103 protein-coding genes, 1 pseudogene and 1 riboswitch are annotated in these 108195 nt (G+C 31.3%); of the genes and pseudogenes, 67 read left to right on the top strand and 37 right to left on the bottom strand.

Annotated elements, in window-relative coordinates:
* On the bottom strand, nucleotides 1-342 hold a 342-nt coding region (locus P8V03_RS12720), incomplete at its 3' end, for a Glu/Leu/Phe/Val dehydrogenase dimerization domain-containing protein (protein ID WP_318798378.1).
* A gap of 366 nt (nucleotides 343-708) precedes the next feature.
* Here P8V03_RS12720 and P8V03_RS12715 point away from each other — a divergent pair.
* Both P8V03_RS12715 and P8V03_RS12710 read left to right on the top strand, forming a co-directional pair.
* Nucleotides 709-1170, top strand: coding sequence for an Lrp/AsnC family transcriptional regulator (locus tag P8V03_RS12715; protein WP_261670305.1), 462 nt, complete (start codon nucleotides 709-711; stop codon nucleotides 1168-1170).
* A 213-nt stretch (nucleotides 1171-1383) separates the two neighbouring features.
* Nucleotides 1384-2424 carry an Ig-like domain-containing domain gene (locus tag P8V03_RS12710; RefSeq protein ID WP_318798377.1) on the top strand — a complete coding sequence of 347 codons (1041 nt, stop codon included), beginning with the start codon at nucleotides 1384-1386 and terminating at the stop codon, nucleotides 2422-2424.
* A gap of 51 nt (nucleotides 2425-2475) precedes the next feature.
* Here P8V03_RS12710 and P8V03_RS12705 read toward each other — a convergent pair whose 3' ends face one another.
* The 6 genes from P8V03_RS12705 to P8V03_RS12680 form a co-directional block, all read right to left on the bottom strand.
* A complete protein-coding gene (locus P8V03_RS12705) occupies nucleotides 2476-3171 on the bottom strand; it encodes a response regulator transcription factor (RefSeq protein ID WP_261670303.1) in 696 nt (231 codons plus the stop codon).
* Between the two features lie 67 nt (nucleotides 3172-3238).
* Complete coding sequence (locus tag P8V03_RS12700; protein ID WP_318798376.1) at nucleotides 3239-4681, bottom strand: sensor histidine kinase; 1443 nt, start codon at nucleotides 4679-4681, stop codon at nucleotides 3239-3241.
* A 73-nt stretch (nucleotides 4682-4754) separates the two neighbouring features.
* Complete coding sequence (locus tag P8V03_RS12695) at nucleotides 4755-5507, bottom strand: ABC transporter permease (RefSeq protein ID WP_261670301.1); 753 nt, start codon at nucleotides 5505-5507, stop codon at nucleotides 4755-4757.
* Nucleotides 5494-6219, bottom strand: coding sequence for an ABC transporter ATP-binding protein (locus P8V03_RS12690; RefSeq protein WP_318798375.1), 726 nt, complete (start codon nucleotides 6217-6219; stop codon nucleotides 5494-5496). The genes P8V03_RS12695 and P8V03_RS12690 overlap by 14 nt, the downstream gene beginning before the upstream one ends.
* Before the next feature lie 198 nt (nucleotides 6220-6417).
* Nucleotides 6418-7659, bottom strand: coding sequence for a hypothetical protein (locus P8V03_RS12685; protein WP_261670299.1), 1242 nt, complete (start codon nucleotides 7657-7659; stop codon nucleotides 6418-6420).
* A gap of 230 nt (nucleotides 7660-7889) precedes the next feature.
* Nucleotides 7890-8795, bottom strand: a complete 906-nt coding sequence (locus tag P8V03_RS12680; RefSeq protein WP_261670298.1) for a chemotaxis protein — start codon at nucleotides 8793-8795, stop codon at nucleotides 7890-7892.
* Between the two features lie 186 nt (nucleotides 8796-8981).
* Between P8V03_RS12680 and P8V03_RS12675 the strand changes: the two genes are divergently transcribed.
* Complete coding sequence (locus P8V03_RS12675) at nucleotides 8982-9125, top strand: hypothetical protein (protein WP_261670297.1); 144 nt, start codon at nucleotides 8982-8984, stop codon at nucleotides 9123-9125.
* Between the two features lie 71 nt (nucleotides 9126-9196).
* On the opposite strand, the gene P8V03_RS12670 is transcribed toward P8V03_RS12675, so the two are convergent.
* Complete coding sequence (locus P8V03_RS12670; RefSeq protein ID WP_261670296.1) at nucleotides 9197-9679, bottom strand: hypothetical protein; 483 nt, start codon at nucleotides 9677-9679, stop codon at nucleotides 9197-9199.
* Between the two features lie 298 nt (nucleotides 9680-9977).
* Between P8V03_RS12670 and P8V03_RS12665 the strand changes: the two genes are divergently transcribed.
* From P8V03_RS12665 to cutA, 3 genes are all read left to right on the top strand, one after another.
* Nucleotides 9978-11645, top strand: coding sequence for a ribonuclease J (locus P8V03_RS12665; RefSeq protein ID WP_396125082.1), 1668 nt, complete (start codon nucleotides 9978-9980; stop codon nucleotides 11643-11645).
* 212 nt (nucleotides 11646-11857) lie between these two features.
* Nucleotides 11858-14185 (top strand): DUF4901 domain-containing protein, encoded by a 2328-nt coding sequence (locus tag P8V03_RS12660; protein ID WP_261670294.1) that lies wholly within the window; start codon nucleotides 11858-11860, stop codon nucleotides 14183-14185.
* Between the two features lie 162 nt (nucleotides 14186-14347).
* A complete protein-coding gene (gene cutA / locus P8V03_RS12655) occupies nucleotides 14348-14695 on the top strand; it encodes a divalent cation tolerance protein CutA (protein ID WP_261670293.1) in 348 nt (115 codons plus the stop codon).
* Between the two features lie 39 nt (nucleotides 14696-14734).
* Here cutA and P8V03_RS12650 read toward each other — a convergent pair whose 3' ends face one another.
* The 3 genes from P8V03_RS12650 to mscL form a co-directional block, all read right to left on the bottom strand.
* Nucleotides 14735-15949, bottom strand: coding sequence for an MFS transporter (locus P8V03_RS12650; protein WP_318798374.1), 1215 nt, complete (start codon nucleotides 15947-15949; stop codon nucleotides 14735-14737).
* 158 nt (nucleotides 15950-16107) lie between these two features.
* Nucleotides 16108-16326: a hypothetical protein gene (locus tag P8V03_RS12645; RefSeq protein ID WP_318798373.1), complete on the bottom strand. Its 219-nt coding sequence runs from the start codon at nucleotides 16324-16326 to the stop codon at nucleotides 16108-16110.
* Nucleotides 16327-16647: 321 nt separating this feature from the next.
* Nucleotides 16648-17055, bottom strand: a complete 408-nt coding sequence (mscL, locus tag P8V03_RS12640; RefSeq protein ID WP_346432509.1) for a large-conductance mechanosensitive channel protein MscL — start codon at nucleotides 17053-17055, stop codon at nucleotides 16648-16650.
* A gap of 208 nt (nucleotides 17056-17263) precedes the next feature.
* Between mscL and deoC the strand changes: the two genes are divergently transcribed.
* The 4 genes from deoC (at nucleotide 17264) to P8V03_RS12620 (ending at nucleotide 21704) form a co-directional block, all read left to right on the top strand.
* Nucleotides 17264-17917, top strand: coding sequence for a deoxyribose-phosphate aldolase (gene deoC, locus P8V03_RS12635; protein WP_318798371.1), 654 nt, complete (start codon nucleotides 17264-17266; stop codon nucleotides 17915-17917).
* A gap of 211 nt (nucleotides 17918-18128) precedes the next feature.
* A riboswitch (SAM riboswitch) is annotated at nucleotides 18129-18237 on the top strand.
* Between the two features lie 135 nt (nucleotides 18238-18372).
* Nucleotides 18373-19701: a Na+/H+ antiporter NhaC family protein gene (locus tag P8V03_RS12630; protein ID WP_318798370.1), complete on the top strand. Its 1329-nt coding sequence runs from the start codon at nucleotides 18373-18375 to the stop codon at nucleotides 19699-19701.
* Between the two features lie 282 nt (nucleotides 19702-19983).
* Complete coding sequence (locus tag P8V03_RS12625) at nucleotides 19984-21099, top strand: aminopeptidase (protein ID WP_318798369.1); 1116 nt, start codon at nucleotides 19984-19986, stop codon at nucleotides 21097-21099.
* Between the two features lie 113 nt (nucleotides 21100-21212).
* Nucleotides 21213-21704, top strand: coding sequence for a prolyl-tRNA synthetase associated domain-containing protein (locus P8V03_RS12620; RefSeq protein ID WP_428978976.1), 492 nt, complete (start codon nucleotides 21213-21215; stop codon nucleotides 21702-21704).
* A gap of 52 nt (nucleotides 21705-21756) precedes the next feature.
* On the opposite strand, the gene adhE is transcribed toward P8V03_RS12620, so the two are convergent.
* Complete coding sequence (gene adhE, locus P8V03_RS12615) at nucleotides 21757-24384, bottom strand: bifunctional acetaldehyde-CoA/alcohol dehydrogenase (RefSeq protein WP_318798367.1); 2628 nt, start codon at nucleotides 24382-24384, stop codon at nucleotides 21757-21759.
* Between the two features lie 814 nt (nucleotides 24385-25198).
* Nucleotides 25199-26086 carry a DegV family protein gene (locus P8V03_RS12610; protein ID WP_318798366.1) on the bottom strand — a complete coding sequence of 296 codons (888 nt, stop codon included), beginning with the start codon at nucleotides 26084-26086 and terminating at the stop codon, nucleotides 25199-25201.
* Between the two features lie 320 nt (nucleotides 26087-26406).
* On the opposite strand from P8V03_RS12610, the gene P8V03_RS12605 reads away from it, so the two are divergent.
* Together P8V03_RS12605 and P8V03_RS12600 are read left to right on the top strand one after the other, a co-directional pair.
* Entirely contained in the window at nucleotides 26407-26754 is a 348-nt protein-coding gene (locus P8V03_RS12605; RefSeq protein ID WP_318798365.1) for a hypothetical protein, read from the top strand.
* 206 nt (nucleotides 26755-26960) lie between these two features.
* Nucleotides 26961-27269, top strand: coding sequence for a hypothetical protein (locus tag P8V03_RS12600; protein ID WP_261670282.1), 309 nt, complete (start codon nucleotides 26961-26963; stop codon nucleotides 27267-27269).
* Nucleotides 27270-27384: 115 nt separating this feature from the next.
* Here the strand turns inward: P8V03_RS12600 and P8V03_RS12595 are convergent, their stop codons facing one another.
* Nucleotides 27385-29985, bottom strand: a complete 2601-nt coding sequence (locus P8V03_RS12595) for a cation-translocating P-type ATPase (protein WP_318798364.1) — start codon at nucleotides 29983-29985, stop codon at nucleotides 27385-27387.
* 192 nt (nucleotides 29986-30177) lie between these two features.
* On the opposite strand from P8V03_RS12595, the gene P8V03_RS12590 reads away from it, so the two are divergent.
* Nucleotides 30178-31611: a transglutaminase domain-containing protein gene (locus tag P8V03_RS12590; RefSeq protein WP_318798363.1), complete on the top strand. Its 1434-nt coding sequence runs from the start codon at nucleotides 30178-30180 to the stop codon at nucleotides 31609-31611.
* 32 nt (nucleotides 31612-31643) lie between these two features.
* Here P8V03_RS12590 and P8V03_RS12585 read toward each other — a convergent pair whose 3' ends face one another.
* Nucleotides 31644-33071 carry a spore germination protein gene (locus P8V03_RS12585; protein ID WP_261670279.1) on the bottom strand — a complete coding sequence of 476 codons (1428 nt, stop codon included), beginning with the start codon at nucleotides 33069-33071 and terminating at the stop codon, nucleotides 31644-31646.
* Nucleotides 33072-33239: 168 nt separating this feature from the next.
* On the opposite strand from P8V03_RS12585, the gene P8V03_RS12580 reads away from it, so the two are divergent.
* From P8V03_RS12580 to P8V03_RS12565, 4 genes are all read left to right on the top strand, one after another.
* A complete protein-coding gene (locus P8V03_RS12580; protein WP_261670278.1) occupies nucleotides 33240-34193 on the top strand; it encodes an NAD(P)H-dependent oxidoreductase in 954 nt (317 codons plus the stop codon).
* A 183-nt stretch (nucleotides 34194-34376) separates the two neighbouring features.
* On the top strand, nucleotides 34377-35747 hold the full coding sequence (locus P8V03_RS12575; protein ID WP_318798362.1) for an MATE family efflux transporter: 1371 nt from the start codon (nucleotides 34377-34379) through the stop codon (nucleotides 35745-35747).
* 126 nt (nucleotides 35748-35873) lie between these two features.
* The gene (locus P8V03_RS12570; protein WP_261670276.1) at nucleotides 35874-36581 is read left to right on the top strand and encodes an MgtC/SapB family protein; all 708 of its coding nucleotides are present in this window, start codon (nucleotides 35874-35876) and stop codon (nucleotides 36579-36581) included.
* Between the two features lie 139 nt (nucleotides 36582-36720).
* Nucleotides 36721-37257 (top strand): peroxiredoxin, encoded by a 537-nt coding sequence (locus P8V03_RS12565; RefSeq protein WP_261670275.1) that lies wholly within the window; start codon nucleotides 36721-36723, stop codon nucleotides 37255-37257.
* A 164-nt stretch (nucleotides 37258-37421) separates the two neighbouring features.
* On the opposite strand, the gene P8V03_RS12560 is transcribed toward P8V03_RS12565, so the two are convergent.
* The gene (locus P8V03_RS12560) at nucleotides 37422-37877 is read right to left on the bottom strand and encodes a hypothetical protein (RefSeq protein ID WP_318798361.1); all 456 of its coding nucleotides are present in this window, start codon (nucleotides 37875-37877) and stop codon (nucleotides 37422-37424) included.
* A gap of 221 nt (nucleotides 37878-38098) precedes the next feature.
* On the opposite strand from P8V03_RS12560, the gene P8V03_RS12555 reads away from it, so the two are divergent.
* From P8V03_RS12555 to ppaX, 8 genes are all read left to right on the top strand, one after another.
* Complete coding sequence (locus P8V03_RS12555; protein WP_318798360.1) at nucleotides 38099-39637, top strand: spore germination protein; 1539 nt, start codon at nucleotides 38099-38101, stop codon at nucleotides 39635-39637.
* Nucleotides 39638-39666: 29 nt separating this feature from the next.
* Entirely contained in the window at nucleotides 39667-40857 is a 1191-nt protein-coding gene (locus P8V03_RS12550) for a Ger(x)C family spore germination protein (protein WP_318798359.1), read from the top strand.
* Nucleotides 40854-41954, top strand: a complete 1101-nt coding sequence (locus P8V03_RS12545) for a GerAB/ArcD/ProY family transporter (protein WP_318798358.1) — start codon at nucleotides 40854-40856, stop codon at nucleotides 41952-41954. Before P8V03_RS12550 ends, P8V03_RS12545 begins: the two co-directional genes overlap by 4 nt.
* A gap of 131 nt (nucleotides 41955-42085) precedes the next feature.
* Nucleotides 42086-43057: a methyl-accepting chemotaxis protein gene (locus P8V03_RS12540; RefSeq protein ID WP_315903155.1), complete on the top strand. Its 972-nt coding sequence runs from the start codon at nucleotides 42086-42088 to the stop codon at nucleotides 43055-43057.
* 128 nt (nucleotides 43058-43185) lie between these two features.
* Nucleotides 43186-43860, top strand: a complete 675-nt coding sequence (locus P8V03_RS12535) for a response regulator transcription factor (RefSeq protein ID WP_318798357.1) — start codon at nucleotides 43186-43188, stop codon at nucleotides 43858-43860.
* Entirely contained in the window at nucleotides 43857-45362 is a 1506-nt protein-coding gene (locus P8V03_RS12530) for a sensor histidine kinase (protein WP_318798356.1), read from the top strand. The genes P8V03_RS12535 and P8V03_RS12530 overlap by 4 nt, the downstream gene beginning before the upstream one ends.
* A 142-nt stretch (nucleotides 45363-45504) precedes the next feature.
* The gene (locus P8V03_RS12525) at nucleotides 45505-47400 is read left to right on the top strand and encodes an LTA synthase family protein (protein WP_318798355.1); all 1896 of its coding nucleotides are present in this window, start codon (nucleotides 45505-45507) and stop codon (nucleotides 47398-47400) included.
* Nucleotides 47401-47551: 151 nt separating this feature from the next.
* The gene (ppaX, locus tag P8V03_RS12520) at nucleotides 47552-48205 is read left to right on the top strand and encodes a pyrophosphatase PpaX (RefSeq protein ID WP_318798354.1); all 654 of its coding nucleotides are present in this window, start codon (nucleotides 47552-47554) and stop codon (nucleotides 48203-48205) included.
* An 85-nt stretch (nucleotides 48206-48290) separates the two neighbouring features.
* On the opposite strand, the gene P8V03_RS12515 is transcribed toward ppaX, so the two are convergent.
* Nucleotides 48291-48728 carry a hypothetical protein gene (locus P8V03_RS12515; protein WP_318798353.1) on the bottom strand — a complete coding sequence of 146 codons (438 nt, stop codon included), beginning with the start codon at nucleotides 48726-48728 and terminating at the stop codon, nucleotides 48291-48293.
* A gap of 250 nt (nucleotides 48729-48978) precedes the next feature.
* Here P8V03_RS12515 and P8V03_RS12510 point away from each other — a divergent pair, with 250 nt between their 5' ends.
* Nucleotides 48979-49407, top strand: coding sequence for a hypothetical protein (locus P8V03_RS12510; protein ID WP_261670265.1), 429 nt, complete (start codon nucleotides 48979-48981; stop codon nucleotides 49405-49407).
* Nucleotides 49408-49489: 82 nt separating this feature from the next.
* Nucleotides 49490-50410 carry a patatin-like phospholipase family protein gene (locus P8V03_RS12505; RefSeq protein WP_261670264.1) on the top strand — a complete coding sequence of 307 codons (921 nt, stop codon included), beginning with the start codon at nucleotides 49490-49492 and terminating at the stop codon, nucleotides 50408-50410.
* 106 nt (nucleotides 50411-50516) lie between these two features.
* Here the strand turns inward: P8V03_RS12505 and P8V03_RS19200 are convergent, their stop codons facing one another.
* Together P8V03_RS19200 and P8V03_RS19270 are read right to left on the bottom strand one after the other, a co-directional pair.
* Nucleotides 50517-50669: a hypothetical protein gene (locus P8V03_RS19200; RefSeq protein ID WP_428978975.1), complete on the bottom strand. Its 153-nt coding sequence runs from the start codon at nucleotides 50667-50669 to the stop codon at nucleotides 50517-50519.
* Nucleotides 50670-50738: 69 nt separating this feature from the next.
* Complete coding sequence (locus tag P8V03_RS19270) at nucleotides 50739-50849, bottom strand: iron-sulfur cluster assembly accessory protein (RefSeq protein WP_487286219.1); 111 nt, start codon at nucleotides 50847-50849, stop codon at nucleotides 50739-50741.
* An 887-nt stretch (nucleotides 50850-51736) separates the two neighbouring features.
* Between P8V03_RS19270 and P8V03_RS12495 the strand changes: the two genes are divergently transcribed.
* From P8V03_RS12495 to P8V03_RS12455, 9 genes are all read left to right on the top strand, one after another.
* Nucleotides 51737-52996 carry an FAD-dependent oxidoreductase gene (locus P8V03_RS12495; protein ID WP_318798352.1) on the top strand — a complete coding sequence of 420 codons (1260 nt, stop codon included), beginning with the start codon at nucleotides 51737-51739 and terminating at the stop codon, nucleotides 52994-52996.
* A complete protein-coding gene (preA, locus tag P8V03_RS12490; protein ID WP_261670261.1) occupies nucleotides 52996-54234 on the top strand; it encodes an NAD-dependent dihydropyrimidine dehydrogenase subunit PreA in 1239 nt (412 codons plus the stop codon). Before P8V03_RS12495 ends, preA begins: the two co-directional genes overlap by 1 nt.
* A 28-nt stretch (nucleotides 54235-54262) precedes the next feature.
* On the top strand, nucleotides 54263-54772 hold the full coding sequence (locus P8V03_RS12485) for a DUF1097 domain-containing protein (protein WP_261670260.1): 510 nt from the start codon (nucleotides 54263-54265) through the stop codon (nucleotides 54770-54772).
* A 144-nt stretch (nucleotides 54773-54916) separates the two neighbouring features.
* Complete coding sequence (gene hydA / locus P8V03_RS12480) at nucleotides 54917-56302, top strand: dihydropyrimidinase (RefSeq protein WP_261670259.1); 1386 nt, start codon at nucleotides 54917-54919, stop codon at nucleotides 56300-56302.
* A gap of 315 nt (nucleotides 56303-56617) precedes the next feature.
* The gene (locus P8V03_RS12475) at nucleotides 56618-57091 is read left to right on the top strand and encodes an NUDIX domain-containing protein (protein ID WP_318798351.1); all 474 of its coding nucleotides are present in this window, start codon (nucleotides 56618-56620) and stop codon (nucleotides 57089-57091) included.
* Between the two features lie 115 nt (nucleotides 57092-57206).
* A complete protein-coding gene (locus tag P8V03_RS12470) occupies nucleotides 57207-58094 on the top strand; it encodes a potassium channel family protein (RefSeq protein ID WP_318798350.1) in 888 nt (295 codons plus the stop codon).
* 70 nt (nucleotides 58095-58164) lie between these two features.
* A complete protein-coding gene (locus P8V03_RS12465) occupies nucleotides 58165-59352 on the top strand; it encodes an alanyl-tRNA editing protein (protein WP_318798349.1) in 1188 nt (395 codons plus the stop codon).
* Nucleotides 59353-59379: 27 nt separating this feature from the next.
* Nucleotides 59380-59970 carry a molybdenum cofactor guanylyltransferase gene (gene mobA / locus P8V03_RS12460; RefSeq protein WP_318798348.1) on the top strand — a complete coding sequence of 197 codons (591 nt, stop codon included), beginning with the start codon at nucleotides 59380-59382 and terminating at the stop codon, nucleotides 59968-59970.
* Between the two features lie 17 nt (nucleotides 59971-59987).
* Nucleotides 59988-60506: a DUF5673 domain-containing protein gene (locus tag P8V03_RS12455; protein WP_318798347.1), complete on the top strand. Its 519-nt coding sequence runs from the start codon at nucleotides 59988-59990 to the stop codon at nucleotides 60504-60506.
* A 43-nt stretch (nucleotides 60507-60549) separates the two neighbouring features.
* On the opposite strand, the gene P8V03_RS12450 is transcribed toward P8V03_RS12455, so the two are convergent.
* Nucleotides 60550-61305 carry a tRNA threonylcarbamoyladenosine dehydratase gene (locus P8V03_RS12450; RefSeq protein WP_261670253.1) on the bottom strand — a complete coding sequence of 252 codons (756 nt, stop codon included), beginning with the start codon at nucleotides 61303-61305 and terminating at the stop codon, nucleotides 60550-60552.
* A 190-nt stretch (nucleotides 61306-61495) separates the two neighbouring features.
* On the opposite strand from P8V03_RS12450, the gene P8V03_RS12445 reads away from it, so the two are divergent.
* The 3 genes from P8V03_RS12445 (at nucleotide 61496) to P8V03_RS12435 (ending at nucleotide 63716) form a co-directional block, all read left to right on the top strand.
* Nucleotides 61496-62326, top strand: a complete 831-nt coding sequence (locus P8V03_RS12445; RefSeq protein ID WP_318798346.1) for a carbon-nitrogen hydrolase family protein — start codon at nucleotides 61496-61498, stop codon at nucleotides 62324-62326.
* Between the two features lie 341 nt (nucleotides 62327-62667).
* Nucleotides 62668-63018, top strand: coding sequence for a CidA/LrgA family protein (locus tag P8V03_RS12440; protein WP_318798345.1), 351 nt, complete (start codon nucleotides 62668-62670; stop codon nucleotides 63016-63018).
* Nucleotides 63015-63716 (top strand): LrgB family protein, encoded by a 702-nt coding sequence (locus tag P8V03_RS12435; RefSeq protein WP_318798344.1) that lies wholly within the window; start codon nucleotides 63015-63017, stop codon nucleotides 63714-63716. Before P8V03_RS12440 ends, P8V03_RS12435 begins: the two co-directional genes overlap by 4 nt.
* Before the next feature lie 181 nt (nucleotides 63717-63897).
* Here P8V03_RS12435 and yedF read toward each other — a convergent pair whose 3' ends face one another.
* On the bottom strand, nucleotides 63898-64479 hold the full coding sequence (gene yedF, locus P8V03_RS12430; RefSeq protein ID WP_318798343.1) for a sulfurtransferase-like selenium metabolism protein YedF: 582 nt from the start codon (nucleotides 64477-64479) through the stop codon (nucleotides 63898-63900).
* A gap of 315 nt (nucleotides 64480-64794) precedes the next feature.
* Here yedF and P8V03_RS12425 point away from each other — a divergent pair, with 315 nt between their 5' ends.
* From P8V03_RS12425 to P8V03_RS12355, 15 genes are all read left to right on the top strand, one after another.
* Nucleotides 64795-66219 (top strand): glycosyltransferase family 2 protein, encoded by a 1425-nt coding sequence (locus P8V03_RS12425; RefSeq protein WP_261670249.1) that lies wholly within the window; start codon nucleotides 64795-64797, stop codon nucleotides 66217-66219.
* Between the two features lie 146 nt (nucleotides 66220-66365).
* A complete protein-coding gene (locus P8V03_RS12420) occupies nucleotides 66366-66626 on the top strand; it encodes a YkuS family protein (protein ID WP_318798342.1) in 261 nt (86 codons plus the stop codon).
* Nucleotides 66627-66826: 200 nt separating this feature from the next.
* Nucleotides 66827-66985 (top strand): hypothetical protein, encoded by a 159-nt coding sequence (locus tag P8V03_RS12415; protein ID WP_318798341.1) that lies wholly within the window; start codon nucleotides 66827-66829, stop codon nucleotides 66983-66985.
* 187 nt (nucleotides 66986-67172) lie between these two features.
* A complete protein-coding gene (locus tag P8V03_RS12410; protein ID WP_318798340.1) occupies nucleotides 67173-68006 on the top strand; it encodes an SEC-C motif-containing protein in 834 nt (277 codons plus the stop codon).
* 418 nt (nucleotides 68007-68424) lie between these two features.
* A complete protein-coding gene (locus tag P8V03_RS12405; protein ID WP_318798339.1) occupies nucleotides 68425-69135 on the top strand; it encodes a pseudouridine synthase in 711 nt (236 codons plus the stop codon).
* A gap of 96 nt (nucleotides 69136-69231) precedes the next feature.
* Nucleotides 69232-69774 (top strand): tRNA 5-(aminomethyl)-2-thiouridylate-methyltransferase MnmM, encoded by a 543-nt coding sequence (gene mnmM / locus P8V03_RS12400; protein ID WP_318798338.1) that lies wholly within the window; start codon nucleotides 69232-69234, stop codon nucleotides 69772-69774.
* Nucleotides 69775-69822: 48 nt separating this feature from the next.
* Complete coding sequence (locus P8V03_RS12395) at nucleotides 69823-69987, top strand: YpmA family protein (protein ID WP_261670242.1); 165 nt, start codon at nucleotides 69823-69825, stop codon at nucleotides 69985-69987.
* Nucleotides 69988-70085: 98 nt separating this feature from the next.
* On the top strand, nucleotides 70086-70964 hold the full coding sequence (locus P8V03_RS12390) for a MurR/RpiR family transcriptional regulator (protein WP_261670382.1): 879 nt from the start codon (nucleotides 70086-70088) through the stop codon (nucleotides 70962-70964).
* A gap of 168 nt (nucleotides 70965-71132) precedes the next feature.
* Entirely contained in the window at nucleotides 71133-72362 is a 1230-nt protein-coding gene (locus tag P8V03_RS12385; RefSeq protein WP_318798337.1) for a BaiN/RdsA family NAD(P)/FAD-dependent oxidoreductase, read from the top strand.
* Entirely contained in the window at nucleotides 72359-72727 is a 369-nt protein-coding gene (gene aroH / locus P8V03_RS12380; RefSeq protein ID WP_318798336.1) for a chorismate mutase, read from the top strand. The genes P8V03_RS12385 and aroH overlap by 4 nt, the downstream gene beginning before the upstream one ends.
* Nucleotides 72728-72813: 86 nt before the next feature.
* On the top strand, nucleotides 72814-73482 hold the full coding sequence (gene cmk, locus P8V03_RS12375; protein ID WP_318798335.1) for a (d)CMP kinase: 669 nt from the start codon (nucleotides 72814-72816) through the stop codon (nucleotides 73480-73482).
* A gap of 16 nt (nucleotides 73483-73498) precedes the next feature.
* Complete coding sequence (locus tag P8V03_RS12370; protein WP_318798334.1) at nucleotides 73499-75412, top strand: bifunctional 4-hydroxy-3-methylbut-2-enyl diphosphate reductase/30S ribosomal protein S1; 1914 nt, start codon at nucleotides 73499-73501, stop codon at nucleotides 75410-75412.
* A gap of 219 nt (nucleotides 75413-75631) precedes the next feature.
* Nucleotides 75632-76012: an adenosylmethionine decarboxylase gene (gene speD, locus P8V03_RS12365; protein WP_261670237.1), complete on the top strand. Its 381-nt coding sequence runs from the start codon at nucleotides 75632-75634 to the stop codon at nucleotides 76010-76012.
* Nucleotides 76013-76101: 89 nt separating this feature from the next.
* Nucleotides 76102-77154 (top strand): CotS family spore coat protein, encoded by a 1053-nt coding sequence (locus P8V03_RS12360; protein ID WP_318798333.1) that lies wholly within the window; start codon nucleotides 76102-76104, stop codon nucleotides 77152-77154.
* Between the two features lie 81 nt (nucleotides 77155-77235).
* On the top strand, nucleotides 77236-78114 hold the full coding sequence (locus P8V03_RS12355; RefSeq protein WP_318798332.1) for a GNAT family N-acetyltransferase: 879 nt from the start codon (nucleotides 77236-77238) through the stop codon (nucleotides 78112-78114).
* 177 nt (nucleotides 78115-78291) lie between these two features.
* Here P8V03_RS12355 and P8V03_RS12350 read toward each other — a convergent pair whose 3' ends face one another.
* Entirely contained in the window at nucleotides 78292-78450 is a 159-nt protein-coding gene (locus tag P8V03_RS12350) for a hypothetical protein (RefSeq protein WP_261670234.1), read from the bottom strand.
* A 69-nt stretch (nucleotides 78451-78519) separates the two neighbouring features.
* Nucleotides 78520-79704: an aminotransferase-like domain-containing protein gene (locus P8V03_RS12345; protein WP_261670233.1), complete on the bottom strand. Its 1185-nt coding sequence runs from the start codon at nucleotides 79702-79704 to the stop codon at nucleotides 78520-78522.
* 603 nt (nucleotides 79705-80307) lie between these two features.
* Between P8V03_RS12345 and miaB the strand changes: the two genes are divergently transcribed.
* The 6 genes and pseudogenes from miaB (at nucleotide 80308) to P8V03_RS12315 (ending at nucleotide 89312) form a co-directional block, all read left to right on the top strand.
* Entirely contained in the window at nucleotides 80308-81636 is a 1329-nt protein-coding gene (gene miaB / locus P8V03_RS12340) for a tRNA (N6-isopentenyl adenosine(37)-C2)-methylthiotransferase MiaB (protein WP_318798379.1), read from the top strand.
* Nucleotides 81637-81698: 62 nt separating this feature from the next.
* Nucleotides 81699-84170 (top strand): annotated as a pseudogene (gene mutS / locus P8V03_RS12335) (DNA mismatch repair protein MutS); the annotation flags it as partial.
* Nucleotides 84171-84602: 432 nt separating this feature from the next.
* Nucleotides 84603-86531, top strand: a complete 1929-nt coding sequence (gene mutL, locus P8V03_RS12330; protein WP_318798331.1) for a DNA mismatch repair endonuclease MutL — start codon at nucleotides 84603-84605, stop codon at nucleotides 86529-86531.
* Nucleotides 86532-86546: 15 nt separating this feature from the next.
* The gene (gene miaA / locus P8V03_RS12325; protein WP_261670163.1) at nucleotides 86547-87491 is read left to right on the top strand and encodes a tRNA (adenosine(37)-N6)-dimethylallyltransferase MiaA; all 945 of its coding nucleotides are present in this window, start codon (nucleotides 86547-86549) and stop codon (nucleotides 87489-87491) included.
* Nucleotides 87492-87646: 155 nt separating this feature from the next.
* Entirely contained in the window at nucleotides 87647-87889 is a 243-nt protein-coding gene (gene hfq / locus P8V03_RS12320) for an RNA chaperone Hfq (RefSeq protein WP_261670162.1), read from the top strand.
* A gap of 139 nt (nucleotides 87890-88028) precedes the next feature.
* A complete protein-coding gene (locus tag P8V03_RS12315) occupies nucleotides 88029-89312 on the top strand; it encodes a methionine gamma-lyase family protein (RefSeq protein WP_261670161.1) in 1284 nt (427 codons plus the stop codon).
* A gap of 163 nt (nucleotides 89313-89475) precedes the next feature.
* On the opposite strand, the gene lexA is transcribed toward P8V03_RS12315, so the two are convergent.
* Entirely contained in the window at nucleotides 89476-90084 is a 609-nt protein-coding gene (gene lexA / locus P8V03_RS12310; protein WP_318798330.1) for a transcriptional repressor LexA, read from the bottom strand.
* Between the two features lie 263 nt (nucleotides 90085-90347).
* On the opposite strand from lexA, the gene P8V03_RS12305 reads away from it, so the two are divergent.
* Nucleotides 90348-90860 carry a hypothetical protein gene (locus P8V03_RS12305; RefSeq protein ID WP_261670159.1) on the top strand — a complete coding sequence of 171 codons (513 nt, stop codon included), beginning with the start codon at nucleotides 90348-90350 and terminating at the stop codon, nucleotides 90858-90860.
* Nucleotides 90861-90910: 50 nt separating this feature from the next.
* Here the strand turns inward: P8V03_RS12305 and P8V03_RS12300 are convergent, their stop codons facing one another.
* On the bottom strand, nucleotides 90911-91903 hold the full coding sequence (locus P8V03_RS12300) for a tyrosine recombinase XerC (RefSeq protein WP_261670158.1): 993 nt from the start codon (nucleotides 91901-91903) through the stop codon (nucleotides 90911-90913).
* A gap of 4 nt (nucleotides 91904-91907) precedes the next feature.
* On the bottom strand, nucleotides 91908-92636 hold the full coding sequence (locus P8V03_RS12295) for a hypothetical protein (protein WP_318798329.1): 729 nt from the start codon (nucleotides 92634-92636) through the stop codon (nucleotides 91908-91910).
* A gap of 720 nt (nucleotides 92637-93356) precedes the next feature.
* Here P8V03_RS12295 and P8V03_RS12290 point away from each other — a divergent pair.
* From P8V03_RS12290 to P8V03_RS12280, 3 genes are read left to right on the top strand one after another with little or no spacing between them, the layout of a single operon-like run.
* Nucleotides 93357-94250, top strand: coding sequence for an acyl-CoA dehydratase activase-related protein (locus tag P8V03_RS12290; protein ID WP_318798328.1), 894 nt, complete (start codon nucleotides 93357-93359; stop codon nucleotides 94248-94250).
* A 1-nt stretch (nucleotide 94251) separates the two neighbouring features.
* The gene (locus P8V03_RS12285; RefSeq protein WP_318798327.1) at nucleotides 94252-95349 is read left to right on the top strand and encodes a 2-hydroxyglutaryl-CoA dehydratase; all 1098 of its coding nucleotides are present in this window, start codon (nucleotides 94252-94254) and stop codon (nucleotides 95347-95349) included.
* Nucleotides 95330-96289, top strand: a complete 960-nt coding sequence (locus P8V03_RS12280) for an acyl-CoA dehydratase activase (RefSeq protein ID WP_318798326.1) — start codon at nucleotides 95330-95332, stop codon at nucleotides 96287-96289. The genes P8V03_RS12285 and P8V03_RS12280 overlap by 20 nt, the downstream gene beginning before the upstream one ends.
* A gap of 206 nt (nucleotides 96290-96495) precedes the next feature.
* Here the strand turns inward: P8V03_RS12280 and P8V03_RS12275 are convergent, their stop codons facing one another.
* The gene (locus tag P8V03_RS12275; protein ID WP_318798325.1) at nucleotides 96496-97263 is read right to left on the bottom strand and encodes an epoxyqueuosine reductase; all 768 of its coding nucleotides are present in this window, start codon (nucleotides 97261-97263) and stop codon (nucleotides 96496-96498) included.
* A gap of 230 nt (nucleotides 97264-97493) precedes the next feature.
* Here P8V03_RS12275 and P8V03_RS12270 point away from each other — a divergent pair, with 230 nt between their 5' ends.
* Both P8V03_RS12270 and P8V03_RS12265 read left to right on the top strand, forming a co-directional pair.
* Nucleotides 97494-97697 (top strand): hypothetical protein, encoded by a 204-nt coding sequence (locus P8V03_RS12270; protein ID WP_261670152.1) that lies wholly within the window; start codon nucleotides 97494-97496, stop codon nucleotides 97695-97697.
* Nucleotides 97698-97833: 136 nt separating this feature from the next.
* On the top strand, nucleotides 97834-98361 hold the full coding sequence (locus P8V03_RS12265; RefSeq protein ID WP_318798324.1) for an amidase domain-containing protein: 528 nt from the start codon (nucleotides 97834-97836) through the stop codon (nucleotides 98359-98361).
* Between the two features lie 122 nt (nucleotides 98362-98483).
* Here the strand turns inward: P8V03_RS12265 and P8V03_RS12260 are convergent, their stop codons facing one another.
* The 3 genes from P8V03_RS12260 to P8V03_RS12250 form a co-directional block, all read right to left on the bottom strand.
* The gene (locus P8V03_RS12260) at nucleotides 98484-98642 is read right to left on the bottom strand and encodes a hypothetical protein (RefSeq protein ID WP_261670150.1); all 159 of its coding nucleotides are present in this window, start codon (nucleotides 98640-98642) and stop codon (nucleotides 98484-98486) included.
* 144 nt (nucleotides 98643-98786) lie between these two features.
* A complete protein-coding gene (rpsD, locus tag P8V03_RS12255; RefSeq protein WP_261670149.1) occupies nucleotides 98787-99365 on the bottom strand; it encodes a 30S ribosomal protein S4 in 579 nt (192 codons plus the stop codon).
* A gap of 116 nt (nucleotides 99366-99481) precedes the next feature.
* A complete protein-coding gene (locus P8V03_RS12250) occupies nucleotides 99482-100015 on the bottom strand; it encodes a hypothetical protein (protein ID WP_318798323.1) in 534 nt (177 codons plus the stop codon).
* A 273-nt stretch (nucleotides 100016-100288) separates the two neighbouring features.
* Here P8V03_RS12250 and P8V03_RS12245 point away from each other — a divergent pair, with 273 nt between their 5' ends.
* Nucleotides 100289-100600, top strand: coding sequence for a hypothetical protein (locus P8V03_RS12245; RefSeq protein WP_261670147.1), 312 nt, complete (start codon nucleotides 100289-100291; stop codon nucleotides 100598-100600).
* A 91-nt stretch (nucleotides 100601-100691) separates the two neighbouring features.
* Here the strand turns inward: P8V03_RS12245 and P8V03_RS12240 are convergent, their stop codons facing one another.
* The 7 genes from P8V03_RS12240 to uvsE all read right to left on the bottom strand — a co-directional run bounded on the left by P8V03_RS12240 (nucleotide 100692) and on the right by uvsE (nucleotide 108126).
* Nucleotides 100692-101141, bottom strand: coding sequence for a GNAT family N-acetyltransferase (locus P8V03_RS12240; RefSeq protein ID WP_318798322.1), 450 nt, complete (start codon nucleotides 101139-101141; stop codon nucleotides 100692-100694).
* A 90-nt stretch (nucleotides 101142-101231) separates the two neighbouring features.
* Nucleotides 101232-101699, bottom strand: coding sequence for a metallophosphoesterase family protein (locus P8V03_RS12235; protein ID WP_318798321.1), 468 nt, complete (start codon nucleotides 101697-101699; stop codon nucleotides 101232-101234).
* A gap of 12 nt (nucleotides 101700-101711) precedes the next feature.
* Complete coding sequence (locus tag P8V03_RS12230) at nucleotides 101712-102224, bottom strand: GNAT family N-acetyltransferase (protein WP_318798320.1); 513 nt, start codon at nucleotides 102222-102224, stop codon at nucleotides 101712-101714.
* Nucleotides 102225-102255: 31 nt separating this feature from the next.
* On the bottom strand, nucleotides 102256-102444 hold the full coding sequence (locus P8V03_RS12225) for a DUF4250 domain-containing protein (RefSeq protein ID WP_318798319.1): 189 nt from the start codon (nucleotides 102442-102444) through the stop codon (nucleotides 102256-102258).
* 92 nt (nucleotides 102445-102536) lie between these two features.
* Complete coding sequence (locus P8V03_RS12220) at nucleotides 102537-104813, bottom strand: ATP-dependent Clp protease ATP-binding subunit (RefSeq protein WP_261670141.1); 2277 nt, start codon at nucleotides 104811-104813, stop codon at nucleotides 102537-102539.
* Nucleotides 104814-104944: 131 nt separating this feature from the next.
* Nucleotides 104945-106906 carry an HD-GYP domain-containing protein gene (locus P8V03_RS12215; protein ID WP_318798318.1) on the bottom strand — a complete coding sequence of 654 codons (1962 nt, stop codon included), beginning with the start codon at nucleotides 106904-106906 and terminating at the stop codon, nucleotides 104945-104947.
* A 260-nt stretch (nucleotides 106907-107166) separates the two neighbouring features.
* A complete protein-coding gene (gene uvsE / locus P8V03_RS12210) occupies nucleotides 107167-108126 on the bottom strand; it encodes a UV DNA damage repair endonuclease UvsE (RefSeq protein ID WP_318798317.1) in 960 nt (319 codons plus the stop codon).
* Nucleotides 108127-108195 lie beyond the last annotated feature (69 nt).

The following is a 108195-nucleotide window of genomic DNA, read 5'->3' as shown; positions in this document are numbered from 1 at the left end:
GAAACCTAGGAATTTGATTATTCCTATATAAACTGTAGGATGGAATCTTAATCCTCCCTTGTAAGGTCCTATAGCTCCGTTAAATTGAACTCTGAAACCTCTGTTAACTTGTAACTTTCCAGCATCATCAACCCATGGAACTCTGAACATGATTTGTCTTTCTGGCTCGCAGAATCTCTCTAAAAGATTTTCTTCGATGTATTCTGGATGTTTTTCAAGTACTGGTCCTAATGAAGCTAAAACTTCTTCAACAGTTTGAAGGAATTCAGGTTCATTACCGTTTCTTTTCTTAACGTTTTCAATTACTCCATTAATGTAACTAGTTACTTTTTCATTAGTCATTGTTTTCAACCCCCAAATAATTAATCTATAATTTATTGAAAAAATATCTGTAATTTATTGCTCGCCTTTATAATACTACAATTTAAAATTAATTTAAACGTATACATTCAATTTCGATAATAATTAATGTTTTAGGTTAATTTTGCCTAAATTTATTGTGCCTGATAATGTTTACAGCCTTATGCGGATTATAAATTTAAGGTTGAAAAATGTTATTGACTAAATTTTTTAGGTGAAAAATAGATTATTGCCTATTAATCTGTTATAATCTTTTATGATAGGTTAAACTTTAAAGGTTTGATTGTTATTTATTAAACAAAGTTAAGAGTATTATCCTATTAATTAATTAGTTAGAGAGGTGTCAATATGGATAGTTTAGATATTAAAATACTAAAATTATTACAAAATAATGCCAGAATTACAGCGTCTGAAATAAGTAGTAGAGTTAACCTGTCTGTTCCAGCAGTAAGTGATAGGTTAAGAAAACTGGATGCCTCTGGAGTAATAGAAAAATATACAATAATCATCAATGGAAAAAAACTAAATAGAAATTTAGCAGTTATCATGTTTATTACTTTAGAATCTCCAAAATATACTACTAAGTTCTTAGAAGCAATTCAGAAAGAGGATGAAATAATAGAGTGTCATTATGTTGCTGGAGATTATGATTATGTATTAAAAATCATTACAGAAAATACAGAAACTCTTGAAGCAATTCTAAACAAAATTAAAGGTATGAGCGGAATTGCAAAAACAAAGACTACCGTTACTTTATCAACTATTAAAAATAATTATTCTATAATGCCAAAGGAAGAAGACTATTTATAAGTACATTAATTTATTTAAACCTCCTATGAAAATATAGATAATTTTCAGCTACAATAACTGGAACTTTTAGGAATGTTAATTTTTTTATTAACAAAATTTAAAAAAACATTAAAATTTAACGATTCAACTAGATAAAGTTCTAAAAGGGTTAGACGATAATAAACTATGAATTTATTGGATACATAGTTATATGTTCCTAAGGAGGGTGTTTAAATGAATAGGAAGAATATTAAGTTAATGATTTTAGCAGTTTTAGTAGCAACCACCTTTTCAACAGGTACTGTATTAGCGGCTAAACCGGATTTCAGTGATAAAAAAGGGGCTAAGGTCCAACAAAAAGAGGAGAAAGACAATAAAAAACAGGACAAAGCTAATAAAAAAGTTTCAAAGGAAGCACGTATAATTGATCAAAGGTTAGACCATATTGAAAAGACACTATATAAAATCAATGAAAAGATGGATAGTTATTTTAATAACATAGAGGAGCCTGCAGAAACAACTACTGGAAGCTCAATAGATGGAACTTTAGGACAAAATGATGAGGCTGCAGAAGCAGACAGCACAGAGAAATTAGAAGATACATCCAAGGAGGATGCAATTGTTGATTCAAATGATACAGAAAGTACAGATGAAGCAAGTGTATCAAATAGTGATGAGGATATAGAAAATTCTTCAGAAGTAGATGCTGATGAGCAGGATTTAAGTGATGATTTTGAAGAAGAGTATGAAAATGAAGACGAAGAAACTAATAATAGCTTTTACGGTAAGCTAAATGCTGTTATGAATAGACTTAATACTGTGAAGAGACAGCTTGGCAGAATATCTACTGTAGATAATCCTCAAATAGCTGAGTTAAACACTAGAACAGAAGCTTTAGTGAAGGAAGTTCAAGAGTCAATTAGCAAGCTAGGAACTATACAACAAAAAAAGGTTGATGCCTTAAAGAGCAAAACAAATAAAAAAGTAATGGAAGAAGAAAAAATTGATGCAGCTAAAAAGAGCTGGAAAATAAGATTTACTAAGCAGATAAATCCAGATACTATAAATTCAGAAAATATATCTGTTATAGATTCTAAAAACAATGTAATAGATGCAGAAGTATCCTATAGCTCAAATACTAATGAAGTTATTATTGAAGTTAAGGATGGATTTAAAAAAGGGGAGAGTTATTCTATTCTAATTGGAGATAACGTTAAATCTGCCGATGGTAAGAACCTTACAACCTCTGTGCAAAAAGACTTTAGTGTAAAGTAAAAGATATTCAAATATAAAAATGTCCTCTGGGAATATGTACCCAGAGGACATTTATATTCTAAGCTTATATCCAGCTCCCCAAACAGTTTCTATGTATTGAGGATTAGAAGGAGATGACTCTATTTTTTCCCTTATTCTTCCAATGTGTACTGTAACAGTGGAAGTATCTCCAAGGGCATCTAAACCCCAGATTTTTTCAAATAACTCATCTCTGCTGAACACTCTGTTAGGATTTTCAGCTAAATAAAGCAGTAAATCAAATTCCTTTTGAGCTAGGCTAATTTCCTTACCATTTACAAAGGCCTGCCTTGAGTCCTTAACTAATTCTAAGCCTCTTATGATTATTCTTTTAGTTTTAACCTTTGAGGCAAATTTACTCTTTATTCTCTCATAGTTTTGAATATGAGATTTAACTCTAGCTACCAGTTCGCCAGGGCTGAAGGGTTTGGTAATATAGTCGTCAGCACCTAGGGTAAGACCTTTAATTTTATCAATTTCTTCTTTTTTAGCTGAAACTAGCAGAACAGGAATGTCTTTAATATCCTGAATGCTTCGTAAAATACTAAAGCCGTCAACTTTAGGCAGCATAATATCAAGAATTAATAAGTCAAATTCATTTTCTTTTATAGCATTTAGACCTTGTACTCCGTCTGTGCATATAGTAACTTCAAAACCCTCCAGTTCTAAGTAGTCCTTTTGAAGTTCAGCTATACTTAGGTCATCTTCAACTACTAAAATTCTTTTCACACAATCATCCCCAGTTCAAAGTTATTTTTACCAGTAACACCTATATACTGGTATAGAACAAATATGATTAGAGGTCTTTTACCTTTGCTAATGATAGTATTATACTAGTCCCTTCACTACCATGACCTACAGCCCATATTTTCCCTTTATGTCCTTCTACGATTTGCTTTGCAATGGCAAGGCCCAATCCGCTTCCTGTTGTGCCGCTTCGTGCTAAATCAGCTCTATAAAATCTATTAAATATTTTGTTTGCGTCATCCTTATGGATTCCAACTCCGTTATCCTTTATTTCAACTATAATACTTAGATTGGTTTCTCTCAGCAAAATATCTATTTGCCCTTCAGCTTTATCCATGTATTTACGAGAGTTATCAATAATATTAACAATAACTCTTCTCATTCTTTCTCTATCTATCATAACATACTTTGAGTTTTGAAGAGCATTATGTAACTGTATGTGAATGTTGGATTTTTCCAGCTCTGGACCGCTTTCATGGATGCAATAGCTAAAGTATTCAACAATATCTGTCTTTTCATAGTTAAATGGAATTTGATTTAAATCCAGTTTGGAATATAAAAGCAAATCATCAATCATAATATCAATTTGTTCTGCTTTTGAATAGATAGTTTTTAAATAGCGGTCCTTTTTTTCAGGAGTATTTGCTACGCCGTCTAAAATACCTTCTACATACCCTTTTATAGAAGTTATAGGAGTTTTTAAATCGTGAGATATACTAGAAATTAACATTTTTCTATTGTCATCATATTTCATTTTCATACGGATAGAATCTTTAAGCTGTACTCTCATTTTTTCAAAATCTGCACACAATTCTTTAATCTCATTGTCACCGATCTCCATAATTTGAGAATTTAAATCACCTTTACTGATTTCAGCGGTAGCTTTTTTTAATTGACCTATAGGGCTTACTATTCTTTTTGAAAAGAGATAGGACATAAACAAGTTGGTGCCTATAAAGGAAATAAAAAAAATACCTAAAACTACTAGTATAAACCTCCCAAAGATATTCGGTTCCTTTCCAACGGGAGCTAATAATATTACATTACCTGTAGACTCATCTTTAAAGGTAAGTGAAGCAGCTTCAACCATATAAGAGTCATTATTTATTTTTACTACATTTTTTAAGGTCTCATCTTTTACAGTGTCCAAGGATTTTTCTATGTCGATTTTATTTATATCCTTTGTTCCAAATATAACTGTATTATTTTTTACTATTAAAATCTCACCATCAATATTAGAAAGTTTTCCATATAAGTACTTTTGAAACTCAACATCCTCTAAATGTTCAGGATTTGACCTAGATAAATCTTTTATCGTATTTAATAATTCGTACCTTGTAGCAGCCAGTTTTCTAAAGTTATCATAATTAATATTTGTATTAAAAACCTTTGATGATACAAGTACAAATATGAAAGCCGTTAAAGCGGCAACTATAAAGGGTGTTATAACAGTTATGGTATTAAAGATAATCATACGTTTTTTTACTTCCATTTTTTCACCTTATATCACTTATAGAAATTTTAAAGTTTGGTATAAAGGGCTGCAGTTCAATTGACCTACTATTCTAAAACTCTTTCTTGTCAAACAAGTAATAGCTTCCTGTAAATAATAGTATAACATAACTAAGCAACATCATAAACTGACGTAGAATTTTTATAAAGGAAACATCACTAATAATCCATAGGTTATACCAGTTCATCATGCTTGTAAACAATATGCCAGAATAACTGGAAAAAACAATTCCTAAAGTTTTGAAAACCATAAATAGAAGAATAGTTACAAAAAATACACTTATTCCACTTTTTAATATGTTTGTAAAAAGTACAATGAATAGTACTAAAACCATCATAGGAAGCAAGGTTACTAAGTAAGAAATTATTATTTTTATAATATCTAAAGCTTTGAAGGAACTTGAATTAAAAATAAAGCTAGCTATAGTTGAAAAAAACATCACAAATATTAGGTTAACTGCTACAAAGAGCATTACAGCAGTAATCTTTGCAGTGAAAAATTTTAATCTGGTGATTGGTCGTGTTAGTGCAATCTTCATGGTGTTTTGTGAATATTCTCCGGAAAAAGCATCTATAGTTACAAGGGCTGTAAATAGAGGAAGAATTGTATTTACTACCACAGAAAGTACTAGTAGCGGAAAATCTGTACTAGAAACTCCGCGAACACCAAAGCCACTTCTTAAGCCAACAATAGATAGTTGACCTAACACTATAAAAAGCAGTGATACTATGGCTGCCACCAAAACTTTCTTTTTCTTATATAGTTTTTCAATTTCATTAATTAAAGCTGCTTTAAATCCTACCATTTCTTTCTACCTCGCTTATAAAGTAATTTTCAAGGGAAGCATAGCTATTCAGTATATTTTTAGTACTGTCTACATTTAGCATTCTTCCATTATATAAAACACCAATACTTGTACAGGTTAACTCAACATCGTGAATAAGATGGCTGGAGATAAAAAAGGTTGTGTTTTCTTTCTCTGCAAGATCCTTTATAATATTCCTCATTTGAATCATACCTTCAACATCTAGACCATTTAAAGGCTCGTCTAGAATAATCACTTCCGGTTTAGACAATATTGCAGCGGCAATTCCAAGCCTTTGTTTCATTCCTAAGGAAAACTTCTTTGGCTTTTCATCCTTATATTTTAATAGCCCGGTAAGTTCCAAGACTTCTTCAATTCTATTATTGTCGATATCTTTATAGTATCTTGAAAATTGTTTTAAGTTTTCAAAGGCTGTTAAGTAAGAGTAAGATTCAGCAGTTTCTATGATGCAGCTTACTTTTTCCATAGCTAATTCAAATTCTTCTGAAATGCTGTGGCCTAAAATTTTAACATCACCACTATCTGGTTTTATAAGACCGGTCATGATTTTCATTGTTGTAGTTTTTCCTGAACCATTAGGTCCTAAAAATCCAAAGATATCTCCTTTATGTATATCTAAGTTAATATCACTTATACCTCTTCCGTTTTTGTATAACTTAGATAGATTTTTAATCTCTATTACTTTTTCCATTTTAATACCTCCAAGCTTAATAAGCTATTCTTTGGAACAACTGTCTAGCGTAAGTTTTTAGATTAAAAGTTAATTAAGATAGGTTTTTATTTACCAAAGGCTATCTTATAGTTAATAGTTGCTAAAACAGTTAACTATACAGAAGATATTAGTAAACAAAAACCAGTTCTTAACTAAACTTAGAATTTGAAATATGTTTTAATCAAAGATTCTGCTGAACTGACTGTCAGATAACATATTACTATTCATGTTTTGATTTATACTAAAGTTTACTTTTGCTGAATGTTGGTCAATATAAATGTCTCCCTTTATATTATTGCCAGAAGAGGTAGAAGCAGTAAATGGTGCGTTAAAGTGGTCTTCTCCAAATTTTCCGCTAAATTTGAAGTCTTTTTTGTTACTTCCATAGGATTCAAAGCCTTTTGCATACTCTTCATAGTATCTTCCACTAACAGAGGTTTCATTTATCTCTTGAATATCCACAAATTTTTCACCTATCTTTTGGAACTTTCCATCCTTTTCAATTAAGATGTCAGTCTTATATTTTCCTATAAATTTTTGTGGGTTGGATAGCTTGCTATAATCTTTTTCTACAGTTTTTTCTACAGTTTTTCCTGAAAGGTCAGGTTTCTTAACAGAGGTAGAGTTAACATTAGATACTTTACCTAATAGTTCAAAAGTTATAGTATGCTCCTTTCCAGCATCATCTTTACCGGAAATTACACCAGTTCCAAGAACACTTTGTATTAATCCATCTTTGCTTGTCACCATTTTTCCTTTGATTTCTTTTACAAATATGTCCTTTGTTATTTTAGGCAAATAGCTTTCACTACCACGGCCGTTGCCAAATTCATTCTTAGATTGGAGTGATACTATTGCATTAATTAATGCTGGTATTTGTGATTCATTTAAGGTTCCAGATAACTCCTTACTGCCATCAGGATTTTGAGTTACAATGACAGAATCCTTTAAATTACCTACAAGGGCATCAGCTATTCTTTCCACATCTCCAGCTTGTTTTTCTTTAAAAGGATTTTTGAAAGAGTGATTTTCTTGGGGGCTTGTATACTCAGTAACATAATAAACATTTTGGTCACTGTTTTTACCTATATAGTTATTCTTATCAACGTAGGAATAATTTTCTCTTTTATTAGGTCCATCAGTAGAAGTAGATGTAGTTTCATAGGCTTGTTTCGAAACATCATACTTGCCCAAACTAGTTTCTGAAGAAACTACAGTACCATTACTCTTTACAACAAAAGACATATCCATAGTATAGTTTGAAACTTTACCAGTAAGACTATCCGCTGTATATTTAACAGAATCCTTTAATTGATCATATCCACTCTTAGATACTACTTCAGCCATAGCTGTAGAAGCAAACATTACAGTTCCTACAGCAAAGCTTAAGAACATTGCTGTCTTTTTCTTTAATTTCATTTTATAACATCTCCTTTTAATTTGTTTGTATATGAAGGCCTTTCATAATACTATTTTAAAATCTATATCTCTATTTTCTATAAACTAATTATAAACAAAATATAAACTTTTAAAGTAATACTAGGGATGCTTTAATATTTTGGTAATAGCATCTTTACACTTAATAAAAGAAAAGGAACAGTTCAGCATTATACTAATACTAGTGAAAATGTTGAACTGTCCTTCTTATTTTAAGCCCTATTTTTCTCTACAAAGCTATCTATTATTTGAACTAAATTTTCTATTTCAGGTTTGCTCATTTGAGCATCAGCCCCTACAGATACCCCTTTATGAACTAAATCGTCAGTAATTAGGGAAGAAAAGATTATTACTGGCAGCTTTTTTAAAATATTATGCTCTTTAATCTTCCTTGTCAGTGTATGACCATCCATTCTAGGCATTTCTATGTCTGTTATGAGAATCTGTACATCCTCTATAAATCTATCATTTTTCTCTTCAACCAGCTTATATAGATAATTTATGGTTTCCTCACCGTCATTGAAAAGTTTTAGGTCAGTAAAGCCTGCTTTGGTTAAGGTATCCTTCAACAAAGCTCTTATTAGAAAAGAATCATCTGCCAACATAAGTTTAATGTGAGATCTATCCTTATATTCAATATCCTCAATTCTATCTTCACTTATACCTACCTTTGGATTTATATCCGTAACTATCTTTTCGAAATCTAATAGGAAAAGTATCTTATTTTCCATCATTATATTTCCTATAACTAAAGTATCTGCGAAAATATTATCAGGCTTAGTTATTCGGTTCCATCCGATTCTATGAGTACCGATTACCTTATCTATACTAAAAGCTACTCTAGATTTATTGAATTCACATAATATTATATTGTTTTTTTCATGAAGTTCAGAGTTTCCTTCTAGTACATACTTTAAGTTAACAAGAGGTATTATTTGATCCCTAATTAAGGTAACACCAGCTATGGAAGGGGGAGCTTGAGGAAATCTTGTTAGGTTGTCTATTTCCAAAACTTCCTTAACTTTTATTACATTTATTCCATAATGCTTGTTATTAATTACAAACTCTAGTATTTCTACTTCTCCAGTTCCGCTTTCTAATAATATATTTGTTTCCATGATTTATCACCTCTTTTTAAAATTTGAGTGCATACAAATGTTTCCAAATAATGGTTATTCCTTAAAAAAATTTCTTCTAAACTTATTATACATTATACTCTTCTATCTTTCCATATTATTCGATGTATGTAAATACAGCATCCATCCAATAATATAATTATGCTTAGGAAAAAAGGGGAGATAACTATGAAAAAAATTACTGAGAGAACCTATAGAAGCGAGAAACAATTTAATAAAGCTTATAAAAAATTAGCAAAGAAGGGATTTAAAGTTTTAAGAAACTTTGAAGAGGATGGAAAATATATAGTGGAATATCAAACAAGAGATTAGTTCTAAGGTATACTTTTCTATATAAAATAATTAAGAGGTAAAAAAGCTTTACCTCTTAATCTTATCTAACTTTATAGCAGCTCTTTTTCCCAAGATCTATATAAGGGATAAATTCTAGAAAATAATTCTTCTATAGCTTCCATATATTCTGAGGTGTTGTCAGTGGATTCCTTTATCATTTCTAATTCTAACTGAAGGGTACCGGTTAAGTACTTAAGTTCCAAGAAATTAATATTGATAATAATACAATCTCCATAGACACTGTTTGTTAAAAAATACATAATATCATGAAGCTTATCATTAAAGTCTTTTAAATAGGTGGATTTTTCAAAATCATAATCCTTTTCCACCTTTGAAATAATTTGTTCATTCATAAGTATTTGCTTATAAACACAGCTGATAAGATGGTCTATCTCATTGGCAGTAATCTCTAGTTCTCTTCTTTTATAGGCTAAATCATTTTCGGTAAATATGTCTAAATCATCATTAGTTTCTTTAAAGTTATCTTTATTAATTTTTCTACTGAATTTCTTAAATTCAATTACTTTTCCCATAATAACTCCTTCAAAATATAAGGTTTATTCTTTAAATGTATATTATAAAATTTAGTTTTGAATTAAATTATAACATAAAACTATAGAGGGTAAAATGAAAAGAAATACAACTTGACTACAATATACAGTTAAGAGCAAAGAAAATTTCGAAATAAATAGAATTATTTTAATAACTACAAGGAAAAATAGAATATAAGTAAAATTTATTATCTATAAGAGAATTTATAAACTTAAGGTTTTAAAATAAAGTCTCTCATTAGAAAAGGGTTTATAGGACATGTAAAAAAGAGGAGGGGATTTGGTGAACAAGGGCGATAGTATAAAGGTTATACCTTTAGGAGGTCTTGGAGAAATAGGTAAAAATATAACGGCTATTGAATATAAGGATGAAATCATGGTTATAGATTGTGGAATATCTTTCCCAGAGGAAGATATGTACGGTGTTGATTTAGTAATACCAGATATAACCTATTTGGTAAATAATGCAGATAAGGTGAAGGGGATTTTTTTAACCCATGGACATGAGGATCATATAGGCTCGTTACCTTACTTTTTAAAGCAATTAAATATTCCTGTTTATGGTACGAAGTTAACATTAGGAATAGTAGGGATAAAATTAAAAGAACATAATCTACTTTCAGTTTCTGAATTAAATGTGGTAAACCCAGGGGACACAGTAGAGCTAGAAAATATAAAGGTTGAATTTATAAGAAATACTCACAGCATAGCAGATTCCTGTGCGATTGCTATCCACACACCAGCTGGTATCATATTACATACCGGTGATTTTAAAATAGACTATACACCTATAGATGGTCTTGTTATGGACTTAAAGCGTATTTCAGATTTAGGAAAAGAGGGTGTACTGCTACTTATGGCAGATAGTACAAATGTAGAACGAAAAGGCCATACTATTTCTGAAAAGGTAATAGGAGACACCCTAACTAGAATTTTCTCTAAAGCAGAAGGAAGAGTTATAGTGGCAACCTTTGCTTCCAATATACATAGAATGCAGCAAATCGTTAATGCTTCTATAAAATATGGAAGAAAAATAGCTTTTAGTGGAAGGGGAATGGAAAATATATCACAGGTAGCTATGGAACTTGGATACCTACACATACCGGAGGGATATCTTACAACGGTAGATAAAATACACAATTATCCTAATGAGCAAATAACAATAATCACTACAGGCAGCCAGGGAGAGTCTATGTCTGCCCTTGCTAGAATAGCTTTTTCAACACATAGAATGATTAGAGTTGAACCTAAGGATTTAATTATTATTTCTGCTTCTCCAATTCCTGGAAATAGAAAATTTATCTCCAGAGTAATTAACCAATTATTTAAAAAAGGTGCTGATGTTATCTATGAGGCTCTAGAGGAAGTGCATGTATCTGGGCATGCTTATCAGGAGGAATTAAAGTTAATTCACACCTTAGTTCGTCCTAAGTATTTCATGCCAGTTCACGGTGAATATAAGCATTTAATTCACCATTCTGCTTTAGCACAAAAACTAGGTATGGAAGAGAAGGACATATATACTTTAGAATCTGGCCAGGTATTAGAAGTATCTGAAGAAGAGGCTAAGATAACAGGAAATGTTCCAACTGGTGCCATACTTGTAGACGGACTTGGTGTTGGAGATGTAGGAAACATAGTTCTTAGAGATAGAAAACACCTAGCACAGGATGGTATTTTAACAGTAGTGGTTACTATAGAAAAAGAAACTTATAGTTTAATTGCTGGTCCTGATATTATAACCAGAGGTTTTATTTATGTAAAAGAATCAGAAGAATTAATTTATCAAGCAAAATCAATTGTTAGAAGAGAATTGGAAAGAAATTTAGATAATAGGATAACAGATTGGTATTTGCTAAAATCCGGTATGAAGAGGGAAATAGAAAAATTCTTATATGAAAAGACAAAAAGAAGACCGATTATTCTTCCTATTATTATGGAAATCTAATGTGTAAAATAATTTAATAGTTCTTATTTAAAATCCAGTAGAAACTCAATATAAGAGCTCTACTGGATTTTTTCTAATAGTGGTAATAAACGAGAAAAATAACATTATTTGTCTAAGGAAAACTTTGAAATTTTCTGACAATTAGTCATTTATTTTCTAGTTGTCAATATATAATATAAATAACCATATTAAATTTCTAGGAGGATTCTTAAATGAAAAGTAAAAGAACTATTTTACTTGTTCTTACCGCAGCTTTGTTGTTATCGTCAAAACCAGTTTTTGCCCAAGAGCTAAATAGCAGCAGCAATTTATCCACCTCTACATCAGCAGTAGTTATGGACAAGCTTGTTATTGTATCTGAAAAGGATAAAGCAAAGATATCTCAAGAACAGGCAAAGGATAAAGCAAAAAAAATACTAGCGGATTACTTTGAGTTAAATATTGATGAAACAAGATTTCGGACAGAGGTGAATTTTAGCTTAAATGATTTTCAAGGACAGAAAAAAAGTGTTTGGAACATACATTGGTATAATAATGATGAAGATAAACAAGTTAACGTCAATGTTTCTGTAGATGGAACTACTGGAAAGATACTTAATGTTAACAAATATGAATTTAGTCAAAAGCAAGGGTCTCAACTACTGGCAACAATTACGGAAGAACAGGCAAAAGAGATAGGAGAGAATTTTCTTAAAAGAATAAATCCAGAAGAATTTAAGGAAATCAAACTTTTCAAGGATAAAAATTCTATTCAATACTATGGAATGACCAACTATTCTTTTCACTATAACAGAACTATAAAGGAAATTCCTTTTGAGGGTAACTACATTAATTTAGGAGTAGATGGAGTCAGTGGAAAAGTTACATCCTATGAAATTAACTGGGATAGTGACCTAAAGATTCCTGGTGAAGAAAAGACTATAGAACAAAAGGCTGCAGAAGAAATATTTAATAAAAATACGGAAATGGATTTAAGTTATAATAACTATCCTGGAAGACCTAATGGTGCAGAGGAAAATAAAACAAAGCTTGTTTACATCCAGAATCCAACCTCTCCATTTTTAATAGATGCAGTAAGTGGGAAAGAACTAAACTGGAATGGACAGTCAATTCAAACTATAAAATCCAGAAATATAACGGAAGCGCAAAAAGAACAAATATTTAAAGGTGGAAAACCAGTGGTGACACTAGATAAAGAGATAAGCAGTGAACGTGCTACTGAGGTAATAAACAATAAGCTTAAAGAATTATGCGGTGATGGATATGAGATTCAATCTATAAACTATAGTGATCAAGAATATGGTTATATGGGAAGAGGAATGAAAATCTGGTCTGCAAGTTATGTAAAAAAAGGAGCAAGTTCTAATTACTTACCAGCAGAAGGGCAAATATCAATAAATGCTTTAACAGAAGAATTAGTCAGAATAGATAAGTTTAATTATAATGAAAAAGTAGATGAAAACTTTACGCCTCAGCTTACTTGGGAAAAGGCTTACGATAAAGCAATAGAATTTATAGCTAAAAACTGTCCTCAAAGAATCAAGGAAATAAATACAGAACAAAAGGATTATAATAACCAAAGCTATAGCTATCCAGAAGATTATGCTAGAAAATATATAACTTTTAATTTTGGAAGAACAGTAAACGGGGTAGCCTTCAATAATAACGGTGTACCTTATAACAATGATGGTATAAATATTACTTTAGATACTAAAACTGGAGAGATAAATTCTTTCTCATATATGTGGCAGGATAAATTAGAATTACCAACAGCGGAAAAAGTTATAAGTAAAGATGAGGCGAAAAAAATATTTCTAGAAGACAACAAGCCAACCCTTACATACCTTCTTTTTAATGGGGGTAAGGTTGATTCTAACATGAAGCTTGTATACTCTATTGGCAATAGGTATTCACCAATAAATGCTGTTGATGCAGCTAACGGTAAATTACTAAATCTTTATGGGGAAAATATTGATAACAATTTAGAGACCTTTAAAGCAGCAGTTAAAGGTACTGCTGTGGAGAAGGAGGCTCTAATCCTAGCATCTCAAGGTATAATAGATACTAAGGATTTTAAATTGGATTCTAAAATTACAAGGCTTCAGTTAGTTAAAATATTAGTTAATGCTAAAGGATATGACCCTTATTTAAAGGGAATGAATGAGCTTAGTTTTAGTAGTGGTACAGGAGATAAGGAGTCTATTGACTATAAATATTTACAATTTGGAGTAAGATATGGCATAATCCAAGATAAAAGGGAAGAATTTAAAGGAGATGAACTAGTTACAAGAGAGGAAGTAGCTGCAAGTTTAATAAAGCTGTTAGGCTACGATAAAATAGCTGAGATTAAAGGGCTATTTAATGTGAATTATACCGATAAAACCACAATTGCTGAAGATAAAGTTGGATATGTTACTTTAGCTGGCGGTCTTAAGCTTTTGGAAGGAAGCGGCGATGGGAAATTCAGGCCAAAGGATACTGTAACAATGTCTGAAATAGTAAAAGCTGTGTACACTGCTCTAGGAAACATACAAAAATAGTGAAGTAAAGGGAGGATACAAAATTTATGTATCCTCCTTGTTATTATAATTTAAAAGCACTTATTGCTATAAGTGTTGAACAATTAAGGAAATAATGTAAAATATAATATAAAGTTCATGAACATAATAGTCTTGTAAAGTAGTGAAAGGAGAATAGATGAAATGGAGTTTAATAATTTTAAAGTAGAAACCTTTATTCCAGAGGGGTACCTGAAAGATTTAAGACGAAATCTTAATGACATAGGGGCATTGACCATAGGTGGTAACTACGATAACTGCATGTCAGTGTCTAAAGTTACAGGATCCTGGAGACCTTTGAATGGTGCGAATCCTTTTGAAGGTGAGGTAGGAGAAATTTGTGAAGCAGAGGAATGTAAAGTAGAATTTTGCTGCAAAAAAGAAGTTTTGAAGAAAGTCATTGAAACTATAAAAAAAGTTCACCCTTACGAAGTTCCTGTTATAAATACAATTCCAATTCTTAGTCCTAATGCTGTAATAGAATATTTATAAAAAAACAAATCCGCTCTTTTCTATAGGCGGATTTGTTTTTTATAATTCTCTGATTTCTTTTTTCATCAAGTGTAATGTTCCTGTCATAAAAGTCATTCCAGAAATAATAATAGCGGCAATAGCAAAAACTATCCAGGGATATATAGAGGAATTTATACCATAAATACTAATAATTTTTCCACCAATGAAATTTCCAAGAGCTGTTCCAAAGCCAGAAATCAGGCTGGCAACACTAAAATAGGCGCCGATTAAATCAGCATGAGCAAATTCACTGGTTAGACTATCTGTAGTGGGAAGCATCATCATCTCACCAATGAGGAAAATTATAGCACTAAAAGTAAGAAAGAGAAAGTTACTAGATAACCCAATTAAAAATATACCGGCTCCAAAGAATAATACTGACCAAGATAATGATGTAAAAGGACCAAATCTTTGAAGAATATATTTTGAAATAAATCCTTGAAAAATTATAACAATAATACTGGTGATAGTCCAAATGCTTCCTACGATCTTTCCATTATTTAAAACCGCTTCTGCTCTTAATGGTAGCAAAAGGGTTAGCTGTGCATATACAGCGGATATAAGAAGAGATATTATTGTAAAAATTATAAAAGATCTATTTTTAAAAATGAGGGAATAGCTGTTTAATGGCAACTTAGGACATTCCCTCCCTCCACAGTCCTTAGGAAGAAATATCCAGGTTACCAATGCTAAAAGTAAAAATATAGCTGCACTAGTAAAAAAAATAAACATCGATTGTTTATTTGAAAGAAATAAAATGAGAAGTCCAGCAATGCATACTCCTATATTTGCTGCTATTCCTCTAAGTGAAAAAGCAGTAGTACGACCTTTAGAGGAATCAGAAGCAATAGAAGCTATAGCTGCTCTTACTGTTGGCGCATAGGTGCCTCCTCCAATTCCATTAACAATAGAAAAAATAAGTAGGAGAAAAAATGTGTTACTTATGCCGTAACCAAAAAGTGCAGAGGACTGAAATAACGCTCCTATAACCATTGTTGTCCTATTACCAACTCTATCAGATAAAAAACCACCAAGTACACTACCTAACTGTGATGCTAATGAACCCACTCCAATTACTAATCCAATTTGTGCTGCAGTAAGCCTTTTTTCTGAGCTAAGTAAAACAGGAAATATTGGAGTGATTATATAAATTCCTATATGTAATATAAGTATAGATAACAGCAAAATTAAAATATCACGATTTAGAGACATTTTTGGGATTCCGTACTTCATTATTTCACCTCATCTATTAAAAGTTAATAATATTATGTGTTTAATCCCATTAATTTATTTTTATCTTTCATAATTCATAAAAGGAGGCATTCAGCAGGAAGAAAAAATATACCCTATATAAAAGACGGGTTTTGTCTTCTATACAGGGTGTATTTTTTCTACTTGCTTTTCTTATTTTTTGAGAAGTAAATAGCGGCGATAATTATAGCTAAAATAAATAAAGGAGCTCCAAAGACCAATTTAAGTGCAAAGGAAAGAACAGCAACGGCTATAACAATAGGCAGTATAGCTGCCAGCAGCGGAAGGGCTAGTACACTCACAAAGAAGCCAACTATAAAAAATATGGCAAGGGATATTAGGATTATTAAAGTGAACATTAATTTTACCTCCAAATTTCTATAATAATTTTATGTGATAAGAAGCTATTAAATTCATACTCTATATTTAAAAGTTAGATATAAATTTAAACTAAATATCTTTGGTATGAGTTAAATTATACTATATAATAGGTATATGTTAAACCTTTAATATTGTGCAAAAAAATATTATTTCCTTCAATTTAAAGAAATAATATAAAATAGCTTGCTTTTTCATTAAAAATCTACCATTGAAGCGGTAATACTATAAAGTATATCCTTAACTTGAGCTAAAAACTTTAGATAAACAATAAAAAAGTGAACAATAAGGTCATAAATTCATTACTTTAGGTTATCTCTAAGTAAATCTCTTATTTCTGCAAGGAGTCTTTCTTCCTCAGAACTTTGAAGTTTTTCCTCCTTCTTTTCCTCTTTTTTCTTGAATCTGTATATAGCTTTTACAAAAATAAAAATAGAAAAAGAAATTATTAAAAAGTCTACAACAGATTGAATAAACTGACCATATTTAATTGCTGCTTCAGATGCTCCACCTTTGGCAGGGCGAATTACAAACTTTAAGTTGGTAAAGTTTATTCCACCTAATAAAAGTCCTATAACAGGCATAAGAATATCATTTACTAGGGAGGTGACAATTTTGCCAAAGGCACCACCTATAACAACTCCAACTGCTAGGTCAATTACATTTCCTTTTACTGCAAATTTCTTAAATTCTTCAAACATAAGTTCCAACTCCATTAATATTATTTTAAATTTACTTAAATAGAGTTTGAAGATTTGAAAATAATATACTTGAATTTAAGAGTATTTAGTGTTAAAAGGTGAAAATAGTCAAAACTATGGTATTATGAATAGGAAGGTTGCGTAAGATAGAAGTATAGGTTTAGATTTGATTATAACTTTAAAAATTAGATATAATTTTGAAAGGAGATAAATATAGATGGAAATACAAAAATACATAGACCATACAATATTAAAACCAGAGGCTACTGAGGAGGAAGTAACAAAGCTGTGCAAAGAGGCAAAAGAGTATAAATTTGCATCTGTTTGTGTAAACCCATACTATACAGCTTTAGTTAAGGAAAATCTAAAAGGAACAGGTGTAAAAACTTGTGTTGTTATTGGCTTTCCTTTAGGAGCTAATACTAAAGAAGTTAAGGCTTTTGAAACTGAAAATGCTATTGGCAATGGTGCTGAAGAAGTTGACATGGTAATAAATATAGGTGCCTTAAAGGATAAGAAATACTCTGTTGTTGAAGAGGATATTAAAGCAGTTGTAGATAAAGCAAAGGGAAAGGCCTTAGTTAAGGTTATAATTGAGACCTGCCTTTTAAGTAGAGAAGAGATTATAAAGGCTTGTGAGTTATCGGTAAAGGCTGGGGCTGACTTTGTAAAAACTTCAACAGGCTTTAGCAGCGATGGTGCAAAAGTAGAGAATGTAGCTCTAATGAGAAAAACTGTAGGAAGTGGAGTAGGGGTTAAGGCCTCTGGTGGAATAAGGGATTTCAAGACAGCGATGGCTATGGTAGAAGCTGGTGCTAATAGAATAGGTGCCAGTGCCGGAATAAAAATAGTAGAAGAATCTACAAAGTAATAAGATTGTTTGAACTAAAGAATATAGTTAAAATAAGACTATATTCTTTTTTATTCGGGAGATTTCCTTTTAGGATAATATGAATATAGTCTGTCTTTATAATTCTTATTTATTGTGAGAAATATGAAATATTCTAGTAGATTTAATTCACATAATGATTGACTTTATTTAATTAAATTGATATAATACAAAAGTAAAATTAAATATTTGCTTCTTATCAAGAGCGGTGGAGGGACTGGCCCTATGATACCCGGCAACCCAAAAGCATATTGTGCTTTTAATGGTGCTAAATCCAGCAGGTTTTACCTGGAAGATGAGGAGAGAGGTATAGACTTCTTGATTTATCTCCAAGAAGTTTTTTTTATTGTCCAAAATTAAGTGAAAGCTTATAATAACTTGCCGATGATTGATAGTTGTGAATGTTTGGAATTAATACAAAAGAGGAGGAACTCATAATGATTGAAGGTAAAAAAGGAAATCCGTGGGCGTTATTGCCTTTCTTTGTTTTCGTAGCAGTGTACATAATTTCAGGAATTGTAACTAATGATTTTTATGCCCTTCCAGTTACTGTGCCATTTTTGTTAGCGGCACTGGTAGCCCTAGCTATGAATAAAAGGGAAAGTTTTAATGCTAAACTTGAGAGATTTTGCCTAGGGGCAGCAGATACTAATATTATATTAATGTGTATAATATTTATATTAGCTGGTGCCTTTGCTCAGGTAGCAAAGGATATGGGAGCAGTTGATTCAACAGTTAACCTTGGACTTAGTCTATTGCCAGGTAACATATTGATTGCAGGAGTATTTGTCATCGCATGTTTTATTTCTACTTCTATAGGAACTTCAATGGGAACAATTGCCGCAATAGCTCCAATGGCAGTAGGAATAGCTGCCAAGACCGGTGTTCCAGTAGAGCTTGCTTTAGCAGCAGTGGTAGGGGGATCTATGTTTGGGGATAACCTTTCAATGATTTCAGATACAACTATAGCTGCTACTAAGACTCAAGGCTGTGAACTTAAGGATAAGTTTCGAGTTAACTTTAAGATAGTTCTTCCAGCAGCTATTTTAACTACAATAATACTTGCTGTTATAACAAGTGGAAATGAAATTTCCTTAACTGGGGCCTATAGTTACTCATTAGTTAAAGTGCTGCCATATATTTTCGTTTTAGCAGGTGCTCTATTAGGCGGAAATGTAATCCTAATATTGATATTTGGTACAGTATTTTCTGGTGTTGTTGGAATTGCAACAGGTGCTTTTAATATAGTAGGTTTCGCTCAGTCAGTGGGCAAAGGCATTACAGGTATGTCTGACCTTGTTATTATGTCCCTTTTAATAAGCGGAATAGTAGAATTAGTTAAATACAATGGTGGTATTGACTTTATCATTGATTTTATTATAAAAAGAATTAAGAGTAAAAAAGGTGCTGAAATTGGCATATCTGTTCTTATAAGCATAGTAGATGCATGCACAGCAAATAATACTATAGCAATTGTTATGGTGGGACCTTTAGCAAAGGATATTGCCGATAGGTTTGGCGTGGACCCTAGAAAAACTGCTAGTTTATTAGATACTTTTTCATGCTTTGTACAAGGAATTATACCTTATGGAGCTCAAATACTAGTTGCTGCAGGTGTAGCAAAAATATCACCAATTTTGGTAATGAAATATTTATATTATCCATATCTTATGGGAATATGTGCCATTATTGCTATTTTAACTGGGTTACCAAAGTTAACACCGATAAAAGAAAAAATAAATTTGGATAATGAGCAAGTTGCTTAGCTGAAAAGGGGAGGTTCCCCTTTTTACTTTTTGGATAAATATCATAGAATTTGATAAAATAAATAATATGTACTATAATAGCTATTGCAGTTAATTATTTCTAAAATTATCTATAATAAAACCATAGATTTTTATCCAATGACTACCCGCTCTAATACTCCCTCTTATCTAAGATTACGTTCCGAGCGGCTACGTCCCTGGATTCGTTCAGCTAAGAATCAGATGGAGTTGAAACTCCATCTGATTCAAGTTTCCACTTCATAAATCAAAGGAGGAATTTATATGAAAGATCCTAGAATAATAACTTTAGCAAAAAATTTAATTAACTATTCTTGCAATATTCAAAGGGGTGAAAAGGTTTTAATTGAAACTATAGGTACTCCAAATCCTTTAACCCTTGAGCTTATAAAACAAACCTATCTTGCCGGTGGAATTCCTTTTGTAACAAACAAACTTCCGGAGGTGGATAGAGAATTATACATGAACTGCACTGAAGAGCAGTTAGAGATGATGGCTGAATATGAAGCAGCGAGAATGGCTGACATGGATGCCTATATAGGATTAAGAGTGCCAAGTAATTTAACAGAAACTTCTGATGTACCAGGTGAAAATATGTCTCTAATGATGAAAAAGTTTTGGCAGCCAGTACATGGGGACATAAGAGTTCCAAAGACAAAATGGGTAGTGTTAAGATATCCAACAGCAGCAATGGCCCAGGCAGCAGGTACTAGTACAGAGGACTTCGAAGATTTTTATTTTAATGTTTGTAATTTAGACTATGGAAAAATGTCAGAAGCTATGAATCCACTAGTAGAACTAATGAACAGAACAGATAGAGTTCACATAAAAGGAGAGGGAACAGACTTACGCTTTTCTATTAAGGGACTTAATGCTATAAAATGTGACGGAAAGTTAAATATCCCAGATGGAGAGGTTTATAGTGCTCCAGTTAAGGATTCTGTGAATGGATACATTACATATAACACACCAGCAGTTTATAATGGATTTACCTATGAAAACATAAGGTTGGAATTTAAGGATGGAAAGATAATTAAGGCCACTGCAAATGATACTGAAAGGATAAACAAGGTATTTGACACAGATGAAGGGGCTAGATATGTGGGCGAATTTGCAATAGGAGTTAACCCTTATATATTAAAGCCTATGAAAGATACTTTATTTGATGAGAAAATTGCAGGCTCAATTCACTTTACGCCAGGAGCGTCCTATGATGATTGCTTTAATGGAAACAAATCTTCAGTGCATTGGGATTTAGTGTATATTCAAAGACCAGAGTATGGTGGTGGAGAAATTTATTTTGATAATGTTTTAATAAGAAAAGATGGAATTTTTGTAGTGGAGGAATTAAAAGGATTAAATCCTGAAAACTTGAAATAAGTAAATGGTGGGGAATACTCCACCATTTTTTAATATTGTGAAAAGTTTTACAAAAACAGATTTATATAGTAAAATTAACTTTATAAAAAGCAAACGAAGGAGAGATAAAAATGATTTTAGAAAATGAACAAAAGGTATACGATGTCCTAAAAGAACTAGGTATTTCTTATACAAGGTATGAACACAAGCCTGTTTATACTATAGAGGAACTTGATGAAGTAGACATAGATTTTCAGGGAACCCACTGCAAAAATCTTTTTGTTCGTAACAAAAAAGGAGATATTCACTATTTAATTGTAGTAGAAGAATCAAAAAAAGTAGATTTAAAAAAACTTGCTGAGAAAATAGGAAGTACTACTTTAAGCTTTGCTTCTGAAGAAAGACTACTTAAAAACTTAGGGCTTAAGCCTGGCTCTGTTAGTCCCTTTGGAGTGATTAACAATGAAGATAAGAAGGTAAAAGTTATCATAGACAAAGATTTATCAAAGTTAGAATATATAGGTGCTCATCCTAATGTAAATACAGCCACAGTTGTATTATCTTTTTCTGATTTAGAAAAGTTTCTTAAGTGGTGTAAAAACGATGTCAAATACATAGAGCTTTAGAAATAAATTAGAAGCTGAGGGGTTACCTCAGCTTCTATAATAACCATTAGTCTTATTCTTCTTCCTCATCTGTTGCCGCAGCTTCTAAAATTGCTTCTGCTTTATCAAAGGCATTAATATACATTTGCTTAATTTCGCTGATTAATGGGTATCTTGGGTTAGCTCCTGTACATTGGTCATCGAAAGCCTGCTCTGCCATCTTATCAAGATTAGCATAAAAAGCTTCTGTCTTAACTCCTGCCTCATGTATTGATTTTGGCATGTTTACCTTAGCTTTTAGCTCATCAATAGCTTCGATTAATAATTCTACTTTTTCCTCATCAGAATTTCCACCTAAGCAAAGGGTATCCGCTATCTTAGCGTATCTAGCTTTAGCGTTTGGATATTTATACTGAGGGAAAGTACATTGCTTTGTTGGAGCATCTACTGAATTAAATCTTATAGTTTCGTTGATCAATAGTGCATTAGCTACTCCATGAGGTACGTGGTGAGTTGAGCCGAGCTTATGAGCCATTGAGTGACATACACCTAAGAAAGCATTAGCAAATGCCATACCAGCTATACAGGAGGCATGAGCCATTTTTTCTCTTGCTACTATATTAGTCTGACCTTCATTATAAGCATGTGGAAGGTATTCAAATATTATTTTTACAGCTTCTAATGCTAGTCCATTAGTGAAATCTGTTGCTAAAGCGGATACATAAGCTTCAACAGCATGAGTTAAAGCATCTATACCAGAAGCAGCAGTTAAACCTCTTGGCATACCCATCATTAATTCAGCATCAACGATAGCCATATCTGGAGTTAACTCATAATCTGCTAATGGATATTTAACTCCTGTTTTTTCATCAGTTATAACTGCGAAAGGAGTAACCTCTGAACCAGTACCAGCGGATGTTGCTACTGATATCATCATAGCCTTTTCGCCCATCTTAGGGAAGGTGTAAACTCTTTTTCTAATATCCATAAATCTCATTGCTAAGTCTTCAAATCTTACTTCTGGATGCTCGTACATTACCCACATAATCTTGGCAGCATCCATAGCTGAACCACCGCCAACTGCTATAATTGTATCTGGTTTATAACTTGCTAACTGCTCGGTACCTCTTCTAGCTGTTTCTAAAGTTGGATCTGGTTCTACATCAGTAAATACTTTATAGTCAACACCTATTTCACTAAGAATTTTTGTAACTTTATCTACATATCCAAGTTCAAAAAGAACCTTATCAGTTACTATAAATGCTTTTTTCTTTCCAAGGGGTTTAAGTTCTTGTAATGCTACTCCAAGACTTCCGTATTTAATGTAAACCTTTTCTGGAACTCGAAACCAAAGCATATTTTCCCTTCTTTCAGCTATAGTTTTTATATTTATTAAGTGTCTAGGTCCAACGTTTTCTGAAACAGAGTTATTACCCCAGGATCCACAGCCTAATGTTAATGAAGGAGCTAGTTTAAAGTTATAAATATCTCCTATAGCACCCTGTGATGAAGGCATGTTAATTAAAGTTCTGCCTGTTCTCATAGCAGCAGTAAACTTTTCTACTTTATCCTTACAAGCCATCGCATTAACATACAATACTGATGTATGACCCAGTCCTCCTAATTCAACAAGTCTTGCAGCTTTTTTTACAGCATCGTCAAAATTCTTAGCTCTATACATAGCAAGAACAGGGGAAAGTTTTTCGTGGGAGAATGGCTCTTCTAGCTCAACGGACTCTACTTCTCCTATAAGAACCTTTGCACTTTGAGGAACAGTAACTCCTGCCATTCCAGCTATTTTGTAAGCAGGTTGTCCAACTATATTTGCATTAATGTTGCCATTAACTAATATTACTTTACCAACCTTTTCTACTTCATCTTCCTTTAGGAGATAAGCACCTCTTTCTTCAAACTCTTTTCTAACTTCATTATAAACGGAATCTGCAACTACAACGGATTGTTCAGAAGCACATATAACTCCATTATCAAAAGTTTTAGAAAGAAGTATTGAGTTTACAGCCATTTTTATGTCAGCACTTTCGTCTATAATGGCAGGAGTATTACCAGGACCAACACCAATTGCTGGCTTACCGGATGAATAAGCAGCTTTAACCATAGCAGGACCGCCAGTTGCAAGTATTATATCTGCCTCTCTCATTATAACCTGGGATAGTTCAACTGTAGGTTCATCTATCCAACCAATTATACCTTCTGGAGCTCCAGCTTTAACTGCTGCATCAAGAATTAATTTAGCTGCAGCTATAGTTGATTTCTTAGCTCTAGGGTGGGGGGAGAATATTATCCCATTTCTGGTTTTTAGTGCCAACAAGGACTTGAATATTGCAGTTGAAGTTGGGTTAGTTGTCGGTACAACAGCAGCAACTACTCCAATTGGTTCTGCAACTTTAGTAATACCAAAACCAGCATCACAATCTAGAACTCCACAGGTTTTATCGTCCTTATACTTATTGTATAAATATTCAGAAGCAAAGTGATTCTTTATAACCTTATCTTCAACTATTCCCATACCAGTTTCTTCGACAGCCATCTTTGCAAGTGGAATTCTTGCTGCATTTGCAGCCATAGCAGCTTGTCTAAAAATTTCATCAACCTGTTCTTGAGTGAAAGTGGAAAATATTCTTTGTGCAGATTTTACCTCCTGTAATTTTTTCATTAATTCCTCAACATTAGTTACTCTCATGTATAACACACCTCTTTCTAATTACTTTTAAAATTAATTCAATAATTTTATGATTAGCACCTGGATTGTCCAGTGCAATTTAGTAAAAATTCAGACAAACTAAAAATTTCTGAATTTTACGGCTATGAATAATATTATGCAATATTATCCATAGTCTGTCAATTACTTTTTTACCACTTTGTAGAAAATATTAATATTATTTCATAAGAAAAATGTTTTTATGGGAAAATATTAAAATCTTTAAGTTATAATGTAGAATTTTAAACGTATGTTAAAAATTCTACAGTGTTCATCTTTTCTAAATTGCAATAAAGTATTCATTTTCTGATATATTTAAGAGGTGTTTTTACTAGGGGGAATGAAATGTCTTGCTGCCTTTATAGGAAAGATAGATACTTAATTACCTTGACACCAGTTTAAATCTAGGTCCGAAAATACCTTCCTTGTGAGTAATTAATGCACTGGTAAAAAAGAAGGAAAAGCTTTTATCTGCTATAATTTTAATATCATGATCTATGACTATATCATCATTAGGCTTTTGTTCATCCAGAACAATTTCCAGTTGAAGGCCTCCTCATCCTACACCGGATTTTGATATCCTTACCGCTTCCTTATTTTGTACCTTTAACATTTGTTTTAGTAAAGGAACAGTTTTTTCATCAATAGATACTATCATATTTAAACATCCTTTCTTAATTATAAATTGTTAAAAAAAAGTCATAAATTTATATATTAATTATACAATAATATACAAAATAAAAGAACTGAGAAAAAATCTCAGCCCTTTTTCAAAATATATTTTCATTTCACAGATTTAAGATTCTCTGTGAAGCTCTCTTTCTTTTCCTAAAAAAAATACTGCTATAGCCCCAGGCCCTCCATGAGTTCCAACTACAGGACCGATAAAACTTATAAGCACATCTTTTACAGGTATCTTACTTAATATTAGCCTTTTCAAGGCCAAGGCATCTTCAATGCAGTCACCATGGGAAATAGCAATAATTTGATCCTCAGCATTTTCTATCTTTTCTAATATTTTTTCAAAAAGCGCATTTATGGCTCTTTTTCTCCCTCTAATTTTGTCCAAAGCAACAACCTTTCCTGAATCACTTATGGATAAGAATGGCTTAATGTTTAAAAGCATACCTACAAAGGCTGCTGCGGAAGAGATCCTTCCTCCTCTTTTTACATGATTAATATCATCCACTATCATATAAGTATTTAAGTTTTGTCTAATGGCTAGCAAATAATTAAAAATCTCTTCTATTGATTTTCCTTCATTTTGCATTTCTTTTGCTTTTAGAACCATTAAACCTTGTCCTAAAGATGCAGTTAAAATATCTAAGATATATATATTATAATCTGGATAGTCTTGTTCAAGCATATCTTTAGCTATATTCGCTCCGTTTACAGTACCACTTAATCCACTAGATGCACCTATATATAGAATATCCTTCCCTTCATCTAGAATTTTTTTAAAAGCTTGACAGAATAAATGACTGCTTGGCTGTGAAGTTTTAGGAACAGCACCGGACCTCATGTCATCATAAAAATTTTTAAGTGAATAACTTGTACCAAAGTCATCTAATCTTTCAATTTCATTATAATGATAGCTTAAACTTACGTAAGGAATGTTTAGTTCACTAATGGATGTAATAGGTAAATCACAACAACTATCAGTAATAATTGTAAAATCTTTCATCATATTTCCTCATAAACTTTCAATGTTATTTTTGATAATAAAGTTTTTTACACTAGTCATACTGATATTCTACAAAAAATAATAATATTATACAAGAGACATCATCAAAATACCAAAATTAGTTTTTAAATTATAAATAAATGGAGATTCATTAGATAAAAACGTCATATTTTGGAAAATATTGATTTTTAAGAAAACTTTAAAAATTCGTGGAATTTAAAGAAGATAGATAGTATAATATAAGTAATAATAAAAAGGTTAAGCTTAAAACTTAAAAAATATTGATTTTATTTCATTAAGTTATAAGGTGGCGATATTGAATGATCGATGATAAACAATATGAATTTGAAGAATCTATAAGTGTAAATCAAAGGGGAAAAAAGGATAAAGGTAATTTTATGGACAATAGTAAATCTAATTATCAGGAAGATTTTAATAGTACGAGAACGGTAAGGAATTTTAAGGTCATTGTAGGAAACAAGCAGAATGTAAACAAAAAAAACTCTAGAACTGCTAAAAAAAATAGTCAGATGAAAAATAGCAAAAATAAAAAGTATAATAAATACTATTCCTATGAAAATGAAGGCAACTTTGCATCACTTTTTTATATACTTTGGTCAAGAATTAAAACCCTATTGTATAATATCAAACTTAAACTTAAAAAGTAATACTTATTATTTAAGTAGATTCTATTGTTCTTATAACTTAGTATAACTATAAGTTATACTCTTATTAAAATGAATAAATTAAAAAAGGATAGAAGGTTTTTAGGAGTACAATTTATAAAAATAAGATATGTTTAATATTTTGCTGCTATAAGAATAAAATGAGTTATTATCATAAGGCAAAACTTATTTTAAACGGGGGAGCTAATATGATAGGTTCAATTCTTATAATAATACTATTTATAATCTTTGTTAAAAAAATTATAAATAATCTAAGCTACTATAGTGGGATGAATGGATTGACAAAGGATGTGCCTAGTAAATACCACTTTGATGATAGGATAATGCTTCAGTATTATATGGCTTCGGTGCAAAGTAGATATTATAAGGGAGTAACAAAAAAGAGTTCAGCTAAAAAAAGAAGGAGAAAAAAAGATAATATTTTAAATAATGATTCACCTTTAAGTAATTGTAATTTAACTGTTCTTCAAGGTGGAAAAAGAGAAAGAAAATCATAAAATTATACTTGAATATGTATAAAATAATTTTAGTAAAAGGTTTAAAATCCACTAATCAACTTGAGTTGATTAGTGGATTCTTCCATCATTTGAGTATATTATTTTTTAGTTTTTTCTATTTAACAAATAGCAGTTTGTAGGCTTGAACTAGTAAAAGAGGAAGTACTGATAGCCCAAAAATAGTATAATACTCATTAGATGTAAGAGGTTCTACCTCAAAGATATTCATTAGAAAGGGTATTTCTAATACTAGAACTAGAAAAATTACTCCTATACCAAAAGCAAACCATGAGTATTTATTGGAAAAAACTCCAATGCGAAAAATTGATTCCTTAGCTCTGCAGTTGAATCCGTGAAAAAGTCTTGCGAGGCATAGAGTAGAAAAGGCCATTGTACTAGCAAGGGCTATATTTCCAGTTCTTAAACCAAGGTAGAATGCAGTTAAGGTGCAGACTGCAATCAAGAAACCTTCTACTAAAACTTCTATTCCAAAGGCTTTGTTTAAAATTGGTTCGCTTATATTTCTAGGCCTTTCCTTCATTACATGTTCATTATGAGGTTCTAAGCCTATGGCAATAGCTGGAAGACTATCTGTAAGAAGATTTATAAAAAGTAAATGAACTGGAGCAAAGGGATTTGGAAGAGCTACTAAGGAAGCATATAGTACAGAAATTATTCCAGCGGTATTTCCAGATAACAAAAATTTAATAGAATTTTTAATATTGGCATATATACTTCTTCCATTTGCAATAGATTTTACTATAGTAGAGAAATTATCATCTGTTAACACCATGGCTGCTGCATCCTTAGCTACTTCCGTTCCTGTAATTCCCATAGCTACGCCTATATCTGACTGCTTAAGTGCAGGAGCATCGTTAACGCCATCTCCAGTCATAGCAACTACATTTCCTTTTTCTTGCCAAGCTCTTACTATCCTAATCTTGTGTTCCGGTGAGACTCTAGCATATACTGAAACCTGTTCCACTTTTTCTTTTAATTGCTCGTCGCTGATTTTATCCAGCTCATAGCCTTCCATAGCCTCTGATTCACTCTTAAGTATTCCAATTTGCTTTGCAATGGCAGAAGCAGTTATTTTATGGTCTCCTGTAATCATTACAGGCTTAATTCCAGCACTTATACAATCTGCCACAGCCTTTGCTGATTCTTCTCTTGGAGGATCCATCATAGCAATTAAACCTGCAAAGGTTAAATCCTTTTCGTCTTCTAAATTTAACTCTTTTCCATCTTCTACATCCTTGCAGGCAAAGGCAAGCACCCTAAGACCACTTGTAGAGAAATCCCTGTTAATATTTTCAATGTCCTTTTTATGCTTTTCTTTAAGTTCTTCTGGTTCAGTAGTTTTTAGAATTTTAACACATCTCTTAAGAAGCACATCTAGAGCACCTTTAGTAATCATTATTGATTGATCACCTATTTTATGAACTGTACTCATCATCTTTCTGTCAGAGTCGAAGGGTAGTTCACTAAGTCGAGGATAAGATTTTCTGACTTCTAGTTCATCTAGATCATAAAAAGCTCCTAGGTTAACTAATGCTACTTCTGTTGGATCGCCTAACTCTTTTTCATTTGTAGTAATAGCATCATTGCAAAGTAATGACATTAGTATAAGCCTTTTTTCTAATGGGTCATCCTTGGTCAATTGGTCAAAATCTACCACTTTACTATCTACATGTACTTTTTTTACAGTCATTTTGTTTTGTGTTAAGGTTCCAGTTTTATCGGAGCAAATTACAGAAACACTTCCTAAGCTCTCAACGGCATGGAGCCTTCTTACAATTGCATTTTCCTGTGCCATTTTTTGAGTGCCAAGGGCAAGCACAATAGTAACGATAGAACTTAAAGCTTCTGGAATTGCAGCTACTGCTAAAGATACTGCAAACATAAAGGATTCAATTAAAGGATTACCCCTAAATATATTTAATCCAAATATAAGGGCACAAATTACTAATATTACAATTGCAAGTTTTTTGCCAAAGGCATCTAAACTTACTTGAAGAGGAGTTTTCTTTTCCTTTGCACTTTCTAAGAGAGCTGCAATTTTTCCTATTTCTGTACTCATACCAATAGCAGTGACTACTATAACTGCTCTGCCATAAGTTACGAAGCTTCCGGAAAAGACCATATTAATTCTGTCACCAAGAGCTACATCATCTTTATTAATGGTATCGGATATTTTTAACACACTTTCAGATTCTCCGGTTAAAGAACTTTCGTTAACTTGAAGGCTAAAATTTTCAATAATCCTACCATCGGCGCTTACATAATCCCCTGCTTCTAAAAATAATATGTCACCTACCACTACTTCCCGAGAAGGAAGTTCTATCTTTTTTCCATTCCTTAGTACTTTGGAAGAGGGAGCAGAGAGAGCTTTTAAGCTGCTTAGTGATTGTTCAGCTTTGATATGTTGTATAGTACCAAGTAATGCATTTATTATAATAACTACAATAATAACAACTGCACTTTCAACATTGTTGAACAGCATTGAAATTATTGCAGCTCCAATTAAGATTAATACTAAAAAATCTTTAAACTGCTCAAAAAATACTTGAATAGCGCTTTTTCTTTTTCCCTCTTTAAGTTCATTAAAGCCATATTCAGCTCTTTTTTTCTCAACTTCTGTATCATTTAATCCGTCTTCAGAAGTATTTAGCTTTGTAAGTACCTCTGCTACGTTTTTTTTGTAAAATTCATTCATTTTAGCACTCCTTTCTTATCATATAACATAGCTTTCCCTAAAATAATAATATTAAAATATGAATATCAATTAGTTTATATCTATTTTATGGTCTAAAGTAAGATTTAGTCTTCACATTTAGTAGATTTTCTACGATAATATATTATAAAGCATCATATATAATAGTTAATCAAAGTAATGGGAGATGAAAATATGAGAGTTAAAAAATGCTTTTTAGTAATTACTACTGTGGTGTTATTTTCACTAATTTCTATCAGCACTCATGTTAAAGCAGCTGTAAACTACAAAATATGGAATACAAGTGATAAAGAGATTGTCGAACCTACTAAGGTTTGGAACATTAAATTCACTAAAGGTACAACCATTCAGTCTAGCAAAAAGTCTATAGCTGTTTATAAAGAGGAAAATAATGAAAAGGTTGATTTAGAATTTACTAGCAGTGATGGTGGTAAAATTATAAATATTTCTCCTAGTAAGCCTTATGAAAGTGGAAAAAGTTATACATTAGTTGTAGAAGATAGTTTGGAAGCAGAAGATGGAGAAAAAATAAAACAGCCTATTAAGTTTAGTTTTAAAATTCAGCCAGTACAGAGCACTAATGAACAGGGCACTATCAGTAGCTACAGTGAGTATTATGATGCTGTAAAAAATACACTTTCTAATTATGAAAGTAGTATTACACTATTTATAGAAAATTATGATAAAAGTATGTACAACCTAGAAGTAATAGATGAAATTTTGCTGAAAAATCCAAATTTGAGAGGAGTCTATGAAGGTGCTTCCGCAACCATATTATATTCAGATCCTGCTAAATTAGTAATAAAATTTAGCTATGCAGATTCTAGGGAAAATTTGATTAATAAAGAAAGAGTGGTTGAAGAAAAGGTTACAGAAATAGTTAATAATCTAATTAAGCCAGAGATGAAGGATTATGAAAAGGAGTTGGTACTTCACGATTATTTAGTAAATAATGCAACCTATGATAAAAGACTGTATTCAGGAAATATGCCTGAAGATTCCTATACAGCATACGGTGTGCTTATAAATAGTACCGGGGTGTGTCAAGGCTATGCAGAAGCCATGAATAGATTGTTGTTAGCTTCCGGTATAGAATCTTTAATGATTGTGGGAGATGCATATGACGGAGATAAATGGATTGGACATGCTTGGAATATGGTTAAACTAGATGGAGAATACTATCATGTAGATTCTACATGGGATGACCCGGTAACCAGTGATGGCTCTAATAAACTTGTACACTCATATTTTAATATTACAGATGAGCAGATGTCAAAAGATCACAGATGGAATAGAGAAGATTACCCTGATGCTAATGGTACAATCTATAACTTTAACAATTTAAATATTGAGGAAAAGGATTCAAAAGGAAATACTATAATAGTAGTTAATAATTATGATGAATTTTATAACGCAATAAAAGGAGAGTTAGAAAAAGGAAATAACTCCATTAGCTTAAAAGTACTTGATTATAATGAAACAACATATGATTTAAGAGGTACCTTACAGAAAATATCTAATGAAACGGCTACTTATGGAACCTTCAGCATTAGCATGTCTACTGATGAGATAAATAATGCTGAATATATTAGAATAACAGTAAATTAAAAAGGTTGAGGCTTTACTTAAGGCCTCAACCTTTAATCTTTTTTCCTAATTTCCGGTATTGGTTTTCTAAATAGAAGGTGAGAAAGAGCTTTACTGTCAAAGGGAATTAAGGGCCAAGTGTATCGTTTTGTACCACTAAAGGTTTTGGTACTATATATAATCCAAAAAGTAATTAGAATACCTATAATAAAACCAATATTTCTAAATAAGCCTGTTAAAATTAGAAGGAATATTCTAAATATCCTAATTGCCATAGCAAATTCTACGCTTGGAGTAGCAAAGGTTCCTATTCCCGCAAGAGCTGCATATAGAACTGTTTCAGAGGTAAACCAACCAACTTTTACCGCAAATTCACTGAGAAGAAGTCCACCTATTATTCCAAGAGAAGTTGAAAGAGAGTTAGGAGTATGTATAGATGAAATTCTAAGTAAATCTAAGCCAAATTCTAACAATAAGAATTGAAGAAATAAAGGAATTTTACCTGGTTCTTTAGGACCTAAAAATTGAAGGTAGTCAGGGAGCATGTTTCTATTATAAACAAGCAAAAGCCATAAAGGCAGTAGGATAAAGGCTGATAACATTCCTATAAATCTAATCCAGCGTATATATGTTCCTATAAAAGGATTTTGATAATAATCTTCTGCATGTTGAGTAAAATGAAATAGGGTGACCGGTAAAATCATTACACTAGGAGAAGTATCTACTAAAATTAATATATGTCCTTCTAGTAGATGAGCAGCAGCAACATCTGGCCTTTCCGTAAACTTTGCTTGTGGCAAAGGATTATACCACTTTTTCTTTATCATGCATTCTTCCAGTGTCTTCTCTGCCATAATTAAGGCATCTACATTAATTTGATCTAACTTTTCATTTATACTTTTTAAAAGATTTTTATCTGCAAGATCGTCAATATATCCTATAACTACGTCAGTTTTAGATCTTTTTCCTATATTTTTAATTTCAAATATCAATTTAGGATCTCTAACTCTTCTTCGTATAAGAGCTGTATTGAAAATTACTGTTTCCACTAAACCGTCTCTAGAACCTCTTGTTACCTTTTCTAAATCTGGTTCTTCTGGACTTCTAACAGGATATTCTCTGGCATCTATTATTATAGCTTCCTTTTCACCATCTATAATAAGGGCTAGTGCGCCAGCTAGAACGGAGGACTGGAGTTTACCTACATCAGTAACTGTATCCACTTCGATATAGCCAATTCTACTTTGAATTAATCCTTTAATAAGATTAGAGGAAGTATTTTCCTGTCTAACAGGCTGCAGTTCTTCTAGTATTCTAAGAAGAATATCATCCTTTGCAAAGCCATCTATAAAAACCAAATAGGATAACCTTCTTCCTTCGCCAATAACAAATTCTCGTCCAACTATATCAAAACTTTTACCAATATTTAAGTTCTCTTTTAAAATACGTTTATTTTCCTCTAGTGAAGATGTCAGTATCATAGCAATCACCTTTTACTAAATTATTTTTCTTTTCCGAAAAGCCTGGTTTTAATATTCTCAATAACCTATTAAAGTATTCAATTTAAAAAGTTTTAAAAGTAATTCATAAAAAGAAGGTAATATGAAAAAAATAAATTTAAATATAAAACAAAATCGGGGGCTATAATTATGAATCATTTAATTGTTTATGCTCATCCAAATACGAATAGTTTTTCTAATGCAGTAGCAAATGCTGTAAAACAATTTTCAATTGAACAGGAGTACAAGACAGAACTTAGAGATTTATACTCCATAGGCTTTGATCCGGTACTAAAGCTGCCGGAATTACAGGATATTCAGAGCGGTAATATACCAGAAGATATTAAAAAGGAACAAAATTATATAGAGTGGGCAGATATAATTACTTTTATATATCCACTATGGTGGACTGGAATGCCTGCTATGTTAAAAGGATATATAGATAGAGTGTTTTCTTATGGGATGGCTTATTCCGGAGGGAAAAATGGGAAGAAGGGTCTGCTTAAGGATAAAAAGGTTTTTATTTTTACTCCAATGGGAACTGCAGAGGATACCTATAATAGTAATGGTATGCTTGACGCTTTAAAACAAACCTGTGATACAGGTATATTTACCTTCTGTGGTATGAAGGTTGAACAACATATATTTTTAGGGGAAGTTTCCACTACAGAGGAGGAGACAAGAAAACAGTATTTACAGTCTGTTGTAGAGCTGCTTTCTAAAACTCTAAACTGCGGTGTTAATCAAGGAAATAACGATAAAAGCAACAAAAGTAATAGCAATGAAGTTAATAATAAAAATAAGGAAAGTAAAGGTGAAGGAAAAAGCAGCAGCAACAATAAAGAGAGTAATAAAGAAAATAGTAGCCAAGGAAATAATGATAAAGGTAGTCAAAACAATAATCAGGGATCCAATAGCAAGGATAAACAGGGCGATAATAAAGAGAATAATAACCAAGCAAGTAATAATGCTAATGGCCAAAATAACAGTGAAGGCAGCAATAACAAAAACAATGAAAATGTTAAACAGGAAAGCAATAATAATAGTCAGGGAAATAATAAGGATAATAAAAATAATAACTCAGGCAATAGTGGCAGCAGCTAGGAAAAAGGCATTATTAAAAGTACAAATTGAACATAGTTAATGTGTTGTGCTATAATATGTGAGAAAATATTTACTTATATAAATATAAATTACCTTTGCAAATATTATAAAGTGATGAAGCAAACCACTTTGAAAACTTCAAAGTGGTATTTATTTTGTTTTAAATGAGGAGGATTTTTTGTTGTGAAGAGGTTGTTTGGGGGATTATTTAATGATTCGAGTTTTTATAGGAACTTATTAAAGATAGCGCTGCCCATTATTATTCAAAATTTTATTGCAAGCTCACTGAATATGATAGATACAGTAATAGTGGGAAAACTAGGAGAAACAGAGCTGGCTTCAGTAGGTATAGCAAATCAATTCATGGTATTGTTCAATATAATTGCTTTTGGGATGTTTAGTGGATCTGGAATATTTATTTCTCAATTTTGGGGAAAGAGGGATGTTAAAAATATTAAAAAGGTTGCAGCTGTATCCCTTACTTCCGGAGTTATTCTTGCCATTATATTTACTACTATAGCCCTTTCTATTCCTAGAAGCATTATTTCTATATTTAATACAGATCCTGAGGTTTTAAATCTAGGTTCTCAATTTTTAAGAATAGCTTGCTTAAGTTACATATTTTCAGCAATAACCTTTAGCTTCAGTATGGGTTCTAGATATATAGAAAAGGCTTTTACACCTATGATTGTTAGTGCTATTGCTCTACTATGTAATACTTTTTTAAACTATGTGTTAGTTTTTGGAAAGTTTGGAGCGCCAGCATTAGGAGTAAGGGGATCTGCAATAGCTACAGTAATTGCCAGGATAATTGAAATGATAATAATGGTCACATATGTGTATAAAACAAATAATGAGTTAGCAGCTAGAATAAGTGATCTAAAGAAAGTAACCAAAGATTTTGCTTTAAGGATGCTTAAAACTACAATCCCAGTGGTGTTAAATGAGGCTTGTTGGGGATTAGGTGTTGTTGTTTACTCTATTGCATATGGGAGAATTGGAACCCAGGCAATGGCCTCTGTACAAATTAGTAATACTATACAAAATTTATTTATGGTTTTAACCTTTGGAGTTGCAAGTTCTGCCACTGTAATGATTGGAAAGAAGATCGGCGCTGGAGACGAGGAAACGGGAAAGATATATGCAAAAAAGTTTTCAATAATAGCTTCCATTATAGGAGTAGTTTTAGGAGGAATACTTGCGCTTAGTGCACCAGGTATTTTATCCTTCTTCAAGGTTTCTGAGAATGTAGTCCATGATTCTTTAATGATCTTATATATAAATTCAGCAATTTTAGTCATTAAGATGTTTAATATAATACTAGTTGTAGGAATCTTAAGAGGGGGAGGGGATACCAAGTTTTCATTTATAGCAGAGGCCTGTACTATGTGGGGAATAGGAGTACCATTATCTTTCATAGGAGCACTAGTATTGAAGTGGCCTGTTTACTTAGTTTTTGCATTGATTGCTGTTGAGGAAGTAGTTAAATGTATAATTGGTATAACCAGATTAGTTTCTAATAGATGGGTGAGAAATGTAATTAAGAATATGTAAATAAATGAATATAATTAGTTTTAACTTAACTTTTATAAAAATCAGTAAAATTATCAGTATAATTACATAGAATAGTAACTAAACATCATAAATTGAAAAATAAGTTTTTGCAAGAAGGAGTTAAGTATGAATGTTTATGAGGTTATAATAAGGCTGCTTTTAGCAACTATTGTTGGTGGACTAATCGGATATGAAAGAGAGTATAAGAATAGACCTGCTGGGTTTAGAACCCATATACTTGTTTGTGTTGGAGCGTCAGTAATATCAATGATACAGTTATATAATATTGACCAAACTGTTACTATTATATTAGAGCATCCAGAGCTTGCCAGTGCCTTAAAAGCAGATATTGGAAGAATAGGGGCGCAGGTTATAAGCGGCATTGGGTTTTTAGGAGCAGGTACAATAATACATCAAAAGGGATCTGTAAAAGGGCTTACGACTGCAGCCAGTTTATGGGTAGTTGCTTGTATTGGACTTGCAGTTGGATTAGGTTATTATACTTTAAGCATACTATCTACCGTAGCTGTTGTAATAGTATTAGTAAGTTTAAAAAAATTTGAATCAAGGTTTATGGATAAGTCTAGTTTAATAAAGATTGAGATTGTATACCTAGACAAAAAAGAAATGATTCAAAAAATTGATAATTATTTCCAGGGAAAAAATATTAAAATCAAAAATATAGAGTTTATAATTGAAGAAGAAATAGAAGAATGTAAAGCTAACTATGGGCGAAGTTTATATTCCATAGTTGCACCGAGATATGTTGGAAAAGAGGAAATTATTAAAGACCTTGCCTTAATGGAGGAGGTTATAAAGGTAACTATTATTTAAATTATAAAGAAGATTATCCTGTTTATAAATTATAAGGACTAATCAATAAAAATCAATCATTAGGTAATAATACACTTTGAATGGACTATAATCCGCATAATTCTATAAAAATAAAGATTACCTAAGGAGGAAAATTTTAATGGAGAGATTAGTTGGAAAGTCAGCACCTTATTTTAGAATGAATGCTGTAAAAGGTGATGGAAGTGATTTTACTGAAGTAAAGTCCGATGATTACAGAGGAAGATGGTTGGTGATGTTTTTCTATCCTCTAGACTTTACCTTTATATGACCTACAGAAATTACTGGTTTCAGTAAAAGATATGAAGAATTTAAGAAATTAAAAGCAGAAGTACTTGCGGTAAGCTGCGACAGTCAGTTTTCACACCAAGCTTGGATAAAACAAAAAGTAGATGAAGGTGGCTTAGGTAAGATTAACTTCCCGATAGCTTCCGATAAAACAATGCAAGTATCAAAAGATTATGGGGTACTAATGGAAGAGGAAGGTATTTCTTTAAGAGGTTTATTTATTATAGATCCAGATGGAGTTGTTAAGTATTCTGTTGTACATGATTTAAGTATAGGCAGAAGCGTAGATGAAACAATTCGCGTACTTAGTGCACTGCAAACTGGTGGATTATGTCCAATTGATTGGAATATAGGTGATGAAACTCTTTAAATAACCGTGATGGAATTAAGAGGGCAAAAGCAGCTGAAAAAATAAGGGTAACAAGATTTGAACTTTGGCAGGGTTTTACAAGAAAAGAAGCAGATTAATACAGGTAGCCTACATTCTTTGAAGGATGTAGGCTTTACTTTATCTATTGATAATTTTAAATTTTATTAAAAGTTCTCATCATCCCTGTGATGATAAGTATGGTTATAATATGGTTCATAATAAGGATAATAGTTATCATAATAAGGTGAGTAATTATAGTAATAGTGAGGTGGATAATAGTCATAATGATCGTAACCACCAAGTGCATAGGCTCCAAGTCCCAGTAAAACTAGAGGTAATAAGTCATCTTGTCTATACATGCTTTCTGGATATAGACTAGTAGGGGAAGACATTTTTTCCTGTCTGTACATTGTAGGATAACATCTAGGGTAATAAGCAGGTATGTTATTCATACAGCAAGGAGCCATCCTATAACAACGAAATTCTTCTTCAGGATAATCTATTGTATCATCTTCTAGTGTTTCATAGTAGTTGTCAGATAAAATATCTTTATCTACGGTCTCCTTTTCTCCAAACTCCTCTAGACCTTCTTTTTCTAGGTTGTTGTCATCATATTCCATTAAAATTCCTCCAAAAACTAATTCTAATAATATCATATGAATTGATAGTTGAATTGACATTATTTTTTATAATTTTAATTGGGTATTTCAATATATTAAATCAATTTTGTTAAGGTATACTTTTTTATTATAATGGGGATAATTATTCAAGGTGTATTTTTACAGTACATTCCTAATATGGTATAGGCTATTATATAAACACAGAATTAGGAGGCTTTTTCATGGAGGACAGTCCTATAGATAAAGATTTAAGTTGTAATGAAATTCGATTAAAAAAAACCTTAGGAGAAGGAGCAGATATTGTATATCGCTCCCTTGTAATACCAAGCTTCAGCAATGTTAAGGCTCTTTTAGTCTTTATTGATGGATTAGTTAACACAAATGAAATTGATGATACAATACTAGCCCCTTTAATATCCTTCTCACAATTACCGGATCAGAAAGAGTTGATTAATAATGAAGGATTATTAAATGGGCTAATAGATGCGGGAGTATTCGCATCCTCTGTTAAGGCTACTAACAAGTGGAATGATGCCTGTGACAGCTTGGTTTCAGGAGATAGCGTTTTGTTTGTAGATGGAATGGAAAATGCTTTTATTTTTGCTACAAGAGGTTTTGAAAGTCGTTCTGTAACTGAACCGGCAACGGAAGTTGAGGTCAGGGGACCAAGGGATGGCTTTATAGAAAGCCTTCGGACTAATACTACTCTCATACGCCGGCGAATTCGGGACTATGGGCTGCGATTTGATATGATGAGAATAGGTTATAGAACGAAAACAGATATCGCCGTTGCTTACATAGATTCTTTAGTTGATAAGAGAGTTTTAGGTGAGTTAATGAGTCGCCTGCAGAAGATTAATGTAGACAGCATTTTAGAAAGTGGATATATTGAGGAGTTCATAGAAGATTCTCCTTTATCTCCATTTCCGCAGGTTGAACATACTGAGAGACCAGATAAGGCTTCTGCAGCAATATTATCAGGAAGAATTGTAATTATAGTAGATAACACACCTTTTGTGCTGATTGTTCCAACATCATTCTGGTCACTCTTCCAAGGAAGTGGAGATTATTACGAGCGTTTTTATATAGGTACATCAATTAGGCTAATTCGTATTTTAGCCATGATTTTATCCATAACAAGTTCGTCGGTGTATGTATTGTTATCCTCCTTTAATCAAGAAATGCTGCCTACACCTTTAGCCTTAAAGATGGCTGCAGGAAGAGAAGGAATTCCTTTTCCAGCAGTATTAGAGGTATTAATAATGGAACTGATGTTTGAAGTTTTACGGGAAGCTGGAATTAGAATACCTAAACCTATTGGCCAGGCGGTAAGTATTGTTGGGGCCTTAGTAATTGGAGATGCAGCAGTAAATGCAGGTTTGGTCTCCCCTACAGCTGTAATTGTTGTTGCAATTACAGGTATAAGTTCTTTTGTTATGCCAGCATATAATCTCGCCATCAGCTTTAGATTACTTCGATTCCCACTAGTGATTTTTACAGGAATGTTTGGAATGTTAGGATTTTTGGGAGGAACAATTGCAATCGCTTTACATTTACTTTCTTTACGATCCTTTGGTGCACCTTTTTTAGCACCGGTAATGCCTTTCCGTATTGATGAAAATAAAGATGTAGCAGTAAGAGCACCTTGGTGGAAAATGACTCGAAGACCTAAGTTAGCTCATTCCAGTGAAACCATTAGGCAATCAGAGAATCAAATGCCTAAACCACCTTCTAAGGATGAAGATGGCTTTGATGAGTAGGGATAAGCATTTAAGAGGATGATAAATTTATGAAAAGACTTTTAACCTTATTTTTAATATTAAATACTGTTTTTCTTTCCGGCTGTTGGGATATGAGAGAGTTAAATGAGTTAGGTATGGTTATGATGGTTGGTGTAGATAAAGGACCTAACAATTCTGGATTTTTAGTTACTGTTCAAATAGCAAAGGGAAAGGGGCAAGGCGGTGGCCAAGGCAATACCGGTAGTGGTGAGGCCACCTGGGTAGCCAGTGCCGATGGTAGTACAATATTTGAGGCAGTTAGAAATATTGCAAGGTTTTCATCAAGAAGAATTATGTGGGCTCACAATAATGTAATTGTAATTGGAGAAGATTTAGCAAGAGAGGATATAACGCCTGTAATAGATTTTTTTACTCATAATCCTGAGCTAAGAATGAAAACTTGGGTAGGAATTGCCAGGGGAAAAGCTAGTGAATATGTATCTGTAAAAACTGGCATGGAAGATATACCAGGAATAGCGGTAGCAGAATTATTCAGATATAATCAACTTCCGAGCATTAGCACGCAAACTGACATGCTTAGACTTTATTCAGATTTTTTAAGTGATTCTATACAACCAATAGTATCTGCTTTTAGGAAAAGAGAAAAGATGCCTGGAGAAGGAAGAAGTCAGGTAGAGTTGTCTGGAGGAGCAGTTTTTAAAGGAACGAGAATGCTAGGATGGCTTACACCAGAAGAGATTAGAGGAATAAGCTGGGTTAGAGGAGAAACAAAGAGCACCGTTCTATCAGTATCTAATATATCTGATAACGATAAGAAGGTTGCAGTTGAAATCCGAAATATTAAAGTAAAAACAAATTCAGAAATCATCAATGGCAGCCCAATTATCAATATTGATTTTAAAGCTGAGGGACATATAGCAGAGGAAGATTTTATTTCAAATATGTCTATTAGTGAGATGAAATCTAAGGTAGAAAAGGAAACGGAAAGACAAGTAAAAAGATACATAACTCAAGGTATAGATAGAGTTCAAAAAGAATATAAAAGTGATGTGTTAGGCTTTGGAAGAAGAGTTCATATTGAACATAAATATGAATGGGATAGAAGCATAAAGAGCAAATGGGAGGATATATATCCCAATACAGAAGTAAAGGTTAACGTTCATATAGATCTTCGCAGCAGTATACTCTATCAACAACCTATTAAACAAGAAAAGCAAAGTGGAGGATTAAGTGAGTGAAGACGAAAATTGATAGATTACAATATTTTTTTACTATTCCTAATATTTTATTTGGGAAAGCTATAGGAATTACTGCTGGAGTTATAGTAAGAAGGATAGGGGCAGATACATGGTCATCTATGCTAATTGGTTTTATATTTGGTACCATAATGGTTATTATTATGACATATGTTTCTTCTAAATTTCCAGACAAAACAATAATTCAGTACTCTCAGGATATTTTAGGGAAGTTCTTTGGAAAATTCATTGGATTAATACTAGCAATATTTTTTACAGTTGCCTTTATGGTGTCCGCAAATGTAATAACTCTTCATCTAAGTGAGTATTTTTTACCTCAAACACCTTTTTTAATACTGTGCGCTATTTATGTTTTGCTCTGCTCTTATGGAGTAGTATTAGGTGTTGAGGTTATAGTGAGATTTTCTTTTTTTGGTTTCATTTTAGCAGCGTTACTTAATTTAACTATGATTTCAGGAACTGTGAGGGATTTTCATCTTGTAAATCTCAGGCCTTTATTAGACAAGGGAATAATTGCCAATATATATAATAGTATATACCTCTTTACTGACATAGCTATGGTGATTTTTGTAACAGGAGTAATTTACCCTATGCTCAATGAAAAAAAGAGGTCTATATCTATATCCTTTTGGGCTATGGTTGTTTCTACTATTATGATTATAATTTGGCCTATAAGTGAAATAGGGGTAATGGGGGCGGATGTAATGAAGCAATTTGCCGTTGTCTGTATGCAGCAGGTAAGAAGTGCACAGCTTTCCATTTACTTTCCAAGGTATGAATTAATTATGGTTGTTTTCTTTGTTTGGGCAATGTTTGTTCAATCGGCATTGATGCTATTTTGCAGTATGTATAGTTTTAAACAGGTGATGAATATAAAGAAAGACTGGAAGATCTTTTTTCCTTTAATAGTGATTACAATAACAGGCACTTATTATATTGGACGGGACCATAATGAGTATATACAATTCCTAACCTTTCCATGGGGCCAAATATGTTTAGTCTTAAGTATAGGAATTCCAATTATGCTTCTTCTAATTGGAGTTCTTAGGAAAAAGTTTGAAAGTAGAAAGCTAATTTGAAACAAATTTGATACAATAGATAAATAATGGAATAACCTAAAAGGAAGGATTGACATTTAAGTATAATTTATAATAAAGTATACTTAGGTGTTTATACAAAATAATAGTGTACATGAAAGGGAAGGGGTACTGTGATAAACTTTTTTAAAACTAAAAGCAATAGTACAGCAGTTGAAACCTCAATTGTTGATGAAATAAAAGAAAAGGAGACTGTAAGTAATAACTTACATAATGAAACCATTGATTTTTTAAGAACTATGCACCAAAAAATTGAAAAAATTATAAATCAACATAGTATGGTAAATAGTGAACACGATCTCCTAGCAGACTTAGCAGGAGATATAAGAAATCAAATGGAAATTATATCAGATTTAACAACAAGTACCGATGAATCTACTAATACTTTATGTAACGAAGGTAATAAGCTTCTAAATATTACTGAAAACACAGTGGAAAAGTCGGTAGAAGGAAAAGCTTCAGTTGAATCCATGATGAATATCATTACATCGCTAGAAAAGGAAATAAAGGGAACCTATAGTAGTATAGGGAAACTAGCAGATAAATTTAATGAAATTAATGAAATCGTTCAATTAATAAGCGGCATTGCTAATCAGACAAATTTATTAGCATTAAATGCAGCTATCGAGGCAGCTAGAGCAGGGGAAAGTGGAAAAGGTTTTGCAGTAGTAGCAGATGAAGTAAGAAAATTAGCAGAGGTTACAGGAAATAGTACCAAGAATATTACAGAATTAATTCAAAGTATTAATTCCGAGACAAAGAATGTGCTAAGCAACGCTGAGAGAAGCACTATAGTAATTTCGGAAGGAATAGGTGCTTCAAGGGGAGCAATAGAAAAAATTGATGAAACCCTTACTTCCTTTGCTGAAGTAGAAGGCGGGGTAAAGAAAGTTATTGAAATACTTTCAACGCAAAAAGGAAATGTAGGACAGGTACTAGAAAAGATAAATAAAATAGATGAAATTCTGCAGAATACAAATAACCAGATACTTCACCACATAGATGAGGCTGCTGTAGTAGATAATGAATTAGAAGAAAGTGTAAAAGAGTTATCTAATTATACAAAAAAGATTAATTGTATTTAAACAATGTAAAGTAGGCAGGTATGGGATAGGTTACAATACTATCTTATAGCTGCCTTTAAGATTGGCAATTAGGAAGAAGGCTAAATTTAAAATTGAATTTCAGTAGATGGTTTATAGGGAGTGAATTTATGAGTAAAACTATACTGATTGTAGATGATGAAGAGAGAATTAGACTTTTGGTGGAGGCGTATTTAAATAAAGATGGCTTTGATGTACTTCATGCTGAGAATGGAAGAGAGGCACTAATTGTTATTGGAAGGAATACTGTAGACTTAGTAATATTAGATATAATGATGCCTATAATGGACGGGTGGACTACTTGTAGAGAAATAAGAAGGTTCTCTGATGTTCCTATAATAATGTTAACAGCTAAAGGCGAAGATGAAGATCAGCTTTTAGGTTTTCAATTAGGAACGGATAGCTATGTAACTAAACCCTTCAGTCCTAAAATTTTGGTTGCAAAGGTAAAAGCTCTCCTAAAAAGAGTATCTAACGGAGAAGCAGAGAATTTAAACTCTTTTGACGGGTTATATATAAGCGAAGAAAGTCATGAAGTAGCAGTTGAGGGAAAAAATATTTACTTATCTCCAAAGGAATTTGAGTTATTATGTTACTTTACTAAAAATAAAGGTATTGTACTTAACAGAGAGAAAATATTAGATACAGTTTGGGGCATGGATTACGAGGGAGATTTAAGAACCGTTGATACCCATATAAAGAGACTTAGAGAAAAGCTTGGAGCTAAGTCATATTTAATAGCTACAATAAGAGGCGCAGGATATAAGTTTGAGGTAAAAAGATGAATATTAGGAAGCTAAGGACTAGTATAACTTGGAAATTATTTGGTATAACTGCCTTAGTGTTTATTATTTTTATAACCAGTACCCTTATTTTTCAATCTCTATTTTTTAGTGAGTTTTATATTAGTAAAAAGAAAAATGATATTCAAAGCGGAATAGAGAAATTTAGAACAGGATACAATAAAACAGATAATGTTGAGAGAGTAACTGAATTAATACTTGATTTTGAAGAAAAACATAATGCTAAAATAGTTGTATTAGATAATAAAGGTAATTTGAAATTCATAACTAGACAAAGTAATGGTAGAACAGACTCATTAAGAATAAAACTCCTAAATGAAATAATAAAGGAATGGACAGTGGACACAGATATTCTTTTAAAGATGAAAAATAGCAATAAGCCGATAACTATTATAACAGAAAGAAAGATTAATGAAACTAGAAATATAGTCAGTGCTATTCCTAACAATGAAAGAAAAGAGATTATTTTTGCCGTTTCTTCATTGCAACCTGTAAACGAGGCGTCATTTGTTATTAAAGAATTTTATTTCTACTTCTATATTGCGGCAGTTGTTTTTATTTTAGTTTTATCTCTAATATATTCAAATATGATTTCAAAACCTTTGCTTCAACTGAATGCAGCTGCATCTAAAATAGCTGATCTTGATTTTTCAAGTAAATGCAATATTGAAAGAGAAGATGAAATAGGAAATTTGGCACATACCTTAGACTTTTTATCAGATAACTTAAATACTGCTCTTACATCCTTGAAAGAAGCCAATAATAAATTAGAAAAAGATATACAAAAGGAAAGAAGAATAGAAAAAATGCGAAAGGAATTTGTAGCAGCAGTTTCTCATGAACTTAAAACCCCAATAAGCCTTATAGGAGGCTATGCTGAAGGATTAAAGGATGGTGTTTTTCAAGAAGATAAGGATTACTATATAGATGTTATAATAGATGAAAGTAAGAAGATGGCAGATTTAGTTTCTGATATGTTGGATCTATCTCAAATAGAATCAGGAAATTTTAAGTTAATTAGAGAAGAGTTTTATGTAGAAGAGTTGATTAAAGCAACCTTAAGAAAGTTTACAACACTAATAAAGGAAAAAAATTTGAAAGTAAGTCTTAAAGTAAGTGGTAATACAAGTATATATGCAGATTGGTCAAGAATGGAACAGGTTATTAAAAATTTAATTACCAATGCTATAAGGCATACTGAAGTAAATGGTAATATTATAGTTGCTGTAGAAAACACTAAAGATACCGGAATTTATATTTATGTTGAAAACACAGGTAGCCATATTCCTGAGGATGAGAAGGATAAGATTTGGGATTACTTTTATAAAGTTGATAAGTCGAGAAACAGAAAGCTAGGAGGCACTGGAATTGGCCTTGCTATAGTTAAAAAAATTTTAGATTTGCATGGATACAGTTATGCTGTAGAAAACACAGAGATAGGTGTAAAATTTTATATCAGAATTACAAAGCCTCTAACTGATTAGCTAGAGGACCTTCCTATTAATAAGTTTCTTAACTAGATAGGGCTTGTATACTTTGTTTACAATTTATTAATAAATTTGTCATCTAGATGTCATCAATTGATTATAAGATATATTTGAGATATTTTTAGGAAGGAAGAAGGAAATGAATTTTATAAATGTTAACGACAACAAAGTGACGGAATTCTTACGTAATAATTTAGATTTAATATTATTTCAGTTTATAATGTTTACAAAATTAATGCTATATGCAAAACAAATATCCCCAGATTATTTATATACTAAGGTTTCTCAACCGGTGATAGCATCTATTCTAATATTAACTAGCTTTGCAGTACTGCTTAAAAAGGATAATAGAATAAATTTCTTATATATAATTGATATTATTATAAGTTTTGTGCTAATAGCAGATATATTATATTACAAATATTTTAAGGACATAACCACTTTAGCAGCACTCAGAAATATAAAGCTTCTTGGAGGAGTATCCTCTAGTGTAAGTAGTTTATTGAATCTGAAAGACTTACTTTATTTGATAGATGTCATAATATTAATACCATATGTAAAAGTTTATAAGAAAAATAATATCAGCATTAAGGTTTCTTTAGTTAAAAAACTTTCTGCTTTTATTATAATGTTTTTAATTGGTATATCAATAAATGTAAAATCTGTTTATGCTCTATCAAAGGAACAACCAACTCTTTTAACTTCTATGAGTAACAGAATATATTTAACTAAGATGATAGGAAATATAAACTTTCATGCAGTAGATACCTTTAATTATATAAACACTAATATTAAAAATTCTAAGAAACTTCCTGCAGAGAGAGAAAATGAAATTAAGAATTTTTTATCGGAAAATAACAAGAATACTGGGACAGTTTTAAGAGGAGCAGCGGAAGGAAAAAATTTGATCGTTATACAGGTGGAAGCCCTTCAACAGTTTGTAATAAATAAAAAAGTAAATGGTGAGGAAATAACACCTAATTTAAATAAGTGGATAAATAGAAGCTTGTATTTTGATAATTATTTTTATCAGGTTGCTGGAGGTAATACCTCAGATGCAGAATTCATGACGAATAACTCGTTATATCCTGCGGAATCTGGTGCTGCTTACAGTAGCTATAGTAATAATTACTACAACTCTCTACCAAAGGTGCTAAAGGATAACGGTTATTATACAGCTGCTCTTCATGGTAATAATGAAGGCTTTTGGAATAGAAATGTTATGTATCAAGCTCAAGGCTTTGATAATTTTTATGGACAACATAGTTTTAATATTGATGAGGAAATAGGATTAGGTCTTAGTGATAAATCATTTTTAAATCAGTCTTTAGAAAAACTAAAATCCTTTAAGGAACCATATTATGCTTTTTTAGTTACCTTAACAAGTCATCATCCTTATAATGATGTAGAAAAGTATGGGGACTTTAACGCAGCTGAATATGAAAACTCTCTTTTAGGAAATTATTTAAAGTCAATTCATTATACTGATGAACAATTGGGAATGTTTCTAGATAATTTGGAAAAGGAAGGAATATTGCAAAACTCAATTGTAGTTATTTATGGTGATCATTTTGCTATTCCAAGAGAACAAATAAATGAGCTATACAATTTCGAAAAGATAGATAACGCCAGTGATTTAACTTGGTTCCAGTATCAAAAGGTTCCTATGATTATACATTTTCCGGAAGATGAAAACAAAGGAATAAATCACACTTATTCAGGACAGATGGATTTATACCCGACTTTAGCAAATCTATATAATCTACCTAAGAGCTATATGTTTGGTAAAGATATTCTAAACTGTAATGGGGATAAAGTCCTTTTTAGAAACGGTTCCTTTACTGATGGCAATGTATTCTATATATCATGGACAAATACCTACTATGACATAAAGACTGGAAAGGTAATTGAGGAAACTGAAGAACTAAAGAAGAAAAAGGAAGACTTTTCAAAAGAACTCCAATACTCTGATGAGACATTAAATCAAAATTTGATAAAAAGTTTTAAAGAGGATAGGAAGCTTACGTTAAAGTAGGCTTCCTATCTTCTTTGTTAGCTTGTTGTTTATTATAAGTTATGGTATTATATACTAAAAGTTAGTTCAAATATGCACATATGTAACTAAAGGCTTTATTAAAGTAATTAATAGCCTATAAATATTTAAGAGTAAATGCAGGAGGCAATAAATGATCAAAGCAATATTGTTCGATTTAGACGGAACACTTATAAATACTAATGAATTAATTATTGAAAGTTTTCAGTATACTTTCAAAAAGCATCTAAATAGAGAGGTATCTAGAGAGGAAATAGTAAGAACCTTTGGCGAGCCTTTAAGGGGTACAATGGCTAATTATGATGAAAAAAGTGCAGATTTGTTAGTTGCTATTTATAGAGAATATAACGAAAAGAAACATGATGAACTTGCCTACATATTTGAGGGAGTAAAAGAAGGATTATTAAACTTAAGAGAAATGGGAGTTAAGCTTGCTATAGTAACCTCAAAGAGGAGAGCTTTAGCAGAGAGGGGGCTCAAATTAATAAATGTGTTTGACTATATGGATGTTATAGTTACACCAGAAGATACACTTAAGCATAAGCCACTAGGTGACCCTGCTGAGAAGGCCTGTGAAATATTAAAGATTAGACCTGATGAGGCAATAATGGTTGGAGATAGCCATAATGATATTCTTTGTGGAAGAAATGCTGGATGCAGTACAGCAATTGTAAAATACACAGCTCTTTCAATGAAGGAGCTAATGGAGCATAAGCCTGACTATGTAATAGACAGTATAGAAGACCTAGTAGGTATATGTAACTCAATAAACAAAAAGGCTATTTAGTTACTCAAATATAGTAAAATAACTTTCTGTTTTAAGAAGCTATAATTTAGACTTAAATTATAGCTTCTTTTATCAAGAATTTTATTTATAAATCTAAATCTATATCATCGATATGAGTTAGATCCTTTAGTCTGTGTGGCAAATCCAAATTTGGATCCTTAAAATCTCCTCCCATTTCTTTAATTATTCCCTTTGCCTTTTCTAATTCAGTTTCTTCAAGGTTTACAATTACCTTGTAGTTAACGTCTATAATTTCTTCAAAACCACCCATACCACTTACCATAGGACTAGCAGCATCTAGAGGTCTTTTAGAAGGATCCTCTATATGTTCTCCTGAGCTTAGTACCATCGCTGATAGATTAGGGGCATTTTCTGTGCCAGGAAATCTAGGTTGTACTCCATTATTAAACTCCACGTAATGATCGTTTATATCTGCTACAGTATTTTTAAAACCTGCACTTTTTAATTGTTCTACAGCTTTGTTTGCATTCTTTATACCGCTGAAAAAAGCTTCTATTTTCATTAATAGTCCTCCTTTGAAGGTAAAATATCCTTAAGGTTATTTTATCACTGGAAAAAGAATATTATTCTAAGGATGAAGTCATTACGAAATTATAAATGATTTATAGATATTGAAAAAATCAGTATTTTTTAATGCTATTGATTAAGGAAAATGATAATGTATTATAGGTAGTAAGAACTGAGATTTTATAAACAATGAAATTTTAGAGTTAAGAAACAAGTAATTTAAATTGAGAAGGGAGATTTTTAAGATGAATTTGTATTATATTTCTGTATTGCTAGTAATAGCTTCTAATGTTTTTTATCATATTTTTCAAAAATCTGTTCCAGAAGCTGCAAATCCGTTAATATCACTTATAGCAACCTATGGTATTGCTTTAATCTTAACGCTGATTTCTTTTTGTATATACCCTTCAGATGTGGGATTTATACAATCCTTTAAAAGATTAAATTGGGCAAGTTATGCTCTAGGCATTACTATTGTAGGATTAGAATTAGGGTTTTTATTAGCTTATAGAGCAGGATGGAACATAAGTTTAGTTGCTCTTTTTACTAATATTTGCGTTACAGTACTATTGATTCCTATTGGGCTGCTATTATATAAGGAGCATATCTCCTTAATAAATTTTGTTGGTATACTTTTAAGTATAGCAGGAGTTATTTGTATATATCAAAAATAGTCTTTTGGTTTTAAATTTTTTCCATTAATCATATAAAGTAATATGTGATAAATTACATATTACTTTATAAGGTGGAGAGAAGATGAAGGTTGATACTGTCTTTGAAGGAGGAGGAGTAAAAGGTATAGGGCTTATAGGAGCAGTATGCTGTTTAGAAGAAAAGGGATATGAATGGAACAGATTTGCAGGAACCTCTGCAGGGGCAATAATTGCTTCTCTGCTAGCGGCAGGTTATTCTGGAAGAGAGCTAAAGGACATCATGATGAATTTAGACTACAAAATATTTTTAGGAAAAAATAAACTTAAGTTAGTTTCTATCGTGTCAAAATCGAGTTCACTTTTAAAGAACAAGGGCATATACTCTGGAGAGCCAATTAGGGATTTTGTAAGGGACTTGCTAATAAAAAAGAATAAAATAAAATTTAGAGATGTAAGTATTAATGGAAAATCAAAACTTAAAATTATTGCTTCAGATATAACACAGAAGAATATGTTAATACTACCGGAGGACATAGCTAGATATGGAATAGATCCGATGGAATTTGAAATTGCTGAGGCTGTTAGAATGAGTTTAAGCATTCCCTTTTATTTTAAACCTATTAAATTTAGTTATAAAGATGGATACAGCTATATAGTAGATGGAGGACTTTTAAGCAATTTTCCTATTTGGATATTTGATGTTCAGGAAATGCCAAGATGGCCTACTTTTGGATTTAAGTTAGTAGAAGAGAGAGTTAGTTATACTTCCACAGGAAAAACAGATTTTATATCCTTTTTGCTAGATGTGGTTAATACAATGATTGATAAAAATGAAGAAATATATATAAAGGATAAGGATGCTGTTAGAACAATTTTTATACCTACTTTAGGAGTTTCCACTACAGATTTTAATATTACAAAAGAAATGAGATTGAAGATTTTTCAATCTGGTTACAAAAGTGCTGAAAAGTTTTTGAATAATTGGAGTTTTTCTGGTTATGTAAAGGAATATAGATCTAAGTAATTAAGAGATGTAGGGTTGTAAATTCTAATAGTAGATAAGGATGAATCTAAAAGCATATAAAAAATAAAGGTTGGTTTAAGTATAAACCAACCTTTATCATTTAGAGTTATTCTCCGCAGCCAGAGCAACCGCCGCCGCAGCCGCTTTCTGATTGAACTTCTGTTTCAATACTTAAACCGCCTCTTCCATTTTCGCTGCCACCTTTTAAAGTAAAGCTTCCGAATTGGTTTATTAGATCTTTTTCAACTAAGAATTGCATATCCTTAATTTGTACAACTACATCATCATCTTTTTGTTCATCCAGAACAAGATTAAAAGCTGGGCCGCTTCATCCCATACCTGCTAAATAAATTCTAATTATGTTAGAATTTATATCATTTTCTTTTAGAAGCTCTTTAAATTCTGCGTATGCTATATCGCTCATATTAACAGCTGCCATAAACATTACCTCACTTTTCTTTATATTTTTGGATTTTAGTTAATAATAAATCATATCTAATATTAATTAATAATAATTTTATAACTAAATCATCTATATATTATAATAATATATAATATTAAAGTTTTCAAGTATTATAAAGTAAAATGCAAGCTGCGGAAGATGCCTAATAAAATTAATTTAGTTTATAAAATTACACTATTATTATCTGATTGATGACAACATAGATACCTGTTTAAAGTTGATAAAAAACAATTATTATGGGTTATGAAGGTAAATATTCGGAAAAAGACAGTAAATGGAACTTTAAAGTTCAAATACTGCAAAAAAAGAAACATTAATAATATTTTCTTTTGTAATGTTTGTTATTTTACAATCAAACAAAATAGATTATTTTGGAGGAAAGTACAATAAAAAGTAGAAAAATTACCATATATTTTCAAAATATATTTAAATATGGTTTAAGAATATATAAAATATATAAAAAATTATAAAATATTTTAAAAAATCGGACTGGTTGCATATAGTTATATTAAATAAAACGATAAAATATTGGATTATAATTACATGGGTATAAATATAATTTAAAACAAAAAATTCAATTTAAAATTACAATCAAGCAATATCAACTGATCAAGAGGTGTAAAAAATTTAGAAAAAAATATTTTCATTCGACAAATTTTTATTTACAAATTTATTTTTTATTATCTAAATAGAATAAACTCGCAAAATAGCGTAAAATGTAAGAAAATTGTTGTAATTTTCATATAGAAAAATTTTCTTTTTGATGATAAAATATTCACGAAGGCAAGAAAAGAATATATATCCTTCATTCCACAAAACACAAATAAAATATATATACAAATTGAAAGGGGAATAATACACAAATGGAAAAAGAAAAATACTTAGCGGAAACAAAGAAAGCGTTAACACCTCTTTTAGCAATTGAAGAGGCGGCAAGATGTCTTTTATGTCACGATGCACCATGTAGTAAAGCATGTCCAGCAGGAACTGATCCAGCAAAATTCATACGTTCATTACGTTTCAGAAACTTAAAGGGTGCAGTTGAGACTATAAGAACAAACAATCCACTTGGAGCTATATGTTCAAGAGTCTGTCCTTACGACAAATACTGTGAGGGAGCTTGTAGCAGATGTGGAATAGACAACCCAATTAAAATAGGCGAGTTACAAAGATACTTAACAGATCACGAGCAAGCTATAGGAATGAAAGTAAACGATAAAGTAGAATTAAACAAGGAAAAGGTAGCTGTTATAGGTTCAGGTCCAAGCGGTCTAACAGCAGCAGCAGGCCTTGCATTAAAAGGATATAAAGTAACTGTATTTGAAGAAAAAGACGTTTTAGGTGGATGGTTAAGCTATGGAATTCCTCCTCAAAGATTACCACAAAACGTTGTTGAGAATGAAATAGATTATATAAAAGAGTTAGGCGTAGAATTCAAAACAAACTGCAAAGTTGGAAAAGAAATCAGCGTAGATGCTCTTAGAGCAGATGGATACAAAGCATTCTTAGTATCTTGCGGAATTCAAAAAGGTAAGAATGTAGATGTTAAAGGCGCAGATTTAGAAGGCGTTGTAAATGGAGTAGACTTCTTAGCTGAGGCTAAAACTAAAAAAGGTGAAGTTAAAGTTGGAAGCCATGTAATCGTTATAGGTGGCGGAGACGTTGCTATGGACTGTGCTTCAACAGCAAAACTTCTTGGTGCTGAAGATGTTAAGATTGTTTACAGAAGAACGATTGAAAAAATGCCAGCAAGCACTGAAGAAAGAGAGTATATCCAACAACACTTAAACATTCCAGTATTCACAGGATTTAAGCCAGCTGAAATAGTTGGACAAGGTGGAAAAGTTACAGCATTAAAAGCTGAGGGAATGTTCGATGCTTCAACTATGGAATTAGCAGCAGATATGGTTATATTTGCAGTAGGACAAGAAGCTGAAGATGTAAAAGCTATAGCAGATTTAAACGCTGCAGATGTATTCGCAGCAGGAGATATCGTAGAAGATGACAAGACTGTTGTACAAGCAGTAGCATCAGGAAAATTAGCTGTAGAAAAAATCGAAGCTTATTTAACAGGAAAATCAGGATTAGACGAAGTAGCATCAGTTAAGGAGGTTGTAAAATAATGAAAAAGAAAGATCTTTCAATAGAATTTTGTGGAGTTAAATTTGAAAATCCATTCCTTTTAGCATCATCACCAGTTGGAAACAACTATGAAATGTGTGCTAAAGCTTTAGAAACTGGCTGGGGCGGAATTGTATTCAAGACTGTAAACTCAGAAAAAATGATAGAGGTTTCACCACGTTTTGATGCAACTAGAAAAGAAGGAACTCCTTTCGTAGGATTCAAAAACATGGAGCAAGTTGCAGAGCATTCATTAGAAGAAAACTTAAGAGACATGAAAAAACTTAAAGAAAACTATCCAAATAAAGTTCTTATAGCTTCAATAATGGGAGCTAGTGAAGAAGAGTGGACAAGACTTGCTCAACAAGTTACTGAAATAGGAGCAGATATAATAGAGTGTAACTTCTCATGTCCTCAAATGACAACTCACGCTATGGGTTCAGACGTTGGACAAAACCCAGAATTAGTTAAAAAATATTCTGCAGCAGTAAGAAAAGGAACTCATCTTCCAGTACTTGCTAAAATGACTCCAAACATAGGAAACATGGAAGTACCAGCAAGAGCTGCTATTGAAGGTGGAGCTACAGGTATAGCTGCAATCAATACAATAAAATGTATAACTGGAGTTGACTTTGATAAGAGAGTTGGTCTTCCAATAGTAAACGGAAAATCATCAATATCAGGATACTCAGGTAAAGCTGTAAAACCAATCGCATTAAGATTCATAACTCAATTAAAACAAGATCCAGCTCTTAAAGATGTTCCAGTAAGTGGTATCGGTGGAGTTGAAACTTGGGAAGATGCTCTTGAATTCATAATGCTTGGATCAGGAACAGTTCAAGTTACTACATCTATCATGCAATATGGATACAGAGTTGTAGAAGACATGATCAGCGGATTACAATACTTCATGGAAGAAAAAGGTGTTGATAGCCTACAAGAATTAGTTGGTTGTGCATTAGGCAATATGGTACCAGCTGAAAACTTAGATAGAGATTATATAGTATATCCAGACTTCAACCATGACAAGTGTATCGGTTGTGGAAGATGTTATATTTCATGTTTCGATGGAGGACACCAAGCTGTAGTTTGGGATTCAGAAACAAGAAAACCTTCAGTTAACAAAGATAACTGTGTAGGATGTCACTTATGTGCATTAGTATGCCCTATCGAAAAATGCATAACTAAAGGTGAAGTTGTATTTAAAGACTTTGGAGTAGAAAGAGAAATAGCTCTTTAATAAAGAGTTATAATAAAGGGGAGTTTTTATGAGTGGAATAATGTCAGGTGCTATTAGCATGGGGATACTTGCATGGATATGGTCCAATTTTAGTACCGCAATAGGCGTACAAGCTTGGGCTGGATTCATGGGAACCACAACATATTATGGAGTTGGTTCTGCACTTGGAGAACGTTTCGTTAAGGGATGGCTAAGAGGCATATTTGTAAACATGGTAGGAGTAGCATGGGCTATCTTCTGTGTAGAGGCTTCAAACGTACTTCATATTCCAAATATAGTTGCTATTATGACAGGTGTTATCTCCTTCGGAATAGTTGCAGAAGCTAAATGGAAGCACTTAATGTTCGTGCCAGGTGTATATATAGGATGTTCAACTACTTTTGGTATGATGGCTTTAGGACACTCCTACTTAGATACGGCAGCAGTTCTTTTAATGGGATCTGTAGTAGGATTAGTCTCAGATGCCGGTGGTGCTTGGTTAGAAAAAATTACTAACAAAAACAAAAAAGTTGTAGAAAACGCTGAGCAACAAGCATAATATTTATCTAACTATTCATCCATATGAGGTAAGAAATTACCCCATATGGATGAATTTATAAATCTGACTAATAACTCTCGATAATTTTACTAAAATCCTTCAATTATCATATAAGATGTATTCTTTATTAGGGGGGAATTTAAAATGAGTAAATATGATTTAGTAGTAAAAGGAGGAACTGTAGTAACAGCTTCCGATACTTTTAAAGCGGACTTAGGTATAAAAGATGAGAAAATAATTGAAATTGGAATAGATTTATGTACAGAGGGAGCAGAGGTAGTTGATGCTGCTGGTAAATATGTTTTCCCTGGTGGAATAGATCCACACACTCACATGGATATGCCATTTGGCGGAACATACTCTAGTGACGACTTTAAAACTGGTACTATAGCAGCTGCTTGCGGCGGAACAACAACTATAGTGGACTTTGCTATCCAACAAAACGGAAAAACGCTAAAGGATGCTACAGAAACTTGGCGTGAAAAAGCAGATGGAAAAGCTGTAATTGACTATGGTATTCACATAAGCGTTACAGATTTAAACGACAACGTTTTAAATGAAATGCCAGAAATAATCAAACAAGGATATACAAGCTTTAAAATGTTTATGACATATGATGGCTTAAGAGTAGATGATGGCACAATTATAAGAACTTTAATGAAGGTTAACGAAAATGGTGGACTTGCTTGCGTACACGCAGAAAACTACTATGTAATTGATTACCTTACTAAAAAGTTCAAAGCAGAAGGAAAGGGAGAGCCAATATATCACGCACTATCCCGTCCAGATTTAGCTGAAGGAGAAGCAGCTGGCAGAGCTATTAAGCTTGCTAAAATTGCTAATGCGCCTCTTTGCATAGTTCATAATAGCTGTGAAGCATCTGTTTCTGAAATAGCTCGTGCTAGAGCTGAAGGATATCCAATAATTGGTGAAACTTGTCCTCAATATCTATTATTATCAGAGGACAACTATAGAGAACCAGATTTCAATGGAGCTAAATATGTAATGTCACCTCCATTAAGAGATAAGAAAAACTGGCCTACAATGTGGAAGGCTTTAAAAGATAACACAGTGCAATTTGTGGCTACAGACCACTGCCCATTCTTCATGGAGCAAAAGGAAATGGGAAAAGAGTTCTTTGCACAAATTCCAAATGGAGCTCCAGGAGTAGAGCTTAGAATGTCCCTAATGTACACTTATGGTGTAGCTGAAGGAAGATTTGACTTAAACAGATTCGTTCAGGTAACTTCTACAAATGCTGCTAAAGTATATGGTATGTATCCTCAAAAAGGAACTATAGCAGTTGGAAGTGATGCTGATATAGTAGTATTTGATCCAAATGTAGATATTACAGTTACTCAACCAATGCTTCATGAAAATGTTGACTACACACCTTATGAAGGCTTTAAGTTAAAAGGTGCTCCAGTAGTTACAGTAAGCAGAGGAACAGTAGTTGCTAAAGATGGTCAATTTGTAGGAAAAGAAGGAGCAGGTAAGTTCATTAAGAGAGGTGCTCCAATACTAATATAGTGATAACGAAGTTATAGTGAAATTCTCTATTAATGCTCTTAAACCCTATAAAGAACATTTAAAAGTGAAACTTTCACTTTCAAAATATTAATATTAATAATTTTAACTTCGTTATTCTCAAGACTAGGATAGTTGAAAAAAACCTTAAATAACACTAACTCTCAGAAGAAAATTATAATTTCGAAAATATTTAAGCCCTCTAGCTATTGAGCTAGGGGGTTTTTTAATTGAATTAATAAAATACTAATACTGTATTTATACTAAGATTATTTTACATGGTAAAATTACTGTATATAGAGGGAGGAGATATAAATTATGAAAATTAGAACTAGAGCAGCTGCTATAATTTTAGATGACTTAAATAGAGTTCTTCTTGTTAAGCATAGAGACCCAGATACCGATGAAACTTGGTGGACGTTACCTGGCGGTGGTATAGAGGCAGGAGAAAGTGCAGTAGAAGCATTAACAAGAGAAGTTAAAGAAGAATGTGGAATTAAGTGTATTCCAAAGGATTTAGTCTATGTTAGAGAATATGTAGAATGGCATAAGGAAACTCATCATATATCTCTTTTTTTTACTGCTGCAGCATTAGAGTATAATATAAATATTGGTATTGATCCAGAATTTTCAATAGATAAGCAATTTATTATAGATACAGCCTTTCTATCTGAAGAAGAGATCAGAATTACTTCAATTGACGTGTACCCTGAAATCCTCAGAGATGTTTTTTGGGAGGATTTTAAAAAAGGTTTTTGTGGACATAAAGTTTATCTTGGTCAGCAGAAATAAAAGAATTTTTCATTTTAAATTAATAATGTTACTTTTGAGAGAATATCAATATCTTGTAACTAATAAAATTTTATAAGACTATAAATGAAGGAGAATTCATTTAAGGAGATTAAATATGAATTTATTAGATATTGTCAGTAATATGAGAAAGAGAAGTTTGTTAACTATACTTGGTATTCTCTACTTAAGTACATTAATCACCTTTGGTATAATATATTGGAAAGTTGCCAATATTTCTTCTGGAGAGTTTTTCGTATTCCAGAATGATATTAATATAAATACAAAGGTTACTGCCTTTAAAAAAGCTCTTAAATTAAATATTAATAATAGAGAATTTAATAATACTATATCTGATTTAATTGTTTCAGAAGAATACAGAAGACCTATAGTAAAACTGGAGGACACGGAACATAAGAAGGAGAAGAATTTTAACGTTTTCACCTTTGAGAACCCACTAGGTGAGATTTGGGCTAACTATTACTACCTATCATTTCAGGGAAAAGGAATAACTCATATGAAGGTGGAAAGCTGTGAAGAGCAATTTGTAAATAGTAAATTTAGCTGTTATAAATTAAAAATATCTCTATATAAAGTTATTAGTAATGATAAAAATGATAGTTTCATTCTTTATAATAAGGGTAACAAAATGAAAAGGGTAAATAATATGGTAATCTGGGTTAAAGATTATCCTAGGATAGAGGAGGAGCTTTTTAAAAAAGGCAGCTATTTTTATCCCCTAAGTTTTTATTTTACAAACCTTATGGAAAACTCTGTTTCATTTCCCGATGATAGTCCTTTAGTTTTAAAGGGAGTAGCAAATGGAAGTTTTAAATATCCACTTTGGAATTTTATGTATTTTAGTGCAGTAACTATAACTACTCTTGGCTATGGGGACATTTTGCCTAACTCCACATTGGTAAGAATATTAGTGATGTTTGAAACGACTTTTGGCGTAGTTATTACTGGTATGTTTGCTTCCTGTCTTTTTTGGAACAAAATTTAAAATTACTGTTTCAAAAAATAGGGATAGAAGGTAGAATAATATTATATGGAAAACTAGAGAGGAGCTGTTAATGTTGACAGAAAAATTATTTTATGAAAATCCTTATTTAAGGGAGTGTGAATCAGAAGTAGAAGAGATAGTACCTAAGGATGATAAGTTTTTGTTAGTTTTAAATAAAACAATATTTTACCCTGAAGGTGGAGGACAGCCTTCAGATATTGGTGAAATTGATGGTGCAGCAGTAGAATATGTTTTTGAAAAAGAAGGAGTTATTTATCATAGAGTGACTAAGGTTCCAAAAGATAAAAAAGTCTTTTGCAAAATTGATTTTGAAAGACGATTCGATCATATGCAGCAGCATAGTGGAGAACATTTGCTAACTGGAGCAATTTTTAATTTATATAAAGGAAACAATAAAGGATTTCATCTAGGAGAGGAATATGTAACTATAGATATTGATATACCTTTAGAAGATATGACAGAGGAAATGCTTCTTAAAGCTGAAGAAACAGTAAACTCTTTCATATATAAAAACCAGGAAATACGTACATATGTGGTTTCAAAGGAAGAGAGTGAAAAACTACCATTAAGAAAAAGAATTAATGTAGACGAAGATTTAAGAATAGTAGAAGCTGAGAATATGGATTGCTGTCCCTGCTGCGGAACCCATGTAATTAGAACTGGAGAAGTAGGAGTAGTTAAAATAATAAAGACTGAAAGATATAAAGGAATGACTAGAATATATTTCAAATGTGGAAATAGAGCTCTAAAGGATTTTCAAAATAAACATAACATAATAACAAAACTAAATAGGCTTTTTTCATCAGATGAAAATAACTTGGTACAGAGAGTTGAAAATCAAGCTGCAGATTTTGAAAGAGTGAGTAGAGAACTAAATAAGCTAAGAAGAATACTTGCTGTAAGAGAAGTAGAACACATAGTTAAAGAAGATAGCTCAAAGATCTATGTTGGAAAATATGAAGATAGAAGCTTTGAAGAAATACAGCTATTAGGAACAGCTTTTGAAGGAAAGGATAGAATAATAATTTTAGGTTCACTATGTGATTTAAAGCTGTTATTTAATAACAATACTGGACTTGATGTTAACTGTGGTAAAATCTTTAAAGATAACATTAAAGAATTTAACGGAAAAGGTGGCGGCAACGGTAAAAAGGCTCAGGGAACTTTTACTAGTAAAGAAGATTTAGTTAATTTTATGAATTTTTTAAGTTCATACTTAGAAAGTAATACATATTAATGGTACAGATAGGAACGGGGGGATAAAGTGAAAAGACTTGGAACAGCAGTTATCCTATGTGGTGGTAAGAGCAGTAGAATGGGATTTGATAAAAGTAAGCTAAAATTAGGCAATAAACTTCTTTTAGAAATAGTGGCAGAGAAACTAGAGGGCCTATTTGAAGAGGTACTACTTGTAGCGGAAAGAAAAGATAAGTTTGTAGGGTTAAAGTATACTGTATTAGAGGATTTAAAGAAGGAATACGGTCCAGCAGGAGGGATTTACACCGGCTTAAAGCATGCTTCATCTCAGTATGTGTTTTTTTTAGCCTGTGATATGCCTATTGTAAATATAGAATACATAGAATCTATGATGGAGAATTTAAGACACAATGATTACGATGGTGTTATTCCAAGACGTAATAATTGGGTTGAACCTCTTCATGCTTTCTATTCTCAAAGTTTAATTGGAGACTTTGAGAAGGGAATAATGGAAAATAATTTAGTTCTGTACGATATAATTAGAAATTCAAATATACTGTACATTCCAGAAGAAGTTACAAAAGAGTATGATCCTAATATGGAGATGTTCTGTAACTTAAATTATGTAGATGACTTGAAAATACTAGAAAAAATATAAACTTAGAAGGGAATTAGGTGAATATATTGAGTTTTGAAAAAATGCTGCTTATAGTTTTAATTATTGCCTCTATTTCGCAACTTTATTTGTCTTTTATTAAAGGAAGGGCTCCTAGGAAGGATAATGGAGAAATTTTATTAAGATTATCGGCATCGGATATAAAAAGGAAGTTCTTAGCAATACTTTTCTTAGGATTAATGGGGTATTTTATATATGTGATAATAACAGGATATTTTACTGCCTTAGGCGTAATGATTGTAGTTTATTTTCTATTAAGTATTTATGATTTTAGTAAAGAAAAAGTAGTTACTGATAAGGGTATAGGGCAAAAGAGCTTATACAGTAATGTATACTATAACTTTAGTTACTGGAAGGATATAGAGGAATGGCATTGGTCCGATAAAAAAGAAAATCAGTTGTTATTTAAAATCAAAATAAAGGATAAAGTAGAGACTAAGGACTGGCAAGTATCTTCCTTAGAAAAAGAAAAAATAGAGGAGCTTTTTAAAAAATATATAGAAAGTGATTCTCAGTAAAATAAAAAACCGCAAATAAATATTTGCGGTTTTTAGTTATAACTTATTTGGCAATAATATCTTTAACTACTTCGCCACCTATAATCATACCTGCTACTGGAGGAACAAAGGATATGCTTCCAGGAATTTGTCTCTTTGCAGTACATTTTTTACTTCCGCTAGTACATACGCAGCCTTCCTTACAGGTAATAACTTCACCTTGTTTAGGCTTCATAGGCATTTCTTCAGAATACAGCACTTTTAAAGTTTTAATTCCTCTCTTTCTAAGCTCATATCTCATAACTTTCGCAAGAGGACAAATCTTTGTATCATATATATCTGCTACTCTAAATTGAGTAGGGTCTAACTTATTCCCTGTACCCATACAGCTAATTATGTCAATATTATGTTCTTTGCACCAAAGAACTAGAGCAATCTTTGAGGAAACTGTATCTATTGCATCTACTACGTAATCAGCGTCTAATGGTATTATTTCATCTATATTATCTGCTTTAACAAAAGTTTGATGAATATCAACCTTGCATTTAGGATTGATTTTTAAAGCCCTTTCCTTTAAAAGTTCAACTTTTGACTTACCAATAGTATCAAAAGTGGCGTGTATTTGTCTATTTAAGTTAGTTAAACATACCGTATCATCATCTATTAATATAAGATGTCCAACTCCAGCTCTTACTAGTGCCTCGAAGGTAAAACTACCTACACCACCTAAACCAAAGATGACAACTGTACTGTCTTTTAGCTTCTCTAAGGATTCCTTACCAATTAATAATTCAGTTCTTGAAAGTGAGTGTTGTCCCATAGTATATCTCCTTTATATATTAAATTTACTGCATTTAAAGTAGACTGTTGCTACAATACATATAAAATCAATTTATTGCTTCACGTAAATAGTATATAATAACAAAATTAAAAGTCAATACAATAGGGTTAAATATAATATAAGATTGATGGTATAATATTCCTATGAATAAAAAGGAGGAGAGTATAAAATGAATACTTTAAAAATAGGGCTGTGTCAAATGATGGTAGTAAAAAGCACAAAAGAGGAAAATATAAAAAAGGCTCAAAACATGATATGTGAAGCAGCAGATAAAGGAGCTAAAATTGTAGCTCTTCCAGAGATGTTTAACTGCCCTTATAATAATAAACATTTTAGAGAATACGCTGAAGCTTTCCCAGAAGGAGAGACAATAAAAATGCTTTCTTCTACTGCTAAAGATAAAAATATATATTTAATAGGAGGCTCAATTCCAGAGATAGAGGATGATAAAATTTACAATACTTCTTTTATATTCGATAATAAAGGGGAATTAATAGGCAAACATAGAAAGGTTCATTTATTTGATATTGACATTAAAAATGGAGTTAGATTTATGGAATCAGAAGTATTATCTAGTGGCAGTGATATTACTTTAGTTGATTCACCTTGGGGAAAAGTAGGGGTAGCTATTTGCTATGATATAAGATTTCCGGAGATTATAAGAATAATGGCTTTAAAAGGAGCTAAAATTATCTTTATACCAGCGGCTTTTAATATGACTACAGGGCCTGCTCATTGGGAGACTCTATTTAAATCCAGAGCATTAGATAATCAGTTATATATAGCAGGCATATCTCCAGCTAGAAACACTAATTATTCTTATGTAGCTTATGGAAATTCCTTAATAACTAACCCTTGGGGAGATATAACTGCAAAGCTAGATGAAAAAGAAGGAATATTGATTCAGGATATAGACCTAGAGTATATAGATGAGATAAGAGATTCTTTGCCGTTATTGAAGCACAGGAGAGGAGATCTATATAATTTAGATTTAGTATAAGATTACTAAAAAGTTATAATAAATAGAACATTATCTAATTAAGTATTACTATTATTTTCAGGAAGTATAGACAAAAAACAGATAATTGTTGCAAGTATATATTTTAATCACATAACCATAACTATGAATGTTATTTTATAAAGCAATATTCATAGTTATGGTTTATTTATTATAATAAGTGCATTTTTATTCAGAAAATTTTATATAGTACACCTTTTCTAAAAAAATCCTTTTACTTAAAAAAAGGGTGTATATTATTTATAGACATTAATCAAAAGATACTGAAAAAATATACTGATAACTTTAGAGAAATAGAATTTAGCAGGAAAAGAGGTTTTGTTATGAAAATTATAAGGCAGTTAGCTATTATACTTATAATTTGTTTTATAGGAGAATTGCTTAGAAGGGTCCTAAATTTAACGGTACCTGGTAATGTAATGGGAATGATGATCTTACTGATGCTATTATGCACTGGCATAATCAAAGTTGAAATGATTGAAGATATAAGCAAGTTTTTATTAGATCATCTAGCTTTCTTTTTCTTACCAGCAGGAGTTGGTCTTATAGCTTCTATAGCGCTAATTAAAGACTATTGGTACTATGTCTTAATAATAGCCTTTATATCTACAGTAGTTGTTATGGTAGTTACGGGAATAACAGTACAACTATTTAAAAGGAGAGAATCGAGATGAGAGAACTAATTTCTACACCTATTTTTGGTATTATGATATCTTTAATAGCGTTTGAAATAGGATGTATTTTGTATAAAAAGACTAAGGTTCCTATTTTAAACCCCTTATTTACTAGTATAATCATGGTGATGTGCTTTTTAACTATTTTTAACATTAATGTTTCAGACTATGATAAGGGAGGACAATTTATTTCCTTTTTCCTATCTCCAGCTACGGTGATACTAGCAGTACCGTTGTATAAAAAGATTAAACTTTTGAAAGCTTACGCATTGCCAATAGTTGCTGGAATAACTGCAGGATCTTTAGTTGGAATTATAACAGTTATTTTTTTATGTCATTTATTCGGTATATCAAAACCTTTAGATATTTCAATGATACCTAAATCCATAACAGTACCTATAGGAGTAGAGGTCTCCAAGCAGTTAGGTGGAATACCTTCTATTACAGTGGCAGCTATTATAATTACAGGAATAATGGGAGCTGTTGTAGGACCTTATGTATGCAAGCTATTCAAAATAGAAGATAAGGTAGCAGTAGGAGTAGCCATAGGAACCGCTTCCCATGCTGTAGGCACAACAAAGGCTATTGAATTAGGGGAAGTGGAAGGGGCAATGAGCAGTTTATCCATAGGACTAGCAGGTATTATAACAGTTTTTATTGCACCAGTTATAACTAAAATATTTGAAAATTTTATATAAATGAAGTACTAAATTAAGTAAATTCTTATTAAAGCTTTGGAAGCTAGATAATTTTAGTATAATAATTAAATTAAAAAATAGATGTATGAAAAACAATTATTTTCATACATCTATTTTTTAGTTATCTGTTATAGAATATTATCGTATATATAAATATTCCTCATCTAAGCTAAGTTTAATCTTATAGCTTAATTGTATTATCTGATGAATTCATCTTTTCAACTATAGTGTACATATTAGTTATTTCACCTACTGCTAGTTTATCTTTTAGATTATAAAAATCAAGACAAGTTCCACAACTAAAAACATTTACTCCTCTTTCCTTAAGTTTCATTATACTCTCTAAACAATCAGAACCTTCCACAGTAAGCTTAACGCCAGCATTTAAAAAGAGTAGATCTGATGGAATAGAATCACTTTCTGATAAAGCATAGAAATAGCTTTTCATAAGCATAGATCCTAATATATCATCGCCTTGTCCTAGTTTGTCACTTCCAACTAAAATAGTAAGCTTCTTTTCATTTAAATCCATGTCTTTACAGGAACAATTCTCTTTAGTTATGTTTACATGGAATAAACCGTTATTTTCTTCTACCTTCCATTTAAAACCGTTACTTTCAGCAAATTTGGAAACATTATTCTTAGCTACTTCGTTATCCACTATAATTGTAGCCTTTCCTTCTTCAATTCCATCAAAATACTTTTTAGTATGTATAACAGGTTCTGGACATTTTAAACCTTTACAATCAATTAAGTTTCTCATATTATTACCACCTTTTTAAAACAATTTTATTGTAGGATTATATATTATATAATTGGGTAAAGTATATACAGATAAAGATAGAGAATAGTACAACCTACATAAATTATAGCACAACTAAAATGCTGACATTATAATATTTATAAATAGAAGTTCTTTTAACTATAAGTTTTGTTTATAAGTAGAAAATTGAAAAATTAATAGTCAGAAAATTACGACAACTAGGTAAAAATGAAAAATTTGTGGTATTATGATATACGGTATTTTATGTCTACGTGGAAAAAATAAGACACTATAAATAAGGAAAGGGTTTTTTTAATGAATCAATTTATATCTAGTTTTACATTTATTTTTCAAATATCAGTTTTTGCAATTACAATGTACTATCTACTCCTTTCATTGTTTGGACTTTATAAAAAGGAAGACAAAGGAGCAGAAAATTGTGCACCTAAAAAAACTTTTGCACTACTTGTTGCAGCTCACAATGAGGAGATGGTTGTAGGGAAAATTATAGAAAGTCTTAAAGAAATAGACTATCCTAAAGAAATGTATGATATCTTTGTTATTGCTGATAACTGCGATGATAGTACAGCTAGTATTGCTAACAGTTATGGAGTTAATGTTCATGAAAGAAAGGTTCCAGACAAGAGAGGTAAGGGATATGCTCTGGAATGGATGTTTGATAGAATATTTAAAATGGACAAAAAATATGATGCTATAGCAATTTTTGATGCAGATAATTTAATTTCTAAAAACTTTCTAAAAGAAATGAACTATAAGATGCAGCAGGGATATAAGGTAGTTCAAGGGTACATAGATAGCAAAAATCCAAATGATTCATGGATCACACAATCTTATTCTATTTCTTTCTGGACTGCAAACAGACTGTTTCAATTAGCAAGAGCAAATCTTGGACTATCTAACCAGATAGGTGGAACAGGGTTTTGTATGGACACTGAAATTCTTAGAAAACTTGGATGGGGGGCAACCTGTCTTACAGAGGATTTAGAATTTACTTGTAAGCTTGTGTTAAATGGACATAAAGTAGGTTGGGCACATAATGCAATAGTTTATGATGAAAAACCTTTAACTTTGAAACAATCTTGGAATCAGAGAAAAAGATGGATGCAGGGATTTACAGATGTATCTTCGAGATTTTTCTCAAAGTTACTTAAAAAGGCTGTTAAGGATAAAAGCTTTACAGCGTTAGACTGTGCATTATATACAATACAGCCCTTTGTAACAATATTAATAGGTTTGTCTGCAGTGCTTACTATGATGCAGGTTAACACTAAAGATGGTTTAAACATATTTGTTATAAATGATTTGTTTAACAATGTCTTTGGTAGTGTTTTTGGAAGCATTATATGGAAGACCTTCAGTATTATTCAGTTTATTTTTACACCTTTAATAATGCTCCTAGAGAATAAACTTTCAAAGAAAATGTTTATTACCTTTGGTTTATATTCTCTAAATGTAATAATACTTTCATACCTATATGGTGGTCAACCAACCTTTATAGAAATGCTTATAGGGAATATTGCGTATATTGGTACTTTCATAGTAATGATTCGTATGATAGGTGGAAAGAATCCTCTTAAACTATTTGTTTGGTACTTATTATACGGAATATATACTTTAACTTGGATTCCAATAACTATTCAAGGGATAATAGATAAAGATAAAAAAGAGTGGAGTCATACGAAGCATATAAGACAAATAAGTATTCAAGATGTTGAATAAAAAGAGTTCTTAAGTAGCACACTGGTGTTATTTAAGAACTCTTTTTTAGTTTAAATTCATGTAACAATAAAAATGTTAAGATTTTGATATTGCTACTATGAATTATTTTCTGTTTTTTGTGAAAAATATACTTGGAGGTGATAGAAATGAAAAAGGTAGCTGTAGAAAAAGGACTAGGCACAGTAGGAAACTATTTATCTAAAAATGGGTATAGTGTTGAGGAATTTGAGATAAACAGTACTGAAAATTCTTCTTTTTACGATCAATTTGATGCAGTAATAGTAACAGGGCAGAGCATAAATGTTATGGGCTATTCAGACACTACAACAAGAACACCACAGATTATTGCTGATGGTCAAACAGCAGAAGAAATAAAAAGCCAACTTGAAAACATAGTTACAAAATAAAATTAATCTAAATCACTATGGATAAGATAGGGGTAAAAATAGGTGTAAACTTTAAAGATAAAGTAAGTTTGCATCTATCTTTTTTAACTAATGCTATACAACATATTAATTATTATGTAAATCAAATTTAATGTAAACTACAAATAATATTTATACTTATATTCATATTAATAAATTAAAACTAAAGGATGGTGTAAATTGTGACTAATTCAAAGGAAAAAATTAATACTTATGAGGAAACAAGAGACTATGCCATTAATCTTTTTAGTAAAGGAATGTGCATGGGAGAAGTTATGAAAAAGACAAATATGACAGAGGAAGAAATAGCAAAATTCAGAGATGAATTAGATAAAGATTAAAAAAATCCTTGTACCTATTGGTATAGGGATTTTTTTAATAGTTTTATTTTTAAATTATAATAACCTACTTGTAAAAACATTAAATATTATTATAAAATACAAGTAGAAATTATTTAAAATTTGTAGAATGGATATGCTAAAGTAAACCTTAAATCATTATTTTAGCGTACAGTTGAAGAGGTGTACTATGGAGGGAAAACTATATACAAAGGAGAAAAGAATCAAAATATCACCAGAGAACCATTGTTTTTGTGGCAGTGGCTTAAAATTTAAAAATTGCTGCATGAAAAATAATAGTGAATATAAAACGTTAGGTAGAAATTATAGAGATGAAGAGATAGTTTTTAACTATAGTAAAAGCAGCAACAACTATGATAAAGTATCAGAATTTCTGTTGCAAGATATTATAGATAAAGAATTAAGCTTGAGTAAGGGAAAAGACTACTTAAAATATATGTACAAGGCTGCAGATGAAGGTGCTGAGGATTTTACTAAGTACGCGCCCTGTAGAAAGGGATGCAGTCACTGCTGCCATATCTATATGGATTGCACAGCTATAGAGGCAGAATTAATAAGAGAATATGTCATAAATAATTTTGATGGTGACAAAATTAATGAACTTAAAAATAAGATAAATGCAACCATAATGGAGGTTCCAAGCTTTAAGGAAATTAAAGAAAGGAAAGAGGAGGTAGTAGAACTTTTCAGTGAAAAAAATATACCCTGTATTTTTTTAGATGAAGAGGGGGGATGCTCTATATATGAGGTTAGGCCACTAAATTGTAGAAAGTTTATTACATTTTCAAGTTCAACTTACTGTGAGAAAAAGGAAGAAGTGGTTAAACCCAATATAGCTATAAATAACATTGTTCAATATTCTATAAATCACCTTTCCATGAGTGTTACACGATTTAAAAGACTTAAAGCTTTTTCAGAGGATTATTTAGAAGAGAGAGCTATATATAAAGCTCTTCAGCATTGGTTTAAAGATGGATTTAATGATATAAATAGAGAAGCCTAACGTAGGTTAATATACTAAATGTTAGTATATATAACTTTCACTAGAATCCTTTAGGAGGAAAAGGACAAAAGAAGTTTTATTTAGCTTAAAATTTCTTTTGTTCTTTTATTAATTAACTAATAATTACATACTAAATATTATGTAAATAAAACTAAAAGTAAACTTATAAAAAACAACCTAAATTTGATTATTATACTATATCTATATAAAATGGTTTTATAAATATAAGTTAAAAAGCTTAATATCTCTATAGATTTACCGATACCCTTTAGAATTATATTTATAAAAAAAGAAATAATATTATTAACCACTATTTAAATATGAATTGGAAAAATCTTTCTTGCGGATATTTAAAATTAATTATAAATTAGTATAGTAAATAGTTAAATAAAATTCATATAAGAAGGCAGGTGATATTATGGAAGAAAGACTACAAAAATACATGGCCTCCTGTGGAGTAGCTTCTAGAAGAAAGTGTGAAGAAATCATACAGCAGGGGAGAGTAAAGGTTAATAATAATGTAATTTATGAATTAGGCTTTAAGGTAGACAGTGAAAAAGATGTTGTAGTAGTAGATGGAAAAACAATTAAAAAAGAAGAAAGAAAAGTATACATAGCGCTAAATAAACCAGTTGGATATGTATCTACTGTAAAGGATGAAAAAGGAAGAAAAACAATTTTAGATTTGGTAGAAGTTGATGAGAGAGTATATCCTATAGGTAGATTAGACTATGATACCTCTGGTTTAATCCTACTTACTAATGATGGTGAAGTATATAATAAAATAATTCACCCCAGGGAAGAAAAAAACAAAGTATATGTTGCTATAGTTAAGGGAATTCCATCAGACATCCAAATAGAAAAGTTTAAGAAGGGTTTGGACATAGGAGGATATATAACATCTAATGCGGACTTTAAAATATTAAATAGGTATAAAGATTCTTCAGAAGTTCAAATTACAATACATGAAGGAAAAAATAGACAAATAAGAAGAATGTGTGAAGTGATAAAACATCCTGTAATAAAGTTAAGAAGAATACAGATAGGAAAGATTAAACTTGGCAGCTTACAAGAAGGCCAGTGGAGATACTTAGATGTTGATGAAATTGAATACATTAAAACCTTATAGACTTATATGATAATTGTAGGCATGTAAGTAGACTTAATAAGGAACCCTATGTAAAATGTAAGAGTAAAACAAACTACGTATTAAAAGGAGAAGACAATGTACAAATATGTTACGGATGTCAATAAACTTTCACATCATATAATAAAGGAATTCTGTAATAAATTTGATATAGCAATTGATGCTACCTTAGGTAATGGGCATGATACTGATTTTTTGAGTGAGATTTTTGGTAAAGTTTATTCTTTTGAAATTCAAACAAGTGCAGTAAGAGCCTATAAAGAGAAAAATAAAAACAATGTAATTGTAATAGAGGATTCTCATGAGGAGATAAAAAAATACATAAAGGAAAATGTAGATTGTGTAATGTATAATCTAGGTTTTTTACCTGGAGGCAATAAAGATATTACTACAAAAAGCAATTCAACTATAAATAGTCTAAAAGAAAGTATAGATTTATTAAATTCTGGTGGAATAATCACCATTGCATTATATAGAGGTCATGAAGAAGGCAAAAGAGAGGAAACAGCTATATTAGATTTTGTTGAAAATCTTCCTAAAGAAGTCTTTGGGGTAATGCTCCATTCCTATGTTAACAGATTAAACAATCCGCCATACTTAATAGTTATTGAAAAAAAATAAATGGGAGGTGAACTTTTATCAAACCTTTACTAGTTTGATAAAAAAGTTATGAAAGATAAATTAGAATTAATAGCATCAAAGGAATTTAATTACTACGAAGAAATGTATAAGGTAGTTGATTTCTTAAATAAAAATTTAAGTGAAAAAGACCTTGTGTTTGGTATAACAGAAAAGGATGATAAACATATAATAAATATTTATAAAGAAAAATAACAAACAATTGAATGACATATTGAAACTTTGTTCAATAGATGTTAAAATGAAATAAATATTGCAAATGTATGGGGAAAAGAGAAAGGATTGAGAATATTATGGAAGATGGGAATAATAAACAAGATTTAATGAGGACCATTCAGGTTAAGTTTCCGCGTCTTAGTAAGGGACAAAAGTTAATAGCTGAGTACATTTTAAAACACTATGATAAAGCAGCTTTCATGACCGCTGCTAAGCTAGGTATCAGTGTAGGAGTTAGTGAATCTACTGTAGTAAGATTTGCAAACGAATTAGGTTTCAGTGGATATCCAAAACTACAAAAGGCTTTGCAAGAACTAATTAAAAACAAACTTACTACGGTTCAAAGAATAGAATTGTCAAATGATTTTGTCAGTGAAGAAAGTGCTTTAAAAGGCGTATTAAAGTCGGACATGGAGAATATAAGGTCAACCTTGGAGAAAATAAACCATAAGACTTTTGAAGACGTAGTAAACGGTATCTTTAGCGCTAAAAAAATATATATAATAGGTCTTAGAAGTTCTACTGCACTTGCAGAGTTTCTAGGATTTTATTTAAATCTTATTTTGGACAACGTTAAGATTGTCAGCTATGGAATTAGCGATATCTTTGAACAAATGATTAATGTTACGGAAGACGACTTAGTTATAGGTATTGGTTTCCCACGTTATGCTGCTAGAACTATAGAAGCGTTAACCTTTGCTCAAAGCAGAGGTGCAAAGGTTGTTGCTATAACTGATAGCCTTTTATCACCACTTGCTGCAAGAGCTGATTATACATTAATAGCACAAAGTAACATGGCTTCTTTTGTTGATTCACTAGTTGCTCCACTTAGTGTAATTAATGCTTTAATTATTGCAGTTGGTTTGAGAGAGAAAGAAAAGATATCTACTACCTTTACAAACTTAGAAGGCATATGGGAAGAGTATCAGGTATATTCCTTTAAGGAGTCTGATTAAAAAGGAGTGGGATAACCCCTTTCCTTTTGGTCAATATATGAAAATGCATATAGGAACGAAGCCACAGGCTTCGTTTTTTAATTTTAAATAAATATTGAATAAATTAATCTATTATATTACTATAATATAGATATGAAAGAAGGATTAACAATATAGGGTGGTGACTTCATGGCAACAGTAGTAGTAATCGGCGGGGGACCCGCTGGTATGATGGCAGCAATAACCGCTGCTGACAAACATAAAACAATACTAATCGAGAAAAACGACAAGCTAGGTAAAAAAATGTTCATTACAGGAAAAGGTAGATGTAATGTAACTAATAAAAAGGATATTAATGATTTTTTTGATTATATTCCTGGAAATCCTCATTTTTTATATAGCTCTCTATATACCTTTACAAATGAAGATGCTATTAACTTTTTTGAAAGACTAGGTGTTAAATTAAAAGTAGAAAGAGGGGACAGAGTTTTTCCTCAATCAGATAAGTCTTCTGACATAATAAGTGCATTGCAAAAAGAGCTTGTTAGAAAAGGTGTTACTGTAAAACTAGGTTATAAGGTAAAAAAACTTATAGATGAAGATGGAGTTATAAAGGAAGTTCAGTTGGAAGACAACTCCACAATAAAAGGAGATTATTTTATATTATGTACAGGAGGAATGTCATATCCTCAAACAGGCTCCAGTGGAGAAGGGCATAAGTTTGCAGAAATATTAGGACATAATATAACAAATATAACTCCTGCTCTTGTGCCTATAGAGGTAAAGGAAAGTTGGATAAAGGAACTTCAAGGATTATCACTTAAAAATGTTCAATTACGAATAATAGATAGTAAAAACAAAACACTATATGAAGACTTTGGTGAAATGTTATTTACTCACTTTGGTATATCAGGGCCAATTGTATTAAGTGGCAGTAGAGTTGTAAGTAAAAAAGAAAACTTAAAAGCTGTTATAAATTTAAAACCTGCATTATCCTCTGAGGAACTAGATAAACGACTACAAAAGGATTTTGCTAAGTACATAAATAAGGATTTCAAGAACTCTTTAGTGGATCTTCTACCACAGAAGCTCATTGATGTAGTGGTTAAACTATCCGAAATAGATGCAGAAAAAAAAGTAAACTCCATTACTAAGGAGGAAAGAAAGAATTTAGTCAATCTTATTCAAAACTTTACTTTGCAGATAAAGGGTTTAAGACCTATAGCTGAAGCAATTGTAACTGCCGGAGGAGTAAATATAAAAGAAATTGATCCTTCTACAATGGCTTCTAAAATAATAAGAAACTTATATTTTGCAGGAGAATTAATTGATGTAGACGCATTCACTGGTGGTTTTAATATACAAATAGCTTTGTCTACAGGATTTTTAGCAGGATTAAAGGTTGGTGAAAGTGAATGATAGCCTTGAGAGGAGCTACAACTATATCAGAAAATTCTGTTGAAGAGATTAAAAAGTCAACAGTAGAGTTATTTAATGAAATGATAATGAGAAATGATATAGACCTAGATAAAATACTAACTATAGAGTTTTCTTGCACAAAAGACATAACTAAAGCTTATCCTGGAAAGTTTGTAAGGGAAGCTTTTAATGTTAAACATGCTGCTATTATGCATTTTAATGAGATGTACGTAGAAGGAGAGACAGATTCGTCTCTGCCTTTATGCATAAGAATTTTAATGTTGGTAGATGTAACTAAAATAGATAAAGAATTTGTATACTTAAAAAATGCTAAGAATTTAAGAAGTGACTTATTTAGTAAATGATATCGTAAAATAAAGGATTTTATCTTTTTTTATAGAATATATTCTTATACAAAATTCTTACAATTTAGAAAGGCGGAGTGAAATTTTTGAATATATCTGTGGCAATTGACGGACCTGCTGGAGCAGGAAAAAGTACTATAGCTAATATTATAGCTAATAGATTTAATTTAATGTACATTAATACAGGTTCAATGTATAGGGCAGTAGCTTTAATGTGTATGCGAAGAGGAATTTCCTATACAGAAGTAGAAGCTGTTTGTAACCTTACTAATTCTCTAACTATGTACTTCGTTGGTGATAAGTTAGTAGTAAATGAAGAGGATGTAAGCGAAGAAATAAGGCTTCCAAAAGTAAGTAATAATGTATCTAATTTTGCAGCTATTGCTGAAGTAAGAGAAATACTTGTTAGACTTCAGCAAGAGATGGCTTCTAAATATAATGTAATTATGGATGGAAGGGATATAGGAACGGTAGTCCTTAAAAATGCTCCACTAAAGTTTTTCTTAACAGCCAGTGCACAAGAAAGAGCTAACAGAAGATGTAATGAGTTAAATGAAAAGGGTATTGCTGTAGAATACAATAATATTTTAGATGATATAATAAAGAGAGACTACATAGATTCCAATAGAGAAACAAATCCATTAAGAATGGCTGAGGATGCCATAAAGATAGATTCCTCAAAATTATGTATAGATGAAGTAGTAGATCTAATTTCATCTTATATTAGAGAGTATATAAATAAACATAAACAATAACTGAAGGTGAATATATATGAAAGTTACATTAGCAGATAAAGCTGGATTTTGTTTTGGAGTAAAAAGAGCGGTGGAAGAAGCTATTAATACGCAAAAAAAGTATAATAAGAAGATATATACCTTAGGACCGTTAATACATAATAATGATGTTGTAACCTACTTGAAAGAAAATAACATATACCCTATTGAGATGGATGGCTTATCTAACTTAAGTAAAGAAGACGTAGTTATTATACGTTCTCATGGTGTCTCAGAGAGAACAATTAAGTTTCTAGAGGAAAAAGGAATAACTGTAGTTAATGCTACCTGCCCATATGTATCTAATATACAGAAGAAGGTACGAACCTACTATGAGCAGGGATATTCAGTGTTAATTGTAGGCGATGAAAATCACCCAGAGGTTATAGGTATAAATGGTTGGTGTGATGATAAGGCTATTATATCTAAGGATGGTTCTAACCTACAAAAGCTTCCTAACAAGTTATGTGTTGTATCTCAAACTACAGAAAAACAATCAAATTGGGAGAAGGTTTTAAACATTGTTGTTAGAAGCTGTAAAGAGTTTATTGCCTTTAATACAATATGTAGTGCCACAGAATATAGACAAAAGTCTGCAGAAGATCTTTCCAAAAGTGTAGATATGATGTTAGTAATAGGTGGACGTAATAGTTCCAATACTACAAAATTATATGAAATATGTAAATCAAATTGTTCTAACACTATACATGTTGAAAATTCAGGTGAAATACCTGACTCTATAATAAAAGCAAATAAGACTAAAAAAATAGGTATTACTGCAGGTGCATCAACACCTGATTGGATAATAAAGGAGGCTATTTTAAAAATGAGTGATAACAAGGATTTAGAAGTAAATGAACAATTGGCTTATATGGAGGAAAATGACAACAAGATAATAGTTGGACAGTTAATAAAAGGCAAAGTAATATTAGTTAACGAAAGAGAAGCTTTTTTAAATATAGGATATAAAGCAGATGGTATCCTTCCTAAAAATGAAGTGACTAAGGATGAAAATTTAGATTTAGCTCAGTTGGTTCAGGTTGGAAGTGAACTAGAAGTAAAAATTATAAAGAGAAAAAATGAAGATGGCTATGTAGTATTGTCCAGAATTGAAATCGAAAGAGAAAATGCCTATAAAGAGTTAAAAGAGTTAAAGGATAATAATGAGGTTCTAAAAGTAACGGTAAAGGATGCAGTAAATGGCGGATTAGTATCAAGTTATAAGGGTGTAAGAGTATTTATTCCTGCATCACATATAGAATTATTTCATGTAGACAATTTAAAGGAATATGTAAATAAAGAGTTAGAAGTAAAAATAATTGAATTTAGTACTGAAAGAAACTCTACTAGAGTAGTAGCTTCTAGAAGAAACTTACTAAAAGTTGAGAAAGATAAAAAAGAAGAAGAAACTTGGAAGGGTCTTGAGAAAGATACTATAGTAGATGGAGAAGTAAAAAGACTAACAGATTTTGGAGCTTTCATTGGTGTTCAAGGTGTAGATGGACTACTTCATGTATCTGAAATGTCCTGGGGAAGAATACAGAAGCCTGGGGATATGCTAAATATAGGAGACAAATTAAAGGTATATATTTTAGATGTGGATAGTGAAAAGAAAAAACTATCGCTATCAATTAAGAAACTAATAGAAGATCCATGGAATAATGTAGAGGTTAAATATCCTGTTGGAAGTATAGTTTTAGGTAAAGTCGTTCGTTTCGCTAATTTTGGAGCTTTTATAGAGTTAGAGCCAGGAGTAGATGCTTTGGTACATATATCACAAATCAGCCATAAAAGAATAAACAAACCAGAGGAGATACTTAATATAGGACAAGAAATAAAAGCAAAGATACTAGATGTAAATAGACAAGATAAAAAAATAGGATTGAGCATTAAAGAAGTAGAAGAGATGTAGAAATATGTAATATACTTAAGATAAATGCGTGTAATATCAAGTATAAAGCACGCATTTTTCTATGAATGTTTAACAAGATATGCAGAAATATAGAGATATACTTAAATATTCAGAGTTTTTATGTGTATTTTTAAAAAAATAGCGATATATCTTGACTTTTTGATTATTTTTGATAAAATTTAATTGTTATGATTTTAAGCAAGGGGGTAAATACGGACAATGAATGAATTAGGACGTCACATTTTAGCAGAAATTTACGGATGTAGTTCTGAAATATTAAACAACAAAGAGTATATAGAAAAAATAATGGTTGATTCTGCATTAAAAGCTGGTGCAGAGGTGAGGGAAGTAGCTTTTCATAAGTTTAGTCCTCAAGGAGTAAGTGGAGTTGTTATTATATCAGAATCACACTTAACGATTCATACTTGGCCAGAACTTGGATACGCTGCTGTAGACGTATTTACTTGTGGCGACAAGATAAACCCATGGGATGCATGCAATTATATGACGGAGAAATTTAATGCTAAGAATATGACTGCTACCGAAGTTAAAAGAGGTATCTTCGAACAACCTGTATCAGTCAAAGCGTCAAATATATAGGAGATCATCGTTTACGATGGTCTTTTATATTTGTAATAATTTCTACCTACAATAATATACTTTACTAGAGAACTAATGGAGGTAGTAATATGGAGGCTATAAGTAACAGATATCTAGGAGAGTTGTCTGAAAAGGAAAGAAAGACTATAGACAAAGTATTAGAACAGTATGACTTCCAGACCATTAGCTGTAGTAAAGTTAGAAGTGTATATAAAATCGAAACCACATCTGGAATCATTTGCTTAAAAAGGATTAAGCACGGAAGGCATAAACCTAATAATGGCAGCATCTTAGTTCAGGAACTTATTGAAAGAAATTTTTACAATATAGCAAAGTATTATAAAACAAAGGATGGCAGAGTATATGTACGCCATAAAAAAGTGCTATTTTATGTTACTGAATGGATAGACGGGGTAGAGTGTGATTTAAATAATATTGATGAAGCTTTAAACTGCGTAAAGCTACTAGCAGAATTTCATGTAGCTGCTAATAGCGTAGATACAAGCAAACTTAGAGTAAAAAACAACCTAATAAATTGGCCTAAAAAATTTAATGCAAGTGTTCAGGATCTTGAAAAATTCCAACGAGTAATAGATAGAAAAAGAATAAAAAGTGAATTTGACTCAATTTACAGCAGTCATATAGATAGCTTCTATTACAGAGGAATGATATCTTTAAACTTTTTAAATACTTCTGATTATTACAGATTGTCAAAAGAAGCCAGCAAAAATAAATCTATCTGTCACGATAGCTTTTATTATCAAAACATCATTAAAAGGGACAGCAGCTACTATATAATAGATTTAGATAGTATAATGATTGATCTCCATGTAAATGACTTAGGTAAGCTCATACGCCGTCTAATGTCCAAGAAAAGCTATCAGTGGGATTTTGAAAAAGCTAGAAGATTAATAGATGCCTATGCCTCTGTAAATAAATTAAGCAAGAGTGAATTAGAAGTAATGCTAGCTTTAATTATTTTTCCTCACAAGTTTTGGAAGCTTGGTAAAAGAAGATATATAAAACATAAAGGATGGGATGAAGCTAAATATATGCGTAAGTTAACTAAGCTCATTAAATACAATGAATTACAAATAAAATTTCTGGAAGATTACTTATCTTTTCTTAAAGAATATCAGTAAAAAATTGACTTCTATGAGCTAAATAATTATACTTATATTTAATATAAATCTAATAATAATTTGCAGCGATGGGGAAAAAGTATGTTTGAATGTGTAGGATTAAATAAAACTAATTTTAATAAACTTTTAGACTTAAATAAGCTTAGACATAATTTTAACAATTTAAATGAAGACTTTATTAAAGTTTATAACAATAGTAACTTTGCTCAACGTATGTTATTAAGAAGAAGAGTGAAACTACTAATAAAAGATTCTAGATACATTGGATATATTTGGGCGGAAATGAATGATAAGAAAAATTGTTCTATAAAAGCACTTAATGTCTTATCATCCAATAATGCTGATACACTAGATTATAGCCCTTATAAAGCTTTAATTAATAACTTAAGAAAGAATACTTTAGTAAATTATTATTGTGAAAGTAATAATTTTAACTCTCAAGTCTTGGAAAATATCGGTTTTACTAAAGGAGAAGGAACACTTATATTAAGCTTCAATGTTGAAGAAAACAAATTAGTGATGCCAGAACACAGCCTGCAATTTGAGACTTTACAAGTGGGGGCAGATGAAGGAAAAAGGTGTCGTATCCAAAATGAAATTTTTAAAAATAATAATAGGTTACCACTGACTATAGATGATATTTATTTTGACGAAGCACAGAGCTATTATGTTGATAAGGGTGCTGTGTTTTTAAAGAAAGATAGTCAATATGTTGGTTATGGACAAATAATAATAGAAGAAAATACACCTGTAATAGTTAACTTTGGAATATTAAAGGAACATAGAGGTAAGGGATATAGTAAAGTTTTTTTAAGTTATTTATTAAAAGTAATAAAGGATGCTGGATTTGACTTTGTAAAAATAAAGGTTAAGAATACTAATAATATAGCTTTAAATTTATATAAAAGAGTGGGTTTCCAGGTTATAGGAGAAATATACAATTGGGAACTAAAAAGATAAGCCCTTGGTTTGATGCCGAAGGCTTATCTTTTTTAAAGTTTGAGAACTACATCATTAAAATTATGTTTAGAACCCTCAAAAACCCCCAAACCTTAATTAAACATATAAGTTAGATTTATTTAAAATACATAAAAATGAATTCTGTTTTTATATATTACTTAATTCTTGTGATAATTTTTATTTTATAATATTTTCAATGGGGATATGAAGTGCTTTAAACTCGAACATTGATTCATATTGAATTTGCTTAAAATAAGCTCTGTCTCCAATACAATCACATCTCATGGAATCCTTTTCTTTTTCAACTAATTGTTCTGAATTTTTAACATCGTACATACAAACTCCTCCTTTTAGGTATAGTTTAACCTAAAAGGAGGAGTTTAGTAGTTTTATTTATTTCCTGTATTAGTAAAATTTAGCAAGAACTTTTCCTAATCTCTTTATACCTTCAACTATTTTTTCTTCAGTCATGCATGAGTAATTCATTCTAAAGAAGTTTGGATGTCCTCCGTTAGGGAAGAATGAACCACCTGGAACATAAGCAACATTGTCTTTTAATGCTTCTTGTAATATTACAGCAGCATCAAGACCTTCTTTTAATTCTATCCAAGTAAATAATCCACCTGTTGGGAAAGTGTATTTTACATCTGCTGGGAAGTATTGTTTAATACTCTCTATCATAAGGTCTCTACGTTTTCCGTAAACTCCTCTAATGCTTTCTATGTGTTTTTCAAGATCATAAGTTTCCATAAATAATGCTGTTGCTCTTTGGTCAAGTGAGCTAGATTGAAGATCAGCACCTTGCTTAACAATTATATACTTTTCTAGTATTTGTGGTGCAGCACATACCCAGCCAATTCTTAATCCAGGGCAGAATGTTTTTGAGAAAGTTCCAAGGTATATTACCCAACCTTCTTTATCAAAACTCTTAATTGATGGGTGTCTTTCTCCATCAAATATTAAGTCGCCATATGGATTATCTTCTATTACTGGAATCTGATATTCAGCAGCAAGCTCAGCTATACGTTTTCTTCTATCATCTGACATAGTTCTTCCAGTTGGGTTTTGGAAATCTGGAATTGTATATATCATTTTAACGTCTGGATTTGCTTTTAATGCTTCTTCTAATAAATCAACTTTCATACCGTTATCATCCATAGGTATTTCTATGAATTGTGGTTGATATGCTTTAAATGCGTTTATTGCTCCTAAGTAGCTTGGGCTTTCGCATATTATTTTATCGCCCTCATTTATAAATACTCTAGCTGAGAACTCAAGTCCTTGTTGTGAACCTGATGTTATAGCTACTTCATCAGCTGTAACATTTACTCCAGCTGGAGCCATTCTTTGTTTAGCAATTATCTCTCTTAAAGGTTTAATACCTTCAGTAGAACCATATTGTAGTGCTAGTCTACCATCTTTTTCTAATACTTTTTGTATAATTTCCTCCATTTCCTTTACTGGAAATAATTCTGGTGCTGGTAATCCTCCAGCAAAAGAAATAATTTCTGGCATTTCAGCAAGCTTTAAAAGTTCTCTGATTTCTGATGCTTTTAAGCCATTAGCTCTTTCTGAAAAACGTACTTCCATAATAAAATCCCTCCGAAAATTATAATTATATTTTAAGGTCTTACAGTATATCTATTCTACAAAAACTCAAAATTTCCTTCTTATCTGTTATGTTAATGAAATTTGAAGCTTGAAAAGATATAAAAAAGTCATTATTCAGATAACTTTGCAAACCTTTTCAAATTCCAGTGAATTGATGTAGAATATCCTCTCCACTTATAATAATACAATTTTTTATTCAATATTTCAATGTTTAATTATATTTTTTATAGAATTTTAAATAAAAGCATTGTTATTTTTTAAACATTCATTAATTTATAGCCCGTAGTAAATGATTTTTATGATTTGTTGTATACCATTCCATATGAATCTTAAGTTCTAAGTTAAGAAAGTTAATAACCCATAACTTTCAGTATTAAATAAATTGCCTAAAAACAATAAAAAATAGATATTCATAAAAAAATATAGTATAATGTAGGATGTCAATATTATAATTTGAATTTAGAGTTATAATATTCATTTTCTATTTTATCTTCTACTGTTAAGGTAAACAGGGAGAGATAGAAAAATTAAAAAAATAAGTTGTATTAGTATGAGGTGAAGCAATTGTATAAAGAACTAGATATGAAAAAAACAAGTAAAAACTTTTTTATAGAAACCTGGGGTTGCCAAATGAATGAAGAAGATTCAGAAAAGCTATCTGGGATGTTGAGAAAGACAGGTTATAAAAGAACTACAGTAAAAGAATTTGCAGACTTAATAATTTTTAATACCTGCTGCGTGAGGGAAAATGCTGAATTAAAGGTATACGGAAACTTAGGAGCGCTAAAAAAGCAAAAAGAAAAGAATCCTGACCTTATTATTGCAGTGTGTGGATGCATGATGCAGCAAGAAGGTATGGCTGAAGCTATAGTTAAGAAATTTCCTTTTGTAGATATAGTATTTGGAACTCATAATGCTTATAAGTTTCTAGAATATCTAAATAGGGTTAAACAAGAGGGAAAATCAGTAGTTGAAGTGCAGGATAAGGAAGATGGAATAGTTGAAGGTCTTCCAATAGATAGAGAAAGTGATGTAAAAGCTTTTGTTACTATAATGTATGGATGTAACAATTTTTGTACTTATTGTATCGTACCTTATGTAAGAGGTAGAGAAAGAAGCAGAAAATTGGAGGACATTAAAAAGGAAATAGAGGATCTAATAGCAAAAGGGTATAAGGAAATTACATTACTTGGTCAAAATGTTAACTCCTATGGTAAAGATTTAGATCCAAAAATTACTTTTGCAGAACTCTTAAGAGAAATAGACAAGATTGAAGGATTAGAAAGGGTTAAGTTTATGACTTCTCACCCTAAGGACTTAACACAGGATGTAATAGATGCAATAGCAGAGTGTAAAACTTTATGCGAATATATACATCTTCCTGTTCAATCTGGTTCAACAAGATTATTAAAGAAAATGAACAGAAGCTATACAAAGGAACAGTACCTAGACTTAGTTCAAAGGATAAGAAAAGCTATTCCTAATGTAGCAATAAGTACTGATATTATAGTTGGTTTCCCTGGAGAAACAGATGAAGATTTTGAAGAAACTCTTAGTCTTGCTAGGGAAGTTCAATACGATTCAGCCTTTACCTTTATTTACTCCAGAAGAAAAGGTACTCCAGCTGACGAAATGGAAGATCAAATTGACGATGCTGTAAAGCATGATAGATTTAATAGATTAGTAGAAGTAATCAACGGTTCTGCTGCTAAGAAGAACAAAGAATACGAGGGTAGAATAGAAGAAGTTTTAATAGAAGGACTAAGTAAGAACGATGAGACAAAATTAATGGGTAGAACTAGAACTGGAAAGCTTGTAAACTTTGCCGGCGATGGAAGCAATATTGGCAAATTAGTAAATGTTAAGATAACAAAAGCTAATTCATTTTCATTAATAGGAGAACAGGTTTAACATAATTGGGAATCGGGAATGGAAAATTCTCATTCCCAATTAATTTTTAAGGAGGTATAAAAGTGGCTTTAACTCCAATGATGCAGCAGTATTTAGAAGTAAAAGAGGACTGCAGAGATTGTATATTATTTTTTAGACTAGGTGACTTTTATGAAATGTTCTTTGAAGATGCAGAAATAGCCTCAAAGGAACTGGAGCTTGTACTTACAGGAAGAGAGTGCGGGTTAGACAAAAGGGCGCCTATGTGTGGAATTCCCTTTCATGCAGCTAATTCTTATATAAGTAGATTAGTTAATAAAGGTTATAAGATTGCCATTTGTGAACAATTAGAAGATCCTAGTGCTTCAAAAGGAATAGTTAGAAGAGGTATTGTAAAAGTTATTACTCCAGGAACCTATACAGATTCATCTTTTCTAGAGGAAAATAAGAATAATTATATAATGAGCTTATATATGGAAAAAGAAAAAAACATGACTGCTTTATGCTTTGCAGATGTTTCCACAGGAGATTTTAATTGCACAGAAACTTCTTTTGATTTGTCTGTTGTATTAGATGAAATATCTAAGTATTCTCCAAAGGAGATTCTAATTCAAGAAAATCTTGATGATGAGATAATTGAAAGTATAAAGGAAAGAATTCAAGTTACCTTTTCTAGATTAGGGGAAGAATTTTTCCTAGCAAAAACTGAAGAAGTGATAGCTAAGCAATTTGCTAATGTAAAAACTAATGAGTATAGTGCAATTTTATTAAAGTGCTGTGGCGGACTTTTAAAATATGTAATGGAAACTCAAAAGACTTCTCTAAATCATATCAATGAGTTTAATTATTATAGTATAGTAGACTACTTAAGCATAGATAGTAACTCTAGAAGAAATTTAGAACTTACTGAGAGCTTAAGGGAAAAGAGTAAAAAAGGATCTCTTTTATGGGTTATGGATAAGACTAATACAGCTATGGGCGGAAGACAGCTAAGAAAGTGGATAGAGCAGCCGCTGATAGATAAAACCTCAATACAAAAGAGGTTAGATTCGGTAGAAGAAATTCTAAGCAATATGTCTATTCATGAGGATCTGAAAGATGCTTTAAAAGAAATATACGACATAGAAAGGTTAGTTGGAAAGATATCCTCTAAAAGTGTTAATGCTAAAGAACTAATATTTCTTAAAAACTCTATTGAAAAAATTCCGTATGTGAAAAATATTTTAGGGTTTTTTCAAAGCGGCTTGATGGCAGATATGTATGAAAATCTAGATGAGCTGCAAGATATATATAAACTCCTTGATGAAGCTATATTAGAAAGTCCTTCTATATCTGTAAAAGAAGGAAACATAATAAAAGAAGGCTATAATAAAGAAGTAGATGAGTTTAAAATTGCTAAAGCCCACGGAAAAGAGTGGATTGCTTCTCTAGAGAATAGCGAAAGAGAAATAACTGGCATAAAGTCCCTTAAGGTGGGATATAATAAGGTATTTGGTTACTATATTGAAATAACCAAGTCTAATCTAAATTCTATACCAGAGGGAAGATATATAAGAAAGCAAACTTTAGCCAATGCGGAAAGATTTATTACTCCTGAATTGAAGGAAATGGAAGAAAAGATATTAGGTGCGGAAGAGAAACTAATAAATTTAGAGTATGAGATTTTTGTTCAGGTAAGGGAAGAAGTTGAAAAACACGTTGACAGAATGCAAAAAACTGCAAAAACTATAGCCGAATTAGACTGTCTAAGTTCCTTAGCTGTCATAGCTTTAGAAAATAATTATTGTAAGCCTAAAATAACAAATAATGAAGAGGTTTGTATAGAAGAGGGAAGACATCCTGTAGTGGAAAAGATTATCCCATCAGGGAGTTTTGTTTCTAATAATATAAATATAAACGCATCAGATGAGCAATTATTAGTTATAACCGGCCCTAATATGGCAGGTAAATCTACTTATATGAGGCAGGTAGCTTTAATTGTTATTATGGCACAAATAGGAAGCTTTGTACCAGCTAAAGCTGCAAAGATTTCAGTATGTGATAAAATATTTACAAGAATAGGGGCTTCTGACGATTTAGCTTCTGGTAAAAGTACTTTTATGGTAGAAATGTGGGAAGTATCAAATATATTAAAAAACGCCACTAATAAAAGTTTAATTCTATTAGACGAAGTAGGAAGAGGCACTAGTACTTATGATGGTTTAAGTATCGCTTGGGCTGTTGTAGAGTATATATGCAATAATAAAAGACTTAAGTGTAAAACCCTCTTTGCAACCCATTATCACGAACTGACAAAGTTGGAAGGGATCCTAGAAGGGGTTAAAAACTACTCTGTATCTGTAAAAGAAATAGGAAGTGATATAGTTTTCCTACGTAAAATTATAAGAGGGGGAGCGGATCAATCCTACGGTATAGAGGTTGCAAAGCTTGCTGGATTACCAGATGAAGTAATAAGAAGGGCTAAGGATATTTTAAATAGAATAGAAAACGAAAGTGCAAATGACATTAACATTGACCAATTCACAAAGACTAATACACCTATAACTAAAGAGGATAGCAATTGTGATTTATATTTAAATAGAGATGCAGCTATAAGTGTCAATGAGCAAGAAGATTCAAAAGAAAAGGAAATAGCACTAGATAAATTAGAAGATTCCCAATCGATATCTTTAGACCAAGTAAAAAAAGATAGCTTAATAAATAAAGAAAAACTAATGTCTTTAGATACTAATTTTGAAGAAAAGAAAAAAGCAGCAGATACAAATTTATCGTTACAGATGGATTTTGGCGATATTGAAAAGGAAAACCTTATAAAGGAAATTACAAACATTGATATATTAAACATGACTCCTATGGATGGATTCAATAAACTTTATGAATTAATAAAAAGAGCAAAAACACTTTAAGAGTTATTGATTAATAGTTAAAGATTAGGAACAAATTTACGTTTCTAATCTTCGCTATTAACTTGTTTAGGAGGTGATACTTTGAAAAAGAGAATAAATGTACTGGGTATTGAAACTTCAAATAAAATAGCAGCTGGTGAAGTTGTTGAACGTCCTTACTCTGTAGTAAAAGAACTAGTAGAAAATAGTATAGATTCTCATGCTAAAAATATTACTGTAGAGATTATAGAAGGAGGTCAAAAAAGCATAAAGATTATTGACGACGGAGAAGGAATTCATCCTGATGACGTTGAAAAGGCCTTTATGCCCCACGCCACCAGTAAGATAAGCAATATAGATGACGTCTATAACATAAACACTATGGGATTCCGTGGAGAGGCCTTAGCAAGTATTGCAGCGGTATCTAATACAGTGTTAAAAAGTAGAATTGAAGAATTTGACTATGGTAAGGAAATATCTATAAGTGGCGGAAAAACAGATTACATTAGGGAGGCTGGCTCTAATGTAGGGACTACTATAGAAGTAAGGGATTTATTTTATAATGTTCCTGCAAGGCTAAAATTTTTGAAATCCTCCAGCAGAGAAGCTGCTTATATATCAGATATTTTGAACAGACTTGCTCTAGCTAATCCGGAAGTGTCTTTTAAGCTTTTAAATAATAACAAGAAGACTCTTAATACCTATGGCACAGGTAAATTATTAGATGTTATAAGAAGCGTATATGGTAAGACAATAGCAGAAAATATAATAGCCTTTGAAGGTCACAGTGATATTGCTTCCGTTCATGGATACATCGGAAACTCTGAAATAAGCAGAGGAAGCAGAAATAATCAAAGTATATTTGTAAATAAAAGATATATAAAAAATAAACTTATTACTGCTGCAGTAGAAAATGCATTTAAATCTTTTTTAACTGTTAATAAGTTTCCTTTCTTTATAGTTTTTTTGGACATTTTTCCAGAGTATACAGATATAAATGTTCATCCAACTAAATCTGAAGTTAAATTTAGAGATGACAGAGAGATTTTTAAACTTACTTTTAATGCCATTCATGAAGCTTTACGTAATTACTTAAAGGATTCCTTCAGCATACCTGTAGAAGAAGAAAGTATTGCTTTAAAAAAGGAAGAAGATAAGACTGAAATGCAAAGAATTCAACTTCCCATTGACTTAAATTCTTTCAGTGAAAGTGATTATAAAAGTGTAGAATATGGCAATACTAAAAGTTGTGAGATTACTAATGTTCCCTATAATACTGCGGAAGATATACATACTAATGAAAATTTAGTTCAAAAGGACTATTTTAACAAACATATACTTAAAGAATCGGCAGATTGCCCTAATGAAGAATACAAAACTGTGCCGGAAGATACAAAGGAAATAGAGTCAGCAGGAAAACACATAATACCTAGTGAGGATAAAACAGCTAAATTTCCGTCGCTAAAAGTTATAGGACAGTTTCATAGTACTTATATCTTGGCAGAATTTATGGATAACTTATATCTTATAGATCAGCACGCAGCACATGAAAAAATTTTATTTGAAAAATATAAAAAAAGCATTAAAGAAAATAATGTTATCTCTCAGGTTCTAATGACCCCAATGGTTATGGAACTCTCACCAGAAGACTTTGATATATTTAAAGAAAACAATGAAACTTTTACAAAAGTTGGATTTGATATTAATGTTTTTGGCGATAATACAATTAGCATAAGGGAAGTACCTCTTATACTAGGAAAGCCAGATGTAAAGAATTTATTTACAAATTTATTGGAAAATCTAAAAAATCTAGGATCTGGAGAAACTTGGGAGGTAAAATATAATACTATAGCTAAACGTGCCTGTAAGTCTGCAGTAAAGGCAAATGATAACCTTTCAATAATTGAAATGAAGTCATTGATTGAAGACTTAAGATATATTGATGATCCTTTTACCTGTCCTCATGGAAGACCGACTATAATTAAATTTACTTTAAATGAACTAGAAAAAAAATTCAAGAGAATACAGTAGTAAAAGGGGGATATTATGATAGACTTATTTATACTTGCAGGGCCTACCGCTGTGGGAAAAACTGATATATCTATTAAATTAGCTGAAAAATTAAAAGGCGAAATAATATCAGCAGATTCCATGCAAATATATAAATATATGGATATAGGTTCTGCTAAAATAACTAACGCTGAAATGAAAGGGATACCCCATCATTTGATTGATATAGTGGAGCCTCATGAGACCTTTAATGTATCTGAGTACAAAAAAATGGCTAGAGAAATTATTGAAGATATTAATAATAGAGAAAGACTTCCTATGCTAGTAGGAGGTACAGGGCTATATATTAATTCACTTATATATAATTATGACTTTACCGAAGCAGAGAATGATGAAGAATATAGATCTTATCTTCAAGATATAGCTAAAAGTAAGGGAAAAGAATACGTTCATAACTTATTAAAAGACATAGACCCTGAATCTTTTGAAAGGTTGTATCCAAATGATTTAAAGAGAGTTATTAGAGCTTTGGAGGTTTTTAAACTTACAGGGAAAACTATTTCTCATTATAATGCCAATAATGATATTTTTAATATACCTTATAGAGTTCATTACTTTGTCCTAACAATGGATAGAGAGAAGTTATATGAAAGAATAAATAAAAGAGTGGACATAATGATGGATAGAGGACTTATAGATGAAGTTGTAAAACTAAAATCTATGGGATATACTGCTGATATGCAATCTATGAAGGGAATAGGTTATAAGGAAATATTATATTACTTAGATGGCCAAATATCCTTAGATGAAGCTATTTATCTAATTAAAAAAGGAAGCAGAAATTATGCTAAAAGACAACTAACTTGGTTTAGAAAGGATGATAGAGTTACTTGGGTTGATAAGGATAAGTTTAATAGTGATGATGATATTGTAGACAGCATAATAAGTAAATTTAACCTTATTAAAGAAAAAAGTTATTAATTTTTATAATCCAATAGATTTATAGCTTTTCTATAGGGGTTTATGGACGAATTTTAATTGGATTTATAAAACAGATAAATTTTTTATAAAAATTAAAAGGAATTTTATAATATTTATAGAATACTATAAAATAAAAACTGCGGAGGGTGAGGTATATGAGCAAAACAGCCAACAATTTACAGGATATATTTCTAAATGGGGCGAGAAAAGGCAAAACGCCAGTTACTATACACTTAACTAATGGCTTCCAAATTAAAGGTAATGTTAAAGGCTTTGATAGCTTTACAGTAGTTCTTGATTGTGATGGAAAACAGATGATGATATATAAACATGCAATCTCCACTATAACACCTTTAAAACCAGTATTATTCAATAATGCTCCTGAGGGAGAAGTATAAGAATAGGCGAATAATTGCCTATTCTTTTTTTATGTGTTATTATAATCAATGGCATAAAGTTTAAAGCAAATCTGGATTATATTTATATATTAATCCAATTCCTATAAAATAAATACTTGGTTGACTGGAGGTCTATAAAATGATTAATTTAACAAAAGAATATCTGGAAAAAGCTTATGGAATAAATGAAAAGGTAATCAATCTTTATGAACAAGCTTTAGAAGATGTGAAGGGTGAATTTGCAGCGTATGATGAAATAAGAGAATATAACCAACTAAAGGTTTTAAACGCTTTTCAAGAAGAAAGAATAAGTGATTCTCATTTTACCAATTCTTCTGGTTACGGATATGGGGATATAGGAAGAGATGCCTTAGATAAGGTATATGCAAGAATATTTAATTGTGAAAGCGCTCTTGTAAGACCTCATTTTGTAAATGGTACTCATGCCTTAGGAACAGCCTTATTTGGTAACCTGAGACCAGGGGATACTATGATATCTGTTTGCGGAACACCCTATGATACTTTACATAATGTAATAGGAATAAGCGATAAGAAAAATATAGGTTCTTTAAAGGAATATGGAGTAAACTATAAGCAGGTAGACCTAACCCCTGAAGGCAATATAAACTTCGACAAAATAAAAGGAGAACTAGAAAAAGATGCTAGCATAAAGTTAGTGCATATTCAAAGATCTACTGGATACGGCTGGAGAAAGTCTTTACTAATATCTGAAATTAAAGAAATAATAGACTTTGTAAAAAATATTAAGTCGGAAATAATTTGCTTTGTTGATAACTGTTATGGTGAATTCATAGATACAATGGAGCCTACAGATGTTGGAGCAGATCTAGTAGCCGGTTCCTTGATTAAAAATATTGGTGGAGGAATAGCACCAACAGGGGGATATATAGCAGGTAAAGAAGAGTATGTTACTCAAGCTTCTTACAGGCTAACTGTACCGGGAATAGGGGGAGAATGCGGCTCTACCTTTGGAGTTATGCGACTCTTGTATCAAGGTTTATTTTTTGCTCCTCATGTAGCTATTGAAGCAGTAAAAGGGGCATTATTCTGTGCTAGAATAATGGAACTTGCAGGTTTTGAAGTACTTCCATCATATACGGATAAAAGAAGTGATATAATTCAAGCTATTAAGTTCAATGATAAAGAGAAACTAATTAACTTTTGTAAGGGAATACAGCTAGGTTCCCCAATTGATTCCTTTGTTCAGTGTGAACCTTGGGATATGCCTGGTTATACAGATCAGGTAATAATGGCTGCAGGAGCCTTCGTTCAAGGCGCTTCAATAGAGTTATCTGCAGATGCGCCTATAAGAGAACCTTATATTGCATATCTACAAGGAGGACTTACCTTTGACCATGCAAAAATAGGAATCTTAATAGCATTATCGAAAACTATACAATAGTGAGTTTGATGGATATAATTTAAGTAATAAATAATGAAGAGATAAATAAATTTTTATTTCTAAAGGGGCTACATTAGTAAATACTTGTCTAAAAGAGGTGAAGACATAGATAGTTTTAATTCTTTTCTATATCTTCACCTCTTTTAGTTTTTTAGTAATTAAATTAATACTGTCTATATACTCCTACTAGCTTTCCTACTATTTCGCAATTATCTACTATAATAGGAGACATAGTTTTGTTTTCTGCTTGAAGTCTTATATAATTTTCTTCTTTAAAAAATCTTTTAAGGGTAGCCTCATTCTCTATTAAAGCCACAACTATATCTCCGTTATCAGCAGAGTTTACTTTCTCAATTATAGAAAAATCCCCGTCTAGAATACCAGCATCAATCATACTTTCTCCGCTTACCTTTAGTATAAAAAGATCTTTATTACTTCTTATATAATCTACTGCTAAAGGAAAAGTACCTTCGATATTCTCTACTGCCAAAATAGGAAGTCCTGCTGTAATTGTACCGATTATGGGAACATTTATCATTTCCTTTTTATTTAATGAGTTTTCAATTACTTCTATAGTTCTTGGTTTGGTAGGGTCCTTCCTTATCAGACCTTTTTTTTCTAATCTTTCTAGATGTCCATGGACTGTAGAAGTAGACTTTAAGCCTACAGCTGCGCATATTTCTCTAACTGAAGGAGGGTAACCCTTGTCTCTAATTTGATTTTTTATGAACTCATAAATTTCCATTTGTTTAGTATTTTTGTGTTCAGCCATATAAAACACCTCTCTATGTTAATTATTAAAATTATACCATATAAAAGAACAAATATCAAACTTATGTTCTATTATAACTTACATCTTGAAAATGCAACTTTAATTGTAGAAAAAAATTAACAAAACCCTTGGGAATTATAAATTTATTATGTATAATAGTATTTAGACTTTTAATTTTTTCTTATTAGGACTAAATTTAAGTAATTCTAGTAAAAGAAAAAAGATAATATGTTAAGAGTTATTAAGCTAGAAAGGGAGCAGCTATGAATAGAGATTATTGTATTTTTAAAGCAAGTAAGAAATGTGATAACTGTGGTGAATGCGAAATTTGTGATCTAAATAGGAGTAAGAAGTGTAATAACTGTGGCAAGTGCATGCAGCTAGAAGGTTATGATATAAAATCTATTAAGATCGATGAAATTATAGAAGATGAAGAAGAAGTTAAAGAATACGAAAAAGAAATAACTAATGATAGTAATTCAAAAATTACAAGTGAAAATCATTATCAATTTTCTGAAGGGGACTCTGAAAGTGGTAGGGGAGAGGTTTCTGATGATGCAGAGGAAACTGCCTACATAGATGATGATTATGTTAACAGTGATTATGATGAGTATACCTATGACGATACAGATGATATTGATGAAAATTTAGTTTTCATTGATGACGTTGAAGGCTTAAGCGAAATTCTAGAAGATGACGGAAGATTAAGCGAGTTAACTTACGAGGAGTTTCCTGGAGTGCTTAGATTTAAAACAGAAAAAGATTTTAGAAAGTAACTTTGATAAAGCTTCAACTATAGGTAACATCTATAGTTGAAGCTTTATTTTTAATCTGTATTTTCATCACTTAAAGGGTTAGAATTTACAGCTTGTCTCAACTTTTCGTCATCAACATGGGTATAAATTTGTGTTGTAGATACATTCTCATGACCCAGTATTTGTTGGAGGCTTCTTATATCTACATTTCCATACTTATACATAAGTGTAGCAGCAGTGTGTCGAAGCTTATGAGGAGTATACTTATCTGTATCTAATCCAGCAGCACTAAGATATTTTTTCAGCATGACTTCTACTGATCTTTTACTGATTCTTGTGTTATTTTTGCTAATAAAAAGTGCGTCTTTATCTATTATCTTATCTATGTTTTTATGACGAACTATAAGGTAGTTATCTATAGCTTTTATACAGGCATTATTTAAATAAACCGTTCGTTCCTTATTTCCTTTTCCTACAACTGTCAAAATGTCCTTTTTAATATTAGAAATATTAATTCCACATAACTCAGACAGTCTAAGGCCGCAGTTTAGAAATAGAGTTATCATACAGTAGTCTCTTTCTTTATTTTTGCCCTCAATAGCCTTTAAGAGAGATTTACTTTCATCTAAAGTTAGATATGTAGGATTTCTCTTGCTTATCTTAGGAGACTCTAAATCTATAGCAGGGTTTTCATCTATAATCTTAGCCTTGCCGCTTAAAAATTTAAAGAAAGACTTTAAAGTAGCTACCTTTCTAGCTCTGGCGTAGGCACTATTAGATCTGTATTTCTCTGTAAAGGATAAAAAAGCATATAAATCCGATAGTTTTAATTTTCTTATAACATATTCGTCTATATCATATATAGGTATCTCCTCAAAATCTAGATTATCATCATAGGGTATTCCTTTATACATTTTTATAAATCTAAAAAACATAGTCAAATCAACCTTGTAGGCCTTTAATGTATTTTCAGATTTACCTTTTATTGTTTCTAAATAATTTAAAAAGTTTGTTACCTGTTCCGGTAAGTCATTATTTCTTATTCCTTTAATATCATATTTCATATTATTATATTCCTTCCAATTCCCTAGTTATTTCATTAAATAAATTCATCAATTCATGATTTATCTCTTTTTCATCATTAAGATTTTGGTGCTTTACTAACAACAATTTATAACCCATCTTTTCTGCTGTAACTCTTTTGGTTTTGTCTAGTTCCTCCTCATTACCTTCAAGTTCTACAAAGTCAATTAAAAATTTCTTAAACACAGTATTTTTAGCTACTATTATAGGAATAGCTTTTTCAGAGTTTATAACTCCTAAGGCGTCTATTCCGACTATTACTTCATAATTGTTAAATCTCTCCACTAGCAATCTATTTAACTCTACCGTGATATAATTCCTCACCTTATCCTTTACCTCTATTTTGGATGTTGCAGTTCCTTTAGAAGGGGATTTGACAGTTTTATAATCTCTTTTTGTTACTGCAATTTGTTGAGCTTCCTTTAACGTTCTATTTAATCCTAATTCTTTTAACCATATCTGAACAGTACGAATTCCAACATCATAAATTTTAGCTATATCTGTGGTGCTAACGGAGTATTTTTCTAACAAAATATATAAATCTTTTATTATATACTCGTAACCACGACGAACACCTAAGGATTCGTAATTATTATATATTTTAATTAATCTTTCTTCATCTTTAGGGGTTAGGCTAATAGATAACATCTTGTTAATGTTATCATCGTACTTAAAATGTTTATACCTAAATGTTATGGTTCTACCTCTAGTCATAAAAAACCTCCTTAATATGCCTCAAGCCTTGATTTCATTATACTATATTCGTTCGTGAATTACAATACGCGAAGTTTAAGAAATGTGTATTTAGCGAATATAAATTTATATATGATTTATTTAGATTAATAAGATTTAGTTATATGTATATTATTAGTACTTATAAGTTATTTATATATAAACAAATAGGATTGTATTTGAATTCCTATTAAAATAGTCCTTAAGGTAATATGTGTCCTGTAAGTATAATTATATTATATATTTATAATAGTCATCTACTACTATCTTTGTATAAAGTTTCAATTGAGAATATTATCAATTACATGAATAAAATTTAAAACAATAAGTTAACTTGCTGCTATATAACAATACGGTATAAATTCTCTTTTAAATTACACATAAATCTGTAACTGCTCTGTAATCATCCCCTCTTATCCCCTAAACAGAAGGGGTTTGTAGATATTTAGTAGCAAAAATTACTTTTATTAACATTTTCAAATTCTGTTTTATTTATAAATTTTATCAATAAAAAAAGCTCAATCGCATTTCTCTATGTTATAAAGTTTTTGCAGCGTAATTTTTCAACAAAATCCACATGGTTAATAAATACAATATAGTTATAATATTACTAACTGCTATTTTGAATAATTTTTTGATAACAAGGTAAAATATACTAATGTGGTTATAAATTATTTTACATTAGCTAAAGGAGATTTTTTAATGAAAGTCGGAATACCTAAAGGATTACTATATTACAAATACTATCCCTTCTTTGAAACCTTTTTCACCGAATTAGGTGCAGAGATAATTGCATCTCCAGATACCAATAAAGAAATATTAGATATAGGTGTTAAGCATTCCGTAGATGAAGCTTGCCTTCCTGTTAAGGTTTTTCACGGACATGTTGCTTCAATTAAGGATAAATGTGATATTATATTTATTCCCAGGATAATGCAATTAGACACAAGAGAATTTATATGTCCTAAGTTTTGTGGTTTACCTGAAATGGTACTAAATAGCATATCGGATATGCCTAAAGCAATTATCTATCCCATATACGCTTCCACAGAAAAAGAATTAAAAAAATGGGTTAAAACTACAGGAAAATTATTTACAAAAAATCTTACAACTATTGAAAAGGCCTATAGATCTGCAATTGACGCACAAAAAAATTACAAATGTGGTATAAGGGATAATGGATACAACTTAAATGTAGCCTTAGTTGGTCATCCCTATAATATCTATGATAATTTTACAAATATGAATGTAGTTAAAAAGTTAAACAAATTAGGTATAGGAGTAATAACAGAAGAGAATATCGACAGTTGTATTATAAAAAATCAAGTTAAAGATTTATTTAAGAGACCCTTTTGGACTTTTGCTAAAAACTCTTATGGTTTCTCTACCTACCTTGCAGAAAATAGGAAAATCGACGGATTGGTGTATATGTCTTCCTTTTCCTGTGGCATAGATTCTGTTGTAATTGAATTAATCAAAGACAGATTGGGAAGTTTTCCGGTCTTAATTTTAAAAATAGATGAACATACCGGAGAAGCTGGCTTTGATACAAGACTAGAGGCCTTTGCAGATATGTTAGAAAGGAGATGTGGATAAGATGAAAATAACCTTTCCTCACCTTGGAAATACCTGTTTTGCTGCAAAAGCCATATTCGATGGTCTTGGTGTAGACTATATAATACCTCCTGCAAGTAATAGAGAGGCTTTAGAAACCGGTTCCCTTTATTCGCCAGAAGAAATGTGTCTTCCCTTCAAAATAATGATAGGTAACTATGTAAAAAGTATAGAACAAGGTGCAGATACTATTTTAATTGTTGGCAGTTGTGGCCCTTGTAGATTTGGCGAATACTGCGAACTACAGATGAATATATTGAAAAGGTTAGGTCATAATTTAGACTTTATAGTTTTAGATCAACCAAAGGATATTGGAATCAAGGAGTTATTTAACAGAATAGAAAAAATTACTTCTAGAAGCCAAAAGTCTTCTGTAGAAAAATTTCAAGTACTACATAACGCAATTAAGGTCATTAATTTAATAGATAAAATAGAAGAAAAGGCAAGATTTCTTGCTGGATATGAGGTAAATAAGGGAGATTGCAAAAGATTATTAAATAGATGTAAAAGCGAAGCCTTTAGTTATAGTAATCCAGCTGCTATGATAAATCATTTTAAAAACTACGAAAAGCTTCTTAATGATATAGAAATAGATAAGAAGAAGGACCCGATTAAAATAGCTATTATAGGCGAAATATATACTATAATCGAACCCTTCTCTAACCTATATATAGAAGATAAGCTTATGGATTACGGTGTTTCATCTAAAAGGCATCTTTCCCCTAGTTGGTGGTTTAAGAATACAACCTTATCCACCATTAAAATGCAGTCTTTAGATATTAGAAGAGCATCTAAGGATTATCTACCGCTTTATATTGGAGGTCATGCTAGAGAGTGTATAGGAGAAGCAGTTTTAGCTCAAGAAAAAGGCTTTGATGGAGCAATTCAAATATTCCCTATGGGCTGTATGCCTGAAATTGTATGCAAGTCTATATTGCCATCAATATCAAGAGACAAAGACTTTCCCATACTAACTTTAGTTGTAGATGAAATGACCGGGGAAGCTGGATACATAACCAGAATAGAAGCTTTTTTAGACTTACTTGAAAGGAGAAAAGACAATGTACTATATGGGAGTTGATGTTGGTTCTGTCAGTACTGATATTGTGTTATTAGATAAGGATATGAAGGTAGTGGAGTCCTTATATTTAAGAACAAAAGGCAGACCAATAAATGCAATTCAAGAAGGTTTTAAAATATTAAAAGATAAATATAAAAATGATGAAATTATAGCAGTGGGAACTACCGGAAGCGGCCGTCAAATATGCTCTACCATAATTGGCGCTGATGTAGTAAAAAATGAAATTACTGCTCACGCTGTTGCAGCTCTAAATACACAAAATACAGTAAGAACTATTATAGAAATTGGAGGTCAAGACTCCAAGATTATCTTATTAGAAGAAGGAATAGTTACAGATTTTGCTATGAATACCGTATGTGCTGCCGGTACAGGATCATTTTTAGATAGGCAGGCAGAAAGACTTGAAATACCTATAGAAGACTTTGGCGACTACGCATTAAAATCTACAAATCCAGTGAGAATCGCTGGCAGATGCGCCGTTTTTGCTGAATCAGATATGATACATAAGCAACAATTAGGATATAGTGATAAAGATATAATTCGAGGTCTCTGTGAAGCTTTAGTAAGAAATTATCTTAATAATGTAGCAAAGGGAAAAGAAATTAAATCGGAGATATTTTTTCAAGGAGGTGTAGCCGCTAACATAGGTATGAAGGTAGCCTTTGAAAACGCACTAGGATGCGAAGTTACAATTCCTCCAAACTATAAAGTTATGGGGGCAATAGGCTCCGCTATTTTAGCAAAAGAAAAATTAGAAAAAACAGGCAAATTAACTAATTTCAAAGGGTTTGACTTAGCAGATACAAACTTTAACTCTAAGAGCTTTGAATGCGAAGGATGCCCTAATAGATGTGAGGTAGTAAAAATACTCGGCAGCAATACTACTATAGGCTTTTTTGGCGATAAATGTGGTAAATGGAGTGGCAATGTGGCTGTATAACAGCTCTTTAAAAATGTAGCTTAAAAAACTATTTTTGAAGTATATATATCTATGCTTCTAGCTAAATATTTGTATAGTGAAGACTAAGAAATCTCCTTACCTGCTCTATAACACTAAAGAATTTAGCAGAAATGGTACAGATATATATACTTCTAAACACATATTCCTAAAACGCTTGTCTATCACTAGACATTGTAGATAACATCCTATAAACACTTAGTAGGATTGGTAAAAGAACAGGAAACTCCTACCATGCATTTCCCGCATACATCCGCCGGACCTAATCTATTATAAAGCTTATCGTTATATAAACACATTTCAAAGCATTTATGCCTATCAAAGCTATCTAGCTTTAATGCCTCATTTACACATCTTTTAACACAGCCACCGCAGCTGCCGTTATATTTATATAAACAAGACTCCTTTTCTTTCCGTTCTGTCTTTTCAACTTCTAGACTAGTTATTATAGTTCCAAATCTACCACAGCATCCTTTATTAGTAATAAGCATATTATTTACTCCAAAAGTTCCCAATCCAGAAATATAGGCAGCATGCCTATGAGACCAATCATTAATTAATTTATCATAATCGAAATTTATGGATAAAGGTACGCCAATAGTATCATACCCTTTTCCTTCTAGCTCTTCCTTAATGTATTCATTTAGACTCAAAATTAACTTGTTCGTTTCAACATATGCCTTAGCCCAAAATTCTGAACTTTCTCTCCCCTTTATATTACTAAGGACAATGTCTTTATTAAAAGGAATGAAATAAGTGATAACGGTTTTTCCATTCTGCAGGAAATCCTCTGGCAGTTTGTGATTCTCCCCTATAACTTTTTTTAATTCAAAGAACATGCTATCTTTTGCATCTGCAAAGCTAACTAAAGGTTCCTCCCATTGTATCTCTAACCTATTGTCCAAAGAGTAACTTCTTACATAATTTTTAATAAGATTTTCAACTAAGTTCTTCATTTTTATCCCCCTCATAAAATAAAACATATAATAAAAGATAACCTTTTACTTAGTTATAACATAATATCCAATTAATTTCTATAGCACTGTTATTACAGAGAATATGATAAAAAATCATATATATGAGCAAAATAGTATTAGAAAGGAGGCGATTTCCTGATTTAGTTGTTCTATAAACCAAAGGATAACAAATATAAAATTTATATAGTACAACGAACCAGGTTTCTTATATGCCACAGGGACGAAAAACTTCAAAAGACGATATGATTTTATCTTCTCCATCAATTACAGAGTCTTTAGGCAATACTACTTCCGCTGGATTAACTGATGGGCTAACTGGTGATAAACCTTTACTACCAAACTATATTAACTCTGAAGATTCATCTAATCCTAATAGGGAGACTAAAATAAAAACTAAAACTAAGAAACTGTAATCTTTTATCAGGCACGTAGTATAACTATGTGCCTTTTAGTATGTTGTAAAATCTTACAATAAATTTATAAATATTATACACTTTCTTTACATTTCCAACATAGAATATGATAGTAAATAATTTTACGGAGAGAATTATGTATATATTTAGGCAAAGTAATTATTCTAGAACGGCTGCCGTTAACTATGCTGTCACCTATGCCCTTAAGCCTAATCCAGCATATAGATACTTTCCTTTAATAAATGACACAAGCGGTGACTGTGCTAACTTTGTATCACAATGTCTTAGAGCTGGAGGGGCTCCTATGAATTTTACTTCCAGGAGTCCATGGTGGTATAGAGCAAATAGTAATAATAACGTAAAAGACGATACCTGGTCCATCTCCTGGGCAGTAGCACATTCTCTATACTGGACTTTAAAGATTAATGAACAGTCAAGATTGCAAGGTCCTAAAGGAAGAGAAGTGTCTAGTATCGGAGAATTAGAATTAGGTGATTTAATGTTTTTTGAGGACAACAACGGCAAGATATTTCACTCTGCTATAGTTACAGGATTTTCAAATAAGGTACCTTTAATATCCCATCACTCCTTTGAAGCTTTAAACATACCTTATACTAGAACCTGGGGTGCAAAAAAAATACACTTTTTAAAAATAACTATTTAAAGGTGACTTATATACTTATTAAAATGCCCTAGATTTAAGAGTTCCTTTAGACTTCATTAAATCTAGGGCAGTGTTTTTTATTTCATAGAGGTTATTTATTAAGCCACAGCATTTGTTACAGGCTACCTTTGGGGTCTATACCTATAATAGTAATTACTTACTATGGGAGTTGATATGTAAAAATCCTCTCCTTCTAAATCAACGGCAGCTCTTTCGTCGGTTTTGTTATCCTCTCCATTTACCAATTTACTATTATCATTATACTTTTTTTCTCTTTCCATAATATACTCCTTCCTCTTTCTTAGAATCCTTATGTAGGCAATTAATCTATTCATATATATTATTTACATAAAGAATATTATATATGAATAGATCTGGTTATATATGAAAAAAGATGGCCAGAAAGCCATCTTATTATAATCAAATTATTTAGAATAAAATTCTAGTATCTTAGAAAACTTAACTTCTACAGGAATTTCATCCTTTTGAGGCATTCTAACAAGTTTTCCAGAAAAACTGTTTTTATCCTTTTCCAAATATCCTAAAACATTTTCTATGATAGTAAAATTATCTGTAAACAATTGATTTTTTCTTGATTTTTCTCTTAAACTTATAGTGCTCCCTATACTTACTCTAAAGGAAGGTATGTTTACTTTTTCACCATCTACTAAAACATGATTATGAACTACCATTTGTCTTGCTTGTCTTAAAGTAGAAGCAAAACCTAGTCTATATACAAGATTATCTAATCTTCTTTCTAAGCTTTGAATTAAAACCTCATCTGAACTTTTCTTGGATTTTAAAGCTTCATATATATATCTTTTGAATTGTTTCTCCAGGACTCCATAATAAGCCTTCAATTTTTGCTTTTCTAATAGTTGTTCCCCATACTCAGAAAGCTTTTTGTGAGGTTTAACTCCCCTTTTCAAAGCTTTTGGATGATTAAATACATTTACACCTAGATGTCTTGCTACTTTAAATCTAGGTCCCATTGGTCTCGCCATTTTATTCCTCCTAAAATATTATACTGCGATAATATTTAGCGCCAGACAGCCTATAATTATAGTAGCATAAAACTATAACTTTGTAAATGATAATATATATCAAATGAGGTTTGTTATCACAATTTGCAGCTAATCATTATTATAAAGTGTTCTTTAACAATTTCTTTATTACTACTATTCTTAACAATAAAAAATATATCAATTACTACACCTAGCAATATCCATAAAATTGACATACTAAATACACTAGTGATGAAAGTTAATATATGTCTTATTGTTTCTAATTTAATATGAATAAAATATAAAGAGCTCAGCACTCCAACAGGCAGCCATAAATCTAAAATTCCAATCATTATTTTAAAATAATTTAGCAGTACTCTTTTCGCTTTAATAGTTCTTTCATACAAACACTTCATAAACTTCCACTTATAAATTTGCGATACTACTTGAGTACATGTGAAAATTGCAAATAAAAATATAAAATGAAAAATAAGTTCTCTAGTCTTACATAGATTTTTTTTAGCTATAAACTCAACCATTATAAATATTGTAATAATTACTGAAGATAACATAATGTGCTTAGAGTCTAGTAGGTATTTTAGCATTCCCTTTTTTCTTGCTTCACACCATTCATTATAATCATAATTCATATATACCTCCTCCACCCATTTCAGAGTTTAATAATATTACTACTACCTATGTTTGAGTAAACTCCATCCCCTTTAAAAGATGCTGTTTCTTTACTTATATGAGCATTTGTCCATATATAATACAGATTTTAACTAGTTCATTATAAAAACTTTAACAGGTGCTATAGATAATATTATTATGCTTTTCGAATAAAGTATTACACCCTTTTGGCATAGAAACAAAAAAAATACAAAGACTAGTAATTAGAAAACATATAGAAAGGAAGTTGTAAATTGAATTCATCCAAATCCTTGTCATGTCCTAACTGCAATGGGAATTACTTTAAAATGAAACGACAGGCTACTTATGTTTATACTTATAATATAAATACAGAGCTTACTGAACAATGGAGTGAAGAAGGTGAGGCTCTTCCATTCCTATTCGATAATAGAGAACAAACTGATTCAAAGGAATTTTTAGAGTGTGCACAGTGTGGAGAGACCTTCCCTTGTCAATTACTTACAGACAAAGAGAAAATCAGTGTAACGATTTTGCAAAAGGCAATTAGATCTGATTTTAAAGAGGAGCCTGAGTTTTTCGGATAGTTTTTCTTTCTAGTAAGTCTATTTTGTTATAGCTTCATTAACAGAATAGACTTACCATGTTACTATTAATGGCATAACCTAAAATAAATTGTTATGACTGTTTTCCATAAACCATTTCCACGTGGGGAATATTGTCCTCCAAATAGATCTGTGATACTTTTACAAACCCTAAATCCTCGTAAAACTTCATAATATATTCTTGAGCTGAAATTCTAATTTCTGATTCTTTAAGTTCTTTCTTAATAAATTTAATTGCTTCACTTAACAAATATTTTGCTAAGCCTTTGTTACGGTGCCCTTTAGACACTAATACTCTACCTATAGAAACTTCGTTATAGGAAACTCCTTTAGGTATTATTCTTAAATATGCCACTATAGTATCCTTTTCTTCTAAAAATAAGTGAAAGGATTTTAAGTCTTTCTTATCACATTCTTCATAAGGACAATTTTGCTCAACAACAAAGACATTTATCCTTTCTCTAATTATTTCATATAATTCCTTTGTATTTAAATCATCGAACTTTTTTATAACTAAATTCATATTAAACCTACACTTTCCTTCCTATTATCCCTGGATGCCTTAACAATTGAAGCATATCTAGGCAATTACTTTAGTATTTTTAGAGATTATTTATTTCTCAATATCAAATAATTCTGCTCTTACAGATGAGCCATCTATATAAATTGCAGCAGCACTAATTGGTAAATTGAATCTTCTAGGACCTGCACTTCCTGGATTTAAATATAAGATATCATTAAGAAAATAATTTTCAGGTTTATGTGAGTGTCCGCTAATAACTATGTGAAAACCTGAAGTTTTAACATCTAAATCTAACTCCCTTGCATTATGTAGTACATATATTAATTTACCTCCTAGTTCAACAACCTCAGTTTTATGATATTTATTTAAGCTAGAGTCTTTATCGCAGTTTCCTTTTACAGCAACTACTGGTGCTATTTTCTCCAGGGAGTTTATAATATCAATAGAGCCTATATCTCCAGCATGAATAATTAGATTTGAATTTTGAAAAAGCTCTAATACTTTAGTCCTTAACAATCCATGAGTATCTGATATGACCCCTATCTTAAATTCATTCATTTCTTAACTCCTCTACTTATCATATTTATTAGCTAAACTATGTAGTTCATCATCACATACTCTATAAACAGTCCATTCGTCCATAGGTACAGCACCCATTTCTTTATAAAATTCTATTGATGATATATTCCAGTCAAGACACCACCACTCTAATCTTCCGCAGTTTCTTTCCAGTGCTAACTTAGCTAAAAATGAAAGCATTATCTTACCAAAGCCTTTGCCACGAAACTCAGGTTTAACATATAAATCCTCAAGATATATTCCAGGGCGTCCTAAAAAAGTGGAGAAGTTATGAAAGAATAATGCAAAGCTTACTGGTTTTCCCCTATATTCTCCTATAATAACTTCTGCTGCTCTTTGCTGAAATAGAGACTCTTTTAATATGTCCTCCGTTGCAACAACTTCATGTAATAGGTTTTCGTAGTTAGCTAGTTCTTTTATAAATTCTAGAATTAAAGGAACGTCCTTTTCTTCTGCAGTCCTCAAATTGAATTCTTTTAAATTAGTTTTTATTAAATCATTCATCTTCTATCCCCCGATAATTCTTGTATTTATTCTAAAAAAACTGATTAGTCTTTTCATTATATTTGTACCCAATGAGTTTAAGCATATTAAGTATCTCCTCTTCAATTAATTGATAGTCTTCACACAGGGTAGAAAAACTATCAAATTCATCTCTTAGTTTCATATTTATCCAACTTAGAAGAATATACGGATCTGAAGTTGGAACCTTTTTATTTTCCATCTTTACACCACCATTTTAACAGGAATTATAAATAATTAATTAAAAACAAAACTCATATATAGCTGCTTTAACTAGGTATGAGTTTTGCCTTTTTATTCTAGAACAATTTTATCATCTTCTAGTTTAACTTTTATATAAGAACCTTCTTTAAATTTCTTCTGTAAATATTGTTCCGCAATTTCATCTTCTATATTCTTTTGAATAGCTCTTCTCAAAGGTCTTGCTCCATATTTATCGTTATATCCAACCTTTAATATATAATCTTTCACATTCTCAGATATATCTAAGGTTATATTTTTTTCTTTTACTTCACTTGCTACCTCTTTTAACATTAAGTCAATGATCTTGTGAAGCTCTTCCTTTGAAAGTTCTGTAAATATAATAATGTCATCTACTCTATTTAAAAACTCCGGTCTAAAGGTCTCCTTTAATGCTTCTTTTACACGATTTTCTAAAGCATTATAATCACTATGAGTAAACCCAATTCCATTAGATTTAAAGTTAGTTCCAGCATTGGAGGTCATAATTATTACTGAATTATCAAAATGAACAGTTCTTCCCTGACTATCTGTTAGCCTTCCGTCTTCAAGGATTTGAAGAAGCATATTAAATACATCAGGATGGGCTTTCTCAATTTCATCTAATAAGATTACAGAGTAAGGTTTTCTTCTTATTTTTTCAGTCAGCTGACCTCCCTGGTCATATCCAACATATCCTGGAGGAGCCCCTATCAATTTAGATACTGTATGCTTTTCCATATACTCAGACATATCTAGCCTAATCAGTGCTTCTTCACTGCCGAAAAGCTCAGTGGCTAGAGCCTTAGCAAGTTCGGTTTTTCCTACACCAGTAGGACCAACAAAGATGAAGGATGAAGGTTTTTTGTTTTTTCTAAATCCTAATCTATTACGTCTAATTGCCCTAGATATGCTTACAACAGCTTCATGTTGACCTATAACTCTTTGATGAAGACTTTCCTCTAAATTCAATAATTTTTCAGCTTCTTCTTCTGTGATTTTTTGAACTGGAATTTTAGTCCAAGATTCAATAACAAAGGCAATATCTTCAATACTTAACCGAATATTTGAACAGTTCTCCTTAATTTCTTTGATTTTGCTCTCAAGTCTGCATTCATTCACCTTGTACTCAGCAGCTTTTTCATAGTCATTATCACTTGCAGCATCTATAATTTTATCTTGAACTTCTTTTAATTCTTCTTCTAATGCTCGTAACTCTACTAATCCTTGGTTTTTTAAATTTGCCCTTGAACTAGCTTCGTCAATGACATCTATTGCTTTATCTGGTAGAAATCTATCCGTTATATATCTTGCTGATAATTTCACAGCTGTTTCTATAACCTCATCAGATATTTTAACTTGATGATATTCTTCGTAGTAATTTTTAATACCTTTTAAAATTTCTATAGACTCATCTATAGTTGGCTCTTCAACAATAACTGGCTGGAATCTTCTTTCAAGGGCGGAGTCTTTTTCTATATGCTTTCTATACTCCTCTAAGGTAGTTGCACCAATTACCTGTATTTCTCCTCTTGCAAGAGCAGGCTTTAGTATATTAGCAGCGTTCATAGCACCACCTTGAGCTTCTCCTGCTCCAATTATATTATGAACCTCATCAATTACTAAAATAATATTTCCATTATCTTTAGCTTCTTCTATAATAGCTTTCATACGGCCTTCGAACTGGCCTCTAAATTGAGTGCCAGCTACAATAGCGGTTAGATCTAAAAGATAAACTTCTGCATCAAATAATTTAGCTGGAACTTCTTTATCAGCAATTCTTACAGCTAAACCTTCTGCAATTGCAGTCTTTCCAACACCTGGCTCTCCAATTAAGATAGGATTATTCTTAGTTCTTCTATTTAAAATTTGAATTACTCTATCAATTTCTCTATGTCTTCCAACAACTTTATCCACTTTATTTGATTTTGCCTTTTCCGTTAAGTTTATTCCATATAAATCTAGATTTTTTCTCTTTTTCTTAAAAAAGCCCCCTTTTGTTTTTACACCGGGATCTTTTTCATCCTTTGAGGAGGCTTCTCTATTGTAAGCTTTAGGATCTTTATTATTCATGTCTTTAGATGGTGGGAATATACCATTAAAGAAGTTAGCAAAGGGCTTATTATCTGTGTCGTTTAAATCTATATCTTGAAGCATACTATTCATTTGTTCAGATAAATTTTCAATATCTTCTGGAGTCATTCCTGCTTGTTTCATCAACTGATCTACTATGGGAATTCCCATTTTTTTTGCGCAGTCCATACATACAGGTATCATCTCAGTTTTTCCATTTTCCATTTTTGCTGTATATATAGTTGCAATATTTTTATTACAAATAGAACACATCTGCATATAAATCATCTCCATTTTCTCTCAAAGTCAAGGATATTACTGCAATTACAGTATAACATATTTTTGTGTATATTATTATTAATATTTTTTTAATAGAAATATTCTAAGAAAAGATCGTCAATTATGCATTATTATTTAGTTAAGGCAAAATATTTATTATATTCAGATTTTATTACATCAATATTATTAAGAAACACATTAATTATATATGGATCAAAATGCTTTCCAGAACCTTCGTAAATAATTTTAGTAGACTCTTCAAAAGTGAAGGCTTTCTTATAAGGCCTATTACTGGTCAATGCATCAAAAACATCTGCAATTGCTACAATTCTAGCGCTGAGAGGTATATCTTCTCCTCTTCTACCATAGGGATATCCTGATCCATCCCATTTTTCATGGTGTCCTTCTGCAATTTCAATACCTATTTTAAAAATGTTTCTTCCACTCTTTTTTAGGTTTTCCTCTGCCCTCCTTAAAACTTTTCCGCCATATATGGTATGAGTTTTCATTGTTTCAAATTCATCCTCAGTAAGTTTTGATGGTTTTAGAAGAATATCATCTTTAATTGCTACCTTTCCAATATCATGAAGAGGACTAAATCTTTCTATATTGTCTATATACTGCATATCTATAATTTCTGCATATTTTTTGTCTTTAGATAGTAGTTGAGCAATTATACGAGAATAACTTTTCATTCTATTTAAATGATCTCCGGTATCCGAATCTCTTTCTTCCGTCAATGTTGCAAGAGCCAATGTTGAACTAATAATCATATCGTCAATAATTATATCCTCTTCTAAACTAAGCATTATGCTATTAGCTAATGTCTTTAAAAATTTCACATGTTCTTTTTTATAAACATTTTTTATATTGCTGGAAAAAAATATTATCCCTACTACCTCTTTATCATTTTTTAATGGTAGTGTTATAGATGACCTTATTCCCTCTTCTAATAGAATACGATTATACTCTGTAACCTCACTATTACTTACATACATCTCTAGATCATTTATAATTCTTTCTTTACCGTATTCTATAATTTTTCCTAGACTTGTTCTTTCAATGCTTGTCTTAAAGCCAAGTAATCTCTTAGGCAAATTTTCATGGTTCTTGCCAGATACACCGTAGGATGCTTGTATGGACTTTCCATCATCTTTTATAAGTGCTATTCCTATATATGTATAGGGTATATATTCAATGAAAGAGTCAAAAATATAATTTAAAATATCTTTGAAAGGAATATTTCTACCTAGGTTTTCTATCAGTAAAATAATGCTGTTAAACTTGTTAAATACTCTTTTTACCTCAGAGAAAACAGGGGCAAATTCCGCATTGTTCATTTTTACAGCAGAGATGTCTAAATCTGTTATTCCTACCTCTTCCATACCTTTATACAGCTGAGTTATAGGTATAAATAAATTTTTATATGCATTATTAAAAAATATACTTAAGAAAACAAGTGTAATAATGCATAGTAAAATTGTTAAGTAAAGTCTAACTAAATTTCTGTGATGGGTATATTTAGAAACTATATTAGTTATATCATTACTGTATTTTAAAAGAGTTTCATTATTCTCATTTATATATTTTACTCCTTCATATAGTAAATTGGTATTACCTTTCTCTTTTAAAACGATATTAACTGCATTATCAAACTGAGGCCACACTTTTTCATGTTCTGATAGAATAGGCTGAAGATCCTGAAGCACATTTTCAAAGCGTATCCTTTTGTCATTGAAAGTGACGTATCCATGGCCTATTGTTTCGTACCTCTCTCTATATTCATTCCTATACTTTTCCAAATTATTAAGAGTTTTTTCTAGTTTAATTTCTATAGATGATATTTCTTTTTCGTTATCCCTATATTTTTCTGCTGCTGAGTTTAATTCATATACTCGATTTACCTCCTTTACAATAATTTGTGTTAGCATTCTCTGTTTACCTAGTATGTTAATTAGGTTAATATTCTCATAATTACTATGTAGGTTTATGAATAGAAGCGTAAAAATTGATATAATTACAGTAATAATTAGAGTTATAATTATAGATATGTGCTTCTTATAAATACTAACAATAGATTTGCTATTTTTCATTAGTTATTTCCTCCAACTTATATACTTCTGGGAAAAGTGTTCCATTATATGCATGGAATATATCTTCTTCCATTTATATTATACTTTGTAATGGGAGTATATCAATATATTAACTGCTTTAAGTTAATCTTTATGCTAAATTTTCTTGTAGTATTCCTTAATTTTTAAAAGTTTTACAATAAAATACACTTTAACTCAGTATGTTTTATAAATATTTAACCCAGTATAATATGAATACTGGGTTAAATATTTATAAAAATCTATAGTTCTATAGTAGTTTCATCAATCCAATTCCAGCCACTTCTTAATTCCTTTATATCATCAACTAGTTTATATAGGGCTATATCTTTCTTTTTACATTCTAGCATTACGTCAAAATCAATTTTTAAAGGCCTACAGCTTTCTATAAATTCTACAAAATCCTGTGGGTTTATGAAATCAGAATGTTTCCTGTCAGTTTTTCCTTCCCTTGGACTGGAAAAGTGAATTTTGGGAGGCAATTCTTGATCTATCCAAGTATGGAAGATATCCTTAAGCATTGGTTCTAATTCCTCGCCATTATTATTGCAGATATGATGGTGAACATCTAAAACCATAGGGGTTTTTACCTCCTTACATATCTGTAAAACTTCTTTGGTGGTAAAGGTCTTATCATCATTTTCTAATATCAATTTACTGGTTATTTCCTTAGGAAACTGAGAAAAGTTATTAATAAATCTATTTATGGCCTTTTCCTTTCCACCTTGGCTACTACCTATGTGTAGCACCATTTTTCCCTTTGGATAACCTATGTCCTCAAATAGATTTGCGTGAAACCATAAATTTCGTCTTGTACTTTCTACTACTTCTTCCCTTATACTATTTATAACATTAAATTCATCTGGGTGAGTATCTACCCTCATTTTCTCTTCTTTTATTAACTGACCTATTCTTTTAAAGTCTACATTAAAAATCTTTCTATAATCCCAGTTATCAACTTCAGGATGGGTAGCTAAGGGTACTAGTGCAGAAGTTATTCTATAGAAGTGAATATTATTCTCTACATTATATTTAAGAATTTTATACAAATCATCTAAATTAGATAACGTTACTTGCTTAAGTTTATTTAACCTTTTTTCATCAGAACCTAATTTATTATAATTGGTATAGGTCACTGAGCTGGATGAAGTGACCTTTGGAAGATTTAAAGCGATTGCTACGTAACCTAATCTGATCCTCATAATCTCACCTTCCCTTATTTAAATTATCCTTAGTTTATGTATAGTTAAGGTATTAATACAAAAGAAAAT

The organism is Clostridium tanneri (assembly GCF_033659955.1).
Lineage (GTDB): Bacteria > Bacillota > Clostridia > Clostridiales > Clostridiaceae > Clostridium_AM > Clostridium_AM tanneri.
The sequence above is the reverse complement of the archived record's forward strand: the minus strand, read 5'-3'. Positions and strand labels throughout refer to the sequence as shown.

Excerpts from the sequence above, each read along its gene's own strand:
- P8V03_RS12715 (WP_261670305.1), top strand. The coding sequence starts at position 709 with ATGGATAGTTTAGATATTAAAATACTAAAATTATTACAAAATAATGCC.
- P8V03_RS12710 (WP_318798377.1), top strand. The coding sequence starts at position 1,384 with ATGAATAGGAAGAATATTAAGTTAATGATTTTAGCAGTTTTAGTAGCA.
- P8V03_RS12700 (WP_318798376.1), bottom strand. The coding sequence starts at position 4,681 with ATGGAAGTAAAAAAACGTATGATTATCTTTAATACCATAACTGTTATA.
- P8V03_RS12695 (WP_261670301.1), bottom strand. The coding sequence starts at position 5,507 with ATGGTAGGATTTAAAGCAGCTTTAATTAATGAAATTGAAAAACTATAT.
- P8V03_RS12690 (WP_318798375.1), bottom strand. The coding sequence starts at position 6,219 with ATGGAAAAAGTAATAGAGATTAAAAATCTATCTAAGTTATACAAAAAC.
- P8V03_RS12685 (WP_261670299.1), bottom strand. The coding sequence starts at position 7,659 with ATGAAATTAAAGAAAAAGACAGCAATGTTCTTAAGCTTTGCTGTAGGA.
- P8V03_RS12680 (WP_261670298.1), bottom strand. The coding sequence starts at position 8,795 with ATGGAAACAAATATATTATTAGAAAGCGGAACTGGAGAAGTAGAAATA.
- P8V03_RS12675 (WP_261670297.1), top strand. The coding sequence starts at position 8,982 with ATGAAAAAAATTACTGAGAGAACCTATAGAAGCGAGAAACAATTTAAT.
- P8V03_RS12670 (WP_261670296.1), bottom strand. The coding sequence starts at position 9,679 with ATGGGAAAAGTAATTGAATTTAAGAAATTCAGTAGAAAAATTAATAAA.
- P8V03_RS12660 (WP_261670294.1), top strand. The coding sequence starts at position 11,858 with ATGAAAAGTAAAAGAACTATTTTACTTGTTCTTACCGCAGCTTTGTTG.
- cutA (WP_261670293.1), top strand. The coding sequence starts at position 14,348 with ATGGAGTTTAATAATTTTAAAGTAGAAACCTTTATTCCAGAGGGGTAC.
- P8V03_RS12650 (WP_318798374.1), bottom strand. The coding sequence starts at position 15,949 with ATGAAGTACGGAATCCCAAAAATGTCTCTAAATCGTGATATTTTAATT.
- P8V03_RS12645 (WP_318798373.1), bottom strand. The coding sequence starts at position 16,326 with ATGTTCACTTTAATAATCCTAATATCCCTTGCCATATTTTTTATAGTT.
- deoC (WP_318798371.1), top strand. The coding sequence starts at position 17,264 with ATGGAAATACAAAAATACATAGACCATACAATATTAAAACCAGAGGCT.
- P8V03_RS12630 (WP_318798370.1), top strand. The coding sequence starts at position 18,373 with ATGATTGAAGGTAAAAAAGGAAATCCGTGGGCGTTATTGCCTTTCTTT.
- P8V03_RS12625 (WP_318798369.1), top strand. The coding sequence starts at position 19,984 with ATGAAAGATCCTAGAATAATAACTTTAGCAAAAAATTTAATTAACTAT.
- adhE (WP_318798367.1), bottom strand. The coding sequence starts at position 24,384 with ATGAGAGTAACTAATGTTGAGGAATTAATGAAAAAATTACAGGAGGTA.
- P8V03_RS12610 (WP_318798366.1), bottom strand. The coding sequence starts at position 26,086 with ATGAAAGATTTTACAATTATTACTGATAGTTGTTGTGATTTACCTATT.
- P8V03_RS12605 (WP_318798365.1), top strand. The coding sequence starts at position 26,407 with ATGATCGATGATAAACAATATGAATTTGAAGAATCTATAAGTGTAAAT.
- P8V03_RS12600 (WP_261670282.1), top strand. The coding sequence starts at position 26,961 with ATGATAGGTTCAATTCTTATAATAATACTATTTATAATCTTTGTTAAA.
- P8V03_RS12595 (WP_318798364.1), bottom strand. The coding sequence starts at position 29,985 with ATGAATGAATTTTACAAAAAAAACGTAGCAGAGGTACTTACAAAGCTA.
- P8V03_RS12590 (WP_318798363.1), top strand. The coding sequence starts at position 30,178 with ATGAGAGTTAAAAAATGCTTTTTAGTAATTACTACTGTGGTGTTATTT.
- P8V03_RS12585 (WP_261670279.1), bottom strand. The coding sequence starts at position 33,071 with ATGATACTGACATCTTCACTAGAGGAAAATAAACGTATTTTAAAAGAG.
- P8V03_RS12580 (WP_261670278.1), top strand. The coding sequence starts at position 33,240 with ATGAATCATTTAATTGTTTATGCTCATCCAAATACGAATAGTTTTTCT.
- P8V03_RS12570 (WP_261670276.1), top strand. The coding sequence starts at position 35,874 with ATGAATGTTTATGAGGTTATAATAAGGCTGCTTTTAGCAACTATTGTT.
- P8V03_RS12560 (WP_318798361.1), bottom strand. The coding sequence starts at position 37,877 with ATGGAATATGATGACAACAACCTAGAAAAAGAAGGTCTAGAGGAGTTT.
- P8V03_RS12555 (WP_318798360.1), top strand. The coding sequence starts at position 38,099 with ATGGAGGACAGTCCTATAGATAAAGATTTAAGTTGTAATGAAATTCGA.
- P8V03_RS12550 (WP_318798359.1), top strand. The coding sequence starts at position 39,667 with ATGAAAAGACTTTTAACCTTATTTTTAATATTAAATACTGTTTTTCTT.
- P8V03_RS12535 (WP_318798357.1), top strand. The coding sequence starts at position 43,186 with ATGAGTAAAACTATACTGATTGTAGATGATGAAGAGAGAATTAGACTT.
- P8V03_RS12530 (WP_318798356.1), top strand. The coding sequence starts at position 43,857 with ATGAATATTAGGAAGCTAAGGACTAGTATAACTTGGAAATTATTTGGT.
- P8V03_RS12525 (WP_318798355.1), top strand. The coding sequence starts at position 45,505 with ATGAATTTTATAAATGTTAACGACAACAAAGTGACGGAATTCTTACGT.
- ppaX (WP_318798354.1), top strand. The coding sequence starts at position 47,552 with ATGATCAAAGCAATATTGTTCGATTTAGACGGAACACTTATAAATACT.
- P8V03_RS12515 (WP_318798353.1), bottom strand. The coding sequence starts at position 48,728 with ATGAAAATAGAAGCTTTTTTCAGCGGTATAAAGAATGCAAACAAAGCT.
- P8V03_RS12510 (WP_261670265.1), top strand. The coding sequence starts at position 48,979 with ATGAATTTGTATTATATTTCTGTATTGCTAGTAATAGCTTCTAATGTT.
- P8V03_RS12505 (WP_261670264.1), top strand. The coding sequence starts at position 49,490 with ATGAAGGTTGATACTGTCTTTGAAGGAGGAGGAGTAAAAGGTATAGGG.
- P8V03_RS19200 (WP_428978975.1), bottom strand. The coding sequence starts at position 50,669 with ATGCAATTCTTAGTTGAAAAAGATCTAATAAACCAATTCGGAAGCTTT.
- P8V03_RS19270 (WP_487286219.1), bottom strand. The coding sequence starts at position 50,849 with ATGGCAGCTGTTAATATGAGCGATATAGCATACGCAGAATTTAAAGAG.
- P8V03_RS12495 (WP_318798352.1), top strand. The coding sequence starts at position 51,737 with ATGGAAAAAGAAAAATACTTAGCGGAAACAAAGAAAGCGTTAACACCT.
- preA (WP_261670261.1), top strand. The coding sequence starts at position 52,996 with ATGAAAAAGAAAGATCTTTCAATAGAATTTTGTGGAGTTAAATTTGAA.
- P8V03_RS12485 (WP_261670260.1), top strand. The coding sequence starts at position 54,263 with ATGAGTGGAATAATGTCAGGTGCTATTAGCATGGGGATACTTGCATGG.
- hydA (WP_261670259.1), top strand. The coding sequence starts at position 54,917 with ATGAGTAAATATGATTTAGTAGTAAAAGGAGGAACTGTAGTAACAGCT.
- P8V03_RS12475 (WP_318798351.1), top strand. The coding sequence starts at position 56,618 with ATGAAAATTAGAACTAGAGCAGCTGCTATAATTTTAGATGACTTAAAT.
- P8V03_RS12470 (WP_318798350.1), top strand. The coding sequence starts at position 57,207 with ATGAATTTATTAGATATTGTCAGTAATATGAGAAAGAGAAGTTTGTTA.
- P8V03_RS12465 (WP_318798349.1), top strand. The coding sequence starts at position 58,165 with ATGTTGACAGAAAAATTATTTTATGAAAATCCTTATTTAAGGGAGTGT.
- P8V03_RS12450 (WP_261670253.1), bottom strand. The coding sequence starts at position 61,305 with ATGGGACAACACTCACTTTCAAGAACTGAATTATTAATTGGTAAGGAA.
- P8V03_RS12445 (WP_318798346.1), top strand. The coding sequence starts at position 61,496 with ATGAATACTTTAAAAATAGGGCTGTGTCAAATGATGGTAGTAAAAAGC.
- P8V03_RS12440 (WP_318798345.1), top strand. The coding sequence starts at position 62,668 with ATGAAAATTATAAGGCAGTTAGCTATTATACTTATAATTTGTTTTATA.
- P8V03_RS12435 (WP_318798344.1), top strand. The coding sequence starts at position 63,015 with ATGAGAGAACTAATTTCTACACCTATTTTTGGTATTATGATATCTTTA.
- yedF (WP_318798343.1), bottom strand. The coding sequence starts at position 64,479 with ATGAGAAACTTAATTGATTGTAAAGGTTTAAAATGTCCAGAACCTGTT.
- P8V03_RS12425 (WP_261670249.1), top strand. The coding sequence starts at position 64,795 with ATGAATCAATTTATATCTAGTTTTACATTTATTTTTCAAATATCAGTT.
- P8V03_RS12420 (WP_318798342.1), top strand. The coding sequence starts at position 66,366 with ATGAAAAAGGTAGCTGTAGAAAAAGGACTAGGCACAGTAGGAAACTAT.
- P8V03_RS12410 (WP_318798340.1), top strand. The coding sequence starts at position 67,173 with ATGGAGGGAAAACTATATACAAAGGAGAAAAGAATCAAAATATCACCA.
- P8V03_RS12405 (WP_318798339.1), top strand. The coding sequence starts at position 68,425 with ATGGAAGAAAGACTACAAAAATACATGGCCTCCTGTGGAGTAGCTTCT.
- mnmM (WP_318798338.1), top strand. The coding sequence starts at position 69,232 with ATGTACAAATATGTTACGGATGTCAATAAACTTTCACATCATATAATA.
- P8V03_RS12395 (WP_261670242.1), top strand. The coding sequence starts at position 69,823 with ATGAAAGATAAATTAGAATTAATAGCATCAAAGGAATTTAATTACTAC.
- P8V03_RS12390 (WP_261670382.1), top strand. The coding sequence starts at position 70,086 with ATGGAAGATGGGAATAATAAACAAGATTTAATGAGGACCATTCAGGTT.
- P8V03_RS12385 (WP_318798337.1), top strand. The coding sequence starts at position 71,133 with ATGGCAACAGTAGTAGTAATCGGCGGGGGACCCGCTGGTATGATGGCA.
- aroH (WP_318798336.1), top strand. The coding sequence starts at position 72,359 with ATGATAGCCTTGAGAGGAGCTACAACTATATCAGAAAATTCTGTTGAA.
- P8V03_RS12370 (WP_318798334.1), top strand. The coding sequence starts at position 73,499 with ATGAAAGTTACATTAGCAGATAAAGCTGGATTTTGTTTTGGAGTAAAA.
- speD (WP_261670237.1), top strand. The coding sequence starts at position 75,632 with ATGAATGAATTAGGACGTCACATTTTAGCAGAAATTTACGGATGTAGT.
- P8V03_RS12360 (WP_318798333.1), top strand. The coding sequence starts at position 76,102 with ATGGAGGCTATAAGTAACAGATATCTAGGAGAGTTGTCTGAAAAGGAA.
- P8V03_RS12355 (WP_318798332.1), top strand. The coding sequence starts at position 77,236 with ATGTTTGAATGTGTAGGATTAAATAAAACTAATTTTAATAAACTTTTA.
- P8V03_RS12350 (WP_261670234.1), bottom strand. The coding sequence starts at position 78,450 with ATGTACGATGTTAAAAATTCAGAACAATTAGTTGAAAAAGAAAAGGAT.
- P8V03_RS12345 (WP_261670233.1), bottom strand. The coding sequence starts at position 79,704 with ATGGAAGTACGTTTTTCAGAAAGAGCTAATGGCTTAAAAGCATCAGAA.
- miaB (WP_318798379.1), top strand. The coding sequence starts at position 80,308 with ATGAAAAAAACAAGTAAAAACTTTTTTATAGAAACCTGGGGTTGCCAA.
- miaA (WP_261670163.1), top strand. The coding sequence starts at position 86,547 with ATGATAGACTTATTTATACTTGCAGGGCCTACCGCTGTGGGAAAAACT.
- hfq (WP_261670162.1), top strand. The coding sequence starts at position 87,647 with ATGAGCAAAACAGCCAACAATTTACAGGATATATTTCTAAATGGGGCG.
- P8V03_RS12315 (WP_261670161.1), top strand. The coding sequence starts at position 88,029 with ATGATTAATTTAACAAAAGAATATCTGGAAAAAGCTTATGGAATAAAT.
- lexA (WP_318798330.1), bottom strand. The coding sequence starts at position 90,084 with ATGGCTGAACACAAAAATACTAAACAAATGGAAATTTATGAGTTCATA.
- P8V03_RS12305 (WP_261670159.1), top strand. The coding sequence starts at position 90,348 with ATGAATAGAGATTATTGTATTTTTAAAGCAAGTAAGAAATGTGATAAC.
- P8V03_RS12300 (WP_261670158.1), bottom strand. The coding sequence starts at position 91,903 with ATGAAATATGATATTAAAGGAATAAGAAATAATGACTTACCGGAACAG.
- P8V03_RS12295 (WP_318798329.1), bottom strand. The coding sequence starts at position 92,636 with ATGACTAGAGGTAGAACCATAACATTTAGGTATAAACATTTTAAGTAC.
- P8V03_RS12290 (WP_318798328.1), top strand. The coding sequence starts at position 93,357 with ATGAAAGTCGGAATACCTAAAGGATTACTATATTACAAATACTATCCC.
- P8V03_RS12285 (WP_318798327.1), top strand. The coding sequence starts at position 94,252 with ATGAAAATAACCTTTCCTCACCTTGGAAATACCTGTTTTGCTGCAAAA.
- P8V03_RS12280 (WP_318798326.1), top strand. The coding sequence starts at position 95,330 with ATGTACTATATGGGAGTTGATGTTGGTTCTGTCAGTACTGATATTGTG.
- P8V03_RS12275 (WP_318798325.1), bottom strand. The coding sequence starts at position 97,263 with ATGAAGAACTTAGTTGAAAATCTTATTAAAAATTATGTAAGAAGTTAC.
- P8V03_RS12270 (WP_261670152.1), top strand. The coding sequence starts at position 97,494 with ATGCCACAGGGACGAAAAACTTCAAAAGACGATATGATTTTATCTTCT.
- P8V03_RS12265 (WP_318798324.1), top strand. The coding sequence starts at position 97,834 with ATGTATATATTTAGGCAAAGTAATTATTCTAGAACGGCTGCCGTTAAC.
- P8V03_RS12260 (WP_261670150.1), bottom strand. The coding sequence starts at position 98,642 with ATGGAAAGAGAAAAAAAGTATAATGATAATAGTAAATTGGTAAATGGA.
- rpsD (WP_261670149.1), bottom strand. The coding sequence starts at position 99,365 with ATGGCGAGACCAATGGGACCTAGATTTAAAGTAGCAAGACATCTAGGT.
- P8V03_RS12250 (WP_318798323.1), bottom strand. The coding sequence starts at position 100,015 with ATGAATTATGATTATAATGAATGGTGTGAAGCAAGAAAAAAGGGAATG.
- P8V03_RS12240 (WP_318798322.1), bottom strand. The coding sequence starts at position 101,141 with ATGAATTTAGTTATAAAAAAGTTCGATGATTTAAATACAAAGGAATTA.
- P8V03_RS12235 (WP_318798321.1), bottom strand. The coding sequence starts at position 101,699 with ATGAATGAATTTAAGATAGGGGTCATATCAGATACTCATGGATTGTTA.
- P8V03_RS12230 (WP_318798320.1), bottom strand. The coding sequence starts at position 102,224 with ATGAATGATTTAATAAAAACTAATTTAAAAGAATTCAATTTGAGGACT.
- P8V03_RS12225 (WP_318798319.1), bottom strand. The coding sequence starts at position 102,444 with ATGGAAAATAAAAAGGTTCCAACTTCAGATCCGTATATTCTTCTAAGT.
- P8V03_RS12220 (WP_261670141.1), bottom strand. The coding sequence starts at position 104,813 with ATGCAGATGTGTTCTATTTGTAATAAAAATATTGCAACTATATATACA.
- P8V03_RS12215 (WP_318798318.1), bottom strand. The coding sequence starts at position 106,906 with ATGAAAAATAGCAAATCTATTGTTAGTATTTATAAGAAGCACATATCT.
- uvsE (WP_318798317.1), bottom strand. The coding sequence starts at position 108,126 with ATGAGGATCAGATTAGGTTACGTAGCAATCGCTTTAAATCTTCCAAAG.